Raw genomic sequence first — 114,082 nt, forward strand, 5'->3', positions numbered from 1 at the left:
GGTAACATCCCCCAAGCGAGAGCCTGCCAATGAGGCCGTTGGCTAACCTGGGCGTAGCGTCCGACCAGGGCCATGGCCGCGATCCATTCAATCACGCTGGAAACATGGATCATCCAGGTGGGCAGAGACAGGGCATTCATGATTTTTTGGCCAATTGTTTGACGGTTTGATAGAGTTCCGGCAGACGCTTATAGATAGCAGATGCCTTTAGGTAAAGGCGATTAGGAACATGGGGACTCCCTGACACCACTTCCCCAGGGGCCACTTCTCCATGGATACCGGTTTGGGCAGAGGCAATGGCCCCGTCACCAATTTTGGACTGGTTGGCCACCCCGACTTGGCCCGCTAGGATAACGCGATTACCAATGGTGACGCCACCGGCTACCCCCACCTGAGCCGCCATAGCGCAGGCCTGGCCAATGTGACAACCATGGGCGATATGAACCAGATTATCGAGTTTGGTGTATTGACCAATACGAGTTTCCCCCACGGCGGGCCGGTCAATGGCACTATTGCAGCCCACCTCAACCCCGCGCTCGAGGACGACAAGACCGGACTGCTCCATTTTGAACCAGCCTTCGGCGGTGGGTACAAAACCAAAACCTTCGGCCCCGATCACGGCACCGCTATGAATCACACAATCTGGGCCTATTTGCGTCCGCTCATGAATCGTACAGTTGGCATGAAGAATTGTCCCTTCCCCGATACTCACCCCAGGATAGACAACGCTATTGGCATGGATACAGACCCGATCACCCAACGTCACGCCAGCATGAATCACCACATGGGGGCCAAGGTAAAGATCCTGCCCCAGGATCACCGAGGGATCAATAATTGCCGTGGGATGAATGCCTGCCGGGGGTCGAAAGGGTTGGTAGAACAAACTAATGGCCTGAGCAAAGGCCAGACGCGGGTCTTTCACCGCAATCCAGGCCATCTCCCGGTCTTCACACAGGGACTGAATTGTTTCATCGCAGGGAATAATCAAGGCCCTGGCGTTGGTGGTGGCAATCAGCGATGCAAACTTTACCCCCTCAACATAGCTCAGACTTTGGGGGGGAGCCTCAGCCAAAGCGGCGACTCCCACAATCATGGGATCGCGGTCAGTTTTCACAGTCAAGCTATGGGCCTGCACCAGAGGGCCTAGACGGTCAACAAGGTCACGGAATTGCATCACAGCGGGCAAAGTCAAGAATGTTCTCAATTATAAGCCAGGGCCAGCAGACGTTCTGCAATGGGGAGGGCCACGGGCATCACCGACAGACGATTTCCTTTTTTAACGACGTCCAACTCCTCCGGGCTAAAGGTCGTTTTGAGCGTTGCTAAGGAAATGGGCCGGGGCCATTTTTCCAGAAAGGTTACTTGTACTGTCTGCCAGCGGGGGGCTTCGGGGCGGGCCTTGGGGTCGTAATAATCACTCTGGGGGTCAAACTGGGTCGGGTCAACGACTTGCGCCGCCGTCACCTGCATCAGTCCCACAATCGCCGGGGGTTGGCAATTGGAATGGTAGAAAAAGGCCTGATCGCCGATGCACATCTGCCGGAGAAAATTACGGGCCTGGTAATTACGAACGCCATCCCAGAGGGTGACCTGTTCGGCTTGGAGGTGGTCAATGCTGTAGGTCGTAGGTTCCGATTTCATCAGCCAATAGTTCATAGTATTTTCCGAGGCCTAATTCAAGGGAGGACTAGCCAGGGCCACGACACAGGCTCGCCCCTGGGCCTTAGCCTGATACAAAGCCTGGTCTGCTTGTTTAAAAAGATGCCTTATATCCGTATTTTGTTGGGGAACACAAGCCGTCAACCCCGCACTCAGGGTTACGACAGTACTGACTTTAGAGGTGGGATGGGGAAGATTCAAGTTGCCCACTTCCCGCAGGGCCTTTTCTGCAATGCCTTGGGCGGCCGAGAGGGTGGCATCGGGAAGCAAAAGAACAAATTCTTCTCCACCGTAGCGGGCGGCTAAATCCGTCGGCCGCCGGGCCATGGCTTGGATCACCTGAGCAACCTGTTGCAGACAGTGATCCCCCTGAAGATGGCCGTAGTGGTCGTTATAGGCCTTAAAGTAATCCAGATCAAAGAGAATCAAGGCCAGGGGATATTGGTGTCGATAGGCATGGCCCAACTCCCGCTCGGCAGTCAGATCGAACATGCGACGATTGGCAATCCCTGTCAGGCCATCCAGGTAAGAGAGCTTCTCTAGCTGTTCATTCAGGCTCAGAATTTTGACTTGGGCCGCCTGGAGGGCCACCACTTGGGCTTGGAATTGGCCAGAAAACCAGACAGCAATTGCCAGAGTCAGGGAAAAAGCCAGACCAAAGACCAAGACACCACTCGTAACCCAGGGAAAAGCCTGCGTGGCAGCCGGGGTTTTGCCAAAGTCGTTGGCCCCCAGGGCCTGCCAAAAGGCCAGGGTTACCGTAACGCCCATAATCCCCACCATCATGGCCCAAGTCAGGGCCGGGAGACGATAGCCTACTTTTCTGGCAAAGTATTGTTCTTCTCCGATCAGCATCAAGCCCACCAGGATAAATCCGCCGGCGGTATGAACCGCCATTCTTGTCCATTTTCCCCAGCCATAGGCCGACTCGACTCCCGACCAGTAGCCAAATATTGCGACAGTGCCGAGGCCAATGACCAAGGCCCCCAAAATACCACTCAAAACCAAAGGATAACGATGACGCTGGGAAAGCAACCAGAGAGCAAGACTACTGAGCAGAAAACAAAGGGCTGTGTTGGGGGCCATGCGTCCGGGGGACATCGTTTGTACGATAACGGTATGCTGCCAAAAAAGTTCATCAATACCTACATTTAGACCAGTGATGTACTGCAGTAGAGTCAGACCTGCCATTATTGTTGTAAGTCCGGTAAGGAATTGGGCAATCACTGAACGCCCATGTAGAAGGCCAAACAACGCCAGACCAAGGAACACAAAGCTCAGGGCCGTATTGAATTGCATGGGTACCCAGGAGGGATGCAGTTGGATTAGCGGTATCAAACGCCAAGACCAGCCACAGATAACCAGGAAGCCCAGTAAGCTGATCCCCAAGGCGCCCACATTGAGCAAGATGGAAAAGTGGCGAAGTAAGGAAGCAGAGGAGACAGCGACAATCGGCATTGCTTGGGCTAGGGTTCCAGATTCCATCGGCAAAAGAGACTACTTACACACTACCCGTCAGACGCTTGAATTTTTTCAGCTCTCCTTAGAAAGAATTGGCGTTTGAAGAAAACCGTTTTTGGAATACTTAAGCCCGTTGGTCGAAATCAAAGACTTGGCCTCGCTTAACAAAGCCTAAAAATCCATCTGCTTGAGCAGCGGGCAAACTCCCAGCTTGATACCCATATAACCACATTTTTTGACGAATGGTTGGGGAGAGCATCAGAAGTTGTTGATAATGGGCATGAACCGGGGTGGGGGTATTAGAAATTTCACAATCATGGAAAATTAAATCTGCTTCTAGGTAATAGGTCTGTAGTTCTTCAGAACAAAGTTTTGTATCCGTGGTGAGAAAGATTTTCGTGCCTCCAATCTCAAAAAACAAACCGTAGGCCGGCATCAGCATAAAGCCTGTATTTACATGATTTAACTTCACCAAATGAAAGGTAATATCTTCCCAAGTGAAATGACCATTAGGTTTGAGAGGATGAATTTTAAAAAAACTATCTAGATCAGCCAATTCCCCTTCCAGAGCCTCCATTCCCCCTGCTAAACTTTTGTGCCAGAGGTCAATGGCAATATCTTGGCTAAGGTATAAGGTTGGACGATGGCAATGGGGATCGAACTTGGTCATAAAGCCGATGTATTCTAATCCCCCCACATGGTCGGAATGGAGATGACTAATATAAATATCGGTAATATCGTGGTAAGAAAAGCCAGCTTGGTAGAGGGAAAATCGAATATCGGTGCCACAGTCGATCAAAAGCTTACGCCCATTCTTTGCAAGGAATAGCATATTGGATTGAAAATTATCCGATCCAATTGTAAAGGCAGAACCTGAACCGAGAAATAATAGTTTCATCGTCGATGATTGACTCCTTGGGACACCGATTAAGCTTTTTCGAGAGTTTCGTAGAGGTGATTTAAATAGGTTTCTATTTCTGGGGGCCTAGCGGAAAAATAAACGTAAAAATAATCAGGATCACTATTGGGAGTTTCAATAACTTTGGCATAAATGTCCCCCGTCAGATCAGTGGTTTGGCCGGAAATCGGCTGGAAGTTGAGTTTGATGTTGGTCAAGGGACTGGGCGGAGACGAAGCCGGGTTAAGGCGTTGAATTTGCCCCCCTTTGCGGGATAACTGCACTAACTGCGCTTGCATAATTGTATCGTCTAAATGTTTCCCGTCTAGATGGGCATAGGAGAGGGCCAGGGGGATGGGCATGGGCACATAATCCTCTTCTTCGCTAGTGAGATAAAGATCGTAGGGAGCAGCAACCCCCCCCACATCACAAATTACAATATCGTTTTTAACCCCCTTGGGTTTGACAGCCCGTTTGCCATGAATTTGCACCGCATCCCCAGCCTCAAGCAGGGTCGATTCTGAAATTAAAACCTGGCCGCCCGTGGTGTAGGACTCGATCCGATAGGTCAAGTTAACCTGACTGCCTACCACACCGTATTTGGTACGTTTTTCTGAGCCAATATTGCCCACCACTACTTCGCCGGTATTGATGCCAATCCCCATTTCTAGGGGTTGGAGGCCCCAGGCCATAATCTGCTGATTAACCTGACCCAGGGCCTGTTGCATAGCAACGGCACAGGCCACGGCTCTTAGGGCATCGTCGGCCTGAGAGGTAGGCGCCCCAAACAATACAAGAATACCATCTCCCATGAATTCATCAATGGTGCCTTGGTAGTGGGTGATGACCTCAGCCATGGCCCCCAGGTAGAGATTCAAGATTTTAATGACCTCTTCCGGACTAAGGCGTTCGGAGGTAGCTGTAAAGCCCCGCAGATCGGAGGTCAGCAGGGTAATCCTGCGGCGGTCTCCCCCCAATTGCAGGCCCTCAGGATGTTCCAGCAAGTTGGCGACCACCTGATCCGTTAGATAACGCCCAAAGGTTTGACGCACTTTGGCCCCGGCCCGGGCCATCAAAGCAGTAATCAAAACAGATGAGCCAATAAACCCTAAAAAAGGCGGTACCAGGGGAATCCACCAGCCGTTAAGGAAGGCCCCATAGCTAATACCTGCCAAGGCCACGAGGCTGAGGCTGATACTCCCCCAGCGGAGGTAGCTGGTGTACTGTTGTTTAGGTCGGTAACGAAATTGCCAACTAAGGACGGCTCCTAACGTTGACCAAATCGTAATCCAGAGCCATTCTAGGGCCTCGGGCCAACCGTGTAGAAGGGGCCGCTGATCTAGGGCTGCACTCAGGATCGAACTAATAATATTGGCGTGGATTTCAACCCCTGGCATGGCCTGGGCCAGACCAGCCATATCACTGTAGGGCGTAAAGTAGGAATCTTTGAAACTTTCGCCGACTTTGCCGATTAGGATAATGCGGTCTTTGCCCCAAGTCTTGGGTACCCGTTGCTGGAGGATATCGGTCATAGAGACCTGGGGGAAGCTGTTTTTGCCGCCTCGGTAGTTAATCAAAAGCTGAAACCCGCCGGCATCGGTGCGGATATAACTGCCTTCATTGCTATCGAGGGGTTGAAAGACGGCCTGCTTAAGGCGAAAGTTGTCGGTGCCAGGGATGTCTTCCGCTACCACCCCCACGGAATCGAGATAGATCAGAGACAGATAAAGAGCAAAGCTATAAAAGGTTTCTTGGCCGTTGCTGAGATAGACAAAACCCCGGCGAATGACATTATCTGCATCCACCGGCAAGTCATTGGCTGCGATCTGATGACGGGCTTTGAGGATGGGGGCAGGGGCAACGGTATCGATTCCCGATTGGCCGGCTACCTTTTGAATCCCGATCAGATTAGGGGTGGATTGAAAAATTTTGGCCAGGGCCGCTTCTCCGGGGGGAACGGGAACATCACGATAGACATCCAGGCCAATGGCCTTGGGTTGCATGGCCTTAAGCTTGGTTAACAAATCCGCCAGTAACTGGTCAGAAAAAATTGACGTCTTCAGGCCCGCTACATCTTTTTCATCAATGCCGACAATCACAACGCGAGAATCCTGCACCAGGGATGGACGCGACCGCATCACCAAGTCGTAAGCCCGCCATTCCCAACCCTGGAGGGAGCCGCTCAGGCGAAGTAGAATGACCAGCAGGGATACTGTCGGACTGGTAATCCAAATACCCCGAGTACGCCAAAAAAAGTCTTTTAGGCCTGGAGCCAACAACCGCTTTAGCACCATCATGTCTTTGGATGAATTCTAGGGCTATCCCCACCAGCTTAAACCTGAAATTATCCCTTGGCGCTAGATTAGGATTCAATTCTATTTCCGTTCCCATCCCATGGCTTCCCCTCGCACCCTTGTTTGGTTTCGCAACGACCTCCGTCTCCAAGACCACGAACCTCTACACCGAGCCTGCCAACAGGGTGGAGAAATTTTACCGTTATACATCTACGATCCACGACAGTTTGGTCAAACGTCCTTTGGCTTTCCGAAAACCGGGCGCTTTCGGGCGCAATTTTGGCGGGAAGCTCTCCAGGATTTAACAACATCCCTAGAGAAACGAGGAAGCCAACTGATTATCCGCTATGGCCCACCGGAGAAAATCATTCCTGACCTTGTTCAACAGCACGGGATTACCCATCTTTACTACCATCGGGAAGTCACCAGCGAAGAATGCCAGATCGAAGCGGCCTTGGCCCAGAATTTAGCTGGTTTATCGGTTCAATGCCAAGGCTTTTGGGGAACGACCCTCTATCATCCCGATGATCTCCCCTTCCCCATCAGTGAATTACCGGAACTCTTTACCCATTTTCGCCAGGCCGTCGAGAAAAAAAAGATTCTGGTTCGTACTCCCTATCCCGTGCCAGCCCAACTTCCGCCTTGTCCTGAGTTAGGGCCCTGGGCGCCCCCTCCTAATCTGGAACCCGAAAAGGCAATCCCCGATCCCCGAGGTGTTTTGGCTTTTGTCGGGGGAGAAGCCGCTGGTCTGGCCCGCGTCCAGCATTATATTTGGCAGGCCGATTGCCTCAAAACCTATAAGGAAACCCGTAATGGAATGTTGGGGGCCGACTATTCCTCCAAATTCTCCCCCTGGTTGGCCCTGGGTTGTCTATCCCCCCGTTATCTCTACCAACAGGTCAAGGCCTACGAGGCCCAACGAATTAGTAATGAGTCAACCTACTGGTTAATTTTTGAGTTATTGTGGCGGGATTTTTTTCGGTTCATTGCCCAAAAACACGGTAACCGCCTTTTTTATCAGTCAGGTTTACGCGGTGTAAAAGTCCCTTGGCGCCTGGATTTGCCAGCCTTTGAACAATGGCGCACGGGCCAAACCGGGTATCCGTTGGTGGATGCCAATATGCGGGAACTGGCGGCAACGGGGTTTATGTCCAATCGGGGCCGGCAGAATGTGGCTAGCTTTTTAACCAAAAATTTAGGGATTGATTGGCGACTCGGGGCCGAGTGGTTTGAATCCTGCCTGATCGACTACGACGTCTGTAGCAATTGGGGCAACTGGAGCTATACTGCCGGGGTGGGAAATGATGCGCGGGAATTTCGCTACTTTAATATTGCCAAGCAGTCCAAGGACTATGACCCGAAAGGGGACTATCTGCGCCACTGGTTGCCAGAACTGACCGGCCTGCCTGGGGCCAAAATCCATGAACCCTGGAAATTATCTGTTACCGAACAAAAACAGTTTGGGCTCCGCTTAGGGGTCGATTATCCCCGGCCGATGGTGGACTTTTTCCAATCTATTCAACGTCAGCAACGCACATTCCCCGGCACCTGATGCCATTACTAGCAGTGCGCAAACAATACTGACAAAGAATGGGTTCGGGAGCTTCTGGGGGAACTGTGGAGTCTCTATGAACTGTGGAGTCTCTATCTAGAGGAGAGGAATTTATCGTCATAGGGCCTGGCTGGATTGTCCAAGAAAAAATACCTTTGGGTTTCTTTTTAGGCTAACACTGAAGTACAAAGCCTCTGGGAGATTGAATCATGCTTACCCGTCATTGCCATCCGCTGCCTGACAACTTTTTCTGTGACGGCCCTTACTACGTCCTCACCTCCGCAAGCCTCGGCAATAGTTTCTTAACGCCAGAAAGCCTGGCAGAAATTCTACGAGCAGGTGAAGAGACCGCCATGCGTTCCCTCTTGGCACAGGGCCTTTGTTTGCCCCTCTTCTTCCCTGGTGACTGTGCCTTTGATAGGGCCATCCTGGTCATGGGTGAGCTTACTCCCGATGAGGAAGCGGAATGGATCGGGCGCATTCAAAGCAAATTGCATATTCCCTGCGGACAATTACTGCTGATGTGTGGCGGCGGCTCTCCCGAAGACTGGCTCGGGGCCATGGGGGGAGAGGGTCTCCAGGGCTATCGAGATTATTTTCAGGTTCTTGACATTCCTGCCGGAGACTATTTAGTAGAAGTCCTGACCTACGTTGCCAGCATGAGCGTGGACTTTCACTGGGAAGAAGAAAACGGAGATGCCTTGGCTGATTGGTTTTATCAAACCCGGCCAGGGGAGGCCCTACCCCAATGGATAAAAACCTTTCAAGCTAGTGGTTTTATCGGTGAATTAAGTGACGAACTTGTGACCTATATTCTGCATCTCACCCCTCTCACAACGGAACCCTCATTACCGGCCCTGGACGCGGAGATCGGCTGGTGTGGGGAATTTGAATGGCGTCGGCCAGTCCTTTGCCCTCGAGGAATTCCCCGGTCTCAGTATCCAGGCTCAGAAGCGGCCAGTCTTGCTTGGTAAAATAATCCCAGTGTTTGCTGTCCTCAATATTTACAATCCTCAACTATGCCCGCTGTGTCCCCGCCTACTCCAACAGAAGTCGAGGCCCTTTTTGGTCGCATTGCCCCCGTCTACGACTCCTTCAATTTTTGGCTGAGTCTGGGGCAACACCAGGTCTGGAAGGCCATGACCGTTGGCTGGAGTGCTTGTCAGCAGGGAGACCAGGTTTTGGATGTGTGTTGTGGGACGGGGGATTTAACCCAACGTTTGGCCAAACAAGTCGGCCTTTCGGGCCAAGTCGTGGGCCTAGATTTTTGCTCAGAACTGCTGGCCCTCGCCGCCCAACGTCACCGGCAGACCTATCCCCAATATTCCGTCCAATGGTTGCAAGGCGATGCTCTGGCCCTGCCCTTTGCCGACCAGTCCTTTGATGGTGCCACGATGGGCTATGGTCTCCGCAATGTGGGCGATATTCCCCAGGCCCTCACAGAATTACAGCGTGTGCTGAAGGTGGGCAAAAAAGTCGCCATCTTGGATTTCAATCATCCCCGCGCCCCTTGGATGCAACGCTTTCAAGACTGGTATTTAAACCAGATTGTGCTGGCGGTGGCCGGCTATTTCCGGGTGCCAGAGGAGTATGCCTATATTCAAGCTAGCCTCGACCGTTTTCCCCCAGGCCAGGAACAGGTTAAAATGGCCTACAATGCTGGTTTTTCCCGAGTGGTTCATTACGAAATTGCCGGGGGACTGATGGGAGTCCTAGTGGCCCAAAAGTAAGCGGGCCCAAGGCCACTGTCCTTCCTACCCTCGCCTCCCAGCCCTGGTAAACGGATAAAACAAGAATGCTGGCCTGGAATGTATTGCTGGATTGGGTACTCCCTCCCCTCGGGGGTGCCATCATTGGCTACTTCACCAACGATTTAGCAATCAATATGCTATTTCGTCCCTATAAACCGATCTTTATCGGACGTTATCAGCTTCCCCTCACCCCTGGCCTGATTCCACGTAACCAGGAACGCTTGGCCAAGCGTGTCTCAGATACGATCATGGGCTCGCTGTTAACCCCAGAAGAGTTACAACGCCTAGCCCAGAAATTACTGCAAAAGGAACGAGTGGAAGCGGCCTTACGCTGGCTCCTGACCTTGGCCCTGAAGCAAGTCCGGGCCGACAAAGAGCAAAAAACGGCCCGCATTCTGGCCAATATTCTGCGAGATCTGTTTAGCGAATCCTTGCCTCGTTTGTTACGAACTCTCTCCCGGCGCGAAGATTTTTTAGAGGCCCAGATTCAACAAATTTTTGACCAAATCCTGCTGGAGTTCCGCCTCTCAGAGTTGCAATCTCGTCAGTTTACCGATTGGTTGCTAGAAAGTATTTTGCCCCCCGATACCCTCCGTTTGGCCCTCGTGGATTTTTTAACCGACCGCAATATTCAGGTGATTGATGAGGGCTTTCGAGAAAAAACCAGCGGCACCTACTGGGTAGTGGCCAATCTTTTCGGAGTCCGCAATGCCCTCACCCGTTTACGGAGCTTTTGTCTAGAAGAAAAAGAAACCGCCAATACTCGCCTGAAGGAATTACTCCTGTCCCTGGAAGTCCGTAGTCGCATCAAAGACTGGCTGCACCATCTCTCCCTCCAAAATTTACCCCTCTCCACGGTGCGACAACTCCGCAAAACCACTGGGGACGTGGTCAGAACCTACATTCGGGAAAGTGGGGAACATTTTTTAAAAGACTTTGGCCAATCCATTGACTGGGATAATCTGGCCCGTGTGATTATCAATCGTCTGCAATCCTCCGAAACCTTCACGGGTTCCCTGGGCCTAGTCAGCGAGGAATTGGCCCTGATCCTAGAGCGATATTTGGAAGCGGACTTGGAAAAAATTGTCCAGCAGGTAATCCCCATACTCTCCATCGATCAAGTGATTGTGAATCGGATTACGGCCACCTCTCCCCAGGATTTAGAGGAAGCGGTGCAAACCTTGGTGAAAACAGAGCTCCAGGCCATCGTGAACCTCGGCGGTGTCCTCGGCCTACTGATTGGTATTCTCCAGAGCCTTTTCATCTATGCTTCCACGCCCCACTAAAGCGCTTCCGTGCCGACACCTCGGCCAGCGGGAGAACCGTAAAAATATAAAAACTTCTGGACAAATAAGCCCCCAAACGGGGTGGGGAGTGATATGATGGCTTACTGAGAATAAGGATCGGTAGTTGCTCTTGTTTAAAGTATTCACGACGAGTTTTTCACAGTTGATATTGGCAGGCTTCTCTCCGAAATCTCAATCTCTACACAATTTCTTGGTTTTTGGAGACTCTCTATGTCCCTTTACGTTGGTAATCTCTCCTACGAGGTTACAGAAGCAGATTTAAATTCTGTTTTTGCAGAATACGGCACGGTTAAGCGCGTGCAACTCCCGACCGACCGTGAAACCGGCCGAGTCCGGGGTTTTGGTTTTGTTGAAATGGGGACTGATGCTGAAGAGCAAGCCGCCATTGATGCCCTGGATGGGGCGGAATGGATGGGACGAGACCTCAAAGTCAATAAAGCCCGTCCTCGGGAAGACCGGGGCCCTTCCGGTGGCGGTGGCGGCGGCCGCCGGGGTGGCGGCGGCGGCGGTAAATTTTCCCGCGGTGGCTATTAAGGCCAAGTCCAACCCTTAACTTTTATCTTCAATCGACGCTAAGCGTCCTGCAGGTTTTTCTTGGGGCCATCCTGAGAAAAGCCTTCTTTGTTTTCAGGGCCCAGTTGAGTAATTTGGTCGATCAAGGACCGGATGACAGTACTCGCGCCCCAAGGCCCCCAGCTACATCCCTGGGCCAAGTAAATTTTGGTGGCCTGGCCCACCAGATAGGTTCCATAGCCCGCTAAGCCGGCCTGGACAAAAGCAGTTCCTGCGTAAGTACTAAAACTACCAGGATTTTCTAAAAGGCTAGCAGTCTTATTGAAGCTCAACATCACAGACCCTCCCAGTTCTCCCAACAGCAGGCCCCCGCTACTGAGTAGAATTTTTTGCCAAAGTTTTCCGGCTTCAAAACTGGTAATCGGCAAGCCGTAGAGTCGTGCCAGGGCCCGAATCAAGAAGAGATCGGCGACCAGACCCCCTAGCACGTCTAGAACCGCCACGGGGTTTGCAGCCACCACCAGGGCCTTGTATTGGGCATAGCGCCAAATTAGAGCATTGGCCTCTACCTCCCGTATTTTTAAGGTTTTCTGGGCAATGCGTTGTTCTGCAGCTTCGGTTTGGAGTAGGGCATTGAGGGCCAATAGGGCTGGCCCCCGTTGATTGAGTAGAAAGAGAATTTTCTGGCGCAGAGAATCGATCTGGGAGGCGGGTTTTTCCCAACGTTCTTCATCGGGGCGGTCGCTAAATTCTAGGCGAAGCCGTTGGGGTGGGGGATCCGCCGCTACACAGACAATGTCTTCAGGACGGAGGATAGCGGCTTGGCCCGCTTGCTGAGCTAGGTTTTGGAGTTGTTGATAGATGGCTTGCTGGTCTTGGTCGGGATAGAGATCAATTTTATTGAAAACCAACAGCAATGGCTTACGATTTTGACAGAGGTCACAGAGGGCCTGGTATTCAGTACGGGTAATATCCCCCGCTACAATAAACAAGATCAGATCCGCCTGCTGGGCCACCGTTTGAGCCATTTCGGAGCGCCCTTCCCCAGCAATTTCATCTAGACCAGGGGTATCAATCAGATCAATCTGGATTTTCTCGCTGGTTTGCCACCGTAGGGACTGGGGCCATTGGGTAACGCCATGGAGAGGGCCCGTTGGCAGTAGATTTTGACCGATCAGGGCGTTAAGAACGGCTGATTTACCACGACTTACCAGGCCAAAGGCTGCAATTTTAAAAAGCCGTTGCTCTACCTTCTCGAGGGCCGCTTTTATGGCCTGGAGATCGGGGCGCACGGCCGCTTGCAGGTCTGGATTGGGGGGATAGTTCCAGTGACGCCGCCGACTCGCAAACCAATTGAGGGCCTGCTGAATACTCGCTTGGGCCTGTTTAAGGGAGAGGTCTGGAGAAGAAATAGGATCGGTCACGGGGGGACTCAATCAAAAAAGTTCACGGATTAGGGCCTGACGGTATTCGAGCAAACCCTTCTGCGCTCATCCAGCAAGGGTTTGTGAGTAAAGCAGTACGCTAAGCGACATCGCTAAGTCTGAGCAACTAATACAACGGTAATATTATCCGATCCACCGGAATTTTTGGCTTCCTCAATTAATTTTTGAGCCTTGACTTCCTGGGATTCCTCGGAGTTCAAAATGGTGGTGATCCCGTCGTCATCCACTTCTTCGGTCAAACCATCACTACAGAGTAAAAATAGGTCTCCCGGCTGTACATCAAGGGTCTCGACTTCAATAAAATTCAAATCTTGGCGGCCAAGACACTGGAAGAGCACATGACGCCAGGGATGAACTTTAGCTTGCTCTTTATTGATATCGCCGACTTTAAGAGCCCTCGCAACCCAGGTATGATCTTCTGTGACCTGGTTTAAGCTTTTTTCTCTTAAACAGTACAGTCGTGAGTCCCCAATATGGGCTCGCCAAGCGCCATCGTGCCGAAAAATAATTAAGACCGCAGTAGTGCCCATATCCCGGCGCTCAGGATGGTCATTCTGGTCATCCAGAATCCCTTGATTCGCATGCAGAATCGATTCCTGGAGCAGTTGGGGGGAAGGGAGGTCCGATTCCCAATGTTCCTCTAGATAGGCCCGGATGGCTTGGGTAGCAATCTGGCTGGCTTCCTGCCCCCCCGCGTGGCCCCCCATACCGTCAGCCACAACGAAAAAACGGGCTTCTGGGTCGAGATAAAAACTATCTTGGTTGACAGTACGAACTAGCCCAGGATCGGTCAGGCCAGTGAAGCAACGACTAAGCATAGGGGAATTCACGTCTATCACGGGGATTGATGGGTATTACACAGGGTCAAAAAATCTGGAAATGAGGATTCAATTGTAAAATCAAAACTCCTAAAACATTCGTTCTTGACGATCCAGCTTTTTCAGCAGACGCCAGAGAGTCAAAGCCGGGGCTACCGCTACCAATAATACAATAGCGGCGATGATCCCGTACCCATTAACAAAAAGAAGGGTAGCCGACAAGGCCAGGGCACAGCTCATCAGGGTATAGTTGGTACTCATCTGCATCAAGCTAAGACGACGTAATAAACGGTCGGATTCACTGGCCCGGACACGGATACGCAGATCACCTTGGTCTAATTTTTCTAGGGTTTCTTCAATGCGCCGAGGTAAACCCAGGGCCGTATTACTCACTTGGAAAGCTTGTCGTCCGAGTTCATCGATTAGGCTGTTGGGGCTGGGGCCATTGGGAGTATTCATAATCTGTAGAGCAAACGGTTGAGCCACGGTCATAAAGTTAAAGTTGGGATCTAAACCCTTGCCGACCCCTTCTAGAGTTGAAAAAGCCCGCATGACAAAGGTAAACGTGGCGGGAAAGCGAAAGGGTTGGTCGTAGGCAATTTCGTAGAGGTCATCGCTAATTTTGGTAATGGACTGTTCCTCAAAGGGTTTGTCCATAAAGTTATCTAGTAAAAACTGAATGGAGCGACGAATAGGCCCCCGGTCATCCACCTCCGCTAAGGCCCCTAGGGCAATTAAAGAGGAGACAATGCGGTCAGCATTTTTTTCGGCTACGCCAAAAAGGGTATCCATTAACTTTTCTTTGGTCTCCGGGGTAATTTCCCCCATCATGCCAAAGTCGTAGAAGATTAAGGCCCCTTCCGCTGGGCTCACGGCCAAATTACCGGGGTGGGGATCGGCATGGAAAAAGCCGTGGTTCAAAATTTGGTGCAGATAGGCTCGGGCCCCCAGTTGAGCCAGGGTTTTCCGTTCCAAGCCAGCAGCCTCTAGGGCATCGTAGTGACTAATTTTAATGCCGGGAAGATACTCCAGAGTCAGAATGCGGGAGGAGGTATAACGCCAATAGACTCGCGGCACCTTGACCCAGGCTTCCTGGCGAAAATTGCGTCGAAAGGTATCCGCATTGCGGCCCTCGCGGATATAGTCCGTTTCCTGCCAGAGGATGCGACAACATTCCTCGTAGATGCCCACCCAGTCCCGGCCCTTACCCCATTTGGGGTGATTCTGAAAATATTGGGCGATGGTCTTGAGGATGGCTAGATCAATGGTGAAGAGTTTGTGTAGCCCGGGCCGCTGAATTTTAACCACCACTTCTTCACCACTGTGGAGTTGGGCCTTGTGAACCTGGCCGAGACTGGCCGCTGCTAGAGGTGTCGGGTCAAAGCTAAGAAAGAGCGTCGAGAGGGATTTGCCGAACTCTCTTTCAATCAGGGCCTTGGCCTGATCGTAGCTAAAGGCCGGCACTTCATCCTGAAGCTTAGATAATTCCTCCACGTACTCCGCCGGGAAGAGATCCGAACGGGTAGAGAAGAGTTGGCCGGCTTTGATAAAGGTCGGGCCTAGGTTGAGTAAGCTCTCTCGAATCCAGCGGGCCTGGCGTTGACGACGTTGGATGCGTTTCTCCTCACTAAAACCGCCCCGATAGCTCCAAGGCTTGCCATTCAACCAAAATTGGCCGAGGAGGATCAAGACAAACCGCCAAATATCCAACCGGCGACGGGTGATGGAATAGTTTTCTTGATTCCAACGATATTTTTTTTCTGCTTCCAGAGGAGTCGGGTGACGGTCAGCAACCATGGCGGCAGAATAGGCAAGGGATGGGTTGAGCTTGGGGGACAGGGCAGACACGCAATTGATTTAGAAGATAGGTTCGGTAGTAAACAGCGCTCAGCAGAGTTGGCGTTGGAGATGTCAAAATAGCCTAGCCGGGATCTTGACGATAATTTTTTAATTCCACCTTGAGGCTGGCAATGTCTGCTCTGAGCTTATCGAGGGTTTCTTGTAGAGCATCGGTGGTCATCGGGCCCTCTGTGGTCATAATCGTGCCACTGCCTTGGTCAAATTCCTGGGCCGCCCGGGCCTGGACTTCCTCCACCAATTTTCTGAGGTATTCCCGTTGCTCGGCATCAAACTTACCCAGCTCACTGAGAGCACAGGTTAGACTTTCTTCCAGGCGTTCACTGAGGACTTCGGCTAAGGCTCTTCCCAAAAAGAAGGCATGCAGGACTGAATTTTGCATAAAAATTAAGGGTTAAGGATTTTGTAACGAATTATAACGCGCCCTTCCGGTATTCTCATCGGCAGGAAGAGGGGATTTTTCGGGAATAGGCCAACCGTTACGGGGTGGAAAATCCTGTTCTGTCTGTAAAAGGCCCTCGGATTCCTGGCTGGAAAACGCAGAGCGCAGGGCTAGGCCAAAGCCAAAACCCGCAGACAACATTACCAAGCCAACCATCATTAAGCGTTGCCAACGGGGCAGGGAAAGGGGAAAGCGAGTACGCATAAAAGGTATAATCGTAAAAACAATTGTTGAGCAATCTTGGGCGTCTCCTCATCCTAACGGACACCTGCCGTGGCCCTAGAAAAACCTCTTTTAGCCTCAATTGTCGTGAGGTTTTTGTCAAACTCTCCTAGAATAGCTTCAGACTTCTCGCCTTGGGCAAGGCTACCGGCATACTTCATGCCCGCTATAAGCTTTTCTATTCCCCTCCTCAATAGCTAACGCCTATGACTCAATCACTACCCAATCCCGAATTTGTTCTGCGCCAATTTCGCACCGCAGAGCCGGAAGAGGAAGAAGAGGATTATTTCGATTATTTCTATGATGAACCGGGAAGTGAACCCGGCACCCTGAGCATTGAACCCGATGCCCATCCCTCCCGCATTGTTCTGATTGACTACAGCCCAGACCATGCTGTCCGTAAGTCTGACCTCACCCCCAACGCCCTCCGCCCCTACTTGGGGACCAATACAGTGTCTTGGATGGATATTCAAGGCCTGGGAAGCGAGGAAGTGCTGAAGCAGGTGGGGGAAATTTTTAAACTCCATCCCCTGCTCCTGGAAGACGTGGTGAATGTACCCCAGCGGGCTAAGTTCGAAGATTACCATGACCACATTATGGTGATTGCCCATCGTGTCCGTCCCAATCCGGAAGAAGACGGTTTTGAAAGTGAGCAGGTGAGTTTTGTTTTGGGCAAACGTTATCTATTGACCTTTCAAGAAGGAGAAATCACCGATTGTTTTGATCCCGTGCGCGACCGTATCCGCACCAGCCAAGGCCGAGTCTGCCATGAGGGGGCCGACTACCTAGTGTATTTATTAATGGATATGCTAATTGATGAATACTTCCCCCTATTAGAGGATTACGAAGAGCGCATTGAGGCTCTAGAGGACACAATTATTCGTAGTCCTAATAGTCATTTAATGGAAGAGATTTATCATATTCGCCGGGAACTCTTGGCCCTGCGTCGTTTGATTTGGCCCTTGCGCCATGTTATGAATGTCCTTCTGCGGGACACGACGACGAATTTAATTACACCCGAGGTTCGAGTTTATTTTCGAGATTGCTACGACCATATTATTCAAGTACTAGATATTATTGAGGCCTATCGAGAATTGGCCGCTAGCTTAATGGAAGTTTATATGACTTCCATGAGCAATAAAATGAATGAAGTGATGAAATTTTTAACCGTTATTTCTACTATTTTTATTCCCTTAACTTTTATTGCCGGGGTTTATGGCATGAATTTTGAGTACATGCCGGAACTCAAATCTCGCTGGGGCTATTGGATGACCTGGGGAGTGATGATCACTATTGCTGGAGGGTCTCTATTTTTCTTCTGGCGACGGGGCTGGCTCAGTCCATCCTACGACATTAAAGATGATTAGTAATCAAAATATTATACATAAGTTAGGATTTAATCCTGAAAACCAGAGCAAGATGATCATGGTATATTATCTGGAACTTATTTTTATCATTGATCAGAAATTGTATGTCTTCAGGAAACTTTGCAGAAAAAGGATCTCGACTAATAACAAGGTACTTGGGAGAGAATGCTTGAATGGTTTCTAGTGCCTTTTGATAAGTCCATCCACTGGAATCACTTTGATAGATTACGTGGTTGCTAAAGGGGAAGCCATACAACCCGTAAGGGCGCAGACCAACATCATAAATAGTTGTATTACTCAGATTAGCTTGAACCCATTTATAAATATTACTAGAAGGCACATTCCCTAAAAATAAAACATCATTAAATCCAGGCAAACCAATGGGAGTTTTATAGATATTAATCTGCGTTATTATCAAAACGACTAAAATTAAATTAATTAAGCTAATAATAAAAAAGCTAGACTTTGACCTAGAGGTTGTGTATATGCCTCTATCCAGAATATTAAGAATTTTTACTGCATAGGATGATCCAGAAAAAGTACTAGTCAAGAAATCTTTTAGCAAAAATAAAATCAGTATTATTGTAATAGGTAGTAAAGCAATGCCATAGCGCAGTTGAACCTTAAAAAACCATTGGTCTCCCATAGGATACCCAGAGGAAAATGGTGTAAAAATCAGGGCTAATATAGCGATAAAATTAAAACTTGTGTACAATTTGAAAGCCAAACTAAATTTACAACAATTTTGGGCCCATACAAAAAAGCATATTAGTGTAATTATAACGGAAATAAAAAATAAATAAATTGCTGTATCTTGATGATAAAAATTCGGGTTTAGTAAGCTGGTGGCTATGGTTTCACCCAGTAGAGAACCTGAAGAACGAGACTTAAATAAAGTCCCCATTTTTAATAGGTTTCTGATATACCAAAATCCTCCTATTATAAACACGGGAAAAAGTACATATAATATAATTTCTGAGGATCTTGATTTTAATGATTTATTGGGAATATTTTTGGTACAAAGAGGCAAAAGCATCATACCAATAAAACCAAATAAATAATAAATACCATTGGGCTTGGTTCCAATTCCCATTCCTAAACTAAGGCCCATAAGTATCAGCCATAATTTTCTTTCTTTCAAGTTAGATAAAGATTGTTGTAAACACCATAGTGAAACCAATTGCCAAAAACCCAAAAGCAGATCATTTCTTCCAAAATCAAAAAGCATATTTTGAAAGTCTGGGATAGATAAACATAAAGACCAAAGGACAAAACTTGATAAGCCGAGTAAAATTTTATTGTCAACCTTTAATATGTTGCACAATAAAATGGTAGAGACAAGACCAAATCCTGAAGCAATAAAAAGCCCATTAAAACCAAGTAAAACATCAGTCTTAAATGGCAAAAAGCTCCAGGCATTAATTAATTCATTTCCTCCAGGGTATTCACTAAACACTCCCTGGAGTATCCAAAGGCTTCCGGCGTTAATATAATCTACAACATTGGGTAAGTGGTAGGTAACAACATCCCAACTCAAGGGATGTACTAAAAAAGCTTGGACAAGTAACTCATTGAATAGCGATCTATAGGGATAAAAAAACAATAAAAATAATAAAAAAATAATTAATATTCCAGTTTGATCGAGTGATTTATTCGTCTCGATTGGCCCTGAACTTAATTTACCTAAAGTTCTTGATGTATCGGCATGGATTGAACTCGTTTCTTTATTAAACTTGTAATAAAAAATGAAAATCACTGTAAAGCACTCTATGATTGAGAGCGTTAATAAGCTTCTTGCATTGAGAAGATTAAATGCTCCTAATGTGATTTCAACAAGTGTAATTTGTAATAAAACAAGTACTAAATATAAAAGTAGCGAGTTGAGGATTTGTTTTGGCATAAGCTTGGTAGATATCAGCCAAGCTGGCACAATTATCGCAATGGAAGAAACAAAGAAAGTAAACATGCTTGATTTTGAGTAAGAGTCTTCTGGATTATACCGAACTTAGAAACGAACTATAAATGACGATATATTTAAATTTAGACTTTAATATATATTAAAAATATCTGGCTTGCTTTAATTCCTTTGTCTTCTATATCACTTAAAGATTACAACAATATTTAATTTGAATTTGAATTTGACATCATTTTTTATGACTAGTAATATATATCAAATGGCTTACCTTGTTAGATATTCTAGCTTAAATATTGTATTTGATACTAGATACAATCACTATGTCTTAGTTTTTGTACTGATAAAATAGTGTTTATAGTACAAAATTCCTAAATGACTTGGTTTAGATTTAATAATTCATTATTGGTATCCTTGATAAAAATCATGTTGTCTCAACATTCTATGGCCACTGTCGAAACTGATCCTGTCTCTAGCTTACCGAAGCTCGGTTTACACACTATGTTCCGCCTGGGTTTGTTTCAAATGGGCCTGGGAATTATGTCCTTGCTGACCCTAGGCGTTCTCAACCGTATTTTGATTGATGAACTGTCGGTTGTCCCCTGGATTGCAGCCAGTGCCATTGCAGTTTATCAGTTTGTCAGTCCGGCGCGGGTTTGGTTTGGCCAGCTATCCGACAGCAAGCGGATTTGGGACTACCAGCGCACGGGTTATGTCTGGATTGGAGCCATTCTGTTTACAACTTCCTCCTTTCTGGCCCTGCAGGTGGTGTGGCAACTGGGTCTGAGTCTCCAGGCTTCCGGCTGGAGTTTGGTAACCATGGCCTGGGCCGTTTTGCTCGGCGTTGTTTTTGGCGGCTATGGCCTGAGCTTGAGCATGAGTTCTACACCCTTTGCGGCCCTGTTGGTGGATGTTTCTGACGAAGATAATCGCTCTCAATTGGTGGGGATTGTTTGGTCGATGTTGATGGTGGGCATTGTGGTTGGGGCCATTGTCAGCTCTAAGTTGTTAAATACTCCTAATATTTGTGGCCAGGCAATTTTGACCTATGATCCCAGCAAGGGGGGAGGCACTGTCAATATCTCTGAACTCCAGGCGGCCATTAATCCAGTCTTTGTGATCATGCCGGGCCTGGTTCTGGGCTTGGCTTGGATTGCGACCCTGGGAGTGGAAAAACGCTATTCTCGCTTTAGTACACGCTCCCACTACGTTGAACGAGAAGACCAAATTACCCTGGGCCGGGCCCTGAAAATTTTAACCGCTAGCCGACAGACGGGCCTATTTTTTGGCTTTTTACTCCTGCTAACCCTCAGTTTATTTATGCAGGATGCGGTACTGGAACCCTACGGCGGTGAAGTGTTTGGCCTGTGTATTGCGGAAACTACTCAATTGAATGCCTTCTTTGGGACAGGAACCCTGATCGGCATTGGTTCAACGGGCTTTTTGGTGTTACCCCATCTCGGTAAACAACGAACCACGGCCCTGGGCTGTGCCTTGGCGGCGGCCTGTTTTAGCCTACTGATTCTTGCGGGTTTTACCCAGAATGTTAGCTTACTCAAATCAGGACTCTTGTTCTTTGGCCTGGCTTCCGGCATGATTACAGCCGGTGCAACCAGTTTAATGCTGGATCTCACGGCGGCAGAAACGGCAGGAACCTTTATTGGGGCCTGGGGCCTGTCCCAAGCAATGTCTCGCGGCTTGGCGACGGTGTTGGGGGGCGTTGTTCTCAATATTGGCAAGGAGATCTTTAGCCAACCGGTTTTAGCCTATGGTTTGGTATTTCTACTCCAAGCCGTTGGCTTAGTGGCCTCCATTTTTTTGCTCAATCGGGTCAATATCCGGGAGTTCCAAGACAACGCCCAAAGGGCCATTGCCACTGTTATGGCGGGGGATTTAGATTAATTCAACGGAGAGGGGGGGATTCGAACCCCCGTTGGGTTGCCCCAAAACAGATTTCGAGTCTGCCGCATTCAACCACTCTGCCACCTCTCCCAGGGCCTCGCTAGAGGCAGGCTTATTGTTCATTCTAAGGGAATTGGCCCTATTTTTCGCTAGAGAGGGCCGGCATGGTGGTGATATACCAAGTTAACAGGCCCCCGGCAACGGCCATCACAGCCAAGGACAAGAGCACCGGCCTCAGGCCAAAGAGGCTTTCGGCTACCCCTGCCAGGGCTAAGGGTAGAGAAAGCGCAATATTGTTGACGTTATTTTCTAGGCCAAAGACCTTGCCATGTAATTCCGGGGGGGTTTCGACCTGGAGCATGGTCTGCATGGGCACACCAACTAAGGCCGCAAAAAAGCCCAGAATAGTGGTTAGGCCAAAGGTGAGGACTAAATTGCGATTAAACACCGCCAGGCCCAATAGACAAACCCCCATACCGAGGGAACCCCAGAGGGCCAGTTGAATCTGGGATAGTCGTTGGCCGCCGTAACCTACCCCTACGGCCCCAATGGCCATGCCGACTCCGCCGAAGGCCAGGAGAAAGCCAAATTGCGAGGCCTTGAGACCCGGTAAATTGGCCGCCATGCTAACGGCGAGTACCGAGAGGGCCGCAAAAATGGAAAAGAGAATCAGCAATTGAATCAGGGCATTGCGAACCCGATGATTTTCCCGTAGGTAGTCGATGCCATCTAGAATATCCCTGAAAACATGGGGATACTCGTATCCTTCGGGGCGTAGCTTTTCACCAGTTTGCAACAGGAGAAAGATGACCCCCGACAATAGATAGGCTCCGCCGACAACACCAACTTTGCCTAAATCCCAAGTCCCCTGCACTGAGCCTAATAATTGATCCGCTAAGGCCAAGAGGGGTTCGCCAATGGCAAAGCCGATAATGAGCACCGCCATTTGGGTCAGGGTACTGAGGGAATTGGCCGCCAGGAGATAGCGACGACGCACAATCAGGGGCAGGGTTGATTGTTCCGCCGGAGCAAAAAACTGGGTCAAGGTGGAGACGGTAAAGGTGACAACCAAGAGAATTACAAACCCCAGGGGGACTTGAAAACTATCGTGTTCAGTAGCATGCCAACGCCGCAAAAAACTGGGCAACCAAGCTAGGGGCAGGGTCAGTTTCGTCTGCTGGCTTAACCAGATCAGAGGCGGCAAACTCAAGACAAAGGCCCCGCGTAGCAGGTTCGTAATGATCAGGACTTCTTTTTTGAGCCAACGATCCACATAAACCCCAGCCAGGGAGCCAAACAGAACTGCTGGGATCGTATTGGCGATCATAATGGCCGAGACCCAACCACTAATCGACTGGTTAACCCCTTGGTAGTGATTAGCCACGAGGGAGATCATCAGCACCAAGTAAAATTTATCGGCCAATTGGGAAAAAATTTGCCCAAACCAGAGGGAAAGAAAACGAGGATTCCGCAAAATGGGCCCAAAACCCTGCCGAGATGTGATTAGCTTGGATTCCATGGAGGAAGCTGATGGGGGCAATTTTAAAGATCACAAGAGTCAAGGGAAATCGGGGGTATTCCGCACAAGAACCCCTTAGCCAACTCCTTTTAAAACTCTAGCGTTAATTGCGGCGGTTATTGCGACCCTTGTTTCAAGGCTCTGGGCGACTGGCAATATTAATCCGGTCACTCAGTTCCGACAGCAACTGGCTGAGTTCCCAGTCCTTTTGCTGGAGTTGGGTAATTTTTTCACAGCTATACATCACCGTCGTGTGGTCTTTACCCCCAAACTCCTGGCCAATGCGCGGTAAGCTGAGTTCTGTATGTTGGCGCATTAAGTACATTCCCACCTGTCTGGCCAAGCTGACTTCCCGCCGTCGGGAATTCCCCTTGAGATCCTCAATGCTTAGTTTGTAGGCCTGGGCAATGATATTAAGAATGGTTTCCGGGGATACTTCTACTTTTTCAAGCGGGGGATTGAGCACCGGCATGATGTTTTTAACCGTCATGGGCACCCCCGACAGAGAGGTATAAGCTATAGCCCGCAGGAGGGCCCCCTCCAATTCCCGGATATTAGCGGTGTAGTGGGTGGCAATGTATTCAATCACCTCCCGCGGCAGGCGCATATTTTCGTACTCGGCTTTCTTTTGTAGAATGGCCATGCGGGTTTCCAGATCCGGTACTTGAATGTCGGCAATCAGTCCCATGGAGAAGCGGGAAATGAGACGGTCTTGCAGGCCAGGAATGCGTTTGGGCGGTCGATCCGAGGCCAATACCACCTGTTTACCGGCCTCATGCAGGGTATTGAAGGTATGGAAAAATTCTTCTTGGGTGAACTCCTTGCCTTTTATAAATTGAATATCATCAATCAGGAGAAAATCGGCACTGCGATAATGCTCCCGAAAGGTCTCCATCTTGTCCTGACGGATAGCTGTGATCAGGTCATTGGTAAATTGCTCCGTGGAAATATAAAAAACGCGAGAGGACGGATACATTTCCAAACGATAGTGGGCAATAGCCTGCATCAAATGGGTTTTTCCCAGGCCCACGCCACCACAGAGAAACAGAGGATTAAACTCCCGCCCAGGGGATTCTGCAACAGCGAGGGAAGCAGCATGGGCCATACGATTCGTGGGACCAACCACAAAGCGGGAAAAGGTATATTTGGGATTTAGGGGCGAGGCCGGACGCCGGCCCTCTCGTTCCAGCTTGGTGGCTGGGCGTTCAGACAAGGATAAATTTTCTCCCGTTGCGGTGGTTAATTGGACTTCCACGGCTTTGCCCAGCAGACGACTAAAGACCTCCGTCAGCAAGGGCAGGTAGTGTTTATGGAGATGGTTGAGGACGAATAAATTGGCGGCCTGGAGGACAACCCGTTGTTCCGTAGCGCTTTGCAGGGTTGCCGTCTGAATCCAGGTTTCAAAGGCCGGGCGAGTGAGTTGGCTCTGGAGTTGTTCTAGGGCTTGCGACCACAGTTGTTGCTCAGAAATCGTCACGACTTACCGTTACCCCTACACGAACAAAGAAAAGAGCCTGGCCCTGATGGGCGGGGGTATTCAAGCTTTCATAATATATTTAGAAAGAGAACAACCCACAGAGTCCTAATCATACCGAAATTACAAAACTCATGCGTCAAGACTTTTTGGCCACAAGAGGGATGGGAACAATGTCTGCGACGGTAACCCCTGACCGTGGAACAACCTTAGTGCGCAAAACCTATCCCAACTACAAGGTCATCGTGCTCAATGACGATTTCAACACCTTCCAGCATGTAGCGGACTGTCTGCTCAAATATATCCCTGGCATGACCCCGGATACCGCTTGGGCCTTGACCAATCAAGTCCACTACGATGGCCAGGCTATCGTCTGGACGGGGCCCCAGGAACCCGCAGAATTGTATCACCAGCAACTGCGTCGGGAGGGCCTGACTATGGCTCCCCTAGAACCGGCTTGAAAAATCAGGTCTGGCCTCTTGCAAAAAGTCTTGGAGACGACGGACGGCTTCGACGAGGGTCGGTGGGTCTTGCACCAAGGCAAACCGCACAAATCCTTCTCCGCCAGCCCCAAAGCCCGCACCGGGAGAGGCCGCAACGCCTGTTTTCAAAACGAGTTGGCGACAAAATTCCAAAGAACGAGTCTGCCAAGGGGCGGGTAGAGGGGCCCAGACGTACATGGTGGCCAATGGCCGGGGAACTGGCCAAGGGATCTCCGCTAGGGCCTGGATAAACTGATCGCGGCGTTGGGCAAAAATTTGCACGGTCTCTTGGATCAGCTGGGGTGGGCTTTGCAGGGCCGTGATGGCCCCCTGCAGAATGCCTTGGTACTGATTGAAGTCCACAATGGCCTTGATCCGACGCAGGGCCTGGATTAGTTGGGCATTCCCCACCGCAAAGCCGATGCGAAAGCCTCCCATGTTGTAGGACTTAGAGAAGGTAAAAAATTCAATACTGCGCTCCTTGGAACGATCGGCCTGGAGAAAGGATGGGGGAAGCGGGGCACCGCCAAAGACCAAGTCACAGTAGGGAAAATCGTGAACCACCACTAGATCGTAGCGCTGGGCGAAGGCCAGGGCCGCCTGAAAAAAATCGAGGCTGGCCGTCGCCGTGGTGGGATTATGGGGATAGCTCAAAACCATGAGCTTGGCCCTAGCCAGGACCGCGTCAGGAACCTCGCTAAAAACTGGCAAAAACTGGTTTTCGGGGCGGAGGGGCATAGGGTAAATTTCCCCGCCTGCTAAGTAAACCCCCCCGGCATGAGAGGGATAACCCGGATCCAGGAGAAGCGCCACATCTCCCGGATTCAGAATCGCTAGAGGCAAATGGGCCGTGCCTTCCTGGGAACCGATCAAGCTCAGTACTTCGGTTTCGGGGTCTACCCCCAGGCCAAAGCGGGCTTCGTACCATTTTGCTACGGCCCGACGAAAGGCCTGAGTACCTTGGTGTAGAAGATAACCGTGGGTCTGGGGCCGCTGGAGAGCCTCGGCAATCGTCGCCAGAATTTGGGGATGGGTCGGCAAATCTGAGGATCCTAAGGATAGGTCGATCAGAGATTGGCCCTGCTTTTTGGCTTCGGTCTTGGCCTGATCCATATCCGCAAAGACATTGGCTGGGAGAGAATGTAAACGCTGGGCAAACTGCATAGACAGGCAATACCAAAGATTAACGGATGCTGAGGCCGAGACGGGCCGATGGGCTGGGAGTGGCGGCTTGATACAGACTGAGGTCAAACCAAAAAGTTGTACCAACGCCCACTTCACTGACCAGATGAATTTGACTGTGGTGTTTTTCGATAATATTTTTCACGATGGAAAGACCCAGACCGGTTCCCTCTAGGGTGTGTACCCGATTTTCCACCCGGAAAAAACGGTCAAAGATGGCCATTTGATCCTCGGGATCAATGCCAATCCCCGTATCAGCGATTTCTAGGCGCACTAGGCTCGTAGGGTTCTCTTCTGACAGAGCAGTTATTTTGTAGGCACGGATCAGGATTTTGCCCCCTTCCGGCGTAAACTTCAGAGCGTTCCCCACTAGATTCGTCATCACCTGGAGTAACAGATCGTAGTGCCCTAATACGGGAGGAAGATTGGTTTCAATCTCATGGCTGAGGGAAAGGCCCTTATCTTTGGCATTGAGTTGGTAAGTGCGTAAACTTTGCTCAATCAACGGGTGGAGTTCCACGGCCTCCAATTGGTAGATCTTGGAGGATTCTAACCGAGACAAATCCAAAACATCATTGACTAATCGAGTTAATCGATCGGTTTCGTGGTTAGCCGTTTCTAGAAATTCTCGTCGTTCCACCTCCGTTAGGTCTTCCCCAAACTCACAGAGAGTTTCAATAAAAGATTTGATATTAAAAAGCGGGGTGCGGAGTTCGTGGGAAACGTTACTAATAAATTGACTCTTGGCCTCATTTAATTCCACTTCCCGCGTAATGTCCTGGACAGTCATCACAATACCCTTCAGGGTTTCTCGGGATTGGTCAAAGACCTGGGTTAACATCAGGCGAATGGTTCGGGGAACCGGCTGAGTTAGGGTAATACGAAACTCCTCTGGTGCAAAAACCACCTCCGGGGTTGGAGGAGTTATCTCTAGACGGGAGGAATGCTGTTCCTGAGTCAGGTCTCGGAGAGGCTGGGTCAACTGAGCCGTAATTTCCGGCGGTAGGTATTCCAATAAATTTTGGCCGATCACCTCCTGGCCATCCCAGGCAAAGAGACGACGAGCCGTAGGATTAACCAATAAAAGTTGTAAATTCGTATCCACCAGCATGGCCCCATCAGCAATGGTGGAAACTAATGTATCCAGTTTGGCCTTTTCGGCGGTCATTTCCTCAATGTTTTGCTCTTCGTAGCGTTCTAAACGCTCGGCCATTTCATTGAAATTAACAATTAACTCGCCCAATTCTCCACCAAAGGGCAGGGTGATCCGTTGCTGAAAATTTCCTGCCGCAATGTTCTTGACCCCCATCAGTAATTCCTTAATCGGTTGGGTAATGGTCAAGGCATTAAAAACGGCCCCCAGGATCACCATCACCCAGATTGAAATAAAGACCGCAATGGTGACATCCCGGGTCAGGTTGGAGGAATTCACCACAGCAGGATTGGGATTAATACCCAGGGCCAACACACCCAGATAATGGCCCTCGTGACGTAGGGGCACAAAGACGTCGGTAACTTCTCCCTGGGGTGTTCGGTGCTGACGTACTAAAGGCAGGTCGGTACTGGAAAAATCCGGCTCTGGCAGTTCAATGCGTCGTTCCAGGGCTAGGGAATTCTGTACGGTGGCTTCGGAGTAGGGAATACCAAAAAAAATCTTGCCCTCGGGGTCGGCGTAGAGCATATACCGAACATTGGAGGTACTGGCGTAAAAGCGACTGGAAAAGCGGGCAACTTCCGTTAAATTTTGCTCGGCAATTAAGGGGGCCACGTTGGCCGAAAGCAGGAGGCCCAAATCACGACCAAAACGAGTATCCACCATCTGGGCTTCGTACTGAATCGTATTGACGGCCCAGAAAGTCAAACCACTCATAAAGAGGGAAACGACTAAGGTGGCCGCGGCCATCAAACGGGTCTGGAGTGTAAACTCCGACCACCAACGATGGATGACGGCTTGAATGGTTTGGAAAAACTCCAACAAGGCTAATTATCCGTAGGGCAATGGGTCGTGCGTCGTGGTACTGAGTTGCTAAGTCTCTAATCCCCCTTGGCTACTTCTCATCTTATCGGAGAGGGATCCGCTTGTCAGGCCGTTTCGTGATTGCTATTCCCTAGTTCAAGCAGGCCCGCGGGGGGTAAAATTTCGAGCCGGCCTTGGCTAAGGTCAACGACAGGGACAATGGCCTGGACAAAGGGTATAAGTACAGTTTTAGGTGGGGTATGCTCCCCGTCAGCGAGTTGAACCTCGAGGAGGGTATTACCGGCTTCGTAGACATCCACCACGATTCCTAAATGGGCCCCGCTGGCCTGGTGATAGACGGCCAGATTGATTAGGTCAGCCACATGGTACTCATCATCATCTAAGGGTAAGCGGTCATCCGCTGTTATCAAGAGTCGATAACCCACCAATTGTTCCGCTTGATTACGGTCTTTCACTTCAGCCAGACGCACCACAAATAGATTTTTTCCCGGAATGGGCCGCCCTGAGGTTAATTGCACCGCTCTCGGTGGTTCCCCCTGGGGCGACTGGAGCCAGCGTTGGCCCTGGCCCTGGAAACGCTGGGGAAAATCTGAACTAGAGAGAACCCGCAGTTCGCCTTGAATTCCCTGGGGTGCTACAATCGTGCCAATTTCTAGCCAATCCTCTGCCATTCGTTTCTAGTTTACTGGAATAGGCTTTATTGTACTCGTAACGGCGATTCGCCCACAGCCGAACCCGTGATCGAATATTTTTTCAGCAGTTGTACAATAAGACGGTACACAACAGGAGCCAGTCATGTTGAGCACAGAAACGACTTATTCCAAAGCGAGAGCAGAACTTGCTTCCCTATTGGATGAGGTGTACGACAATCGACAGGTGGTGGTGATTAAACGCCGTAACCAGAAGAATGTCGCCTTGATAGCGGAGGAAGATCTCGCCAGCTTACTAGAGAGTGTGCACCTGTTGCGGTCACCAGAGAATGCTCAGCGTTTATTTCAGGCCCTGGATTGGTCATATCAGATAGAAGGAGAGGGGGAGAGTTTAGACCAATTGAGACAGGAGCTGGGCCTTGGGTCGCAAAAAAGCCAATAAAACCGAGATCTCCAACTCATTTCACCACTACCGTCCGTTCTTTAGTCCTACCTTTAAAGAAGATTTACGTTGGTGGTATCGACAAGACCCGAAGCGAGCTGAAAAAATTCTAGATTTAGTCGCTGATATTCTTGATGGCCATCCCTTTCAAGGATTGGGTAAACCTGAACCACTAAAATATATTGAGGCTAACACGTGGTCTCGACGAATTGATTGGGAGCATCGTTTGGTTTACCGGGTCCAAGAAGACTGTATCTACTTTCTGCAAGCTCGTTATCATTACGCACCCTAGCAACGTTCAGTTAATGCCAAGTATGCTTCCACCCCCTCAACCCTTACCTGAACACCTTTGGGGAGAACAGTGGCGTTTCGTCACCCTGCCTGCCGGAGACTTTTTAACCGCTTTTCAGGATCGCCCCATTCCCTACGCCTCCCTGTCGGAATCTTTGTGGCCCTTTGCCTTCGGCGTCGCTTCGACCCAATCCCTACCTGGTATTGTGATCTACGCAGGGCGCCAATCTCGCTTGCTTTGTCAATGGCTCACCGACCAGCAACCCCAATACCTCAGCTATACGGAAACCGAAGCGGGCCAAGCCGGGGGCCTACTTCTCCAGGGCCAGCTTCAAGACCGCTGGATTCTCGTCACGTTCCAGGATGCGGAGATTGCCGCCGGGGGCCAACGCTTTAGCCAACGCCAACAACAAGCCCAGGGCCTCCACTTCCTTTGGGTACAACCCGATGACTCGGGAATGACGACTACGGGCATCTGGCTTCTCCAAAAGCCGATCACCTAAATCAAGCAAGTCTAAATACCTAAACGTTTGGGACGACGCTGACGACCCGCTAGCAGTAGGGGGTCTAAAAATACAACAATTTCTTCTAGGGGCAGGCAACGCACCGCCAAAGAGTTGCGGTGAATTTGATAAACCCAATTGTGATTAACATCCACTGCCGTTAACCAACCACTGCGGGGATGGTAGGCCCCCGTATCAATTCCTAACCAGCCGACACCACTCACCAATTTACCCGGCTCGACCTGGGGAAAAGTAAAGGTGATGGTATGGCCAATAATGATCAATTTTTCGGCGAAGTAAGGGTAACGACTCTGGTGGAATTTATCTCGAATCCAACAAAATTGCTCCTGGCTTTGGTCTTCTAAGGGGAGTTGGGGGTCTAAGCCGGCATGAACTAACCAGATATTACCCAGATCTAGGTACAGTGGTAGGTTCTGCATCCAGACAACGTGTTCCTGGGGAATTTGGTAGTTATAGCTCTGGAGTGTTGCCTGGCCACCGCTATACAACCAGGCCTGCAACAGTTGCGATGAGAGGGCCCCGCCCTTGAGGGCCTCTAGCATCATTTGTTCATGATTACCTAAAATACAATGGTATTTATTTTGCATCACAAAATCGACTACACGGGCACTCTCCGGGCCACGGTCGATCAAATCTCCCACAAAATAAACGGCATCTTGGGCCGTGGGAGCCATGACGTCAAACAATTTTAAGAGAGCATCGTAGTGGCCATGGACATCACCAACAATGAGCCGCCGCGGGGCAGAATGGGGGAAAGGGGCAATGGACATGAGGTGATAATAGCAAAAATTCCGGCGAGTCTAGCCAAGTTACCGTCTCTACGGTCTAATTGCTACTGTGCTCTCAACATTCCGTCACAAAAGACCTTTAGATTCTCGATAATGCTGAAATGTTTACGTTCGTTGCGGGGTTTTTGGCCCCTCCAGGCAAGCCTGTTATTGGTACTCCTCTTATCGAGTTGCGCAGAAACTCAAAAGGCCCAATGCCAAAAATTAATTCTAGTCACCAAGAATATGGCCCAGGAAGCCGCTCAATACCGCACCACCACTAAACCGGAGGATACCTTGGCCATCGCTTCGGCCTTTGAAAAAATGGCCCAAAAATTGCAAGATCTCAAATTCTCAGATACTCAACTGAGTTCCTATCAGCAAAACCTGGCTGAAGTGTATCTTGGTAATGCTACTGCTACTCGGAGTATGGTCAAAGCCATTCAAGAAAAGGACATCCTGACCGCGCGTTTAGCCCAGGCTCAAGTCAAACAGATCGGTCAGCGAGAACAGCAGGTCATCACTCAGATGAATCAGTACTGCCAGACGCCTTAGGCGGTTGAGCCAGCAACAGATAAACCGGATTCAGGGGCTGAAAACGGGTCAGTTGGGCCAGAGCCAAGGAGCGGGCAATCTGTACCTGTTGTACGCTATAAGGCCATCCCTGCCGCTGAAACCACTGCAATCCTAGGCTGAGATTTTCGAGGGTAGCCAAGGCCAGAACAACTCTAGCCTCTGGTGTCAGACAGGCCTGGAGATAATTCAAAATCGTCTCTAGTTGCCCGCCACTACCCCCGATAAACACCCGGTCGGGACGAGGCAGATTCGTTAAGGCCGCTGGGGCCACTCCTCTGACGGGAACGACATTCCTGACTTGCAGGCGACGACAATTCTGTTCAATTAAAGCTAGGCCGGCGGCGGTTTTTTCAATGGCATAAACTTGGCTCTCGGGGCATAGACGCGCCATTTCAATGGCCATGGCCCCTGTCCCGGCACCAATATCCCAAATGATTTGTCGGGGTTGAAGGGCCAATTCCCCCAGGGCCAAGAGCCGAATTTCACGCTTGGTCATCAGGCCGGGCCGGTCGGGAAAGCTTAGAAAAGTACTATCCGGTAGGCCTAGGCGAGGCAGGGTGACTAGGTCGGGTAATGGTGCCGCCTCACACCGCACTAAAACCAGCACGTTCAGGGGCGCAATAGTTGCCGGGTCTAGCTGTTCTAAGTCTGCGAGGGAATAGGCGGTGATCCGTTCCGTTTCGGCCCCCAGATTTTCGCAGAGCCAAAACTGGTAAGCATTAGCCAGGTCAAGACTCCGGTACAAACGAGCAATGGCCACCGGGTGGTGCTGGGGGTCAGTCAGAATCGCTAGCTTAGCAACCCCCTGTTGGAGCGGCGGCACAAGGCAATCCAGAGCCCGGCCATGGACACTGAGAACGACCGCATCCTGCCAGGGTAATTTAAGGCGATTAAAGGCCAACTGGACAGAACTGAGGTGGGGGTGAAATCGCAACTGCTCCGGCGAAAAATAGGTCAAAAGCAAGCGCCCTAGACCAAAATACAACGGGTCGCCGCTGGCCAAAATAACGATCCGGGCCTCGGGAGTTAATTGGGGCTGGAGTTCTGCCCACAGGCCCTGAAGATCTCCGAGGGGCAGACGGGGAGCGGGGTGTTCTGGAAAAAAGTCTAAAAGCCGGCCGGCTCCCACCAACAGGGTGGCCTGGGTAATCATCTCCTGACACTGCCTACTCAGGCCTGCCGGGCCATCCAAGCCAATACCGATAACGTCGATCACGGCCGGGGGCCTAGGGAGAGGAAGGTTCACGGTTCCAGCTTGGGTGAAGCGTTGCTTTTTATGGGTCGCCTGGGATTCGAACCCAAGACCAATCGGTTAAAAGCCGAGTGCTCTACCGCTGAGCTAGCGACCCGTGTGTTTTCCACACGATTTACTAATTTAACACAGAGAACTTGAAAATACAAGCTATTGTGCCAAGGTTTCTACCTGTATTTCTACCCAGGCTTCCAGGGTGCTGTGGGGAGCAAGGTGAGTCAACTGTTCTCCTGTATTCAGCGCATTGCGGGGCGCACTCCAGGGTTCAAGGCAAATATAGTCTTTGTCCTTGAGCGTCCAAAACACCAGGGTAGAAAAGTGCTCAGAGAAGTCCAGCCGGATCTGTAGGCCCCGAGCCCGATCCTGAAAGCCCGTCGTCAATTGGCTGATCGGGGTAAAGGCAAAATCCATTTCCGCCCTCTGCCAGTTAAAATTTCCCTGGTAGGGATGGTTGGTCTTCGTTTGTTGGTCTTGGTAGGCCTGGGCCGGAATATCAAACTGAAGTTGGTGTTTATCCGCTACCTGAAAATAGGGATGTAGCCCCGTAGAAAAGGGCATGATCTGGGGGGAGTGGTTGGTGTATTGCTGGTGAATTCTCAGGCTATTGCCTCGTAACTGGTAGGTAAAGCGTAGCTCAAAGGCAAAAGGATAAAGGGCCAGTGTTTCGGGCGTACTGCGGAGGCCCAGGGTTAAACTAGCGGCCTCGGTCATGTTTTGCTCCAGGACTTGCCAGGGCAAATTGCGAGCAAAACCATGCTGTTTTAAGGCATAGGCTTGACCGTCTAGCTGATATTGGTCGTTGGGCAGATTGCCACAGATTGGGAACAGAAGGGGAATGCCGCCCCGCACGCTCAGATTGGGGTCTTGGAAGCGCTGGGTATCCAGGTAGAGGATCTCCTGACCTTGGACTTGCCATTGGCTGATGATGCCGCCCCGCTCAGGGACAACGCTCAGACGACTGCCACTATGCTGGTCTTCTAGGTGGTAGGTCAAATATTGGTCTAGTTGGCGGGTGATCGTAAACACGGTGGGGGCCAGAGAAGAACTAGGCCCCAGCATAGCACCGGAGGGTTCAGGGCCAGGCCCTCTTCCCCAACCCTTTCTAAAGCCAGAGTTGTGTCAAGCCCCAGGACAAAAAAGCCGACCCTAGGGGCACCGTGAGATTATCAATACCAAGTTTGGAGAAGGTTTCCAATAGGGTCGCCACCAGGGCAATGATTACAGCAATCCCTAAAATCAGGCCCTGCCAGTCCCACAATGGCCCTAGCACTAAGCCCGTGATAGCGCCACTGATGACCAGCATGGTGAGGGAACCTTCCCAGCTTTTGCGGATGCCCCCTAGTTGGTAGGGATGACGACCGAAATTTTGGCCAATCAGGGCCGCCAGGCCATCCCCCCAGGCCATAATCAACAGGCCCAGGGCCGCAAACTCTGGTTGGCCGCGGGGAAAAAAGAAACCAGATAATAGACTGATACTGATAGCGTAAAAGAAGGTACCAAAACTACGCCGTCCTACACTTTCTAGGCTAGGTAATATCGGCAAGTAGTAGGACAACAGGGCAATGCCAGCAGCCAGAATCCCGGCCAGAATCCCCACCCACCCCGGAATTTGGAGCCACCAGGCCAACAAAAGAACCTGGCCACTGCCAATATGAACCATCTTGCGGGTAAATTCGCCGTGGTGAGGCTGGGAACGATTCCAGAACTCTGCCACCACAATCAGCAGGGCCAGATAAACGGCGATTAAAGCAATAGCTAGAGGCAGGGTGAGCAAGCAGTCTCCAAAAAACGTCAATGGGACGACATGAGAGCAAACAGACAAGGGATGGATCGGATCATGACTCCTACCAATTCACAAAGCCGCCCCCATTCCGCCAAGGACTGTTCCAAAAACCACCGCCATCAGCCCAGCCGTTGCGCCAAGGATTAACGTTTACAAAGCCTCGGCTACCGGCCCCATTGCCCCAGCCACCGCCTCGGGTATTAACAAAGCCGCGGCCACCACCGCCACCATTACCCCAACCAATAGCCACCTCCGATGGCAGGCCACCATTCTGGGCCTGGGTTTTCAGAGCCGTGTTAATACGAGCAATCCGGCCCTCCACAGCGGGGGTATGGGTCGGAATTTCTGCTTTGGCAATGGTTGCTTCAGCGGAGGTCGCACAGAGAGTAGCGAGGGTGACAAGAAAGGCTGTCCAGCCCATTTGAGTATTCATAGATGTTTTTGAGCGTTTGCAAATTTGATAACAGATGATGAAGCGATAGGAATCCGCCGGCTTTTTAAGGCTTGGGAGGAATTTGTTCGTGGGTCACTAGGATATATCCCATAAAGCTCTTGATTTTTTCTGGATCAACCTTGGCAACCCCTTCTGGGCCAATCCATTGCTGAACCGCCGCCACCGTTGCTTGGTCTCCCCGGACATAGTTTTCGGCGAGGCGCACGATCGCTCGATTGGCAGATCTTAGAAAGGCGGGGTTATTTTGAGGAAGCATACAGGCAATACCGTAGCTCATATAGGGTTTATCGGGTATCAGGTGCGTATCGGTCACCCCCAGGGCCTGACGTTGTCCGTCTAGCAGCAGACCATCCCCGGCTACCCCGTCTACTTTTTTATTTTTCAGGGCCAGAATGCCTTCCTCTAGAGTAGCTACAGGCACTAAGATGGCTTTCGGTTGGGCTAATTTCACTGTTTTTTCAGCGACGGAATTAGGCACCACGGCAATGCGTTTACCCATGAGGTTTTCCTCCGATTTGATCGGGCTACTGTGGGGAACGAGCAAACGGATCCCTGTAACCGAATAGCTAATGGTAAAGTCAACAAATCTATCTCGTTCCCAGGTAAACGCCGTATTACAGGCCAGGTCAATTTCACCACTGAGTAGTTTGGGGATAGCGGTGGTCACATCCGAGGCTTCAACCATTTCTAAGCGAATGGGTTTTCCTAATTCCCGCTCCACTTCTGCCCGAATCAGATTAGCCATATCAATGGAGAGGCCAACGAGCTCATTTTTGTCGTTGATGTAGGAGTAGGGAACGAGGTTGAGGGGGGTTCCCAGGGTTAATACTCCTGTCCGAGCCGTTTTTTCAAGCACGGTTTCCGCCTGACTAGCCGGGGTCGCAGCCAGAAAGAGGAGAAAGCTCAGAGCCGGAATCGCAAGCTTTTTAAACATTCTTTGTCAAAGGTAATTTGCCCCTAGTGTAGCGGCAGTTATCGGTTGGGAAAAGAGCTCCGTGGCCTTTCTTAAATTTTGGCTCCTAGAGATGATCAGCAAAATAGCGTTGGTAGAGGGGACAACTGACCTGGGCCAGGTCACCGAGGAGGGTAATCAGACCCATGCTTTCTAGACGATAGGCGGCCGTAGGCTCTAATTGGACGGGCTGGGCCTGGCTAATCACCTGTTTCATCGCTGTGGCTAGACTGAGATTGGCCTGGAGATGACTCCAATGGCGTCGCAGGTGGGCGCTGTAGATTCCCCCTTGGGTTGGGGCTTCCACTAAAATTTGGCCGAGATTGAGGGAGCCGACCTGGTTTAAGGCCAAACGAATGAGGTAGGGATGGCCCCCCACCAGGGCCGTTAGTGCTTCCAGGTGGGGTTGTAGAGCGTCTAAATTGGTAGAATCGAAGCTGAGTAGACCGACTAATTCTGTGACCTGAGCTAGGTTAAAACCAGGTAACTTTACCTGTTTACCCACATTAAAGGGAGATTGATTGGCTTCTAGCTTGAGGTAGGCTTCTGTGGAATTGGCCAAAATCAAACGCAGGTTTTGCCAGGCCGGTAGATTATTACTTTCTTCGTGCCAGTAGCGCAACATCGGCAGGAAATCCTCGGCAATAACGGGGTAATCAAACAGCCGATCTAGGTTATCTAGCCCGAGTACCAGGGGCTGATCCGAAGTCTCCAGCAAACAGCTTTGAAAGTAGGTTTTACAACTCACCAGACTACCAAATAGTTCTTCGTCCCAGTAATCATCCAATTGGGGTTTGAGGGCCAATTCTCGACTGACGTTGGCACAAAACCAGCGTAAAAATTTATCGAGACTGCTGAACATCGAACTTTCAGCGGCCTGGAGATTGAGATACACTGTTCGATACTGGCCCTGCTCAGCTTGCTGGAGGAGGAGCTTGAGGAGGGCGGTTTTGCCCATTTTTTCGGGGGCTTTAATCCGCAAAAGGGCCCCCGGCCGAGTCAATTCCTGCAGGCACTCACTTTCAATCGGAGGCCGAGAAATGTAAAGGCTATTGTCCCCGATGCGAGGTACCGCCAAGGGCATTAAGGGAGAGGACGCCAGGGCCGTCCCTTGGGCCGATAACCATTGGGGGTATTGAGTATCCTTAAACCACTCCCGCAGAATCTGAAATTTCCCCGGCCCTTTGCTGGAGGGGTCTAATTCGGGACAACCCTGGGGCCGGTCCTTGGCAAAAAAGCTGTAGATCTGGGTCATCTGCTTTTTGTAGGTCTCATGGCTGGCCGCCTCGGCAATTTCCCAGACCTCGAGATCCGATTTACGCCAATTTTCGTAGGCAAACCGTGCTAAAAAGACTTCCTTCAGTTTGCCGTGGATGTCGTAATCGTTGGTGATGTCTCGTAAAAATTGATCCCAGCCTTGGGGTTTCATGGGCGTTTAGATCGCAATAACGCAGGCGAATTGACTATCCCTCTAGGGTACAAATAGAAACCGCTTTTTGGGGAAGCCCCTGATTGAAGCTAACGACAATAACAAACCAGCCCGAAACCGGCGGAAGCCCAGGGGAAGACCATTGTCTTGAAACGACATTCCTCCTAGCTGACTTTTGGCAGTTGGGCAAAGGCCTTTTTATTAATTTCCACTTTGGTTTGACTGTCATCCTGACTCCCCAGAGGCCGCTGGAGTTGTCCGAGGTACAGCGGTTTAGACAGGCCCGGTTGAGGGTGAATCAGGGCCCGAGCACGAATGGTCAGTTGGTTGTCTCCTCCCTTGGCCCCGCGGCCGTAGGAAAAGTAGGTATTGGCTGCCTGTAATAGGGTTGCCTCTAAGGTCTGGGGAGTCACACTGGTGGGAACGCTAATCACAATTTGATTGGCTCCATTGTCGTAGACCCGGCTAAACTTAACAGAACCGGGAACCTCCGCCCGCTCAAAAAGCCCCAAGCTCAGCCCCCAGAGGCCAATAGTAAGAACTGCCATAAAGCCCGTAATCCCTACTAAGCGGAAACGAATACCCCATTTTAAAATGAGGGCCAGTAGCATCAGAATCAGGGCCAGAAGGGTTCCGTAGAGAGACCATTGAGTATACGTTGCAAAGTCCATGGCTTAACTAAATCTCCATCCCAAGATATTTGGCAACGGTTTGTACGTCCTTATCGCCCCGGCCAGAGCAATTAATCACAATCCGAGGACTGCCGCTCAATTGAGGACAAAGGCTTTCCAAGTAGGCAATGGCGTGGGCCGTTTCCAGGGCCGGAATAATGCCCTCTAACTCTGATAGGCGTTGCAGGGCCGCTAGGGCCTCCTGGTCGGTCACACTATAGTATTCGGCCCGGCCCGTGTCTTTTAAGAAACTATGCTCGGGCCCGACGCCAGGGTAATCCAAGCCAGCGCTAATGGAATGGGCCTCGACCACCTGGCCCTCACTATCCTGTAACAGATAACTCATGGCCCCGTGCAGAACTCCCGGTTGACCTAGGGTTAAGGTTGCCGCATGTTTACCGGAAGTAACCCCTTCTCCAGCGGCCTCGACACCGATCAGACGAACGCTGGGATCCCCAACAAAGTCGGCAAATAGGCCCATGGCATTGGAACCGCCCCCAACACAGGCAAGGAGAATATCGGGTAATCCGCCCCATTTTTCCTGGCATTGCCGCCGGGTTTCTTCCCCAATCACCCGATGGAAATCCCGCACCATCATCGGATAGGGATGGGGGCCGGCCACGGAACCGAGAATGTAGTGGGTGGTTTCCACATTGGTGACCCAATCCCGAATCGCCTCGGAGGTGGCATCCTTCAGGGTTCCGGTTCCCGCCGCTACCGGCTCTACTTTAGCCCCCAACAAGTTCATGCGAAACACATTTAGCTTCTGGCGTTCAATATCCTGGACGCCCATATAGATAATACACTCCAGACCAAAACGGGCACAGACCGTGGCTGTAGCGACACCATGCTGACCAGCTCCGGTTTCAGCAATGATACGTTTTTTGCCCATGCGTTTGGCCAATAGGACTTGACCGAGGGCGTTGTTAATCTTGTGGGCCCCAGTATGATTGAGGTCTTCGCGCTTTAGATAAATCTGGGGGCTACTGCCGTTGGGATTGGCGTAGTGGGCACTCAAACGTTCCGCAAAGTAGAGGGGACTGGGCCGACCCACGTAGTCTCGGAGCAGGCCTGCTAATTCCGTCTGAAAATCTGCCTCGTTTTGGTAGCGAGCATAGGCGCTTTCTAATTCGCTCAGGGCCGGCATCAAGGTTTCAGGAACGTATTTCCCACCATACTGCCCAAAACGCCCGAAGGCATCGGGATAGGTAGGGGCGGGAGCCGAATTCTGGGGGAGGGGCGTAGTAGTCACAATTACGATGAAAAGAATGGGTACGTTATGCAGGTACTTTTCTAGATTAACTGTATTCTAAGCCCTGGGGTTAATCCAGGGAAACGCAGTACCAGAGGGAAGCTACAAGCGGTTTATTACAAGCTGTGAAGTTCCTCTACCAAAGCCAAAAAGGAGTGAGAAAATTTGGGTGTATGGCCATCCCGCCATTATTGACCATACCTCACCACTCAATTTATTCCAGGAGACCACACTACCATGTTTTGGAAATTCAGACAGGTTGGGGGAGCCGTCTGGCAGTATCTCAATCAACCCCTTTTCTCTGAACCCCAAATTGCCGTTTGGAAACCCCGTCGCTTTTGGTACAGCTATAAAATTGAACATCTAGAACATTGTTGGCGCAAGAGTGCTTCGGAAAGTCATTCGAGTCCTTAAGGAAAAGTCGCCTCCTAATTCCTTTGGGTCTTCGTTATCGCCCCCTATACCAGGAAAAAACCGTCAAAGCCCAATGAATTAGGCCGGACGGTTTTTGTTTGCTCCCTGGGAGCAGTCATGCTTCTACGGCTCGATTACATGGAAGATCCGAGACCAGCATAGGCACCATAGAAAAAGAGGCCGACGACGGCAATCACGCCCATTCCAGCAACGACAGCAACAACCCACAAAGGGATTCTACCTTCTGCGAACATAAAATTCTCCTGATGATGTCCCCTGTCTGGGGGTAAGTTTGGTTAGTTCTTAGTTAAAGAAATAGCTTGAGAACAGAATACCGAGAACAGCAACTAACAGAAGTCCCAGGAACAGGGATGTCCGATTCAGTTCAACGGGTTGACGATTGGGGTTTTGGTTTCTTTCCATGGGGCGTTCTCCTAACGTTGAATAAACTGCATCGCGGCAATGGCCCCGATAAAAAAGACGGTGGGAACGGCAAGGGCATGTACCGATAGCCAGCGAACCGTAAAAATGGGGTATGTAATCGGTTGATTAGGATTGTTTGTAGCCATTATTTATTACCTGATTTTGAAGGTTCAAACTATTGATTAAAGCGTTGAATATCTCCACCGGCTCCGTAGCGGTTTTCGATAATGGGAAGTTCTTGGCGCGTTTGGGTGAAATATTCGTTGGGACGGGGCGTGCCAAAGACGTCGTAGGCGAGCCCAGTACTAACAAATAACCAACCCGCAATAAACAGCATCGGGATTGTGATACTGTGGATCACCCAGTAGCGAATACTTGTAACAATGTCTGAGAATGGGCGTTCTCCAGTTGAACCAGCCATGACTGTTCTCCTCTTAAAAAATTGCAAAGGTTGTGATTATTTTACCAGAATCCGCCCAACCGCCCCCTGCTTCAGACCCCGGTTGGGGATTCCTCTGGGGTGTCTTCGGCCGTGTCCGCTGTCGGCAGGGCTTCACTGGGGGCCGCGCTGATCACTGGCTGATACTTCAGGAGGATACCATTTTGGCCCAGCACAAAACCCTTATCCTCTGACAAGAACAAAATACGATAGAGGTTGGCTGGTGTATTTTCCAATGCCTGATCCTTGGCCCAGGTCAATCCCCCATCTGTACTGACGAGGAGGTTGCCACTACCGCCGGCTACCCAAACTTCTTCGGGAGTACGAAAGCCCAAATCCAGCAGGCCCCAACTACTCTTGGCCTGGGGAGAAATGACTTCACTCCAGACTTCGGTGCTGGGATCATTACTGAATTGTAGTTGGCCGCCCCGCGCCAATAGCCAGAGTTGGCCTTCCTGGCCGTAGCCCATTTTCTGGAGGCGACGGGAGGAATTGCGGTTGTGGGGCGTCCATTCGCTCTGGCCGGGCTCCCAAGTCGAGTAGAAGTTCCCCCGAGCAGATACGGCGACATAGCGGCCATCAGCACTACGTTCAATGGTGCGAGCCACCCCCACGGCCCCTTCGACTAAAGCCTTCCAGGTTTTACCCCCGTTACTGGTTTTGTAGATGGCCCCGAGGTCGGTAATCATTTCGGCGGTATTGGGGCCAAGGGCAATAATGCTATAGGGGGCACCGGGTAATTTTTCACTGAGGGGAATGCGGGCCCAAGTCGCCCCACCATCGGTGGTATGAAGCAGAATAGAAGGCTTGCCGGTGATCCACCCTTCCTGGCCACTGAAGCTCACGGCGGTAAAACTAGCCTTTTCGCCCGCAAGGTCAATGCCTCGCTGTTGCCAGGTGTCGCCACCATCGGTGGTTTCAAAGATCGTTTCCTTCGTACCAACCAGCCAACCATGCTGGGGATCAGCGGTAAAAGCCAAATCCGCAAAGGTGGAGTCCGTATCCAGGGCAATAACTGACCAGGGATTGGAACCCAAGTCTGGAACTTTACTGCAACTGATACAAAGAAGGGAAAGGGTTAGCAAGAGAAGCAAAGACTTCAACTGACGCCCAAGGGAAGTAATAGACATTGCCGAAAAAATTTAAAGCTTAAGGTTTCAATCATACGCAATCAATGCCGAGCCAGCCGGTCATCCCTAGGGGAAGAGGGCCACCGAGTTTACTGGAGGCCATAGAGGCTCAGAAAAAAGATAAACCCTAAAAATAGCGCTCCGAAGATCAGGAGGTTTTTTTGGTCTGGGGTCATGCGATTGAACCCAAAACCATAATTCAGGTTTTCTGCAAATCCCGAGGGAGCACTCCCGGCACCGGTACTCACAAATTGACGACGGGGGGCACCGCAGACAGGACACCGCCATGATTCTGGCAGGGCCTCAAAGGGCGTTCCGGCAGGAATTTTACTGCGATCATCACCCTTGGTCGGCACATAAACATAGCCGCAGGCACGGCATTCGTAGTCGTCGCTGGCCTGTTCCGCTAGGGTCTTTTCGGGGAGACGTTCACTCATTGCCAAGCTGAAGCAATTCTTAAAAAGATCTGTAACAAATTATTGCATAAAAGCCCCCCTCCCCCGTTAAAAAAGAGGAGGGGGACGACGCCAGGCATTATTTAGTCTTGTCTTGGGTAAGCGCCTCCCAAGCGGCCTTAGCCGATTCACTCAGGCGGTCTCCAAAATCATTAACCTGGGTAACGAGGCCTTCCCAATCTTTTTCCACATCGCTTTGGAGTTGCTTAATGGCCGCTTCAATGCGCTCGGGGTCGAAAAGGTTTAGGGTTTCGACTTGCTGACGGGCATTGCGCATCGCCTCTAGGTAACTGTCTCGGGCAAAGGTACCAGCCTTATTGGCTTCGTCGATGGCCTTCGTCCGAATCGCCTCAAGCAGGGCTTGGGTTTCCTGGGCAACTTCATCGGGCGTTTTTGTTTCTGGTGCTGATTGGGTTACCAAGCTAGGGTTGTCCGAGATCACTTCCACCATTGGTGTCTCCGGTGTCCCTTGGGGGTCATTGTTCATACAAAAAATTCCCAACGAAATTCACCTCAAATGGTAGCAACTTTGTCTCAGGATCACCATGGTCAGTAGGCCCTTGCGGGCATATCCCAGGGCAGTCCCCTAGGGAGCCCAACGGGGCCGAATCCCCTCTAAGGGCAGGGCCTTGAGTTCTGCCTGGGCCTGGGGGTTATTGATGGGAGGAAGGATCAGGAGCCAGAGCTTGCCGCCGACCACATTGGCCCCTGAATCCGTACTCAAACTATTCTGACTATCTGGGCGCGGATCTGTAACCACCTGATCGAATAGCAGCGCTAGACTATCAGGGGAGAGACTGACCTTGATGTCTTGGTACTCCGGCAGAACTGCTAAAGGGATGACTTTGCCCGTTTTCAAGTTAATTTGAGCAAAATAGGGTTGTTCTTGATAAAGTTCCCCGGGTAGGAGATTGGTGAGTAAGCAGTAGAGCAGCTGATTGGTGCCATTGAACTGGCAATTTAAGACAGAGCCTTCTGTACTGAGTAATTCCCGCTGAAGACCCTGGTTATTGACGTAGAACAGTGAGCGTTGGTAACGCTTTTTGGCGTTATCCATGTTGAAGTTGACCATGGCCGCTGCGGTGCCGTCGGGAGAAAAACTCAGAAGTTGGCCAAACTTAGGAAGAAAATCAATGGGCTTAGCCTCAGCTTGAAGGGGTAGGATACCAATACCTTCCCCCCTGGCTACGGCTAAACTTTGGCTATCGGGAGCGATTTTAAAGTCTCCTCCAGGAACCTTCAAACGCTGGGGAGGCTCTTGGCCACGGAGCATCCATAGATCAAAATCGGCAGGATTTGAGCGGTTAACCCGCTGAATCACAATGGTTTTACCGTCTGCTGAAACATCGAATTGGTTATTTTGGAAGCCTTCATTGCTCAGAATCAAGAGCGGTTCGGGCAAGGCCTGTTCCGGAACTGTTTCCAGAACAGGAGTGCTGTAAAGCTGGAGCTGTCGCAGGCCATCAAAGCCCAAGCTACGGTCAGCGGCAGAAAACAGAAGTCGTTCTTGAACGGAGTCCGTGCCGGGGGCCTGGTCATAGAACTTAAAGTCCACAACGGTGAGATCGGGAGGTGTCAGGATCGTTTTGCGTTGGTGAGTCAGGTTGTAGTAAATGATCCGTCCCTGCTCAATGCCCTGGGTACCAATGTAGGCAAAGGCCCGGTCTCGACTGCGAAATTGACCGACAAAAGGTTTCATCGGCAGGTGGTCCCGGTTCGGCCCCGCAGAATACTCAGTGGCCTTTGATAATTTGAGGGTATATTCTTCACCGTAGGGAATAGGTTGTTCCAGGGTGTAGGCTAGTTTTCGCCCAACCCAACTGATTTTTCCCGGTAAGAGTGGAGAAATTTGCAGGGCCTGCTCCACGGCTTGACGATTCATAGGACGGTCAAAGGTGACGATAAAAGCCCGGTCTTTGGCCCCGAGGGTTTGATTCTGCCAGGTAAAATCCTGGACGTGGGGCCGATTGGCTAGCCAACACCGCTCATTATTCTGACAACTCCAATGCCCTCCAACGAAGATAGCAATCGCTGTAGATAGTAGGCCTATAAGGGTCAAGGCCGCTTTATCGATGGGGGCTGTTAAGGGGGCACTAGTCATGAATTTAACGAAAAGCTGGAGGGTTTCTCTGCCATAGCCGAAGGTCGCCTTTATCCTAAAATACGAGGAGTGTTCCTGGAAAGAACTGAAATACTTTATCCCCTGGAATAGCCTAGACTCCAATGCCATGCGCTTAAAATTTTTTGTGGCACCTCAACCGAACTATCTCTTTTGGTTCGTGGCCATCACCGGCTTAATTCTGGATCAAAAAAGCAAGGATTGGGTCGTGCTCACCTTCCAAGAACCTGGCCAGACCTGGCCCCTGATTCCTCAGGTTTTTCATTTCACCTACGTCCTCAATACAGGGGCGGCCTTTAGCGCCTTCCGGGGCGGGGCCGGCTGGCTCAAATGGTTATCCCTTGGGGTGAGTTTTGCCCTGATGATCTTTGCCTGGAAAACCCCCAAATTGTCTCGCCTAGAGCAGATTGCCTATGGCTGTCTCCTCGCTGGGGCCCTGGGCAATGGTCTAGACCGGTTTTTCCTGGGCCATGTCGTTGATTTTCTCGATTTTCGGCTGATTAATTTTCCGGTGTTTAACCTCGCCGATGTGTTGATTAACCTCGGCATGATTGGCCTTTTATTGGCCCATTTTCCCCGTTCCTCTGTTTCCCCTCGCCCTTAGTTTTGGCATGTCAATTCTGGCCCTTTATCCTACGGCAATGCAATGACCCCTGCTTTTGATACTCCAGTTTTAGCTTCCACGCTTTTTCTCACCGTTATCTCCCTGATTGGCCTGGTGTTTTTCATCCGTGCTTCGGTCAAGGAGCGCCAGGCTCAACTTTACCTGCCGGTGGAATCGTCCGCCGTTGACTTGCTCGATCAACTGAAGGACTATCTTTTACAACGGGCCTACCGCGTTATTGCCATTAATCCTGCGACGCAAAGCATCACCTTTGAAGGCACTGTCAGTCCCAGTAAATTTTTAGCCGTTTTTCTCTCGCTAATGGCGGCCCTGGGGCTTCTCTGTTTAGCGCTGGTAATTGGCACTCTCTGGCCCGAGGCGGCCCTGCCCTCCCTGGTTTTATTAGGCCTCGCTCCCTTGGCTGGTCTATTCTATTGGCGACGGGCCCAACGGCAAGAACAGGTACAGATTCAAGTCCTCTCCCGGCCCGAGAGTCAAGACCCAGATCAGCCCTGGTTAACCATCACCGGTCATCGGGATGAACTCAAGGCCCTGCAGGCGCAGTTTCCCCTGCCGTGGCAAGGTCTGGCCTCCCATTAGGGACGGCAAAACAAAACTGGGCCGTTAACTGCCAGCTTTTCCCCAGGGGCTGAATTTCAATCCGTTGAATAAATTCCCGCAGATAAAAACGCCGCTCGCCTTCGGACAGGTCATGCCAAAACTGGGGATGACCAACGGCGCTGATCATGGGCGGCAAGTCATCGGGGGGTAATTGGTTGATTTGTTGCTGTAATTGGGCCATTTCCCCCTGGAGTTGGTAGTGACGTCGTTGCTCGGTATCCCTATCTAAAATCCCCTGCTGGGTCAGGGCCGGCAGTTGCTCACAGATCCGTTGCCGCTTCTCCCACTCGGACTGTAATTGTTGTCTCAGGGCCGCCACACGGGGCCGCTCCACCGTCGCCACCGCCCTGGGCAGTTGGTCGCAGATATATTGAATTAGGTCGTTGAGCACCTGGCTGTAGGTGAGACCCGGACATTTCTGCTGGTTAGGACAGGCCTGGGGCCGCAAGTATAGATAGCGTTGATCAGAGCCCCGACGGGTGACAGAACTGACGACATACCGAGAAGTACATTGCTGACAATAGACCAGGCCCGCCAGGCAGTGGGGCGCACTCGCACTGCGTCGGGGATACTGGCGATGACTACGCAGGAGACGGTCGATCTGGGCCGCTTCCTGCCGTGACACAATAGCCGGGTGAGCATTAGCAATCACGGTTTGATCACCATAGAGCAGATCACCCCGATAGATGGGATGGCTTAGCCAGCGTCGTCCCGTAGCTGGGGAAATTTTTTTGCTGTAGCGTTTTTCCAGGTAACGGACGGCCCCCCGTAGAGAGCCAGAGCGGAGAAAGTAATCAAAAAAGGCCTTAACCACGGGGGCCGCCGCTCGATCTAGCAAATAACGTTCCCGACTTTTGCGATAACCGTAGGGGGCCTTGCCAGGGGGCGGTAGGCCTTGGTGACGACGGCGCTGGTGGCCTTGGCGTTGGGGAGAGGGGGGGGACTCGCTCACAGTGTTTGACCCGGATCATTTCCCCGGGGAGGGCCTAGGCCCCAATCCCTAAACGGTCCGCCAGGCCAGGACTGAGGGGAATGAGCATCGTTAGCATCAAAAACAGGGCCAGCAGACCCCAGGCGGCACGGGTGTCATCGGGTTCGCTCAATTCATTTAAGCTTGGCCGCTCTAACTCCCGTTGCAGAAACAGAATCACCACGGCCCAGTAGAGGGGAATCGGGTTGGCCGGATTCACCAGGGCAACAATGCCCAGCAGGATTAATGTGCCAATGGTCGTGCGACGGGCCGTTTTTCGGCCGTAGATGGCTTGAACTAAGCGGCCCCCATCCAGTTGGCCGGCGGGCAGTAGATTCAGGGCCGTGATAGTTAGGCCCAGCCAGCCCAAAACCACCAGGGGATGAATCGCCACCAGGCCCTGTTGCAATTGTTCCCCCAAAATAATGCGGGCCAAGGCCCCGACCAGAAGGGAACCCTGGAAAAATTGACTAGGAATTTGCAGAAGGCCCCCTGGCTGGGAAAGCAGCAGGCCCAAAACCAGAAACACCATCGACAGCAGGCCCCCGCAGGCCGGCCCGGCTAGGGCAATATCAAACAGGGCCGAGCGATTGGGCAATAGGGATTCAAAACGGGTAATCGCGCCAAAAGAACCAATTTGCCAAGTAGGCAAGAAAAAGGGCCAACTGAGGCCAACCTGCCATTGTTTAGCGACAAGGTAATGGCCGACTTCATGGGCCAAAAGAATGCTTGCTAGGCCCAGGACGAGGGGAAGAATTTCGGCATAGCGTTGCCATTGGGCAAAAAAGTCAAAGCCCAGGAGACTGGCAGCGGCTTCACCACTGGTGACCAGGGTTGCAATAAAGAGAACGACGGCCAAATTTTTCTGGGGCAGGGTCATAGGTTGGGGGCGATTACTGCTGGGCAGAACCACCACCACCGGCCGGCCATCGGTTCCTTCCACCAGGAATACCTGATAGCGGTTACCAGCGCATTCCTTTAATTTCTCCGCTAGTTTGGCGTAGGCTTGCTCTGGATCGGTGCGGAGATTCCCTCGAAAAATAGCGCCGTCTTGGTAGGCAATGGTTTCCGTGGCAAAAAAGCTATCAATGCCAAAAATACCTTTGATAGCCGCCAGATCGTCGGTAGGAATCGGGGTCGGGGCAAGATTAGTCCCCTGGTCGCTAGGGACGGTTTCCTGATCACTATTGACGGTCTGGAGACGTTGATTAGCCTTTTCCTGGAGGAGCTTTTCCAGGCCTTCTTGACGCAGTTTCCGGCCCAGCCAGATATAACTCCCCGTCGAAATCAGGAGTAGAACCAAGATGGTGACGAGATTCAGATAAAGGCCTAGGGCAAATAGCGCAAAGAAGATCAGCCAAGGGGCCATCAAAATCAGGGACTGGAGCCAGGCCAATAATCCTAGTCGGCCGTAGGGTTTGGCACGCTGAAAGCCCCAGACTAAAACCCCAGCCGCTAGGAGCAAAATTAGGCCAATGGTCGCTATTTCAGGGCTGTTGAGAGTCATGGATTACTACGGAAAGGTTAAAGGGTATTGGCCGAGCGGGCGAGGGCCTGGCGGAGATCACCTTGGCATTGGTCTAGTAGTAGTTGGCTGGCGTTGCTATCAAGGCCGGCCCAATGCATCAATAGGGCTAGTTTAACGCGATGTTTCCCCTTTGCTAGTAGGCTCTGGGCCTGCTCCCGACTGACCTGGGCCAGATCGACGATCATGCGTAGGGCTCGGTCTTCTAGCTTACGATTGGTCACGGCCACATCCACCATGCGATTACCGTAAACTTTGCCTAATTGCACCATGACGCCGGTGGAGAGAATATTAAGGGCCATTTTGGTGGCGGTTCCGGCCTTGAGACGGGTGGAACCAGCAAGGATTTCGGGCCCCGTTAACAGACGAATATTGACATCCGCCGTGAAGGGAACCTGACTTTCTGGAACACAGGCCATGAAGATAGTTTTGGCCCCTTGGGTCTGGGCCGCTTGTAGGGCCCCTTGGACGTAGGGCGTCGTTCCTCCCGCGGTAATGCCCACCACCACATCCTGGGCTGTAATGCCTCGTTCGACGATGGCCAGGGCCCCATCCTCGGCTAAATCCTCCAGGCCCTCTGAGCTTTTGACCAGGGCCCCAGCTCCACCCGCAATAATAGCTTGTACTAATTCCGGTGGCGTACAAAAGGTGGGGGGACATTCCGCCGCATCTAGAACCCCCAAACGGCCACTCGTTCCAGCCCCAATGTAGAAGAGACGTCCTCCCTGCTTTAGGGCCTCAGCCGCGATCGTAATCGCCTGGGCCAGACTTTGCCTGGCTCCCGCGATAGCGGCCAAGGTCTGGGCATCTTCTTGGTTGAATAAATCCACCAGGGCCAGGGGGGACAATTGATCAAGATTTTGACTCTGGGGATTAATTTGCTCCGTCAGGAGATGGCCGCGTTCTTCTAGCATGATGATTGTGAAAAAGAAAATTTAAGCGGAAAGGGGGCCGGCTAACCCCCCAACGGGAAAAAGTATAGATCCTAGACGCCAGTCGAAAAACTAGAGCAGGCCCTCTAGACGACGACGAATGCGCTCTAACTCATCCGCCGAAAGCTCATCCTGGTCGGCTGGTGTATCGCTGGGTTCCGGTGCGGCCTGGAGTACGCCGTCCGGGTCCCAATCTGTCCCCGCCAAGTTTTTTTCGGGGGGAATGGCCAGCATCCCTTCTGTTACAACCTCAAAGTCATAACCCGCCTCTTCGCAAAAGGCCTCAATATCCTCCGAGTCCATTGCCTCCACCGTCGGGGCCGGGAAATCTTGGGCCTCTAGCAACAGGGCAAAACGAGTAGCATCGTCCTCCGACTCAAACATGAGAATTTTATTCCGTCCCCCCATTTGAATCGTATGAATTCCTTCATTATCAGTGCGGGCGTTAAAGAGCAGGACATAAACACGCATAGGTCAAATGACGACGGAAAACGCTAAAGCTTGAATGATTCAACGAGGGCCGAGCCAATCTTCAGTTACGATACAGCCATTTCTGTCCGTTAAGACGCTGGAGAGTGTAAAGCACCATCAGATCGAGGGTCACTTTTCGTTCGTCAATCATAAAGGATTCTAGGGTACTGGGACGGCTCCCACTAGTGGCACAGGAAAAAGCTTTGGGGCCAGTAATATTGGCCGCTAGAAAATAGAGGTTAAATTGTCGTTGGCCCGTGAACCAAGTGCCAATGACCTGCCAATATTTTTGCTGGGGGTCTGCACCGGTGAGGGGCAGGGTCTGCTCCACAAACTGGAGGGCAACGTCGTCCAAACCAGCCTTTTTCAAGGCCTGGTCGAGACTCGGAAGGAAATGCTCCTGCACGAATTCAGCAAAAGGTTTGTCCTCGAGGGCTGGCTCCTTGGGCTTCTTGGCAGCAGGGGGCTTGGCTGGAGTCGGGTTGGGCGTTGCGTTTGTTTCTACCATCGGTTTTTAGGGGCGAGTAGGGAAGGAATGGGCAAGGGACATCTCAATCATATCGGTGACAGACTCCCGACGCTGATGCTATCGCATAGCGGGTGGGCTTCTCAAGACCAGTCAGAATTCGTGCTGGGCGTTGTCTCCTTTCCCTAAAATACCGTTACGGTCTGTTTTACGATTGACCCAAGGCGCCCCAAAAAGCAAGCCTTTTATCAATGATAAAAACTTTTAATATCGAAATCAGCAAATGCTATTTACATCCAGATTAGCTTTGCTCTATGGTTAGTCTCAAAGAATACACTTGGGTCTATGGTAATGAAGCCCCGCCATCGTCCCAGGTCTCCATTTTCCATCGTCATCCATACCACTTGCTCACTGAGGGAGAGTTTATATGTTGGAGAGCCTCAGGCAATTCGCCTGGTTGATTCCTTGCTATGCATTACTCGGCGCTGTTCTGGCCCTTCCCTGGTCACCAGGAATTATCCGCCAAACCGGTCCCCGACCGGCTGGATATATCAGTATTCTTATGACTGTGGTGGCTTTTTTCCATAGCTTGTTTGTGCTCAAGGCTAGCTGGGGTCAATTTCCCCTAACGCTCTCTTACCCTTGGTTAAGGGCCGCTGATCTCGCCATCAATTTTGATGTAGAGGTCTCGGCAGTCAATGCAGGGGCCTTGGTGATCATCACCGGCTTAAATCTCGTAGCCCAGGTATATGCTGTAGGTTATTTGGAACAGGATTGGGGATGGGCCCGCTTCTTTTCTCTCATGGCCTTGTTTGAAGCGGGATTATGTACCCTCGTGCTATGTAACTCTCTCTTTTTCAGCTACGTTGTCTTGGAAATCCTGACCCTAGGAACCTATCTCCTCATCGGTTTTTGGTTCAACCAATCCTTAGTGGTCACCGGTGCCCGGGACGCCTTTTTGACAAAACGGGTCGGGGATTTAATTCTCCTGATGGGAGTCGTAGCCCTTCTCCCCTTGGCCGGCACTTGGAACTACGAAGGCTTAGCCCGATGGGCCCAAACCACAACCCTCAATCCAACCTTGGTCAATTTACTTTGCTTGGCCCTGATTGCTGGCCCCTTGGGGAAATGCGCCCAGTTTCCTTTGCACCTATGGCTGGATGAAGCAATGGAAGGCCCCATGCCAGCAACGATTCTCCGCAATACCCTCGTCGTTAGTACGGGAGCTTGGCTATTGGTTAAGCTTCAGCCAGTGTTGGCCCTGTCTGGCCTTGCCCAGGGGGTGATGATGGCCGTCGGCGCGACCACGGCCATTGGGGCCTCTCTCATTGCCATTGCTCAAATTGATATCAAGCGTTCCCTTTCCTACACCGTCAGTGCCTACATGGGTCTGGTGTTTATCGCGGTGGCTACAGGCCAAGGGGAAACGGCCCTGCAACTGATCCTGACCTATACCTTGGCCATGGCCATTTTAGTGATGTGCGTCGGGGGGATTATTTGGAACAATGTCAGCCAAGACTTGACCCAGTACGGTGGCCTGTGGGCCCGTCGTCCCGTTTCCGGCTTAAGCTACTTGGTGGGGCTGGTGTCCCTCATTGCCCTGCCTCCCTTTGGTAGCTTTTGGGCCTGGTTAAAACTCACCGAAAGCCTCTCTGCTCAATACCCTCTCCTGGTAGGTGTTTTAGTCATCGTCAACACCCTAACCGCCTTCAGTGCCACCCGGGAATTCTGCCTCATTTTTGGCGGTGCCCCCAAGCCTATGACGGTGCGTTCCCCGGAGGTACTTTGGCTAATGGTACTTCCCATGGTGATCACCGTCGGTTTTGCTCTCCATGCGCCCCTGATCTTGCAACAGTGGGGCCTGTTACCAGCTTGGGCGGAGATTAACCTTACCTGGGCAGGGATTTTAGTCGCATCTAGTGTCCTTGGCGTAGCCAGTTCTGCCTTTATCTATCTTAATTCAGCGATTCAGAAGCCGATTCAATTGCCCCTGAAGCAAGTTCAGGATTTCTTTGCCTACGACCTCTATACGGCCCAACTCTATCGCGTCACTATTGTGGCGGTGATTGGCGCGGTTTCTCAACTGATCAATTGGTTCGACAAAATTGTGGTGGATGGTCTCGTTAATTTGGTTGGCCTAGCAACGGTTTTTGGCGGCCAAACGTTGAAATACAACGTTTCAGGTCAAACACAATTTTACGTGCTTTCTATCATTCTGGGCATCACCTTAATCGGTGTTTTGATTAGCTACCAATTTCTCCAGCCCTTTTTCTAACCGATCAACGCTGTTCTACTTTCCCTCTCTCAAACTGTTTTTGTATCACTCTATCCTAAACCGCTATGCTCAGTGCTCTCCTGATTTTGCCGACCTGTGGGGCCCTGCTCCTCAGCTTCTGGCCTGGTACCCTCGAGCCGAAACGACTCCGCCAGATCACAGAAATTGTCGCTGTGGCAACCCTCGCTTGGTCTTTATGGCTGTTGTTTAATTTCGATCTGAGTAATCCCCAATTTCAATTTGAGGAATATTTACCCTGGTTACCACCCCTGGGTCTAAGCTATAGTCTGGGTCTAGATGGCCTATCCTTACCCCTAGTCATCCTCAATGGCCTCCTCACCGGCATTGCCATTTATAGTATTGGTTTTGATTTAGACCGTCCACGACTTTACTACGCCCTAATTTTGCTTATTAATGCGGGAATTTCAGGGGCCTTGATGGCGGAAAATCTTTTGCTTTTTATTATTTTTTACGAATTAGAACTGATTCCCTTCTATTTAATGATTGCCATTTGGGGCGGAGAAAAACGGGGCTATGCATCCATTAAATTCCTGCTCTATACAGCCATCTCGGGTCTCTTAGTTTTAATTGCCTTTTTGGGCATTGGTTTTCTCGGTAATCAAGGCACCTTTGATTACAGTCAACTTTCAACAGAAAACTTTAGTGACAGCGCTAAACTGATTCTCCTGACCTTAGTTTTGGTTGGTTTTGGTATCAAGATTCCTCTAGTTCCCCTCCATACTTGGTTACCTGATGCCTACACTGAAGCCTCTCCGGCAACGGCCATTCTGCTGGGGGGAATTTTAGCCAAGTTGGGAACCTATGGCCTGATTCGTTTTGGACTGCAACTCTTTCCCCAGACCTGGGTCCAACTTGCCCCCATTCTAGCCATTGTCGGGACGATCACCGTTCTCTACGGGGCCTTGGCGGCCATTGCCCAAAAAGACATTAAGCGGATGGTGGCCTATAGTTCCATTGGGCACATGGGCTACATCCTCGTGGCGGCGGCGGCGGGAACTGAGCTCAGCGTCCTGGGGGCCGTAGCCCAGATGATTAGCCATGGTCTGATCTTGGCCCTGTTGTTCCACCTAGTCGGGATTGTAGAGCGCAAAGTGGGTACTCGTGACCTAGATACCCTAAACGGTCTAATGAATCCCATCCGGGGCCTGCCCCTCACCAGTGCCCTATTGATTACGGCGGGCATGGCCAGTGCCGGAATTCCTGGACTGGTGGGCTTTGCGGCAGAATTTATCGTCTTTCAAGGGAGTTTTGCCACCTTTCCCATTCCCACCCTCCTGTGCATTATTGCCTCGGGTTTGACCGCTGTATATTTCGTGATTTTGCTTAATCGCACCTGCTTCGGCCGCTTAGATAATCAGCGGGCCTACTATCCCAAGGTATTGACCTCGGAAATGGTACCGGCCCTGGTGCTGACCGCGATTATCTTCTTCCTCGGTATCCAGCCTAATTTCCTGGTGAAATGGATTGAACCGACCACTGATTCTTTTATTGCCCAGTTTCCTAGCAGTCCAACGCTAGCCCAACAAGAGGCCCCAAAAATCGGCTCCCAGGCCAGCTAAACCCTCTGTCTAATTCCATCCTTTCCCCTGTATTGTTCTTCCACTGCCATGACCACTACCCTTGCGCCGACGCCCCTTGCTCCCTCTACCCATAAGTACGCCGATGTGATTCACCGCCTTGAATCCGGTGGCTCCATGCTTCCCGATACGCCGGAAAATTTGATGCAGATCATTGGCATCTACAAGGCCTACGCCGTGCCCATGGACTTCTACTGGCGGGATTTACTCTACATTGCCGAACAGGTTTTTCTAGAACCCCTACCCTTTTTTAAGTACTTTCTTCCCCAGGAATACCTAGACCTGCCCAACCACTACGCTGGTGATACGGCAGATCTACGGATTTGGCGTGGCCCGGCCACAGCCCATCCGGAACTGCTAGAGTTTATGGAAAAGGGTAAAACCCGCAAGATGTCCAAACTCTTCCATCACCTCTGGCACGACCGTATTAATATGGAATTTGCCGAGGCCTGTATGCAGGCGATGCTCTGGCACGGCCGTGATATGGGTTGGGGCCTGTTTGATGCCTACCTCGACAGTGAAGAATACAAAGCGAATGCCGACCGAGCGATCAAGGCCTACTTCAAAAATAACCCCGCCATGCTGGCTCTCTATAAACTCTTTCCTGAGATGTTTTTAGAACAGGTTCGGCAACTGTCCTACTATTCCAATCTGGGCCTGTTCTGGGAAGTGATGGCCCCGGTCTTTTTTGAAATGTCGGATATCTATGATGAAGGCGGTTTTAAGGGCGTTCCCGATGCCATGAATTTCCTGGTGAACGGTATTTTTGCCATCGCCGGTCGCCCCATTTACCATCGGGTCAACATCCGGGGGGAATGGTTTGAGATTATTCCCAAATCTAAGGGGTTTACCTGGCTCTACGAGGCGGCCCTGCCCTACGTGGAAGCCGTATTTTATCGCACATCTCCCTTTCGGGGGACAAAATCCTACAATGCCCAAGCCAAACAGGTTCCGGATGAGCAAAAGGATTTCCATTACGGTATTCTCTACGCTGACGTCTTTCCCGTTGGCACGGCCGGTATTCCCCCGACCCTGCTAATGGATGATATGTACCATTTTTTGCCAGATTATCTGATAAAGTACTATCAACAGCATTGCCGTAGTGAAGACGATATGTTGATCCAGTTGGGTATTACCTTCCAGCGCTCCATGTATAATGTCACCTCGGCGGTGATCCAGGCCCTGCGAACCGCATTGTTGTACCCCTTGGATGATCCCAATCCACGCCACCGAGCTAAAAATCGGCAATTCTTTGAGGGCCAGATGGATCGTTTTCTGCGGCCCGAAGCCCGTCTTGGGGACATTCAAAGTCGAGACTATCGATGAAATCAGGATCACTCAATCGAAATCTAGGGCGGCTACAACACCACAGCTCAGACTGCTCAATCCCCCAATCCTGGGGGACTGAGCCATATTTTTAATCCTAGCTATGCCATCTATATCGCATCTCATAAATGGAGAGTTGTTGCAGGCAATGACAAAGACGAATAATTGTTAATGCAATAATTGTCTTTCTGTTGCTGCCTACTATATAATGAGTACGGTCTGGAGCCGACAAAGTTGGCAACAATGGCTATTGTTGGGCAATGATAGGGATTGAGCTGAAGGAGTCATGGGGACTCCAAATCAGCACTTTAAGCTATTCAACTCAAGCGGAGTTCCAGGGCCGCTCGGGCCTGTTCCCGGTCATCGAAGTGGACTTTTTCTGTGCCCAGAATTTGATAATCTTCATGGCCCTTGCCTGCAATTAAAACTCCATCGCCGGGCCGCGCTTCTCGAATGGCCTGGCGAATGGCCGTGGCCCGGTCTGCCAAAACAAGGGGGTTTTTCTCTGGAGCAATACCGGTCAAAATATCGCCCAGAATTTGTTCTGGGTCTTCAGTACGAGGATTGTCGGAAGTCACAACTGCTATGTCGGCTAATTCCGCCGCAATTTGGCCCATTATCGGTCGCTTGGTACGGTCTCGGTCTCCCCCGCAGCCAAAAACACAGATCAACCGGCCCTTAACGAAGGGACGAAAGGCCTTGATAGCATTTTCGAGACTATCGGGGGTATGGGCATAATCCACGATCACACTAATATCCTGATCGGGCTGAATCTGCACCCGTTCCATCCGGCCCGGTACGGCGACAAAGTGGGGCAGGGCCTGGAGCATCGCTTGGGGATCTAGCCCGAGGTGAGTGCCGGCGGCCAGGGCCGCGAGCAGATTGGCCAAATTAAACTGGCCCACTAGGGGAGAAATGAAAGGAAAGGCCCCCTGGGGAGTGACGAGGGTACCTTGAACCCCGTTCGGGCCGTAGGTTAGGTCACGGGTATGGAAGTCGGCCTTGTTATCGTTGACAGCGTAGGTAAAGACTTGGGAGGGAGAAAGGCGCTCAATTAACTTGCGGCCGTAGGGGTCTTCCCGATTAAGAATTGCCCGGCCCTGGAGGTAATGTTCTTCAAACAGCAGGGCCTTAGCCGCGAAATATTCCTCCATGGTTTCGTGGAAGTCGAGGTGGTCTTGGGTCAGATTAGTAAAAACGGCACAGGCAAACTCACAGCCTTTAACCCGGCCTTGGGCCAGGGCATGGGAACTTACTTCCATCACAGCGTATTGATTGCCGGCATCCCGCGCCGCTCCGAGTTGCTGTTGGAGTTCGGGGGCAAAGGGGGTGGTATGGAGGGCCGTTTGTTGAAACCCCGGCCAGCGGGTGTAGAGGGTTCCGAGTAAGGCCGTGGGGCGTTGACTGGCCTGGAGAAAGTATTCGATCAGGTGACTGGTGGTAGTTTTACCGTTGGTGCCCGTCACACCCACCAATTTCAGGGCCTGACTGGGATAACCATAAAACTTGGCCGCAATCTGGGCACAGGCCGTCACCATATCCGTTGCTGTAATCACACAAGCGGTTGCAGGGGCCGGGTACTTGGCCAGGGCCTGGGGCGTTACTAAGGCCGCCATGGCCCCGGCTTCGAGGGCACTGGGCCAAAATTCTCCCCCATCCACCCTCGTACCGGGCATGCCGATGAAGAGAGAACCGGTAGGACAGGCGTGAGAATTCGTACTCAGGGCCGTAATAGATTGGTCTAGGTGGGGGTGGTTACTGGCCTGAACGCCAGGGATGTCTGCTAAGAGATCGCGCAAGGTGGTCATAAAGGTTGCTACCCAATACAGTGCATTTTTGCGGTGTTGAACTGATTTTCTGGGTTTAGGTTCCAGCCGCCCACTGTTTGAGGTAGCTGGCGACGGTATTTTGCAGAAGCATGGCCACGGTCATGGGGCCAATGCCGCCGGGAACGGGGGTAATGTAGCTCGCCAGCGGGGCTACGGTGTCAAAGTCCACATCCCCCACCAATTTGGCCTTGCCGTCGGGGAGACTAATCCGATTAATACCCACATCGATAACGATGGCCCCCGGTTTAACCATATCTGCCGTTACCAATTGCGGTTTGCCAATGGCGGCGACCAGGATATCGGCCTGGCGAGTGAGGTCAGCTAGATTGCGGGTGTGGGAATGGGCGATGGTGACTGTTGCATTTTTTTCGAGCAACATCAGGGCCAGGGGTTTGCCGACTAAAATACTCCGGCCTAGTACCACAGCGGTTTTACCAGCCAGTTCAAGGTTGTATTCCGTCAACAGACGCATCACGCCAGCGGGGGTACAACTGCGGAGGCCGGCTTCGCCCCGCACGAGATGACCGAGGTTAACCGGATGCAGGCCATCGGCATCTTTTTCAGGCGCAATGGTGTGGAGCAGGGCCACGGCATCCAGGTGGGGCGGTAGGGGCAGTTGAACTAGGATGCCATCCACGCGCGGGTCTTGGTTCAGGTCTTGAATCACGGCCTCGAGTTCTTCCTGGGAGGTATGTTCAGGAAAATGACAGCCAAAAGAATTGATACCAATTTTTTCACAGGCCAATTCTTTATTTCGCACATAGACAGCACTGGCGGGGTTTTCCCCTACCATCAATACCGCTAACCCTGGGGCACGACTGACTTGGGGGGCCAGGGTGGCAATTTCCGCCTGGAGTTCTCCTTGCATTTTTTGGGCGAGGGCTTTACCGTCCAGGATTTGGGGAGAGGCCGCTGGGGACATAGAAGGTTTGCTGAAACGTCATCTCCCAGCTTAGAAAACTTTTGACGGATTCCAACAGGCCGACGCAAAATTTCACCTTTGATTTTGGATTAGGGTAAAAGCCCACCAGCTTTCGTTGCGGGCAAGCTTAGAATTGCTCTGTCAAGGATCATCCTGTCTAAGCCTGGCTATGATTGAGGCAACTCCCGCGGAGCGCCGAACCCATGACCGCCGACCTGCTTGCCCAACTCCAGGCGACCTATCCCCAGAAATTTGCCCCAATAGCCCAGATTTTTAGCCGGATTCATCGGGGTGACCATCTTTTCATCAGTACAGCCTGTGGAGAACCCCAATACTTGGTGCAGTCCCTGGTGGATTACGTCCAGGAACATCCCAAGGCCCTGTTTGATACAGAAGTTTTTCAGGTCTGGAGCCTCGGCTTGGCCCCCTACACCGATAGCAAGTTTGAGCGCAATTTTCGCCATAATTCCTTTTTTATTGGCCACCATACCCGTGAGGCGATTAACCAAGGCCTGGCAGACTATACGCCGATTTTTCTCTCCCAAATTCCCCGCCTTTTCCAAGATGGCCTGGTCTGTGTCGATGTGGCCCTGATCCAAACGTCCTATCCTGATGCCCACGGCTACCTCAACCTGGGGGTCAGTGTGGATATTGTCAAAGCCGCCGTCGAGCAAGCTTCTCTGGTGATTGCCCAAATGAATCGCTTTGTGCCCCGCATCCATGGGGATGGGTTTTTACCCATCGAAGCCGTAGATTATCTCCTGCCCTATGATGAACCCCTATTGGAGTATGAAACCGGCACCAATGATCGTTTAGCCCAGAGCATCGGTACCTATGTGGCCAGCCTAATCCGGGATGGTGATACCCTCCAGGTCGGCTACGGTAGTATTCCCAATCAGATTCTGGCCCATCTCGACCACAAAAAACACCTGGGCATCCACACGGAACTCCTCTCTGATGGCATTATGCACCTCCTTCAGCAGGGGGTGATTGATAACAGTCGCAAGACCCAAAATCGTGGCAAGGTGGTGGCGACCTTTGCCATGGGAAACGCCCAGACCTACCAGGCCCTGCACGATAACCCTGCCATTGAATTTAGAACGGTGGACTATACCAACAATCCCCTGGTAATCGCCCAGCATGACAATATGGTGGCCATTAACAGCGCCCTGGCGGTGGATCTGACGGGCCAGGCCTCAGCGGAATCCATAGGCTATCATTTCTATAGTGGCATTGGGGGCCAGGCTGATTTTATGCGGGGAGCCGTGCTGGCCTACCAGGGCCGCAGTATTCTGACCCTAGCCTCAACGGCGGAGAACGAAACCCTTTCCCGGATTGTGCCCTTTCTCCCAGAAGGGGTCGGCATTACCCTCAACCGGGGAGATATCCACTACGTTGTTACCGAGTACGGCATTGCTTACCTGCACGGCAAAAATATCCGGGAACGGGCCATGGAGTTGATTGCCATTGCCCATCCCAAATTTCGTCCTTGGTTAATTGCCGAGGCCAAGAAACACCACCTGATCTACGCCGACCAGGCCTTTATTGTGGGCCAGGCCGGGGAATACCCCCAGGCCTTAGAAACCTATCGAACCACCCGTACTGGCCGTGAACTCTGGCTCCGTCCCGTCAAAATTAGTGATGAATCGCGGCTAAAGGAATTTTTCCATGTCCTTTCCGATGAAACCCTCGTGCGGCGCTTTATGTCCACCCGCACCGATATGCCCCACTGCCGCCTACAGACCTTCGCCGTAATTGACTTTAGTGAGGAATTGGTGTTGTTAGCTATTGATGCCCAGGCTACCCCGGAAACGATCCTGGGGGTGGGCCAGTATAGCCTCAATAGCGACAGCCACACCGCCGAAGTGGCCCTGGTTGTCCGGGATGATGTGCATAATCAGGGTATTGGGCTGGAACTCCTACGTTACTTAACCTTTCTGGCTAAAAAGCAGGGCCTATTGGGCTTTACCGCCGAAGTCATGCTCGATAATCGGGCCATGATCCATCTTTTTGAAAAAATGGGCTTTGAGATCCAGCGCCGCATGAGCGGAGGCGTCTACAGTCTCACCATGGCCTTTCGTCCCACGGCCTAGTGCAGGGGGCCCGACAGGAGGGCCTAGAAGTGCTAAAAATCCCTGGGCATCTTAACTGATCGTTAAGGATTTGCGCTAAACTGATAATCTAGAAATAATTCTTAACTTAGACCCTAATCCTAAATTTTACTCTTTATTATCTTAAATTCTAGGTCTAATTTTCTATGACAAATAGTAATGGGTTTCCTTATCTTAAGGAACGTCTTTCCATTTTTGTTGATGGAAATAATATGTTTTACGCCCAGCAAAAGAATGGCTGGTTTTTCGACCCACGTCGGGTGTTAGAGTACTTCACCAACGATCCGGGCGTGAGCTTAATTAATGCTTTTTGGTACACGGGTCTAAAAGATTCCCAGGATCAACGGGGATTTAGAGATGCTCTCATTAGCTTGGGCTATACGGTAAGAACTAAAATTTTAAAAGAATATTATGATGACAATTCGGGTCGTTACTCCCAAAAGGCGAATTTAGATATTGAAATTGTTGTTGATATGTTTAATACTGTTGATCAGTACGACCGTGTGATTCTTTTCAGCGGAGACGGCGATTTTGAGCGGGCCATTGAACTCCTGCGCTCTAAAAATACGCACATTACTGTGGTTTCAACGGAGGGCATGATTGCTCGAGAACTTCGTAATGCTACCGACCGCTACATTGACCTCAACGATATCCGCAGTTTTATTGAAAAGAACGACTACTGAATTTCCATAAAAATTGGCCACAGGACAGGCCTCTGACCAACTTTTATACGCACTGAATTATCGAGATAGCAACCGACGGCTAGGGATGGAAAAGCAAGTCGGGATAAAAGCGATTAAATTCGATCAAGATGCCCGCCGTAAAGGTGAGCAGGGCCATGATTAAAACAGGAGCAGTCGATAAAAACTTAGTCAAACCTTCCATAAAATGAGTCTCCAAAAAGGGTCAGTAAACAAAAAAGTCTAGCGAGGTGAAGTCGGAACTTCAGAATCCTTAACCACCAATTGGCCGGAGGTAAATTCCCCCACAGCGGCGAGGGGCCAGAGGAAACCCGTCAGCATTTTGCTAATGGCCAGGGGCACATTGATTACCACTTCCTGCATTTCTGCATCTTTGCTATCCCGAATCGCAATCAGATAGGAGCGGCCGACCCAGCCAATCCAACCTGCAATATAAAGGAATAGAATGCTAGGAATGAGGAAGTCTCCCATATGACTAAAGCGGCCATCCACAATTAGGTGGGGATAACCTTCAGGGCCACAAAGAGCCGCAGAATAGCGTTCCGCCCGGATCTGTCCGGACTGGGGATCAGCGGTGGTATTGCGGAAGTTTTTGGCTTTTTGTTGGTAGGCGGGGTTCTCGCTACAGGGGGTCAGGTGAGAAAAGTCCTCCGCCGAAGCAGAAGGAGAAAAATTGAACCACAGCGTTAGGGCGAGAAGGAAAGCTAACAATTGTTTCATGAGAATTGTTTCCTTATTGTTATCAAAGACTAAGTTCTTTGGTTGAAAGAGCGAGCAATTCAGTGGCTGTCGATGTCATCTTACTCTGGGAAGCTTGTAGAGTAAAGATTGGCCCATCAAAATCGTCTTTTGTATCAAACTAGCAGACAATGGCAATTATTTTAGCAATCGAAACAAGTTGTGATGAAACTGCCGTAGCAATTGTAAAGAATCGTAACGTTTTAAGTGGCGTGGTAGCTTCCCAAATCCCGGCCCATCAAGTTTATGGGGGGGTTGTACCGGAATTAGCTTCCCGCCAACACTTGGCTCTGATTAATCCTTGCGTGGCCCAGGCCCTGACGGAATCCCAACGGACTTGGTCTGAGATTGATGCGGTTGCTGCTACGGCGGCGCCTGGCCTGGTGGGCTCTCTGATGGTAGGGGTAACTGCGGCCAAAACCTTGGCAATGCTCCACGCCAAACCATTTCTGGGAATCCACCACCTAGAAGGCCATATCTACGCCAGTTATCTCAGTCAGCCGGAGTTGATGCCGCCGTTCCTCTGTTTGTTGGTTTCTGGCGGCCATACAAGTCTCATCCACGTCCGGGGCTGTGGTCATTACGAACAACTGGGAACAACCCGGGACGATGCGGCGGGGGAGGCCTTTGACAAAGTGGCTCGTTTATTAGGGTTAGGCTATCCTGGAGGGCCAGCCATTGATCGCGCGGCCCAGCAGGGAAATCCCCAGGCCTTTGCATTGCCGGAAGGGCGTATTTCGCTACCGGAGGGGGGCTACCATCCCTACGACTCCAGCTTTAGTGGTTTGAAAACTGCGATGTTACGTTTAATCCAGCAACTCCAGGCTAAGTCTAATGGCCCTTTGCCCGTCAATGATTTAGCGGCCAGTTTTCAGGAAACCGTCGGTCGTTCCCTAGCCCAGAAAACCATCCGCTGTGCCCTAGACCATGGTCTAACCACTATTGCCATTGGCGGCGGGGTGGCGGCCAATAGCCGTTTACGCCACCATCTCCAGGCCCTGGCTCAGGAAAAAGATTTAAAGGTTTATTTTCCGCCCCTCAAGCTTTGTACCGATAATGCCGCCATGATTGCCTGTGCGGCGGCAGAACACTACGACCAAGGAGACCGCTCTTCCCTAACCCTAGGAGTTCAGTCTCGATTACCCATTCAGTCGGTTCAGCAACTTTATCTATAGCTTAAGACAGGAAAAATTGACAATATTTTCAAATCAACGTGAGCAGGTTAAGCTAAATTTAAGGCATAGCTAAAAGCCATTGATATTGATAGTTAGACTTTTAGATATTGATGCTTGGTTCTTGTGAATAACCCTCGTGTCATTGATCGGGAATGTTCTTGGAGCCTGGCCAATGGATCTGCAATCAAATAGCTTGCGGTGGACGTTATGCGTTTAGTGTTTCTATTTCCGTTGGCCCTAGGCCTTGCTATCGGGGCTATCTCCCAACAGTTAGCCGATGAGATTGCTTACCTAACCGGGGCCTTTGCCGTCCTTAACCTGCTGCTGAGCTTGATTCTAGCGCCTTGGCAAGTGCAAATTATCTTGCTCATTGCCGCCTTTTTTGTGGTTCGCTACCTTTGGCTCAAGACACAGGCCCGCACGGAGGAGGAGGAGGCCCAGACCAACCCAGGCCAGAAGGGAAACCGACAATACCGGGGAGTGAGCTACGACGACCAGTCTCGGACAATTAATTTAGACCCGGGCCAAACGGTTAGCCGACAGTATCGAGGCGTCAGTTACGAAGGCCCTACGGCGACGATTCCCCAGAAAAATTTGGTTCCCTCGGGTAAAGCCTCGTTATTGTCTCGTTGGGCCCTCAAGTACCGAGGGGCCAATTTAATGAGTCCTCCAGCAGCACCATCGGGCCAAGGGTCTAACGCCGAAGCCCAACAATCCTAGCCAAGCCCCCAGACAGATTGTCGGTGGAGAAAGGCCCAGCGTAGAGTGAAATGGTTCCTCATTGATTGCCATTATTGTGCTGGGTTTCTTGATTGTTCTGACCGCGGCTATTTTTTTCTGTTTTCAGAATGTGATTGTGCGGGTTTTGTTTACTCCCCAGACTTTGCTCGGTTTCTGGCCGACGGGTGGCTTTGTCTCCCCGACACTATATCACTCCCTTTTATTACTGCTCCTACGGATGGCAGTGGTAGTTCCCCTCATGGCAACGTTGGCCCGAGCTCTTTATCCCAAGACCTGGCAGGAAATTCGGTCTCTCTCTACCCAGCCTCAGCGTCCCTTATTGCTTCAGACCCTGGCCTGTGGCTTTTTGATGTTTTTATACTTGGTTTTGCTCTACATTGCCGTTGGTCTGATTCCCACGGGTATTGCCCTGACCCTCTTTTTTTCTTATCCCGTGTTTACGGCCCTGTTGGCCTGGTATCTCTTTGGCGACCGGCCTACGGCCCTGCGCTGGTCTGTTATGGGCCTGGTGTTAGTGGGGAGTGCCTTGACCGTGCCCCAGCGAGCATCGGGGGCCGTTAACTTGGGTTGGGGAGTGGCCATGGGCATTGCCTCTGGTCTAGCCTATGCGGGTTATACCGTTATTGCTCAAAAAAGCGTGGCTCATCTCCATCCAGTCCCCTTCACCTGGATCAGTTTTTTGACGACGCTGGTGCTGTCGGTCTTCTGCCTGAGTTTTTGGCCCCATCATGAAACCGCTTTACCCTGGTTGCCCCTCTGGATTGGGGGGTTTTGTTCGGCCCTGGTCACCTTTGTCGGTCATTTACTTCACAACTACGGCATTCGTCTGATCGGGGCCAGTCAGGCTGCTATTATCGGTGCTACTAATCCGGCCCTAACGGCGGTTTTGGCCTGGTTTACCATCCAGGAACGGCTCACCGTTTTGCAGGTCAGCGGTATTCTGTTGGTGACGTTGAGTGTGGCTCTACTCAGTCGGCGGCTGGAACCCCAGGCCCTTATGGATTGATCTCGTAGGACTGCCAAACTCCCTGAGCATATTCGTAGCAATGACGATGTTGGGGATTCCCCGTCAGTTCTAAGTGGTCAACGCTCGCGGGGTCGAGAAGCAGGAGACAAAAATGGGCCACAGGTTCAGGGGCCGTCTGGGGCGAAGGAAAGGAAAGTTCCGGGTTTCTGGGTTGACCAGGGGCCGGCCAGAGGAATTGGGCTTGGGCAGCACTGGATAATTTCTGCCAGGCCTGATGACGGGCCGCTTGCAGAGAAGCGTCGGCTGTTTGTTCGGTCACGAGGGCCAGGCGGCCATGGAAGCGAAATTGTTCACGGGTTTTGGGAAAGTACCAGCACACTTCCCCCCAGGCACAGTAGTCGATCTGAGCCGGTTTTGGGGAACGGGCATCGGTGACAAATTGGAGTTGGTTGCTGTCGCCTAAAAATCCCCGAAAAACGATGGTGCGATTGGCTGGGCGGCCATTGGGACGGACAGTGGCTAACTGTACATAACGAGCCTGGGGCAGACTCCGATGGCGGTGCTGGGCGCGGGCTAAGAGAGAACGCCAAGGTGCTAGATTGTCCATAGGCTTGATCCTAGCCCATTGTTTAACCCCCTCAATTTTTTGTCATGGCCCTGCTTTCACCCCTGCGTGTTCTGTTGGTTTCTACCTCGGTGGGGCCCCTGGGGTCGGGCCTCGGTGGCGGGGTCGAATTAACCCTCAAGAATTTTGCCCAGGCCCTGCGTCTCAAGGGCCATCGGCCGACGGTGTTGGCCCCCAAAGATTCAGTGCTGGAGGGGTTTGAACTCTATGAAGTTCCAGGTCAATGGCAAATTCCTCAGCAAACCCTAGATCCTCAGGCCCCCATGTGTCTACCGGACAATTCTGTCTTGGTGAATCTCTGGGAACAGGCTCGGGCGATGCAGACTCAGTATGACCTAATCGTTAACTTTGCCTACGATTGGTTGCCTTTTTATCTGACGCCATTTTTTCAACGGCCAGTGGCCCATTTGGTCAGTATGGGGTCTTTAACCGCCATGCTGGATCGGTTTCTGCATCACGTCAATGCAAACTTTCCCCAGGCGCTAGCCTTCCACAGCCAGAGCCAAGCTGGTACCTTTGGACTCAAATCAGCTCGCTGTATCGGTAATGCCCTAGATTTGGCCCTCTACCAATTTTGTCCCCAGCCCCAGGACTATCTTGCTTGGGTGGGACGGATTTCCCCCGAAAAGGGCCTGGAAGATGCCCTAGCGGCCTGTCAGACGACGGGCCAAGTTCTACGCATCTATGGCAAAGTCCAGGATGAATCCTATTGGCAGGCCCTCCAGGGCCAATTTCCCCAGGCCAGTGCATATTATCGGGGTTTTCTGAGTACAGAAGCCTTGCAAGCTGAACTGCGGCAAAGCCGGGCTTTGGTGATGACCCCCCGCTGGGTCGAGGCCTTTGGCAATGTGGTCATTGAGGCTATGGCCTGTGGCGTTCCGGTGGTGGCCTATCGTCGGGGCGGCCCCAGTGAAATTGTTCGGGAGGGCCAGACGGGCTTTCTGGTGGAACCGGATAATGTGATGGCCCTGGCAGAGGCCCTAAAGAGTATCGATCACATCGACCGCCAGGCCTGTCGTTGGCAGACGGAGCAGGACTATTCCCTGCCGGCCTTTGCAGAGCGTTTAGACACTTGGTTCCAAGCGATGTTGGCCGATGCCTGAACAAACACTCACTTATCCTGGAAGCGATGCCGGCTGGTTTGCTCGCCCCTGCCAGTACTGTTTCAGATCTTGACTGAGGTCGTTGGAGAGCAAAAAATTCCCTAACAAGTTAGGAAAGGCCATGCCCAGGAGCATCATGTCACTAAAATCCACCACAGCGCCCAAATTCACCACGGCCCCTAGAAAAATAAAAGCTAAGAATAAGACCTTGTAGAGGACTAAAGACGATTCACCAAATAAATAGGCCCAACAGCGCTCTCCGTAATAGCTCCAGGTGATCGTGGTTGAAAAGGCAAAGAGTAGAATCACGACGGCTAAAATGTAGGGAAACCAAATCACCACGGAACCAAAGGCCAGGGCCGCCAGGGCCGAGCCATCCACAACCTCCGGCAGATCAAAGCCGTAAACCCCTGTCGTTAAAATGACCAGGGCCGTCAAGTTACAAACTAGGACGGTATCGATCAGCGGCTCTAGCATGGCCACCAGGCCCTCTTGAATTGGATTATTGGTTTTTGCCACCGCATGGGCGATAGCCGCGGCCCCCAGACCAGCATTATTGGAAAAAGCACTGCGACGAAACCCCTGGACAAAGACCCCCAGTACGCCACCGGCAAGGGCCTGGGGAGCAAAGGCTTCTTGGCTAATCAGGGCCAGGGCCGGCAGAATGGCCGACAAACGCTGGCATAAAATCCAGGCCGCCATGGCAAAATACACAATCACCATCAAGGGAATCAGGCGACTCGTCACCTGCCCAATGCGACCAATGCCCCCCAGGATCACTAACCCCGTCAGTAGAGCAAACAGCAGACCGTAGAGCCAATCATAGCCCTGGAGGGCTGGTACAATTGTCACCAGGATGGCGTAGGATTGGTTAGCCTGAAACATATTGCCGCCGCCCAGGGCCGCTCCAATACCAAATCCCGAAAAAATAATGGCCAGGATCTGGCCCAGTGTTCCCCGGCCCTGTTCCCCTAAACCGAGGGAAAGATAGAACATTGGCCCGCCTCGAATCGTCCCTGAGGGGTCAATTTGCCGATACTTGACCCCTAGACTACATTCGACAAACTTATTGGCCATGCCCAGAATGGCCGCCACCGTCATCCAAAAAACGGCCCCTGGCCCCCCAGTTTGAATGGCAATGGCTACCCCTGCAATATTACCCAGACCAATACTGCCGGATAGGGCCGTGGTCAAGGCCTGGAAAGGCGTTACTTCCCCCTCGTGGGTCTCCTCCGCGCTGGAACGAAATCCGAGTCGCATCGCTTCTGCTAGGCCAAAAAGATTGACCAATCTAAGGCGCAGGCTAAAGAATAGGCCCCCGACTGCCAGCCAAAGAATAATGGCTGGAACACCACCAACGGAGAAAAACAGAATGGGCTCAAGGGCCGTGACCAGGAGCGAAAAGATGGCATCTAGCCACTCTGGTAAGCTTTGTAGGGAAGAGAGAAAGGACACTCGTCAGATAAGCCAGAATGAATTTTCTCTCACTATTATGTTCGACGATTGCTGTCAAAAGTCTTGCCCCAGTTAATCAATTCGTAGAGAAAGGAACGTCCTTAGCCTTGACAGTGGAGGTTGAAGAAAATGAAGATAGGGCTGCCACTGGGAGTTGTTTTGTTGATAGTAGCTCTCTTTTGGGTTGATACTCTGGCACTAAGTGCTTCAATACAGCCTGTAAATTTTCTAAATTTCTAGCTCTAGCAGCCTTGAGTAATTCGTTTAGAGCCGGTTCCAACTGTTCCCAGGGTACCGTAGCTTCCTGGGCTCCATAGATTTTAGGGTGACAGGTTTGTTTAACCTTGTCGTCTTGGATTAGTAACTCCTCATAGAGCTTTTCTCCAGGGCGCAGGCCGGTAATCTCAATATCAATATCTTTGCCGAGCACTAAACCACTCAATTCGATCATGTGCTTAGCAAGGTCATAAATTTTAACTGGCTCACCCATATCGAGCAAAAAGACCTCTCCCCCTGCGCCAATGGCCCCTGCCTGAATTACTAAACGAGCCGCCTCTGGAATAGACATAAAATAACGAGTGATCTCTGGATGAGTTAAGGTAATCGGCTGGCGTTTCTTAATCTGTTGCTGAAAGCGAGGCACAACCGAGCCCGTACTATTAAGCACATTCCCAAAACGTACCATTATAAAGCGAGTCCGCTGCTTAGGTAGCTGAGCAAAGGCTTGGAGAATTAATTCTGCAACCCGCTTGGTCGCCCCCATGATGTTAGTAGGGCGTACTGCTTTATCTGTAGAAATTAAAACGAAGGTTTCAACTTGGCATTGACTAGCTACCTGGGTACAGATCCAAGTCCCATAAACATTATTAATAATGCCCTGGGTAGGATTAATTTCCACGAGAGGCACATGTTTATACGCTGCTGCATGGTAAATGGTTTCAACAGAGTAGTCTATTAAAACCTGTTGTAGATGTTCTGCATCAGTAACAGAACCAAGGCAAGCCACACAGTTTAAATCAGGATAGCAATCTCGTAGCTCTATATCAATGGAATATAGGGCAAATTCATTGAGTTCAAATAAAATTAACTGCTTAGGTTTTTGTTGAGCAATTTGACGACAGAGTTCAGACCCAATTGATCCACCTGCTCCTGTAACTAAAACCACTTTATCAGTAATACTGCAACTTAGGAGTGTCGGATCGGGCAATACTTCAGGACGACCGAGAATATCAGTGATTTCAATATCTCGAACCTGGGTAATAGAGACTTTGCCGGAAATGAGTTCACTAAGGGTTGGGATAGTTTTGACCTTCAAGCCTTGAGCTGTTAACATGGAAACCACTGCTTGCTTACGCTGGGGGGAAGCAGAAGGGATTGCCAACAGCACCAAGTTAACAGAATAGTGTTGAGTGATTTGTGGTAATTTAACTGGATCAAAGATTTTGATGCCTTCAATGAAATGTCGCCAAAGCTGGGAATTATCATCGACAAACGCTACAACCTCAAAAACATTATCTAGCCGTAAAGATTGAGATAGTTGAAAACCTGCTTGACCCGCACCATAGATAATAACAGGCTGTCTCCAATCTTTTTGAAAAGCAATTTTTGTTTGAGTTAAATTAGAAGTAAAAAACTTATATAAAAACCAGCGAGCAATCAACCGAATCGCTACAATAAAGCAGAGGCTCAGTAAGAAATTGATAATTTCGATGGAACGGGGAAGTTGATGAAGACGGAGGAAGACATTAAAAGCAATAAAAATTCCTTCACTGGCCAATAGGGCCTTGAGAGATGTATAAATAAAAGCTGAGTGGGTGTATTTGAGAATTCCCCTATACACTCCCATCATTTGGAAGGTTATCAGCCGCAGGGGAATAATTAGAAAAATTACTAGATAATAACGTGTCAGTAAGTCTTTATTAAAAAGGGTTTCGGTAACAATAAAAAAGGAGAAATAGAACGCCACTAAAAATAGGACTGTATCTGTCCCATAAAGAATCAAGCGCTTCTGGGGTCTGGAAAGGTTAATAAAGGCTCTGAGTGTCTCTTTAAGAGAGACATATAAAAACATTTTGGTTTTCTTAAAAAATATTGTCAAAGACATAGAATAATAGCCCAATTTCTAGAAGGTTAGCAAATTAATTTTGCACAGAAGAATGTACTTTTTTTAGATAAAATTCTGTCACAGGAATCAAGAGTAAAATTAGTCCTACAGCAGCGAGTGCTCCCCACATTTTTCCGAGAAAAACTAATGCAGCAATGGTAATGGTTAACACGCCATAGGCTACCGTAACTTGAGCATGGGACCAGCCTGCCTGATGGAGACGCTGAAAGAGGTGAGAACGATGAGCTAGAAAAATATTTTCTCCACGACGTAGGCGGATAATGAGGGTATAAATGGTATCAGCAGTCACTGGCAAGGTAATGGCTAGGGCCGACCAAGCTAATTCTGTAGTAGGAGACTGGATCAGGGCAATTGCGACTACTGCCCCTAAAACGGTACTACCTACATCCCCCATAAAAATTTTCGCTGGTGACCAATTCCAATAAAGGAATCCCAACAAAGCGGCAATAAATAACCACCAGATAGGTTGATTTAAGAACAACGCAATAAAACTTAATTGGATCGTTGTAATAGTTGTGATAAATCCATCTAGTCCGTCCATAAAATTATAGAAATTTACTAAAGCAGTAAAACCAATTGCAGTCAATCCTAGAGCCAATAACAATCCTCCTATCCCCAAACTATCTAGCCAGGGTTGAGGGAAATTTCCGTAATGCCAAACAGTGAGTAGAGCAGAGGCTAATTGGATGGTATAACGTAGACCAGAGGGTAAGTTATAGCGGTCATCTAAAAATCCAACAATAGCTAGAGGAGTGATAACAAGAAATAAAAATAAATTTGGTGATAAGTTTATGTCAGGAAGCCAATTAATTAGCATTAATATAATTAGAAATGCCGCAGTAAAACCAATTCCTCCACCCCGAGGTGTTGGTACTTGATGGGAACTTCGTTCATTGGGGATATCGATTAAGCTTTTATTTAAAGCCAAAACTTGTACTCTCTTTGTTATCAACAAAGACATGGAAAAAGACAGAAGAAGAATGATCAAAAATGGTAGCTTCATTGGTTGGTATTAAGATGGTTTTTGTAAAGTCGAGGTTAACTAGAAGAGATGCATCTTCTCAATAAACCACCTAGAAAAAGCGATAATTTACTAGAGCTTGTCATTAATTAGAGGGAGCCAAGGTGTTTTTCTACTGTCTGCTATGCTTGCTCTGCCGATGCTGGTGTTATCTAATTTCAGCAGAGGAGATATCATAGATTGAAGAAACAAGTGTCAAACTACAGTGGGCGGGAGCAAGGTGATGACAGCTTTAATCGATGGGGGTTTAGCTTATTGCCAGCAGTTGATCCACCAAATCCATGTTGGTAGCGGGAAAATGGAGCAAATCGTAATTATTTCGGACGTTACTTGGCAGGATTACAATGCGCTACTCAATTTATTGAGTGATAATGCCCATGTTCTTTTGAAATACTTACGAGAAACGCTACAAATTATGTCCCCTAGCTATCGTCATGAATTTTATAAAGAAAACTTGGGTATTTTGCTTGAAGCTTACTTTCAAGAAAAAGGTATTCGCTTTTATTCCTTGGGCTCGACTACTTTGAGGTCTGAATTGACGCAACGGGGTATCGAGCCGGATAAATCTTACTGTTTAAGAAACCGCAAAAGTATTCCTGATTTAGCCATTGAAGTGGCGCTAACCAGTGGTGGTATTGATTCCCTGGAAATTTATCAGGCTTTAGGAGTGCCGGAGGTTTGGTTCTGGCAGAATCACCAACTTCAGGTTTATAGCTTGCAAGCTCAGAAGTACGAGAGGGTTACTCAAAGTGGGTTGTTACCCGACCTAGATCTGGCTTTACTGGCTAGCTATATTTCTTGGGAAGAGCCCTTTGATGCGGTGTTAGCTTTTCGGGAGCAGATTCGGGGTTGTTGACTGCGCCTCCCCTGTTCCCCTGCAGTCAGGGGGGGTTAGCGGATACGCAGGGTAAACCAATCGGCTGTTATTTTTAATCCCTCGTCTATCGTATAGGGTGGTTTCCAGTTGAGGGTGTTTCTGATCTTACTACTGTCCACTTGGAGAGAGCCAAGGAGTCTATTGGCGATGCCTGCTTTGCCAATACTCTTGGCAGCTAGTTTGAGGAGAGAGGGAGGAAAGGGTAAGAGTTTCGCGGGTTTGCCTAATGCCTGACCTAGCTGTCTAATCAGTTTGGGGGTGGAGAGGTCTTGGCCATCACTGACAATAAAGGTTTGATTTTTAGCCTTGGGATGCTCAATGCATGTGATGATGGCATCCACTAAATTACCGACGTAGAGCAGGCTACGGACATTATGAATAGAAGCGAAGGGAAGGGGCAAGCTTTTATTAACTAAAGCCAGTAGGCGTTCCATATTGCCCGGGTTGTTGGGGCCATAGACTAAAGTTGGGCGTAAAATTGTCCAGGTCATGTCTGACCCTTGGCAGAGTTGGATTAAGGATTGTTCGGCATCATGTTTACTGCGGCCATAGGGGGTATCAGGATTACAAGAGGTTTTCTCTGAGATAATGGTGTCGCTGAGGGTGGTTACAGCTCCAATGGAACTTATAAAAATAAAGTGTTTAACACCGGCAGAAATGGCTTGTTGAGCAAGGTTAACGGTGCCGTGGTGATTAACGTTTTGAAATTCAGCTTCTGGATCATCGGCTTGGTCGTTGAGTTGGTGGGCCCGAGCGGCAAGGTGAATAATTGTATTTGTATGCTCAAGGATGCTGGTAGGTAGGATATGGTTCAAGCCGGATATTAATTGACACTTCGTACCCTGGGGGAGTTTTTGCTGATCTTTGGGGCGGCGGATAGTGGCGGTAATAGTATAGTTTTGTTTTATTAGGTGTTGGCAGAGGGGCTGGCCGACAAACCCGGTGGCACCTGTGATCAAAACATTCATTGGTTTAGGGGTTAACTAATTTTTGTACATCTTATTGATACATCAAGAAAGACAAGGGGATTGATAGTACTGGATTTTAATGTTAATCTTGTTTCGTGGTTTTGTTCTATTGGATTACGGAAGATTTTTAGTTGCAAGTTGGATAAATACTACCAAACGCAAAATAACAATTAAGATTTTTATAAAATTAATGAATGGATTCTATTGTTTTAATGCTGATGGACAAAATGCCCAAAATCTTGGGCAAGTTAGCCAAATAATATTCTGTCAAATCTAGGAAAACTTGATTTCCCACCAATTTAAGGAATTTCCATACCGTTCCAGAGGTAACAACGCCATAAATTTCAGTGATTTTATTACCTTCTTGTTCATTAAAGCGTTGGGCGGCAATCATCTCTGCAATACACTGCCCTAGTCCACTATTTAAATCTTCTTTTTTTGCTTCCACTAGAGTGATAATGGGAGCTATTATCAATAACAATTCTCCTGAGTAACTGATTAAAAAATCACAATTGCCATTCAATCCTTGACTGGGATCAACAGTAAAATTGACGCCAGAAAAAATGCTGATGTGGTTTGCAAATTGTTTTCTTAAATCAATTAAAATTGGAGCAATAATCATCTCAGATCTGGATTTTTCGGTATTACTGGCTAGAGCGATCGCCAGGTTATCTTTAAGCGTTGCGGTGAGGAATGGACTTGGGTTTAGATCTGGAGTTTGCTCAAATAAGTCTGTTTGCTCAATTAGGTGCAACTGAAATGATTTTTTTACGGAGCTAAGGCTAAAATCGATGTAGGCCATTACTTTCTGTCTTGTTGACGTTCTCTCCGTCCTGAAGGACGGGGATTCTTCATTCAACGTCCAACCTTAACACCGCAGGATTGCTCCAACGATGCTAGAGGGTCAAACTCCTGAAGCGTAGATTCGGCCGCGCCCCGACCTATTTGTTCTAATCCTCGTCGCAGGATATTCCTGGCTGCATTCACGTCACGGTCTTCAACGTAACCGCAGTTAGAGCAGACATGAGTTCTAATACTCAAGGACTTCTTAACTGTAGCGCCACATTGCGAACAGTTCTGGCTGGTGTAATGCGGAGGTACCGCAACTGTTACCTTGCCGTACTTCCTACCAAAGTAATCCAACCATTGACAGAATGTTGTCCATCCTGCGTCACTAATCGACTTGGCTAGATGCCGATTACGTACCATGTTCTTTACATTTAAGTCTTCGTAGGCGACCAAATCGTTAGATTGGATTACGCAGTATGCAACACGCTTGCAATACTCTTTACGCTGCCTACTTACTTTTAAGTGTTTCCGAGCATATCGTTCTCTAGCCCTGTGATAGTTACGAGACTGGGGTTTTGCACCTTTGCGGTACTTCTTGGATTTTTGACGGTTAGCTCGGTTGAGTTGATGCTCCGCCTTACGGTAGAACTTCGGGGACTCCACTGTCTCACCATCACTGGTAGCAATGAAGTAGTTTAGTCCCAGGTCTATCCCCACCGTTTTGTGGGTCGGTTCAGACGGTACTTCAACCTTAACGGATATACAGAACTGACAGTAATAGCCATCTGCCCGTTTGACTAATCGCACCCGTTTAATTTGTGCCGGGTCGTAAAAGGCTAAATCCCAGGTGCCCACCAGCTTGAGCACACCGATGTTGTTCCCATCAGTGAACTCAATGTGTTTAGGGTCATGAAGCTTCCAGCCCGAGGTTTTATACTCCACTGAGCGGCAGTGCTTCTTGAATTTAGGAAATCCTTTCTTGCCTTTGACCTGCTTTTTACAGTTGTCGTAGAAGCGAGCAATGGCAGACCAGGCTCGTTCAGCGGCAGCCTGTCTAGCCATGGAGTTCAGAGCCTTGGCGAAGGGAAATTCCTGGGCCAACTCAGCGCAATATTTGTTGAGGTCGTAACGCCCTACCCCACGATTATCCATCCAGTAGCGTAGTGCTTTGTTGCGGACAAACTGGGCGGTGCGAATAGCCTCATCTATGCGCTGGTATTGAAGGTCTTTTCCTTTAAGTTTGAACTTAAGAACTATCATAGCTTCGACCCTGTGCCACAACTTTATGTTAATTTAGTCAACATAAAACTGCAAGTAGTCGAGTAAGGAATATCAAGGAAGTAAGGCGCATTGTCATCCCTGCCCTAAAGGGCAAGGTTTTCCGCGCCATCTTCGATAATGAGTGTTGCTACATGCCACGATTGGAAATCGGCTAGGGCTGATCAAATATCTGGGTTAGGGGCAAGGTGATGAGAGCCAGAAGGCTTACCATGACTCTAATTTAGGGTATGGGTTGCGTCATCAATCTGGGCAAAACAGCTCAATCGGGTAGAAATTGGTTGCTCAGCAATTCTTCTGGACTATAGGGGCAATGTTCAGGATAGCTGGACAGTCCCGTTTCTCGTTCGGCACTGATAACCGCTAGGGGATAGGCTGACAGGATGGACTCTGCTAAGCAGGGCTTAAGACTGGGGTTTTCTTGCAGTAGTTTGGCTAGCCGTAGTCGTTGTTCTTTGATGGTCAACTGCCAACTCCGAGATCTTAAATTGGGTTGGTATTGCCACTTCAGTAGGTGCATGATCAGCACTTCTAAGCGGCTGGCAAGCTGGCGTTTTTCTGAGCGACCCATTGTTTCGATTTCTTCAGCTAGATTCATCCAATCTAAACTACTCGTCTGTCGTTGTCGCAGTAGGTCTGCCTGCTGGCTAGCCCAGGCATAAAAGTCGGTCTCGTAATCGATTATCTGCATATTGTCTATCTCACCTCAGTAATGCCGCTAGGCACTGGTCTTTTGACGATGAATGTAACACTGAAACGCTTACTGGACTAAGACTTGAGCCTCCTACTTTTCTCTGACGCGAAAATCTGCTCTTAGCAAGGGATTAAGATGCTCATCCCTCTTTTGGAGACCAGTGCCAAAGTCGCCATGGTTGGATAATTAAGGGATATTTCTAGGATTTCAGTCAAGTATAATACCAGAGTTTATCTTATGTTTTGGTCATTATTGGCATAGGGAAGAATTCACTCTTGTCCAATATTAAAAATTTGCTCTGCGGTCAAGCGAAGTTCAGGAAAGCAGAGAGATTTAATCATATTTTGACCTTGAAATAGTTCAAAAACATACTCTCCTTCAACTAAATGAAAAACAGAGATAGTGGGTTGCTTTGGCTCACCGATATAACGTCTTCCACCTAATCCCAAGTAGTCAACAATCCAATATTCTTCGATGCCTAATTTTTCGTATTCTCCTAATTTCATTAAATAATCATCCTGCCAGTTTGTGCTGACCACCTCAATCGCTAATTTAATTGTGCTTCCTTCAATAATCGTTGATCGTTTTTCCCACAATAGTTCATTGTTTTTGACCGCATCATTATCTAGCACCATGACATCGGGAATATAGCCTGATTTATCTGTGTTTATTGCTTTGACTAATCCTTGACGGGGGATGAATAAGGGTAAATTTAAGCGCTTAATTTCAAAACCTATTTCCATCGAAAGAAAACCAGCAACTTGTTCGTGAGTACCCGTGGGTTGCATTTTGACAATGACTCCATTGTGTAATTCAAATCGCCCTTCATAGCCATCGGGATACCAATGCCAAAACGCTTCGAGGGTGATTAGATTTTTTTCTGGTTTTAGGTCACTATCTGTTTTCTCTTGGACAAACATGCTTGGTACCTCTTCGTTTTTTACTATTATAGCTGTGCTTTTAACTGCGCCAGCCTGTGCTTTGTCTCTACCATCGAAACAAGTCTTTGAGGGAAAGTTCTAAATTGGGAAAGGCTGGAGGGGAGATGACCCCGTCAGAGGAAACCTGCACCCTGGCATACTGGCCATTGACGGGATGATCAAAAATAAAGACCTGGCAGTGGCTCAGATCCGCGACCCAGTATTCTTTAAATGCCTTCGGCGGCATAAATCTGCTTCTTATCATTCAAATCAGAGGCTAAGGTGCTATTGGCGATCTCAATTAAACAGAAAATATCATCGGCTCTGGGATAGCGTTCTTTGTAGCCTTCCTGGGGAGGAACAACAATGGCAATATCGGGTTCTGGTTCTGAACGACTGAGGGTGATGGGATGAGACTCTCTGATTAATGCTATTCCTTTTAATTTTTGGCGTAGATAGTCGGCGCTTGTATGGTTCATATAGCTGTGCAAAGGACCTTCCGGGGGTATGGTGACGATGTTTCCCTCTAAAAGTTCTACGGCTGGATTATCACGGAATATTTTGAAGACATTTCATCTAAGGTAACGCAGGGGGGATTCGGCGATCGCCCTTGATTCTCCGTATTCTTGTAGGAAAGTAAGGAAATCGACCCCAATGATGGTTGACAATGGATTACATGGTATTAAAAATACCATTTTTGCTTAAGACTTTTTCATATATTGCCTCAATCTGGCGAACCATTTCTTTGCCATCAAATAGTCTTCTGGTCAAGACTTTTGCATTTTTTCCCAGTCGCTGACATTCTTGGGGATTATTTAAAAGGAAAACTAAGTGATTGGCTAATTGGTCTGTATCTTTAGCTTCAAACAGAAGTCCTGTCTCGTTATGATGAACAATTTCTGGAATACCATAAATGTTAGGGACAACAACAGGAATCCCCATGAGCATTGCTTCTGTCATGGCCCGTCCTAATCCTTCCCATAGGGAAGAAAGAGCAAAGATATTAGTAATATTTAAAATGACGGGTACATCGTCTCTAGAGCCTAAAAATTTAACGTTTAGTTCAATATTTAATGCTTTGATTTGATTTCTTAGAGATTCTTCTAATTCCCCCTCTCCCACAAGCAATAAGATGGTATCAGGGAATTTTTCTAAAACTTGAGCAAAGGCAGTAATTAAATAATAGGGGGCTTTTTGTTTGTCTAAACGTCCTACCATCGTAATGATTTTAGTCTCCGGGATAATGTTTAGCTCTTGCTTGAGGGAATTATAGTCAAAGGTTTGATCTAATTTGTCAAAGTCAATACCACTATAGATAGTTTGGGCGTTATCTTGATTAACAATACCTAGTTGTAAGGCTTCTTTTCGGTTTAGCTCGCATACAGTGATGAGAAAATTAGTTTTTTGGGCAATTTTTTTCTCAATGGTAATAAATAACTGTTTTTTCCACGGGGGCATGAAGTCATGAAAAGGGAAGCCATGAATGGTGTGAACTACTGGAATTTTACAATAGTTAGCGGCCAGTCTACCCAAGATACCGGCCTTGGAGCTATGGGTATGAACTATATCAATTTTTTCTTTTTTGAGAATAGCAACAATATCCCAAAAAGCTTGCCAATCTTTAAAGGGTGAAATAGGATTAACTAAACTAGAAATAGGATAAAAGCAATCACTATAATTTTTCGCCCTATCTAGCCAAATACCATCAGGATTACTTGCTAAAGAAATATGATAGAAGGCGCGATCGTGATTTTTGACAGTAAGAAGAGTATTATCTTGAGCTCCCCCTACTACCAAACGAGTTATGATATGTAATATCTTTTTTTTCATATTATCTCTTGTTCAAGAAATATTTTTATCATGATCATTAACAATAGACTTGAAAAAACTTTCTCTTTTATTAAAAAAAATAGTATTTGGTGGAATATTACTTTTTACGAGAGACCCTGCACCAATCACAGAATTTTTTCCGATATAAGTACCTTTCAAAATAATCGTCCCTGAACCAATCCAAACATTATCCTCAATAATAATTTCTTTTTTAGAAAAACCTTGAGATTGGAATAATCCTTCTTCTTTAAAATTATGGTCATGATCGTAAAGTAAGACATTCTCTCCAAAAATACAACCTTCACCAATTTCAATTTTATAATGACAATTAATGGAGCAACCTCGATTGAAAAAGACCTGATTTCCGAGAATTAAAGAACCATCATTGATATTAATTGAAGCATCTTTTCTTAAAATTAATCTTCCTTTTATTTCAAATAAAGCATTCTCACCGGTAAGAATTAATTCACAACGAGGGCCAGCAAAAACTTTCATAAAATTATGAATTTGCACTTGCTTTTGATAAAGTATCTTCCATAGACCTAGAGTTAAAAAAGAAGCAGGTACATTGATATAGCGTAAATTCATTGCAGAAAATTGCGGAAACATTAATTGAACTGATTTTATACAGAAATGTTGAATGGTTTCTTTGAACTATCAAGGAATAGACACAACGATTCTGTAAAAGCCCACATTCAACAACCTACCACTAACTCTCTCAGCCAGTGTACATAACTTATTTTTTCACACATAAATGCCTGTAAATACCTTAGTTTATCTAATAATGATTCCCCAAACTCTTTCGGAATTCTTACCAATCTCAACATCCCATACCCAATCAGGCAACAATAAATCTGAATCTCTATTCCATTTGTATTCTTAGTGATTAGCCTGTCCAATTTTAGGTGCATTTTTAAAAACTTCCATAATAGTTCTATTTGCCAGCGCAATCGATAGAATTCAGCGATTTCTTCATTGCTTACTCCTCCCTCTCCCTCTTCTGGTAAATTTGTCACTAACCTGAACTCTGTCCTTTCTTCTCTATCGCTAAACACTACTCCTCTTCCTTCTACCTTTTTTTCCCCAGTTCCTATTTCATATTTTCCATTGTCCAGCATTTTTAAGCTTATATTATTCTTTATTCTCAACAAAAAATAACGCTCTTTCTTTTCTTGCAGTTTAGCTATTCTTTCTAGACTACAAAATCCTCTATCCATTATCCCAACTCCATTCTCTGGCGTTGCTTCTATCGTTTCATTTCCATATTTACTATCATGCCCTTGACCAAAATTAATCACTATTCCCCCTGGGACTCCTGTTTCTAAATCAATTCCACTAAATAGTTTTACCTGATGATGTCCTTGTCGCCATAACAACTTGCTGGTTAACGATATCACTGTTGAGTCCAGCGGAAACAAAACTAGTCCCCTTGTTTTCTTTTTTTGAGAAACTTCTACTTCTTGTTTTAGCTTTTCCCATATTTCTTTAAAAATCTTTAGGTTTCTCTTTTTACTTGCTTTTGAGAAGGTCGATATATCTACTGACTCTCCTCTCGCGTTTAGTCTCTTGAATTGACTTCTCATGCTTGTTTGGCTTTGGTCTAGTACGAAACTTAGCCAAATTGAGACAAACTTAAAGGTGTCCAGTTCTGGATAATCATTTTTGGACAAGTGACCCAGATACTTTTTCACAACTTGAGGAAAGTTTGATATAATCATCTTTAGTTATTTTAGATTTTATGCCCCTATTCTACAAGATTAGGGGTTTTATTTTTTTGATTTTCTTCTAACATTCAACACTTCTGGATTTTATACTTATTTATTTGACAAAGCCTGACACTCTTTTTTTTGACCAATTCCAAACCGGAAGCTCTATGTATAGATAAGCCAAGATACTTAGTACCAATGATAGGAAAACTATCAAATACATCGTTAAAGTTGATCCCAAAATAATTTCTAATTTTATTAAAAATAAAATTTTTACAAATAAAAATAATGCAGGATAATGAACCAAGTAAATAGAATAGGATGCATCTCCTAAGAATTTCAAGAAGGAACCAGGCTTAAAACTGGTCAGATATTCCATGATAGTTGATACATATAACAAAATACTTACAACACAACTATACCAGAAAATCATTAGTATTTTATTTTTATAAATAAAACTTAGACTATCAGGAGATATCAAAAAAATAAATAGGAAAATAATACTCAGAACAGAAAAAATTAATTTTGCACTATTTATTTGTTTAATAGTTTTATGTTTGTTTTTTCTCTTATTTTCATTTAGCAAGTATTTATGAGCTAAAAAAGCTGATACACAACCCGCAAAAAATTCTAGATTAAATCTACTAAATATAAAAGAAAGTAAGAAGTTAGAATCAAGAATGGTTTGATAGGTTCTGTACTTATAATCCCAAGTTCCAGCAAAGTCAAAAAAAGCTTTATATAAACTACCAAAAACAATGGTTAAAAAAATTGCACGAGCTATTTTAGAGTTCCAGTAATAAATTAATAATGCCGCTAAAATATAAAAATATAATTCATGGGTCAGAGTCCAAGCTGGACTTAATAAAGGTAATTTTTCTTGAGGAACCAAGAGAAAAGAATTAATTAGGTACCACCAGTCTCCGTTAAAAGATTTCTCTTCAGAAATTGATAAAAAGAAAAATGGTAGACAAAGAATAGTAATAACCCAGTAAATAGGATAAATTCTTATTATTCTTTTGATAGCAAAAGACCTTACTTTGTGTGATTGTCCTATATCTTTAATGTGAACAAACAGTAAAATGAATCCACTTAAAACAAAAAAAAAGTCAACACCTATACCACCTTGTGCAAAAATTCCTCCTATAAAGTTCTGACCAAATTTATTTTGGGAAATTAGAGTTGCATGGCGAGTAACAACTAGTACTGCTGCCAGTCCTCTAAATGCTTGAATTGTTAAAAGTTGTCTTCTCATTCTACCTATTTTATTAAATGCTACCTTTAACTTTAACGCATTAATCCTAAAATAATCCACATGTTAGTATCCCTGAATAATTGATGAGTTATTGAGTACAAAACTAAAGAAAAAATACTAGACCAAGCAAGAAAATTAATATTTCTTTTAAGTCGAAACAGGACAAATAAAGTAAAAAAAATGAAAGAAAACACTCCGCTGATGACTATTAAAGAAGGAAAAAGGGAATGAATCTCAAAAGTCTCTCCTAAACGTTGATAATATCGATAATAGCCTATACCTGTAAACCAATCTATCCAAGTTAGTTTTGTGATTAAATAAATATTTCTCCCATGCCACAGATCACTATCACTTTCATTTACAGATGATTCTATTCTTTGATTTGTAAAATCTAAAGCATTGGAAAAAATATTGATAAATTTTTCTACTTGCTCAGGAAACATAAATAATACAACGGAAGCCATTACCAGTATTATCAGTATGTATAAAGACTTGTTTTTAAGAAATTCAAATAACAAGAACAAATTTCTTTTAATATTAAAAATTAGCGAAAATGCAACTGAAATGATGATAGGTATCCCCCCTACCAAAGCGGCTTTTGAGCCAGTTTGTATTGCTGGAGTTATCAGCAAAGCAAAAATAAGAATAGTCTTCCAAGAAACAAGATTACTTTTACTAAAGAGAATACTTATTATCAATAGGCTTAAGATATGAGAACCAAATTGATTTGGATTATTCATAAATCCACTTCCTCGTAAACCTTGTTGAACATAAGTAGAAATAAAGTCAATGAAAGCACATAGTAAACAAGAATTGAGGAACATAGGATAAGTACTTATTTCTTTAGAAAAGAAATTAAATGATAAATAAATAGCTAAGTTAAATATTATATAAGCAATACCCAAAAAAGCACCCCAAAAAGTTACATCTGGATAAAATCTTAAAGAATAAATATTAGCAATGATAAAACAAGAAAGAAAGCCTATTAAGAATTTTCGAGCAAATAATTGTTGAGTTAAAAATTTTAAAATTTTAGGATTAACTATCAGGAAAATAAATCCAATTAGCGATAAAAAATCTGTAGGTTGAGGTAAGCCGCTAGGAAAAAAATAACAGGAGGATAAAATAATAGATAGACACAAAAAAAGGGCCGCTATTTTAGCACTAGATGCCATGATAGAATTCTTTATTTAACTTGATCTATGTCGATACTTTTTATAACTCATCATACTCTATTCCCAAAGATTCTTTTAGTATTTCTTTTAGTTCGTCTGAGTTTCTTTTAAGATTAATAGCATCACAACTCTTGTAAGGATTTGAGCGGCTGTAGTCATTAATAATAATACGCTTACTATGAAGCAAGCCCATGATTAAATGGTCAAAAGGCATATCAAGTTTTTGCATCTGTTTTATTGTCAGAGATCTATATTTTTCTGGACGGGAAGTAGTCAAAATTATTTTAAATTTACCGCTTTGATAAAGCGTTCTTAGAATATTTATATTGGCATCTATGGCAGGAGTATTACCAATGTAAGGGGGAAAGTGGGATGATGAGTTTTCAACGAGTGTACCGTCAATATCAACAAATAAAGTTGCATAGGTTCTTTTAAATCTATCCCAGTCTTCTAATGTTCCCCAATCCCGATACTCAGTAACTTCTTCTCCAACAAATAAACTACCATCAAGAATTAGTTGAAAAATTATATTGCTGATATATCTTTCTGCATTGAAATTAATGGCATCAACTGCTTCTACAAAAACCTGAGCAGAGTCAAATCCATAACCACCAACGCAAAAATGAGGACTAATAACCTGCTTTTCTACAATATTGGAAATAGAGCCGTTAGAGTCGATGATAATATAGGATTTATTTTTGGGCTTGATTAAACCACAAGAATTTAGATTGGCAAAACAAACAAAATTTCCGCCTCGATATTGAGCTTTAAAGAAATTATCAGAGTCCTTAATAAAAATTGGCCCTGTGATATGTGCTTGTTTAATAGCGGTATAAACTGTTTCTGGCTGGTCTTTAGTTTCCTTATTCAAAAAAATAAGTTGACTTTTATTAGACAAACCAAGATCTTCTAATTCTTCTTGAAATCCCTTGAGAAATTGATACCGTTCCTGATGTTCTGATAAACAAACGAAATAAATATTGCTAAAGTCGTCCAAATCTAACCCTCTGATAGCTTCTATGGCCATAAATTTCCCAGAGGGATGGGTCAGCATCCATTTTGGTCTGAGATTAGGAAATCGACTAGATTTTCCTGCCATGGGCATAATTAAATTAGTCATAGGAATTCAATAGAATTTTAATATGTTTTTTTACAAAATTTATTTCATTGACCTTAGTCACATAGGGCATAATTCTTACCAAATTAAACAATTCCAAGTATTTATACCAAGTATACATTTCATATTCCCATTTGAGAAGATATTGTTCTAAATATCTATCAATATAAGATAATATTTGCATCGTTTTACAGGAATTATAATTTTCCAAATCAGCGTCAACTATGATTGACCAAAAGAACTTTGTATCTTGTCTTAGTTTGACTAAATCAATAATAGGGGATTCAACAAAAGAGTCAAGGAAATCTATTAAATAGATTTTATTATTACAAAATAACATATTGGAAAAAGTTAAATCCCCATGACAATAACCTTGATAAAATTTTGCTTTTGAAATTCTCTTTTCTAAAAAGGAAAAAACGTTTTGTTTAAATTCTTTATTAAAATTTTCGTTGGAGCATAAAATTGTTTTTAAATCATTTATTTTTCTATAAATTATTCTTATGGGAGGGTTGGTTGGCTGTGCTGATTCAAATAGACAGTCTAAGTAATTTATTATATGCTTGACGATTTGTTGAATTTGCTTAACACTAATTCGACATAAAAAGCTGCTAAATTTTTCTGCCGCAATATATTCCATGTCAAAATAGTTTAATTCTTCGTGAGTAATTCCTTGAGAAAATATTTTTGGGGAGTCAAAAAAGACTAAAGAATTAAGTTGTTTAAATTCATTTTGTTTTCTTGCCTGTTTGACTAAGCGAGCGTTATAGCTAAAAGAAGAAGAAACTTTTCTGACTAAAAATTTTTCTCGATCTTGAATAATCGTTATGTTACATCCTGAGCGTCCTTCAATTTTAAGAAAAGGAGTATTGCTTCTCAAATTTTTCATTTTTGATCCTAATTATTAAGTTTTTGAAGTGTTTTTTGAGTTTGATTATTCCAGTAGCTTAAACCTACTGTCATTAATTTTTGAGAAATAAACTGACCAATAAATCCACTAAGCAATAATACTCTTAATAGCTTTGCTTTTGTGTTTTTATTGATAGATTTGGGATAGGTTGCTAGTCCGAAATGCAAAATACGTCTTGCTAATAGAGAATTCCCCTCCCCTAGAAACTTTAAACCTCGTAAAGCAATATCTTGTTCAATAAAAGCATCAATTAATTCTTGACGGGTTATACTTGCTTTTTTTAGTAAAGATTCCTGTACATTAATTGTGGCAACGTACTCATCGATATGATGTTTGATTGCTCCCATTTTTGCCTGTTGACTACCCTGATTGTTATTATGAATTCGATAAGAAAATAAGGCTTCATCCACGAAATACGCTTTTTCTGCAACTCCTAAAAGTTCCCACCCAAAACGTTTGTCAGGATTGATTAGACTACCATGATAATAACTTTCTACCTGATCATGTAAACACTTTGGATAGAGAGTTGTTAGAAAATGAAAAGGGTTACGCATTAATAAAAAAGAAAATCGCAATAAAGTTTCCGCTGATAAACTATAAACAGAATTATTAATTAATTCAGTTAATTTCTCTTCATTGTTTGCCTGATTCCACAATTTTTGATCTATTTCTAGATAGTTAATTTGCTGATCATATTCATTAATGATTTTTGCCTTACTACATAAAATTACTTTATTTCTTTCTTCGTCTAAAGATTGTAATATTTGACGATAAGTTTCTAATGCATTAGGCAACATCAAATCGTCAGAAGATAGCATCAACATATAATCTCCCGAAGCCATAGAAGCGGCTTTCAAAAGATTGGGACCAAAACCAATATTTATTTTATTAATTTGAAATTTAATTCTGGGATCATTAAAACTTTTGATGATTTCTACAGAAGAATCTGTGCTGGCATTATCAGATATAAGAATTTCAAAGTCTTGATAAGTTTGATTTAAAACACTTTGGATGGTTTTGCCGATATAGACTTCATAATTAAAGTTGGGAATACACACTGAGAATTTCATTGTTTAAAGTCTCGTGACAACAATCTTCAATGATTATAGTTTTTCTAGGATTTAGTTAACCAGTAGTTCTTCTAAGAAATAATCGTATTTATTAATAATTTTTTGTGTATCAAAGTATTCATAACAAAAATTAATAATTTCTTGTGAGTTTATTATACCAAATTCAGAGATTGCCATTTTTATACCCTCCGAAATTGCCAAAACATTCTCCGTTTGGATCAGCCAACCACTCAGATTAGGAATCACTATTTCCGAAGTACCTCCTGGACAATTAGTGGCAAGGACAGGTTTACCAAGGGAAGTGGCTTCCAAAATAACGTTAGGAAATCCCTCATAGCGGGAAGTGGAAACTAAGAAGTCGCAAGCCAAAATATGGGGATAGGGATTAGCACAGAAGCCGGGTAAACTGACATGTCCCTCCAAATTGTTCTTGGTGATTAATGATTCTAACTCAGGACGCTGGGGCCCTTCCCCCAGGACTGTAACATGGGCATGGGGATACTGCTCAATAACTTTTGGTAGTGACCGTAACAATAAATCAAATCCTTTTTGGGGAAAAAGTCTGCCAATGGCTAAAATTGAGGGATCGCCCCACCGGGGAATCTTTTCAGCTTGGGCTTTTTCTCTCACAGACTCTATATCAATGGGATTATTAATAACAGCAGATTTATGTTTGAGTGGAGCATATTTACTTAGATCTTCTTGTAGGCTTTTGCTTTGACAAATAACAAAGTTACTTAACCACAGTGTCAAAATATTAACTAAAAACGATGCGGTATGTTTAAGGGGTGATTGACGAATTAATGATAAACCATCCAGCGTAAGGTGATTTGCCGGGCGAATAATATGAACGGGCGCCTTAGGCATTAACATTCTAGCGAACGTCGCTGTCACAATCATTCTGAGGGTGCTAACAATTACATCAGGCTTTTCCTCTCGGATTATAGACCGTAGTTCAGCAATAGGGTACTTAGTCTGTTTTGGATTTGAACTATCTATAACATGGCACTTAACATCTTCCGGCAAATGTTTGAGATAGTAACCGCTGGCCTCCTGCACAGCCAGAACACACTTATATTTTGAGCGATCAAAGTTACTGATTAACTCAAAAAAAACCCGATCTGGCCCTCGTTGATCGATAGAAGGAATGGCAAACAAAACCTTTTTTTGCATCCTATTTAGATTTTCTTAGCACAACAATAGGAACTTGATAAGGACGATAAAGCCAAAACAAACGATGAAAGTAATTTAACCATATCTTTGGCTTGTAAGATGGCAAAAAAGGCGCAATACATATTTTAAGAAAAACACAAGAGCCTTTTTGCTTTTGGTATCTGTAACTAAAGAACCTGCTTCTATAATCTTAGAATTCACAATAGTTGTATTGGGAAATAACTGAGCTATTTCAGATGGAATTGGTCTGTAATATGTGTCAATGGGATCAGCATGATAAGGATAACTAAGAGGTACAGAAATAAATAAGTATCCACAAGAGGAAATAAGTTTTAGACAAGTTTCGGCAAGAGTTTTCCGGTCTGCTATATGCTCCAGAACATTAGTCAATAAAATAGATCGAGGATTTTTTGGGCTTATTATTTGCTGAACCGACTCAGAAAAAATATCACCATATATATCTACTCCTTCACCTTGTTTTAAATCAGAATGAATAAATTTATAACCGTTGTTTTCTAATGGGTGAAAAAAACTGTTCCTGTATATGAGGTTTTTTTCTTCTCGAAACTTTTTAGTAGATGATCCAATGTTGAGAATGGGATTAACATTTGTAGTCTCAATTTTATTCAATATTTCCCGAAGGTAAATGGCTTCTTGTTGTCTCATGTTCTATGTTTGCAAAATAGTAAGGTAAATTTGGATATAAAGCTGATTTTGTTGAACCTATATACAATTTTATATCATTAGGCTTTAAAAGATAATTATTAAGACTAAGAATAACTTTATTGATTGTTATTTGTCCATAAGTCTCAGAAATAGTTTTATGAACTGATTCAGACTGAATTTTTTTGGGGATAGGAATATTCTTGTTTTTATAGTCGTCATTTTCATAAAAATAGTTTATATTATTAAGATCTACCCCACAGAAAACTATATTTTTATATCCGGCTTTTAATGAAAAAGAGAGAGCTTGACTTAAAGAAGCTCTCTTAAATAAGAAGATATTTTGAAGTTCTAAAATTTTGAATTTTTTAATCAATTTAATGGATTTGTGAAGGCTGGATTCTAGTCTACCCGGTATCACTAACTCATATCCACTATAAAAATTAAGACGCAATTCTTCGGTTATAGGGTTTAAGTCTAAATTTGGGTTTTCAATATTTTTTATAATAAAGGGAACATGAGAGTATTGATGTTTTTTGAGTTGAAGAAGTTTGATCAAAGTTTCATAACGTTCTTTGTCCTCCCCAGACTCAAACATATAATATGTTGGTACATGAGAATGTATTAACCAGAAGTTAATTCCAAAAGAATCATGTTTTTTTATCATTTCCCATTGATCTTTATTTAATTCATTAATGGAACTACCGCTACCAAGAATAAAAATAGTATCACTTTTTTTGTATTTACTTATATTCAATGCCTTTAAGGGATTTGTTTTTTTTTTCAATCTGTTTTCTTGCCAAGCCAAATATTTAGGCATTTCGGATAACATCTTCAAAATAAAGAAGATGATAAAAAATTTTTCTTCAATAAATAACTTTATTTGTTTCATTATTCTTAGCAAGAGTCGAAGTAATTTATTTTTTTAATAGTGTTTATATACAACTTTACGTTAATTTTGACGACGGGGTTTTCTTGCAACGAAAAGATGTCCTGAGTACAGCAAGTCATTGATCGAGATTTCAGGATAATTTTCTAAAGCATCTTTATTTATTTGAGATGACAAAAGTGTTCTTTCACTTTTTGAAATAAAAGACGAGTGCCAGTAGCAAATATCAAAACCAGAATTAACGATCAATAGTTGCATTTTTTGTATCGGATAATCCCTATGGATTCCTTTATGATACCAGTCAAGGGCTAAATCTGCTTCATTGGGTCTAAACCAAAATAAATATCTTGCATACTCAGATTCAGAAAGTCTTAAATGTCCCCAAGCAGAATCTAACATTCCCAGTGAATGCCCTCCTTTTGGATGAAAATAAGGATCATAACGATGAATCATTAAACCTCCTGGTTTTAATATCCTAAAGCACTCTTTCATCATATCTGGCAAATTCATAATATGTTCAAGTACAGAAATTGAATGAACACAATCAAGGGATTCAGCTTCTATCGGTGTTTTTTCTGTAATATCTCCTTTCAAAAATAACGCTTTACTATTAAGTAACTGGGTTATATATTGGTGAAGCGGAATATCAGAAATTAGCCCACTATAAAAATTATCAATCCCCATTGCTGTAAATCCCATTTTTTCAAATGCAAAGATAGAATGTCCACCTGTAATATATCCTATTTCAAGAATCTTATCTCCTTGTTTATATTCATAGATAGATTTCTTATGTAGAAAATCAAAAAACTTTTTATGTGATAAATAAAGTTGATTGATTTTTAATATAGTTTGCTTTCTATCAGGTTTGAGAACAGGGCGAAAACTATTGGAATTTACATGATTGGTAAATAGATAATTTGAATATTTTTGTGTTACTTTACAAATAAAATATTCATCTATTTCTTCGAGGGATTTTTCTATTGTACTTTTGCCGATAGAGTTCTTCAAAAATATTCTATCTTCTTCATCTAAAACCCCTTTGTGCAAAAGTTCATCCATAATGTTTAGCTGGTATATATAACGCCATCCTTGTTTCAACGAAAACCTATAGTATTCATGGCAAGGAATTTTACTACCATTATCTTTAATAAAAACCCTATCAACGGCTTCCAATTTGCCAGAATCGGAAATTATTATCTTTTCACTGTCGAATAAGCTCGTGACGATGGATTTTAGTTTAGAAACAATTTTAGTTGTAAACACAGGGTAGATTTAACTTATTTTTAAGTACCAAAAACATTTTTCATATTGTATAAATGTTGACTTAGAGTAAAGCCTCTAATTTTTCAAAAGCAATCCAAAAACCCTCACCGTCATTTTTATGCCCTTGCCATATTTCGGGTATAAAGGAGGCATTTGGGGCAGTTTTATCTAAGTCTTCGACAAAAGCTGGAAAATCGATTTCTCCCTCGCCGATTTGTAATCCTTCTCCATCTAATCCTTCTGAATCAGCGATGTGTAAATGAGCTACAAAGGGACTTACTTGCTCAATAAACTGCTTGAATGACCAGTTATGATGATTACAGGCTAATTTAGAATGGGATATGTCTAAACAGACTCGATAACTATGTTGAGAGCAAAATTGCGCAGTATCTTGGGGATCAACAAAAAGATTATGGTACCTCTGTCCGCCAAAGTGCCAAGGGAAAGGTGGCATGGTTTGAGGAATGATTTCAACTCCTTGTGTATCTAACTGAGAAAGGCTATCAATGAGTAATTCATAAAGTTTTGCTCTTTCCGTAAGACTTAGAGGAGCATCAAGGGTAAAACCACCAACGTTAGTAACAATACAAGGACGATCGCACCTTTTAAAATAGGGTTTTAACTTTCTGGTAATGTCAATAACCCTTTGCATTTCTTCGATCGACCTTTGACGATAACTTTCATCTTCAGAACAGAGATTGAGTAAATGATCCCCGGCGAATAATTCAGGGGTGTGAACCACTAAATCCAGATCGTAAGGATGAGCAAAAAACTGCTTAATATCTTGCTCTAAGTCTTTATAACTAAGATGAAATTCTAGTAAATCGGGATTAGTTTTACTTAAAAGATTTTTAAAGTCATGATAACGAACTGGTAAGCCCCAAGGACGCTTAAATTTGTAATTTCTTGGTTGTACTTGTACTTGTTCTAAATCACTAGAATACAAGAAATCTCCTGCTTTTAAGTCTCTTTTGGCAGGTTTACCGATGAGTTCTTTTTTTCGATTGGGTTGTAATCCCTTACCCGGACTTTTTACTTCAAGCATTGATTCAGTAATGATGTCTCCTGATTTGAGATCGCAGTTGATAACTAAACTTTTTGCCAAAGTTTCCCTATTCATTAATTCTCCTTGACTGATTTTCCGTTCTCCTACTTCTCCTAAAGATTGTTCTACTTGACGGATACCTTCTACCATCAAACGAAACTCATCAGGCAGTAAACTGACTTTATGATCATTCCCCTCCATGGTTTTGTCGAGGGTAAAATGTTTCTCGATTACCTTTGCTCCTTTAGCAACAGCAGCGATCGCCACGTTAATACCTCTTTCGTGGCCAGAGTAACCGATAGGACAATCACCAATTTCCTTGAGTCGATTGAGATAGTTGAGGTTAACATCTTTAAAGGGAGCTGGATACGTCGAATTACAGTGCAGTAAAACGTACATTGAACCTAATTCTTTAAGTAGTTTAACTGATTCGCTAATTTCTTGTTCTGTAGCCATCCCCGTTGAGCAAATTAGGGGTTTTCCCGTTTTTGCCAAGGCTTTTAATAAGTCGTGATTAGTTAAGTCAGCGGAAGCAACTTTATAAGCCTTCATGCCATAATTTTCTAACAGAGCTAAACTTTCTAAATCCCAAGGAGTACAAAGAGGCAAAATCCCCTTAGATTGACAGTAATCAAAAGCAGTGAATAATTCTTCAGGGGTTAATTGAAAACGAGATAGTAAATCTAATGTATATTGTGAACCTAAATCTTCGCTAGCATCATTGGCATTACCGGCATTTCGATAAAGAGATTTGAGATCTCTCATTTGAAATTTAACACAGTCAGCCCCAGAGGCAATCGCCTCACCAATTAATTTTTTGGCTAATGCTAAACTGCCGTTATGATTATTACCGATTTCCGCAATGATAAAGGTCGGAAATTTTTCATTAATCGTAAAGTCACCAATGCGAATGTCATCAGACTTGAGATGGGCGATCGCTACTAGATGACGATTCTTATCTAACAGGGGAATAAACTCTGTTTCGTTAGAAATAACTGACTGAATCTTATAAGTATCTTCTGTGTAATCGAAATATTTATAATTTTTATTAGTAATTTTGGATACAGGTTGATTCAGATCAATGGTATTTTGAGTGACTAGCCAACGGCGAAAATCACCATCTGTTAGAACTCCTTCCAATACCCCCGCCTCAGTAACAGAAAAAATAATACGACTCTTATTGTCGCTTATCTTCTTTAAAGCATTGATGATGTCATCTTCAGCGAAGACAATATATTTAGATAGATTTTTATCAATAATCATTTTAACTGACTTGGTTGAATTTTCTAACAGTGTAACCAAAATTTAAATGAATGGGGATTTTCGTGGAAGTAGCTTAGTGAATTTGTGACATTGTTTTATTCATTAAAAATTCTATATATTCAAAATCTTGTAATGAGTCTATTTCGTGACTCTGTGTTTTTTCCATCACAAATAAGGAAATTTTGCCCCCCAAACGATTATGGAATTCTTTCAATACCCAAGGCTTGAAAATATATATAGATCCATTTTCCATATATTGAGGATTCAACTCCTGTCGTCGTTGGCGGTGACGATAATCATAATTAATGGATTGAGCTTCCCCGTCTACTTTATGCCAGATAAAACGATGGGTCGGGGAAACAGATAATAGGGAGTCGGCATTTTCTTGCCTTAGTTGAGTAATGGCGCGATCAATATCTTCACCAGTACGCAAAGGAGAGGTGCATTGTAAAAAAACTATTAACTCTGGTTCAATGCCCATTTTTTCTATTTCTATAAGGGCATGAAGTAAAGCTGATTCTGAAGAAGCTGTATCACTAGCAAATTCAGCCGGACGTTGGATAATTTCCGCCCCATAGCCTTCTGACACGGAAGCAATTTTATCATCATCGGTGGAGACGAAGGTGAGATCGACTTCTTTAGCTTCTAGTGAATCCAGGATAGAATGAGCAATGAGAGGTTTATCAGACAAAAAACGAATATTTTTTTGCAGAATACCTTTTGAACCACCGCGGGCGGGGATGATTGTTATAACTGAATTGGACATGCTTAGAAAAGAAAAAGTCTTTTGACAGAAACATTTTGTATCTATTTATCTTGAATGCGCACAAAAAAAGGAGCGGTTAATACATTTTAATAGTACTAAAATATTGTTTAGTTTTTTTTCTTGATTCTTTTTATGACCAGAGAACCTCATAACATGACCAGATTCTCCATGTAAACTAGTAAATTTGGACTTGTATTTGTCTACAAGGTATGTTGAGTTTAGCGTCGTATTATATGGCAGTGTGTCAAAGAAATTTCGGGTAAAGTAATAGGTATGAGGTATATGAATTTTCCCATTTGGATAAGATTGAGGGTTATCAGCATGACAATTAGGAACTTCAAAATAAATCACGCCTGAAGGAGATAACAGTCGCTCAACATGATTGAAGAACTCAGTCACATTAGTAACGTGTTCTAGGGAATGACTCCCATAGATTAAGTCATACTGTCCTTCTGCATCAGTGGGCGTCGGAGTTAATTTCCAATATCCATCTTCTACCCACTTTAATCCTCTCCAATTCCAGATCTTTTTATTGATTTGATTTACTCGTTCCCATGCTTTTGTTTTGGTCTTCAATCTATCAGGTAATACGCCTAACTTGCCAAAGAAAATGGCTAGATTCTTTAAAAAATTTTTCTTGTTCATAGTTTTAGTCGTGTATTATTTAAGCATATCCACATAAAGACTCATTTCTGGATGAGTCCGATCCATATCTGTTCCTTGCATAGCTGAAGAAATAGAACCATTAGGTTTACTCTTGATTATGAACTTAAATCCTGCTTCTTCTCCTAGATTTTTTAATCGAGAAAAATCCCAAGCATTAATATGTTGTCCAGGATGATTGACTCGGAAGGACAACCCTTCTGTTAATAAATTAAGTGCTTGATCATAACTTAAATCTTTGATGTCATTGCCATTAATGATTATGGTTTCAATGCTATTGCCTTCATAGGCACTGCGAGGGGTGCTAACCTCCCGAATAAAAAAATCCATTTGACTTGGTAGACTTTTTGGAGAATTAAGCATTTTATCTCTCAGTTTATTTATTCCTTTTTCAATTAATCCTTTTCTCCATGTCCAATACTCGTTATCAAAACGACTAACTCTCCACAAGAACTCAGCATCAGGACAGGCAATCCTTAAAACTCCACCAGTTTTTAAGACTCTATGAGATTCTCTCATAAAAATAACGACATAATCGGTTTCAACGTGTTCGATAACATGGGAAATATAAATATTGTCAACAGAATTATCGGGAAAAGGTAAACGATCTTTGCGTAAATCATATTCAATAAAGTCACGTTTACGATTACGATGATAATGTTCGGTATAAATATCTAGGCTGATAAAGCCATCAATAATATATTTACCACAGCCTACATTAAGATTTTTTTTTCCTTTCCGATTAGCTAAATTCTTTTTAGATTGTGAAAGACTAATCTGAATTCCCAACGAGGAGAGAGCTTTTTTCAGTGTTTTAAAAATAGCAGATTTCATATTCAAGTAGTATATATAATTGATTCTTTATTTTAAAGTAATTCTTTATTAAATTAGTGTGGTCATTCGTTTAAAGCTACTAGAATGATCGCACAATTCTTGATAAGTCCCTTGAGCTATGACCTGCCCTTGACTTAACTCAAATATGTGATCACACTTTTCTACAGTACTGAGTCTATGAGCAATCATAATAATGGTGAAATCATGACTTAAAGATTCAATGGCTTTCATCACCTCCTTTTCTGTTGCATTATCTAGGGCACTAGTCGCCTCATCAAATAATATCACTGACGCATCTCCATATAAAGCCCTTGCAATGCCAATTCTTTGGCGTTGGCCACCACTAAGGCGCACCCCTCTTTCTCCCACATGAGTATCATAACCAGCCGGTAAACTCATAATAAATTCATCAATTTGAGCGAATTTAGCGACCTTTCTGACTTGATGTAAGTCTATTCGCTGATAAGAAATACCAAAAGCAATATTCTCAGCAATAGTAGCATCCATAAGAAAAATTGATTGAGGTACATGGGCAATATTTCGTTGCCATTGAGCTAGTTTTTCACCTTCTAAAGATAAGCCATCAACTAATATTTTTCCTTCTTGAGGCTTAAGTAAGCCTAAAATAAGATCTGCTGTGGTACTTTTTCCACTCCCAGTACTGCCCACAAAAGCAACAGTCGTTTTGGCTTTGATGATTAGATTTAGATCTTTCAATACCCAATCAGCGTTACCTCGATAACGAAACCAAATATTTTCTAGTCGTAGTTCGCTATTTAAAGGTAGTTTTTCTTGAGGAAGCCAAGTTTGCAAAGGATCAATCGTTCTGCGTAATGCAATTAAGATTCGTTTGAGGGAACTTCTCGCGCCTTGAATTCTCACTAAAGCTGAAAAGGTTTGTTGTAGTGCTGGCAGTAAACGATTTGCTCCTAAGACTAGTCCACCTAATATTGGTACGGCACGACTAAAATCACCATCTTTACCTAAGGTCAATGCCAAGATAGCTGTAGCACCCATGGCTACAGATTCCACAATGTAACGAGGAGTCAGACCAATTACTGTATTGGATGCGACGGCTTTTCGATAAGGGCGATCGGCATTTTTGTAAGCTGTTTGAAAAAATGGTTGACTTCCTCCTAATAGAACATCTCTAATACCCCCTAAACTTTCTTGGACGATTTTAATTTGCTGTTGACTATTTTCTACCAAAATCTTGCTATTTCTTAATAAGAGAGATTTGCGTAATTGATAAATGATAATAAAAGAACCACCAAAAATCACAACAGAGTATAAGGCGATTATTTTGTCAATCCAAAATAATCCTATAATCAAAGCAAAAGCGACAAAAGCAGTACTAATCCCGGAAACCAGAGGAATTAATATATTTGTGGTAAGTTGTTTCGTATCCTCTGTGACTGAACTGATTAAATTGCTACTATTAGATAAAACATGGAATTCATAGGGTTGCAAGAGAGTCTTTCGATAAACTTCGCAACTTAAATCTCCAGAGATTTTAGCGGCGAGATGAGTTTGTATATTAATAGTAAAAATTCTAATGGCAGAAGCAGTGATAACAGCGATGATAAAAACTATTGCAAGAGTTAAAACTAGCTTAGGCGGCGTTGTAATAGCGAAAAAATTAAGTATAGGTTTAACCTTGGAATTATTTAATAATAAACTAGCATTACTCAAGGCACTAAGAAAAGGCAAGATTGCCCCCAAGCTCACAACTTCACTTAAAGATGAGACTACCATTAAAATGAGCAAGCAAAATAGTTGGTAACGACGACGAAGTTTTAGATAGATTAATAATTCTCTTAACTCCGCAAGTAGAGAGCTATTTGCTCTGTTACTTTTTCCAGACGAGTTTTTTTTTGCCATAGTTAATAGTTAGCAATATAATTGTTTTTTGCAACTCGAAGAAAAAATTAGAGACCCTCGTTAGTTAATATTGCCCCAACTTAGTCAGAAAGCTTTCTCAGTCTCCCATAATCGTTGCATCAGGAATTATAGAATCTTCTATACCAATTAACAAAATTGCTTAAACCTACTGATAAAGGAGTTGCAGGAGCAAAACCCACGTCCGCCATCAAATCCGCCACATCCGCATAGGTTGTCGGCACATCCCCCGGTTGCATCGGCAAAAACACTTTTTCTGCCTTTTTCCCCAAACAATCCTCCAAAATTCCAATAAAATCTCCTAAATTGAACGGGCTATGATTGCCAATATTATAGAGCCGATAGGGAACCGGGCTAGTTGGTACATAGCCAAGCACTCGCACGAGTCCTTCCACCACATCATCAATATAGGTAAAATCCCGCCGCATCTGGCCATGGTTAAACACCTTAATTGGTTCACCTGCCAAAATAGCCTTCGTAAACGAAAAATACGCCATATCCGGCCGCCCCCAGGGGCCATAGACCGTAAAAAACCGTAGTCCAGTTGTTGGGACACCATAAAGATGACTGTAGGTGTGGGCCATCAACTCATTGGCCTTCTTTGTCGCCGCATACAAGCTCACCGGATGATCCACATTATCCATAACTGCAAAAGGAATCTTTTTATTGGCCCCATAGACCGAACTCGACGATGCATAAACCAAATGCTTGACTGGGTTATGACGACAGCCTTCCAAAACATTGACAAACCCAACCAAATTGCTGTCTACATAGGCATGGGGATTTTCCAGAGAATATCTCACCCCCGCCTGGGCCGCTAGATGCACCACCCACTCAGGCTTTTCCTGGGCAAAAAACTCTGCCATCCCCTGACGGTCTGCCAGATCTAGTTTCGTAAAACGAAAATTCGCCCTGTCTTTCAATTGGGCTAAACGAGCTTCCTTTAGGGAAACATCGTAATAATCATTGAGATTGTCCAGGCCAATCACCGTCTCTCCTTGCTGCAGCAATCGTTGACACAGGTGAAAACCAATAAAACCAGCGGCCCCTGTAACTAAAATTTTACTCATAGAATTAATGTGTTGTTATTCGACGCTCTTCTCCCTCAAGCTAGAATAAATTTCTATATTCCGCCAACAGAGACAATACTCATGAAAATTGAGCGTTTAATTGAGCCAACATCTATCTAGTACCTATTTTATAAGCTATCTCAATCAATTCAGGAAGCATATCTTTAAATAGCCAAGTTAGGGAACATTTTGCTTTCTTGACTTGTTTGATAAACCCGCTGGGAATACAAATAAAACCGAGATTGGTTAATATTCACCTGTTTCTGCTAACTAAGGCTCAGCCAACTAAATAGCTCCCCAACGGGGAGTTCGAGCATTGATAAGGACTCCAAAACCGGTAAACGATCGCCTTCAGACTTCATTTCCGGGAACTGCTGGGGTTTAAACACCAACACCGACTCATCCTCCGGATCTACTAGCCACGCCAACTGAGTACCAGCCTCCAGGCAAGCCATAATTTTCTTGATCACCTTATTGGCCGACTGCTCTGGCGATAAAATTTCAATCATCCAATCCGGATAGGTATCAATGCGATTGGCAATGCGACCCGTTGCCGTCTTAGGAATACGTTCCCAAGTAAAAACACTGATGTCCGGCACATAAGAGCGACCATTGATATTGCACCGGAGTTCTGTAAAAGCATGGGCTAACTTTTGCGGTAACGCAACCTGATTAATGGTTGTGCCTAAACGGATTTGTAAAGTGCTATGTTCACCTTGGGGCATGGGTTTTTGCTCAATTTTGCCGTCAATGTATTCACTGTAGGGTTTCGTTTCCGGCAGGGCCAAAAAGTCCTCTAAGGTTGATGGGGGTTTGACTGGGGAGGTAGTGATCATAATGTTAAATTCCTCACAAATGATTCTAATCCGGGTCTATACCCAAGGCTTGTAACTTGGCCGCTAGGCGATCGGCTCTCAATTTTTCCTGCTCTGCTCGTTGAGCTTCCTGCTCTGCCCTAGATTTTTCCTGCTCTGCTCGTTGTGTCTGATATTCTGCCGTGGCGATCGCCTGATTGGCCCTGAGAATTTCATTCCTGGCCGCCTCGTCCGGGGTCGGAATCACACTTCCTTCCACAGAAAAATAACGCAATTGACCGTTATGAACACCTAGGAAAAAACCGAGGGCTTCACTCCAGAACCAGCCCTGCTCATTGGGAATGAGGGGAACGTATTGGTTGTAATCTAACTTAAAGCCGGCAAATTCCAGGGTTTCCGGTGAAAAATAGAAATATTCAGGGGTATGGAACCGTTGGGCGTAGAGATCACGCTTAGTGGTGCGATCCACCTTGGCCGTGGAGTCGGAAAGTAACTCGATGATGAGATCGGGATAACGACCATCCTCCTCCCACACGACCCAGGAATTACGAGGTTCCCGCGTCGTATTTTTGACTAGAAAAAAATCAGGGCCCCGAAAGTCACGGTGCTTGAGTTGCTGACGGCTAAAGTAAATGCTGAGATTAGCCCCAATGAAAAAGTCATCCCGCTCCCGCCAGGCCCATTCCAAGCTAGTTACCAACAGGAGAAGTTGCATATAGTGCAAGGAACTTTCCATTTCTGGCTCATCGCTCAACAATTTACGGGCATCGGGCATCTGCAATTCTAGTTCCTGGGCTGTGATTGCTGCCATAGCTCCATCCTCCTGATGCTTTGGGTGATTAACGAGTCTCCTACTCTACAGGGTCTATTCCCAGAGCTTTGAGTTGCGTGGCTAGACGTTCCGCCCGGGCTTTTTCCTGATTCGCTCGAGCTTTTTCCTTCTCAGCCCGGGTCTTTTCCTGTTCAGAGCGTTGTCTCTCTTGAGTAAGTTCCTTTCTGAGGTCTAGTGGTGATAAAAACAGATTATTTTGACCATCATAGATATTCAAGGTTGAGGGCGTTAGTTCAAACCGAATCCCCAAGCGAGGGCTGACCCAGCTTTCTATGTTTTCTATGGGGGCTAATTCTCCATCAACTCTGATCAAACCCGTTAGTTCATTATTATCTGGATCATAAATATAATATTCTTCTACACCGTAGTGATTATAAAACAGTAGCTTACGGCTCATTTCCTTAGTCGTATTCCCTGGCGACAATATTTCAAATACCACCTGCGGAGCTACGTTTTCTTCCTGCCATTGTCGGTATGATCCTCTGTCTCCCTTCGGACGACTAAACGCGACGAGAACATCTGGCGCAACTCGAATATCGGGACGACCTTCCACCGGATACCACAACAGATCCCCCGCTACAAAAACAGTCTCATTATCTGCAAATAGGGCATCTAGATTTTCTTTAATTAAAACAATCCAGCGAAATTGCTTAGTATTATCTGCCATGGGTTGACCATCGCTATCCGGATAGATAATCGTTTTATCTAGTGCTACTGTCATACCCCTGAGCCTCGACTTTGCATAGTGCTCCTAATCAGTGTAACCAAATATTTCTGTTATCGGCGCTATTCTTTTTTCCCTGTCCGACCACTCCTCAACCCTTAGCAACGACTGGATTTTCGGCTCATACGATAGCTAAATTCGCTGACAGAGGGATTGGGCTTATTGGGGTCGATGGTGTGGGTGGAGCGTTGCCAATGCTGTTCTTGGGCCGGGGTACTAGTGATGGTTCCATCCTCAGCCTTCGTTAACAGTAACCAAATCTTGCCATCAACGGCGCAAAAAAATTCTTCTAGCCAGGCGCTACGGATAAGTTGAACAGAACTTTGCTGGGCCAGAAAATTGGCGTTTTTGCGGCTGAGCTGGAATTGCTCTTGGATTTCCTGAACTCCTTCACAGTAGAGGTAATGCTTAGTAGACCCATTGCGCCAAAGCCGGCGAGAACAACGGGGACAGTAGAATTTGTGGACTTGATGGTATCGACTGCGTTTACCTGGCATGAATTTAAGATGGGGGGAGAATTGAAATAAGAACTAACCACTAGTTGTCAAACAGGTTCTCATGTTCTAACAAAAACTAGGGACTAGGATTCTCGGCCCTAAAACCTTGGAGTGCACTCAATGGTGTCTTCTCTTCTGGTTTGCGGCAATCTTTAGGATAAATGCCGGTAGTCGTTGGTATTGATTTTCTAGATTGCATCCGAGAATAACCGAGGTTGCCCTAAAAAGACAAGGGCCCATTTCTTAATCTTGTTAGCCTATGGATAATCACTGAGACAAAAGGTACTACTTTGCGATTCATATCCCAAAAACCCCGTACATTACTTGATTTTTCTCCTTCTTAAGATTGGCCTTACAAAAATTGCTTATATGAGACTATATCTTTACAGTTTTATCTGCAAGTACCTAGAATGGCAAGAAGTATATTTGATCAACCCAAAGAGAAGCTTCTAGGGTCAGAGCGGACGGAACAGACGGCCGACAACTTGTAAATGTTTATGATATATTGGGTGCAAAAATTCCAGCACCCGCATGAATCCTGAACATTTTGTCCGAACTAGTGCTAGTAACGAATCCCTCAAGGGGAGCACTAGCGCCTATGCTCTCCCTGGTATGGCAGACACGCCGGAGGAAGAAGGAATAGCCTTGAGGCATTGGCTGGGGATCCTCTCCCGGCGCTGGTTGGTGTTGTTAGTGGTGGCGGCCGCTGTTAGTGGCTTTCAACTATTCCACTTGCTCAATCGCCCCCCGCTTTACCGTGCTGATTTTGAGCTGTTAGTACAGCCTCCGGAAAAAGACCCTGCCAGTTCTCTAGAAGGACTTGGTGGGGCCTTGGTAAATCCTATTAGTACTAGTGAGGAATATTACGATACCCAAGTTACCATTCTCAAAAGTAATAAATTACTCAAGCCGGTTCTAGAAGCCATCTATCAGAAATATCCTGAATTAAATACCCAAAATTTTAGTTATAGCCAGTTTTTAGAAGCATTATCCATTACCCGATCCAATAAAGGTCAAGTTTTAGAAATTGGCTTTACTGCTTCAGATCCTCAGATGGTGAAGTATGTCTTGGATCAGTTATCCCAAGCCTATTTAGATTATACCCAAAACGAGAAGTTGCTTAGTGCTAAACAGCGATTGGGCTTTGTGGATCAGCAGATTCCTCTGCAAGAAGCCAAGGTAGTTAATTTGCAAAATGAATTATTAAATCTCCAACGAAAATATAATTTTTATAGCCCTGAAAAGCAAGGAGAATTTTATAATGAAGCCTTAAATTCAACGCTACAAAAGCGACTTGAAACAAAAGTTCAAATTGAGCAACTGCAAAAAACAATTGCTACTCTCCGTCAGCAATTACCGGTGGCAGAAAATCAAGCGATGGCGTTAGAAAATCTATCCCAATCCCCCGAATATATGAAGCTGGTGGCTCGTTTGAATGAAATTAATCTGGAATTGGCCAAGCAATCGACTCGTTTAACCGACGAGAATATCGTGATTCAGCAACTGAAGGAAGAACGGGCCAAAATCTTGCCTCTGATTAACCAACAGGCCGCTTCTCTGACTAATCAGGTGAAGGGCCAAAACCCCCTGGGGACTGCTCCCAATAGCCTCCGCACCACGACTCTGGCTAAGTTACAAGAAGCTAATTTACAGCTCAAAACCCTGGAAATTCAACAACAGGCCTTGGCGGAAAGTGAGAAAACGGCCCGGCAGGACTTGCAGAACTTTAACTCTGTGGTGGGCCGCTACTTCAATATCCAACGGGAGCTCCAGCTAGCCACAGAAAGCCTCAACCGTTTGCTAGCGGCCGCCCAAGATTTAGAAATTGAAAGTTCTAAACGCTTTAATCCTTGGCGTTTGGTTTCCGAGCCTGTAGCACCAACGGTTCCGCTCCGAAATTTGCCTCGAGATCTGGCCCTGGCCCTGCTGATGGGACTGATTGCAGGTATCGGGGCCGCCCTCTTAGTCGAAAACCTAGACCGAACCTATCATGACCCCGAAAGAATGGCCCAGGAAATGCGTCTCTCGATCTTGGGACGGATTCCCTTCGAGGCAACCTTGGCGGCGGTGGTTCAAAATCAAAAGGGAGACATCAGCCGGGGTTTTTTAGAAGCTTTTGCTATTCTTTTCTCCAATCTTTTCTTCCTGCGCCAGAAGCAGACCTGCCATTCCTTTGTGATTTCTTCGGCCACTTCGGGGGATGGAAAATCCACCACGGCTTTCTTCTTGGCCCAGGCAGCAGCCAAACTGGGCCAGCGGGTACTGTTAATCGATGGCGATCGTTACTTTCCCCAGGGAAAAAATTGGCAGGCCCTGGCGAATGCCCTTAAAGCCAAGGATTTACCAGACAAGATCCAGGACATTTCTGCTTTGCCTGAATCCGAAAACGACGAGTTTACCTGGCTGATGCATAATCTGGCTTATTTTAAAACGAAGGATAATGCCATGGAGCCGGAGCAACTCATGGCTTCCGATAGTTTACTCACGCGTCTCCAGGCCTGGCAGAGTCAGTTTGATATCATTTTGATCGATGCGCCACCAATTCTGGGACTGAGCGATGCGAAATTGATTGCTCGACATACGGACGGTATTTTGTTGGTGGCTCGGCTCGATAAAACTACTAAGGATGATATTCGCATGGCCCTGCAGGAGTTGGATTTTGCGGATTTGACGGTATTGGGCTTTGTGGCCAATGGCATCAAGCGTTATTCCGGTTATTACTATTACCACTACTACAACCGTTACTACAGTGCGCCGCGCTTGGAGTCTCAAACGACGCCGCTGTTGTCGCGGTGACCTAGGAAAGGATGGGTTTCTTCCCGGTCTACCTAACTAATCTTTTTTCGTGCTATGGTCACCTCTCCAATTATGAATTCTCTACAGCGTTTTTCCTTACCTCTGCTGGGACTCGGGCTGAGTAGTAGCTTGGGTTTTCTCAGCTTAATGGCAATGCCAAGCATGGCTCAAGATTCCATTTCAACGTCTCCTGTATCCCCTACTGGAACAGCTCAGGCCCTGCCGCCAGAATCAGAATATATTCTGGGGCCTGGGGATCGTCTGAGTCTTAGCATCTATCAAGTCGCAGACGTGAATGGAGAATTTCAGGTATTGGTTGACGGCTCCCTGGGATTACCGCTGATTGGGGCCCTAAAGGTAGAAGGGATGACTCTGCCACAGTTGACGGCTCTCCTGCGACAACGTTACCAAAAATATATTAAGCGACCCGAAATTACCCTGGTGCTCCGCCAGCCCCGCCCCCTTAATATCACCGTTGCTGGTGAAGTCAATGCACCAGGGGCCTACAAACTGCCCTTAGAACAGGGGCAAAAGTTTCCGACTGTCACCGACTTGATTCAACAGGCTAAGGGCCTGACACCGGTGGCAGATATTAGTCAAGTCGAGCTTCGACGCAATACCGGTAATGGTGAATCTCGCTTTCGGGTCAACCTACTGGCCCTACTCCAAGCTGGGGATGCCCGTCAAAATGTTACTCTACGGGACGGGGATGTTCTGGTTATTCCCAGCAAAGCCAATAATGACCCCCAAGTGGTTCGTCAATTAGTAGACGCCAACTTTGGCATTCGCTTTGATTCCGAAATTAATGTGGCCATCGTCGGACAGGTCTTTCGACCGGGGGCTTATAAACTGGCCCCAACGACCCGTGCCTCTAATCTGTCCGAAGTAGGAGGCGGGGCCACAGGCTCGGCCAGTGCGAACAATCAGGACTTGGGCACTCGCCAACCGGTTCGCCTTACCCAGGCCCTGCAAGAGGCGGGCGGGGTAAAACCCGATGCGGATATTCGAGATATCCAGATCCGTCGTCAAAATCGCAATGGCCAGGAGCAATTGATTACGATTAATCTCTGGGACTTGTTGGAGCAGGGCAACCTGGAAAAAGATGTCATTCTCCAGAGTGGGGATACCATCTCCGTTCCCCAGGCCAAGGAATTAACGACTGCCCAATTTGATGCTATGGCCACGGCTAATTTTTCCCCTAAAACCATTCGAGTCAACGTGATTGGAGAAGTTAAACGACCAGGCATTATAGAATTACCGCCCAACAGCACCTTGAACCAAGGCCTTTTAGCCGGGGGCGGTTTTGACCCCCGTCGGGCCGACCAAAGCAATGTGAATTTGATTCGCTTGAACCCTGATGGTACGGTGACCAAGCTGGCCATCAAGCCTGATTTTGGCGAAAATATTAATCCCCAGAATAACCCTACCCTCCGCAATAATGATGTCATCTTAGTGAATACTAGTGCTTTGGCTTCTACGACTGATACTCTGGGGACGGTGTTTAGTCCCTTGGGCGCTATTTTTGGCGGCGGATTGTTTGGAATCTTGAATCTATTTGATTAGGGCCAGCGCTAGCTTATGTTTGAGATAAACGATGGAGGTTGGCCAGCATTGTTTTCGCGCGTTTTTGATTAGCCAGGGCCTGGCGCTGACTGGCTTTTTGTTTGGCCTGGGTGATAATTGCCTTTTTGGCCGAACGGTCTTGTTCATAATGCTCAAACAAGGCCTCAATCAGTACCTCACGGCTTAGATTTTCCTTGGCACAGAGTTTGCTTAACCGCTCTAGTAGCTTAGCTTCTAGACGGAGGGTGGTTTGCTTCGTGGTAAAGCCAGGAGGGGCATAGTCCGCCAATAGCACGGCCATGAGCTGTTCTCGATCAAAGTTCGTCTGGCTGGCGAGTTGAGTGATCTGCTCCTGCAACAGGTTTATCGGGGGATGACTCTCCGTTGTGTCGTTGCCTTTTTTGACCCGTTGTTTTTTGGGACGCTTGGAGTCAGCCGGTGTGGGTTGAATCGTTGCTTCCTCAGATGAAGGGCCTAGAGAAGCGGCTTTGGTGCGGCGTCGCTTGGGCAACACTGGGGGAGTGGCCGGCTCGGTTGCTGGGTCTGGGCTGGCCTCCGTCGGAATCAAACCAGAAGACATGATAGTATTAATTTGTTTTCTTTAGTAAAAGATTTCTTGATTTTAAAAAAATTGGTTTCTAGAATTCTAGATATCTAGAAATAATGATAACAAAAACTCGATTATTCTCGATACTTAGATTAATTGAGATAAGATTTCTGTGACTTCTGCTTGGTGGTGATGGCGGTTGTCGTCGTAGATCATCAACGTATTAAGATTGCTGTGACGACTGAGCTTCTGCACCTTGCGGGTATCGCCCTGGGTGGCTTCGAGGGCGGCGGTAATGGCGCTGTGGCGAATACGGTGGGGACTCAAGGTCTTGCTCAGACCAGCAGTTTCAGCGGCACTGCGGACAATGGTATAGATAGCGTTCCCGCTCAAGCGATGGCCAAAGGTAGCTCGGTCTAGGGTACAAAATAAGGGCTTGCTTTTAGCCCGTCGGCCCATGGCCTGGAGCCATTGATCAATGAGTAGGATGGCTTTGTCGCTCAGGCGAACGGCCTCTTTGGTCAGTTTTCCCTTGCCCTTAATCCAGAGTTGGGCCGCCTCTGAGTCGTAATCTTCAATATTTAACGTACAAACTTCGGCCCGCCGCAGGGCGTTATCCCAGAGGAGGCGCAAAATGGCTAAATCCCGTTTGCCTTTGAGGGATTCCCCATCAATGTGAGCTGTTATTTGTCGGAAGCTTTCGGGCTGAATGCCTGTGGTGTCCCGATAGGTATGGACTCGCAGGCCTTCTACCTCTTCTAGGGTATAGTCGCATTTTCCGACTCGGCGGGCATAGTTGACCAAGCTCTTGATCGCCGCGAGGCGGACATTGATCGTGGCAGGGGACAGGCCTTTTTCCACTAAGGTTGCCCGATACCTGAGCACCAGGCGCAGGGCCTCAAAGCGATTCAGTTGCAAAAATTGGCCCACGATTTCCGGGGTGGGGTCTTGCTGAGTTAGGGCCTGGAAAAAATCCCGCAGACTTTTGGCGTAGGTACGCCGGGTATTGGGAGAGCGTTTGTCCTGGAGAAGTTCTGCCAGCAGATCGGGTTCTACCAGGGCAAAAGGGGTTAGGGGGAAATCGGTGGACATAAACCTTGGTCGGGAGGATTCCTGTTATTGTCTCTCCTTCCTATGACTACCATCGCTGGAAAGTAGCTCTTGCCCTCGAAATTAATAGATTTTGTGTACAAGTAAAGAAGAAAGCCACCAGTAGGGAAGAAATACAACTCGTCGTCGATGACAATACCGACAGCGTACTTGGTGGCAGAGTAGTAGGAACAGGACTAATCGGATGAAAAAGGCTTGATCATAGGCGTAAATAAAATTCGTTCTGTTACAGAGGCATTTCATTGAATTACTATTTGATTATTGGTTAATAAAAATAACGTTTTGTGTCTAATTCTATAGCATGTCTCTCCCTGTCAAAAAATGCAATGTAATGCCGAAGACGGGATAGTGGATCTAAGACTGTGGAAAGATTTATTATCACATTCTTAAGTTTGCTTTGCCAGCGGAAAAGCTTGTAGAACAAGACTTTGACAGAACGATCGCCAGTAAGAGTTAGTCATACCAATTCTTCACGTTGAAGCTACAGATGTTTACCCCTCCGCCTCCGTCACCTCCCCTTACCAAGGGGAGGACGGGTGGGGTCATTTGTGTAGTTAGGTTTCAGAGATTTGGTATCACTCATTTTCTAGAACATAACCCTCTCAAGTCTTCAGAACGGTATTCAGGGCGATTCTCGTGGGTGTCAAATGTTCTACAATTAGCGAATCAAGACGAACGTCTTAGGCCCAGCCCAAAGGGGTCAAAACTTAGCCAGAAAAAACAGAAGGCCCCTGGTATGATTGAAAACTTATCCCGTCCCCAAAACCCCTTAGACTGGCTTGACGCGGGTGTTAGTTAGCCGGCCTAATGCCACCCGATAATAGGGATACTTCATGCTCAGATGATTTAGGAGAGAACGAGATGCTAGCGGCATACCATCGCCACTGTGAAGAGCGGGCCCAATTGGGCATTCCCCCCCTGCCCCTGACGGCGGCCCAAACCACGGAACTCTGTGAACTATTGCAGAATCCTCCCCAAGGCCTCGATGATGAACTCCTCGCCCTCCTGCGAGACCGCGTTCCCCCTGGCGTTGATGAAGCGGCCTACGTCAAGGCGGGTTTCCTGACGGCCCTGGCCAAAGGAGACTTGACCTCCCCCCTGATTACGCCTTCAGAGGCGGTAGTTCTGTTAGGGACAATGATTGGGGGCTATAATGTTCAATCCTTGGTGGCCCTGCTCCAGTCGGCGGATGATACGATTGCGGCCACGGCCGCGGCGGCCTTAACCAAAACCCTCCTTGTTTTTGATGCGTTTAACGAAGTTTTAGAATTATCCCAGCACAACGCCTATGCCAAACAAGTGATTGAGAGTTGGGCCAATGGGGAATGGTTCTTACAAAAACCAGCAGTGCCTGAGAAAATTACCGTTACTGTCTTTAAGGTTCCCGGTGAAACCAACACCGATGATCTCTCGCCGGCCCCCCATGCCACGACCCGGCCCGATATTCCCCTCCATGCCCTGGCTATGCTGGAGACCAAAATGCCCGAGGGCCTGGCCATCATCGCCGAATTAAAACAGAAGGTCCATCCGGTAGCCTACGTCGGCGATGTCGTGGGAACGGGGTCTTCCCGTAAGTCCGCGATTAATTCCGTGCTATGGCACATTGGCACCGATATCCCCTTTGTCCCCAATAAACGTGCCGGGGGCTACATTCTGGGGGGTAAAATTGCGCCGATTTTCTTTAACACCGCGGAGGATTCTGGGGCCTTACCCATCGAGTGCGATGTCAGCCAGTTCCAGAACGGTGATGTGATTACCATTTATCCCTACGAGGGCAAGATTACCAACGAAGCCGGGGAAATCCTGACTACCTTTAGCCTCAAACCCGATACGATTTTAGATGAAGTCCGGGCCGGGGGCCGTATTCCCCTCCTGATTGGCCGCAGTTTAACGGATAAAACCCGTCAGGCTCTGGGCCTTGAACCCACGACTCTCTTTGTTCGTCCCCAGGCCCCCATTGATACCGGGCACGGCTATACCCTGGCCCAGAAAATGGTCGGCAAGGCCTGCGGCTTACCGGGAGTACGACCGGGGACGTCCTGTGAGCCGGTGATGACCACCGTCGGTTCCCAAGATACCACTGGCCCCATGACCCGAGATGAACTGAAGGAACTAGCCTGCTTGGGCTTTAGTGCAGATTTAGTCTTGCAAACTTTCTGCCATACAGCGGCCTATCCCAAACCCGTCGATATCAAGACTCACCACGAACTACCCGACTTCTTTGCGACCCGTGGTGGGGTGGCCCTGCGGCCTGGCGATGGCATTATTCATTCCTGGCTCAATCGGATGCTCCTTCCCGATACTGTGGGCACGGGCGGCGATTCCCATACCCGTTTTCCCCTGGGCATTTCCTTCCCGGCGGGCTCTGGTCTAGTGGCCTTTGCAGCAGCCTTGGGCGTGACGCCTCTGGATATGCCGGAGTCCGTTCTCGTGAAATTTACCGGCGATCTGCAACCCGGTGTTACCCTGCGGGATATTGTCAATGCCATTCCTTGGGTCGCTATGCAACAGGGCAAGCTTACCGTGGCCAAGGAAAACAAAATCAATGTCTTCAATGGCCGCATTATGGAAATGGAGGGCCTACCGGATCTAAAAGTAGAACAGGCCTTTGAGCTCACCGATGCGACCGCAGAACGTTCCTGCTCCGGCTCTACCATCAAGCTCAGTGAAGAGACCGTAGCCGAGTATCTGCGCTCGAATATTGCCCTGATGAAAAACATGATCGCTCGGGGTTATCAGGATGCCCGCACTCTCCTGCGCCGCATTGCCAAGATGGAACAATGGCTGGCTAATCCAGCTTTGATGCAGGCCGATGCCGATGCCGAGTATGCCGATGTCATCGAGGTCAATTTATCGGAAATCAAAGAACCCATTGTGGCGGCCCCCAACGACCCGGATAACGTCAAGCTAATGAGCGAATGTGCTGGGGATGTTATCGACGAAGTCTTTATCGGTTCCTGCATGACCAATATTGGTCATTACCGGGCCGCCGCCAAAATTTTGGAAGGGGCCGGTACGGTCAAGGGTCGTCTCTGGATTTGTCCCCCCACTCGCATGGATGAGCATCAACTCCGAGAGGAAGGAGTCTATGGTATTTTTGCCGCCGCTGGGGCCCGCACCGAAATGCCCGGTTGTTCCCTTTGTATGGGGAACCAGGCCCGGGTAGAAGACAATGCCACCGTTTTCTCGACCTCAACGCGCAACTTCAATAACCGCATGGGTAAAGGGGCCCGTGTTTACCTGGGGTCGGCGGAATTAGCGGCTGTTTGTGCCCTTCTGGGTAAAATTCCCACACAGGCAGAATACCAGGCCATTGTGGCGGAGAAAATTACCCCCTTTGCCGGCGACCTTTATCGCTACCTCAACTTCAACGAAATTGAGGGCTTTGAGGATGAAGGCCGGGTTATTCCCCTAGACCAAATGCCCAAGATTGAAGACCTGCTCGGAATGCCAATTTCTGCCGGCAAATAGTTATACCAACCCTCCAAATTAGGGCTACAGATTTTTACCCCTCCGCCTTCGGCACCTCCCCTTATTAAGGGGAGGACGGGGGGGATTATAGCTAAAAATCTAGGAAAAGTAGAAATTAAGTCAATGCACTAGCCATCGGCCGACAAAGCTTTGGGGCATTTGGCAAGGGCCTTTAGGGAGGATGTTACAGAATTTAAAGTTATCGGTTTTTTGGGCGAAGGAAACTCAGCTCTAGGGTAAACTAGCCCTTAATCCTGAATTTATTCTGCTTTAGGAGAACACGCGGTTAAGGAGCCGATTATCAATGTCACATAGTGTAAAAATCTACGATACCTGCATCGGTTGTACTCAATGTGTCCGGGCCTGTCCCTTAGACGTTCTGGAGATGGTTCCCTGGGATGGCTGTAAAGCCGCTCAGATTGCCTCCTCTCCCCGGACAGAGGATTGTGTTGGCTGCAAACGGTGCGAAACCGCCTGCCCTACGGATTTCTTAAGCATCCGCGTTTACCTTGGCGCCGAAACAACCCGCAGCATGGGTCTTGCTTATTAAAATCCTGGTTTTCTGCTCGTAATTATTCTGGTTCTATCAAATACCTTTTAAACCATCGCAGGGGGGACTGAACTCAGTCCTCCCTGTCTCTTAATAGGCTAGGATAGATCGTTGCCGACTCTGTGATTCAAATTGATGCAAAAACGTCCTAACCTTGACCCCTCCCAGATCATGTACCGCGCTGAGGAGTTATTGAATGCGGCCTCTAATCGTTATCATATTACCGTTTTAGTGGCCCAGCGGGCCAAACGCCGCCGCTACGAAGACATGGATAGTATCGACGACCCCATGATGAAACCCACGATTCGGGCCATCATAGAAATGTCGGATGAATTGACTCAGCCTGAAATTATTAGCGATTAGGATAGGTTGTTATGGGATTATCGGATCGCTGGCGACGTTGGGGATTAGGGCTATTGGCTGGTTGTTTATTGGTACTACTAGGCCATGGTATGGTGCTCGGCCTCCGGGCCCAAGTCCCATCCTCTCCGCAGGGGAGTTTAACCGTGGAAGCCATCGCTGCTCAAATCTATACCCAGGTTCCAGCGATTCCCCTAGAAAACCAGTACCTACGGGCAGATAATGGTGCAGTTGATCCTGAGCATACCTTGCTTAGTCGTCTGATTCGTTACCATCGCGACGTGACCAAGCGACCGACTCGTTACCGCTTCGATTGGAAACTAACCCTAGCCGATTATTTGGGGATTAATGAACCCATGAAGCCCGAGACCTATCCTGGCAATTTGACGCTCAAGAGTAACCCCTTCGAAAAAGACATCCAGGCCATCCGTTCTCTCAACCGTAAACAGCGGGAAGCCCTTGTTGATCTGCTGGTTCAAGCCTTTAAACCCGTTGTCGATCCTGCCCAGAAGGCCCCAGTCGTACCTCAGCCCTCAGCGACCCCCGCTCCAACTCCCACCGTTGTTGACCCGACTAAACCCGTACTTTCCAAGCCTGGTGATGCCCAGTTGCTCCTACCCTAGCGATGTTCCAGCGTTTGATTCAGGAAGGAGAGGGATGGCGTTTAGGGTTTGACCCGAGGGCCTCTCTCTACGTTGGCCTGGTGGCCGGTTCGGATTGGGCTATGGAGTTAACTGGGCCAGAATTCACTGACCTGCTCCGACTAGTACGGCAATTAGAGGATACCATGCAGTCTATGGCAGCAGAATTAATGGAGGAAGAACGTCTCAGTTGTGAGGCGGATAGTGACCTCCTCTGGCTAGAAGCAGAGGGCTTTCCTCATTGTTACCGTCTCCGCCTCATTTTGAATCAGGGCCGACGCTGTGAAGGGGCCTGGCCAGAAACCGTTGTCCCAGAGGTTATCGAAGCGCTCCAATATTTTGCAGAACTGCTGCTAACAGGCTCGTAAATAGTGGAGAGCCATCGGTGTAGGTGAGTTGGGAATCAGCGGCCCGTTCCGGATGGGGCATCATCCCCAGGACATTTCCTTGCTCATTCACGATGCCCGCAATGGCCTGGAGGGAACCATTGGGATTGGCCTCAGCGGTGACTTGTCCAGCGGCATTGGTGTAGCGAAAAACAATTTGGCCCTGGTCTTCGAGGGATTTTAAGGTGTCTTCATCAGCATAGTAACGGCCCTCTCCATGGGCAATGGGCAGGGTAATCACCTGGCCCGCCGTGTATTGTTTTGTCCAGGCCAGGGCCGCATTTTCTACTCGTAGGGGCACCTGGTCACAGATAAAGTGGAGGTCACGGTTCCGAATCAGAGCACCGGGCAGGAGGCCAACTTCAGTCAGAATTTGAAAACCATTACAGATACCCAGGATGTATTTGCCCCGGCGGGCGTGCGCCACAATAGCCGACATCACTGGAGAAAAGCGAGCAATGGCCCCACAGCGGAGATAATCCCCATAGCTAAAACCACCGGGAATGACGACTACATCAATGTCGCTCAGATCCGTTTCCTGGTGCCACAGGTAGCGAGTGGGTTGCTGGAGCAGGCCTTGGGTGACAAGGGCCACATCTCGGTCACAGTTAGACCCCGGGAAGACGACAATACCGAATTTCACCATGACTAGGACTTAAAACCTATGTGTAATGTTTGCTGCTGTCTCCTCTGTATTCCTAGGAGATTGCTCAAGGCTGACCTGGGCACGAGGGACAAGGAACTCTACCTCCCCCTACTTAGAGAGGCGCTACCTCAAACCGATAATTTTCGATCACAGTGTTGGCCAGCAATTGGTCACACATTTGATCCAGTTGTTGTTCGGCGGTTGCGAGGTCAGGGGCCTGAAGCGTTAATTCAATATATTTACCAATTCTGACTTGCTCTATACCGCTATAACCCAGGTGATTGAGGCCCGTTTGGACGGCAGTACCAGCAGGATCCAGAACGGAGGGACGGAGGGTGACATAGATACGACACTGATATTTTTGATTCATCGCAAAGGAGGCCAGGGACGCTATAGTCCATCCTCTCCCAGAAGGTAGCAAACCGCAAGGAATCCTGCACTACCAGACTTCGATGGGAATTTGGGGGCGAACTTTGACGCGGATCAAGACCCCGGTTAGATTATCGTGACCATTGTATTCATTGGCAAATTCCATCAACTTGCGCAGGCCGCGTTCTAGATCCTGGCTCGAGCTCAGCAGGGGAAGAAGATAGGTCTCCCAATAACTTTCTAGGAGATCATTGTCAGAAATGCCATCGGAGCAGAGTAAGAGCAGGCTATCTTCCTCCAATTCCAGTAGTCGAATATCGGGTTGAACAAAGGCATTATCGTGGGGCCCCAGGGCCTGAGTAAGTTGATAGGCATCGGGTCGGGAGTAGGCGATCACGGGGTCGAGGCCATTCTGAATGGCTTGCTGGCCCACTTCATGGTCAATGGTTAACTGTTCCAGGCCACTTTTACGGGTCACGCGATAGATACGGCTATCCCCAACATGGGCAATAGCAACGGTATTGTCTTGGATCAGGGCCATGACCATGGTCGTTCCCATCCGACCACTGCCAGAGCTGGCATTAGCCTGATTAATGGTGTAGATGGCCTGATTAGCTAGGGCAATGGCCTCACTAATTTGAGTTGTACTGGGAAATTGGTCTTGCCAATGGTGGCGGAAGAATTCCTGGAGGGTTTTTACCGCCAACTCACTGGCCACTTCTCCGGCCGCATGGCCCCCCATGCCATCACAAACAATATACACTCCCCTAGCCTTGACGGTCTTGCCATGGTTGTTGCGACACACGTCGAGCTGAGTACTGACCCCAAAATAGTCTTCATTATGGGCACGCTTCGTTCCCCGATCGGTATAGCCCGCTTCACTAAGACTCATGAGTTGCATCGGTAATACCGCCGTTGGCAGGTCATCCACCTCTTCGTCTAGGTTGAGATTGGTATCGGGAATAGTGCTAGGAGACTCATTGAAACTGCTTTCTTCTTCCTGGATAGCCTCGAAATCAGCAAAAATATCAGGAGGATTCGCTGACGTCGGCTCGTCATCCGGCTCGGGTTCTAGGTGGTTGACCAAGACCTCAATGGCCGCTAAGGCCCCGTCAACATTGTTATCCTCAGCTTCAATCAATTGCTCCAGAATGGCCAAAAAACTAGGGGGCAAAACCTGGGGCGGTTGAGTAAATTGTGTCTTCAATTGCTGGGCGAAATCTCCTAGGGTCGGGGGAGGAGTGGGATCGGCATAGAGGCGGATCAAGGCTAAATTTTGGTCTTCATCAATGCGGATATTCTCAGACGTCAATAGGCTTTGAGCAAAACCCAGCGGGGCCAAAGCCTTCCACAGGAGAAGACCTTGGTTAATCCAAAAAACCAGTTGCAGAATGGGTAACCCTTCGTGTTGGAGGCATTCCTCCAACAAGGGCCAACGGTGACGGTCTAGCAGGAGGACAAACTCAGAATTCCCTTCACTCCAAGCATCGTAGACCTCCGGCAACTTCGGCCCTAACTCCCGGAGCTTAAAGTAGGGAAGGGCCGAGACGGGAAGACCGAGATTTTGCCAGAGGGGATCGGCCAAAACCTCCTCTGTGGTCAAATTGGGAATGCGCTCTAGGAGGCTAGCGGCCTGGGAAAGCAAAATTTTCAAAATTGAAGGCTGGAGGGGCTGACAATCCACTACTTGGCTGACAAGCTGACGATTAGCTGGATCTAGGTCTAGACAAGGGATGGTGTCGCTATTTTCGGACATCCGAAAGATGCGGTAGCGCTGGCCAATATCAATATGGCCTTCGTACAGTTCTAAACAATCGGGAGTAAATTCCCTCTCAAGGTGGGTTGTGTGAAAGAGAATAGTCAAAATTTTCCCTGTAACGGCCCCACAGTTCCCGCAGAGAGCCTCGCTTAACAGCACATTATTGCCACAGTCAGGGCAAGGGTAATGTGTTAAGGATGTACCACACTTTTGACAGAAATGATTGCGATTGGGGTTTTCGGAGTGACACTGGGGACAAATGAGCATAGGTCAGGCCAGGGACAGGGAATAAGCAAAGTAGCAGACAGCAACCACTGCTGGTTAGTCCTATTCATTGTCGGCGATACTTTCCAAAATTCCCATTAATTATTATGAACTATTTTTTGAACCAGTTTATCGCTATATTCTGGAAGGGCCACGATGGTCGATGAGCCTAAATCCCGCTTGAGAAAACAGGGCTGATATCTAGCCTTTGGGTATTTATCCGTCTGGGCCAGCTTCCCGCAGAATAGTAAGGGAAGGGGAGGCCTCCTCCCGTGG

General features: G+C 47.3%; 113 protein-coding genes and 2 tRNA genes (1 of these 115 only partly in view). 32 read left to right on the forward strand and 83 right to left on the reverse strand.

Annotated features, from left to right (window positions below; genetic code table 11):
- From ABXS88_RS06270 to ABXS88_RS06295, 6 genes are all read right to left on the reverse strand, one after another.
- Window positions 1–140 carry the 5' portion of a DUF2499 domain-containing protein gene (locus ABXS88_RS06270; protein WP_353674327.1) on the reverse strand. 178 nt of this gene lie to the left of the window's left edge, so the window shows 140 of its 318 coding nt (coding positions 1–140); its start codon is at window positions 138–140; its stop codon lies beyond the left edge, outside the window.
- Window positions 137–1,174 carry a UDP-3-O-(3-hydroxymyristoyl)glucosamine N-acyltransferase gene (gene lpxD, locus ABXS88_RS06275; RefSeq protein ID WP_353674786.1) on the reverse strand — a complete coding sequence of 346 codons (1,038 nt, stop codon included), beginning with the start codon at window positions 1,172–1,174 and terminating at the stop codon, window positions 137–139. The genes ABXS88_RS06270 and lpxD overlap by 4 nt, the downstream gene beginning before the upstream one ends.
- 26 nt (window positions 1,175–1,200) lie before the next feature.
- A complete protein-coding gene (locus ABXS88_RS06280; protein ID WP_353674328.1) occupies window positions 1,201–1,656 on the reverse strand; it encodes an EVE domain-containing protein in 456 nt (151 codons plus the stop codon).
- Between the two features lie 15 nt (window positions 1,657–1,671).
- Window positions 1,672–3,144, reverse strand: coding sequence for a diguanylate cyclase (locus ABXS88_RS06285; protein ID WP_353674329.1), 1,473 nt, complete (start codon window positions 3,142–3,144; stop codon window positions 1,672–1,674).
- A gap of 100 nt (window positions 3,145–3,244) precedes the next feature.
- On the reverse strand, window positions 3,245–4,018 hold the full coding sequence (locus ABXS88_RS06290) for an MBL fold metallo-hydrolase (protein ID WP_353674330.1): 774 nt from the start codon (window positions 4,016–4,018) through the stop codon (window positions 3,245–3,247).
- A 29-nt stretch (window positions 4,019–4,047) separates the two neighbouring features.
- Entirely contained in the window at window positions 4,048–6,315 is a 2,268-nt protein-coding gene (locus tag ABXS88_RS06295; RefSeq protein ID WP_353674331.1) for an adenylate/guanylate cyclase domain-containing protein, read from the reverse strand.
- Window positions 6,316–6,412: 97 nt separating this feature from the next.
- Here ABXS88_RS06295 and ABXS88_RS06300 point away from each other — a divergent pair, with 97 nt between their 5' ends.
- The 5 genes from ABXS88_RS06300 (at window position 6,413) to ABXS88_RS06320 (ending at window position 11,456) form a co-directional block, all read left to right on the forward strand.
- A complete protein-coding gene (locus ABXS88_RS06300) occupies window positions 6,413–7,864 on the forward strand; it encodes a DASH family cryptochrome (RefSeq protein WP_353674332.1) in 1,452 nt (483 codons plus the stop codon).
- 209 nt (window positions 7,865–8,073) lie between these two features.
- A complete protein-coding gene (locus tag ABXS88_RS06305; RefSeq protein ID WP_353674333.1) occupies window positions 8,074–8,838 on the forward strand; it encodes a hypothetical protein in 765 nt (254 codons plus the stop codon).
- Between the two features lie 45 nt (window positions 8,839–8,883).
- The gene (gene ubiE / locus ABXS88_RS06310) at window positions 8,884–9,594 is read left to right on the forward strand and encodes a bifunctional demethylmenaquinone methyltransferase/2-methoxy-6-polyprenyl-1,4-benzoquinol methylase UbiE (protein WP_353674334.1); all 711 of its coding nucleotides are present in this window, start codon (window positions 8,884–8,886) and stop codon (window positions 9,592–9,594) included.
- Between the two features lie 65 nt (window positions 9,595–9,659).
- Complete coding sequence (locus tag ABXS88_RS06315; protein ID WP_353674335.1) at window positions 9,660–10,901, forward strand: DUF445 family protein; 1,242 nt, start codon at window positions 9,660–9,662, stop codon at window positions 10,899–10,901.
- 231 nt (window positions 10,902–11,132) lie between these two features.
- Entirely contained in the window at window positions 11,133–11,456 is a 324-nt protein-coding gene (locus ABXS88_RS06320; RefSeq protein ID WP_353674336.1) for an RNA-binding protein, read from the forward strand.
- Window positions 11,457–11,494: 38 nt separating this feature from the next.
- On the opposite strand, the gene ABXS88_RS06325 is transcribed toward ABXS88_RS06320, so the two are convergent.
- The 5 genes from ABXS88_RS06325 to ABXS88_RS06345 form a co-directional block, all read right to left on the reverse strand.
- Window positions 11,495–12,859 carry a GTP-binding protein gene (locus tag ABXS88_RS06325; protein WP_353674337.1) on the reverse strand — a complete coding sequence of 455 codons (1,365 nt, stop codon included), beginning with the start codon at window positions 12,857–12,859 and terminating at the stop codon, window positions 11,495–11,497.
- A gap of 113 nt (window positions 12,860–12,972) precedes the next feature.
- Window positions 12,973–13,719: a Stp1/IreP family PP2C-type Ser/Thr phosphatase gene (locus tag ABXS88_RS06330; RefSeq protein ID WP_353674338.1), complete on the reverse strand. Its 747-nt coding sequence runs from the start codon at window positions 13,717–13,719 to the stop codon at window positions 12,973–12,975.
- Between the two features lie 69 nt (window positions 13,720–13,788).
- Window positions 13,789–15,546, reverse strand: a complete 1,758-nt coding sequence (locus ABXS88_RS06335; protein ID WP_353674339.1) for an AarF/ABC1/UbiB kinase family protein — start codon at window positions 15,544–15,546, stop codon at window positions 13,789–13,791.
- A 73-nt stretch (window positions 15,547–15,619) separates the two neighbouring features.
- Window positions 15,620–15,937 (reverse strand): DUF6825 family protein, encoded by a 318-nt coding sequence (locus ABXS88_RS06340; protein WP_353674340.1) that lies wholly within the window; start codon window positions 15,935–15,937, stop codon window positions 15,620–15,622.
- A gap of 12 nt (window positions 15,938–15,949) precedes the next feature.
- The gene (locus tag ABXS88_RS06345; RefSeq protein WP_353674341.1) at window positions 15,950–16,201 is read right to left on the reverse strand and encodes a hypothetical protein; all 252 of its coding nucleotides are present in this window, start codon (window positions 16,199–16,201) and stop codon (window positions 15,950–15,952) included.
- Window positions 16,202–16,425: 224 nt separating this feature from the next.
- On the opposite strand from ABXS88_RS06345, the gene corA reads away from it, so the two are divergent.
- Window positions 16,426–17,586: a magnesium/cobalt transporter CorA gene (gene corA, locus ABXS88_RS06350; protein WP_353674342.1), complete on the forward strand. Its 1,161-nt coding sequence runs from the start codon at window positions 16,426–16,428 to the stop codon at window positions 17,584–17,586.
- 22 nt (window positions 17,587–17,608) lie between these two features.
- Here the strand turns inward: corA and ABXS88_RS06355 are convergent, their stop codons facing one another.
- Window positions 17,609–19,552, reverse strand: a complete 1,944-nt coding sequence (locus tag ABXS88_RS06355) for a hypothetical protein (RefSeq protein WP_353674343.1) — start codon at window positions 19,550–19,552, stop codon at window positions 17,609–17,611.
- Between the two features lie 390 nt (window positions 19,553–19,942).
- Between ABXS88_RS06355 and ABXS88_RS06360 the strand changes: the two genes are divergently transcribed.
- Window positions 19,943–21,400, forward strand: coding sequence for a BCD family MFS transporter (locus ABXS88_RS06360; protein WP_353674344.1), 1,458 nt, complete (start codon window positions 19,943–19,945; stop codon window positions 21,398–21,400).
- Window positions 21,401–21,405: 5 nt separating this feature from the next.
- Here ABXS88_RS06360 and ABXS88_RS06365 read toward each other — a convergent pair.
- The 3 genes from ABXS88_RS06365 to dnaA form a co-directional block, all read right to left on the reverse strand.
- Window positions 21,406–21,490 (reverse strand) — tRNA-Ser (locus ABXS88_RS06365).
- 49 nt (window positions 21,491–21,539) lie between these two features.
- The gene (locus ABXS88_RS06370) at window positions 21,540–22,919 is read right to left on the reverse strand and encodes an MFS transporter (RefSeq protein WP_353674345.1); all 1,380 of its coding nucleotides are present in this window, start codon (window positions 22,917–22,919) and stop codon (window positions 21,540–21,542) included.
- 133 nt (window positions 22,920–23,052) lie between these two features.
- A complete protein-coding gene (dnaA, locus tag ABXS88_RS06375; protein WP_353674346.1) occupies window positions 23,053–24,396 on the reverse strand; it encodes a chromosomal replication initiator protein DnaA in 1,344 nt (447 codons plus the stop codon).
- A 161-nt stretch (window positions 24,397–24,557) separates the two neighbouring features.
- Here dnaA and clpS point away from each other — a divergent pair, with 161 nt between their 5' ends.
- Window positions 24,558–24,854, forward strand: a complete 297-nt coding sequence (gene clpS / locus ABXS88_RS06380) for an ATP-dependent Clp protease adapter ClpS (protein WP_353674347.1) — start codon at window positions 24,558–24,560, stop codon at window positions 24,852–24,854.
- Here the strand turns inward: clpS and ABXS88_RS06385 are convergent.
- From ABXS88_RS06385 to rimM, 3 genes are all read right to left on the reverse strand, one after another.
- Window positions 24,840–26,039 carry an LL-diaminopimelate aminotransferase gene (locus ABXS88_RS06385; protein WP_353674348.1) on the reverse strand — a complete coding sequence of 400 codons (1,200 nt, stop codon included), beginning with the start codon at window positions 26,037–26,039 and terminating at the stop codon, window positions 24,840–24,842. The two genes, clpS and ABXS88_RS06385, sit on opposite strands and share 15 nt — an antisense overlap.
- A 19-nt stretch (window positions 26,040–26,058) precedes the next feature.
- The gene (gene nblS, locus ABXS88_RS06390; protein WP_353674349.1) at window positions 26,059–28,035 is read right to left on the reverse strand and encodes a two-component system sensor histidine kinase NblS; all 1,977 of its coding nucleotides are present in this window, start codon (window positions 28,033–28,035) and stop codon (window positions 26,059–26,061) included.
- A gap of 104 nt (window positions 28,036–28,139) precedes the next feature.
- Complete coding sequence (rimM, locus tag ABXS88_RS06395) at window positions 28,140–28,706, reverse strand: ribosome maturation factor RimM (RefSeq protein WP_353674350.1); 567 nt, start codon at window positions 28,704–28,706, stop codon at window positions 28,140–28,142.
- A 124-nt stretch (window positions 28,707–28,830) separates the two neighbouring features.
- On the opposite strand from rimM, the gene ABXS88_RS06400 reads away from it, so the two are divergent.
- Genes ABXS88_RS06400 through ABXS88_RS06410 form a run of 3 tightly spaced genes read left to right on the forward strand, consistent with a single transcriptional unit; the run spans window position 28,831 to window position 29,921 of the window.
- Window positions 28,831–29,127, forward strand: coding sequence for a type II toxin-antitoxin system Phd/YefM family antitoxin (locus ABXS88_RS06400; protein WP_353674351.1), 297 nt, complete (start codon window positions 28,831–28,833; stop codon window positions 29,125–29,127).
- A complete protein-coding gene (locus ABXS88_RS06405; protein WP_353674352.1) occupies window positions 29,105–29,419 on the forward strand; it encodes a Txe/YoeB family addiction module toxin in 315 nt (104 codons plus the stop codon). Before ABXS88_RS06400 ends, ABXS88_RS06405 begins: the two co-directional genes overlap by 23 nt.
- Before the next feature lie 13 nt (window positions 29,420–29,432).
- Entirely contained in the window at window positions 29,433–29,921 is a 489-nt protein-coding gene (locus ABXS88_RS06410) for a Tab2 family RNA-binding protein (RefSeq protein WP_353674353.1), read from the forward strand.
- Window positions 29,922–29,932: 11 nt separating this feature from the next.
- Here ABXS88_RS06410 and ABXS88_RS06415 read toward each other — a convergent pair whose 3' ends face one another.
- Window positions 29,933–30,712, reverse strand: a complete 780-nt coding sequence (locus ABXS88_RS06415) for a metallophosphoesterase family protein (RefSeq protein WP_353674354.1) — start codon at window positions 30,710–30,712, stop codon at window positions 29,933–29,935.
- A gap of 111 nt (window positions 30,713–30,823) precedes the next feature.
- Here ABXS88_RS06415 and ABXS88_RS06420 point away from each other — a divergent pair, with 111 nt between their 5' ends.
- Entirely contained in the window at window positions 30,824–31,264 is a 441-nt protein-coding gene (locus ABXS88_RS06420; RefSeq protein ID WP_353674355.1) for a hypothetical protein, read from the forward strand.
- On the opposite strand, the gene cbiE is transcribed toward ABXS88_RS06420, so the two are convergent.
- The 9 genes from cbiE to trpB all read right to left on the reverse strand — a co-directional run bounded on the left by cbiE (window position 31,230) and on the right by trpB (window position 39,081).
- A complete protein-coding gene (gene cbiE, locus ABXS88_RS06425; protein ID WP_353674356.1) occupies window positions 31,230–32,501 on the reverse strand; it encodes a precorrin-6y C5,15-methyltransferase (decarboxylating) subunit CbiE in 1,272 nt (423 codons plus the stop codon). The two genes, ABXS88_RS06420 and cbiE, sit on opposite strands and share 35 nt — an antisense overlap.
- Window positions 32,502–32,562: 61 nt before the next feature.
- Window positions 32,563–32,634, reverse strand: a tRNA-Lys gene (locus tag ABXS88_RS06430).
- A gap of 53 nt (window positions 32,635–32,687) precedes the next feature.
- A complete protein-coding gene (locus ABXS88_RS06435) occupies window positions 32,688–33,596 on the reverse strand; it encodes an aldose epimerase (protein ID WP_353674357.1) in 909 nt (302 codons plus the stop codon).
- Between the two features lie 43 nt (window positions 33,597–33,639).
- A complete protein-coding gene (locus tag ABXS88_RS06440) occupies window positions 33,640–34,311 on the reverse strand; it encodes a diacylglycerol/polyprenol kinase family protein (protein ID WP_353674358.1) in 672 nt (223 codons plus the stop codon).
- A gap of 70 nt (window positions 34,312–34,381) precedes the next feature.
- Entirely contained in the window at window positions 34,382–34,753 is a 372-nt protein-coding gene (grrA, locus tag ABXS88_RS06445; protein ID WP_353674359.1) for a GrrA/OscA1 family cyclophane-containing rSAM-modified RiPP, read from the reverse strand.
- A 64-nt stretch (window positions 34,754–34,817) separates the two neighbouring features.
- The gene (grrP, locus tag ABXS88_RS06450; RefSeq protein WP_353674360.1) at window positions 34,818–35,708 is read right to left on the reverse strand and encodes an extracellular substrate binding-like orphan protein GrrP; all 891 of its coding nucleotides are present in this window, start codon (window positions 35,706–35,708) and stop codon (window positions 34,818–34,820) included.
- 85 nt (window positions 35,709–35,793) lie between these two features.
- A complete protein-coding gene (locus ABXS88_RS06455; RefSeq protein WP_353674361.1) occupies window positions 35,794–37,155 on the reverse strand; it encodes an AAA-like domain-containing protein in 1,362 nt (453 codons plus the stop codon).
- Between the two features lie 164 nt (window positions 37,156–37,319).
- Window positions 37,320–37,826, reverse strand: a complete 507-nt coding sequence (locus ABXS88_RS06460; protein ID WP_353674362.1) for a Ycf51 family protein — start codon at window positions 37,824–37,826, stop codon at window positions 37,320–37,322.
- 7 nt (window positions 37,827–37,833) lie between these two features.
- Window positions 37,834–39,081, reverse strand: a complete 1,248-nt coding sequence (trpB, locus tag ABXS88_RS06465; RefSeq protein WP_353674787.1) for a tryptophan synthase subunit beta — start codon at window positions 39,079–39,081, stop codon at window positions 37,834–37,836.
- 234 nt (window positions 39,082–39,315) lie between these two features.
- On the opposite strand from trpB, the gene ABXS88_RS06470 reads away from it, so the two are divergent.
- Window positions 39,316–39,492 (forward strand): hypothetical protein, encoded by a 177-nt coding sequence (locus tag ABXS88_RS06470; RefSeq protein WP_353674363.1) that lies wholly within the window; start codon window positions 39,316–39,318, stop codon window positions 39,490–39,492.
- 134 nt (window positions 39,493–39,626) lie between these two features.
- Here the strand turns inward: ABXS88_RS06470 and ABXS88_RS06475 are convergent, their stop codons facing one another.
- The 8 genes from ABXS88_RS06475 to ABXS88_RS06510 form a co-directional block, all read right to left on the reverse strand.
- Window positions 39,627–39,746 (reverse strand): photosystem II reaction center protein J, encoded by a 120-nt coding sequence (locus tag ABXS88_RS06475; protein WP_353674364.1) that lies wholly within the window; start codon window positions 39,744–39,746, stop codon window positions 39,627–39,629.
- 49 nt (window positions 39,747–39,795) lie between these two features.
- Entirely contained in the window at window positions 39,796–39,915 is a 120-nt protein-coding gene (locus ABXS88_RS06480) for a photosystem II reaction center protein L (RefSeq protein WP_353674365.1), read from the reverse strand.
- An 11-nt stretch (window positions 39,916–39,926) separates the two neighbouring features.
- Entirely contained in the window at window positions 39,927–40,061 is a 135-nt protein-coding gene (psbF, locus tag ABXS88_RS06485) for a cytochrome b559 subunit beta (RefSeq protein ID WP_353674366.1), read from the reverse strand.
- Between the two features lie 29 nt (window positions 40,062–40,090).
- A complete protein-coding gene (psbE, locus tag ABXS88_RS06490) occupies window positions 40,091–40,336 on the reverse strand; it encodes a cytochrome b559 subunit alpha (protein WP_353674367.1) in 246 nt (81 codons plus the stop codon).
- A gap of 71 nt (window positions 40,337–40,407) precedes the next feature.
- On the reverse strand, window positions 40,408–41,484 hold the full coding sequence (locus ABXS88_RS06495; RefSeq protein ID WP_353674368.1) for a photosynthesis system II assembly factor Ycf48: 1,077 nt from the start codon (window positions 41,482–41,484) through the stop codon (window positions 40,408–40,410).
- Window positions 41,485–41,573: 89 nt separating this feature from the next.
- Window positions 41,574–41,921, reverse strand: coding sequence for a rubredoxin (locus ABXS88_RS06500; RefSeq protein WP_353674369.1), 348 nt, complete (start codon window positions 41,919–41,921; stop codon window positions 41,574–41,576).
- A 97-nt stretch (window positions 41,922–42,018) separates the two neighbouring features.
- On the reverse strand, window positions 42,019–42,426 hold the full coding sequence (locus ABXS88_RS06505; RefSeq protein ID WP_353674370.1) for a hypothetical protein: 408 nt from the start codon (window positions 42,424–42,426) through the stop codon (window positions 42,019–42,021).
- Between the two features lie 99 nt (window positions 42,427–42,525).
- A complete protein-coding gene (locus ABXS88_RS06510) occupies window positions 42,526–44,040 on the reverse strand; it encodes a hypothetical protein (protein ID WP_353674371.1) in 1,515 nt (504 codons plus the stop codon).
- Between the two features lie 127 nt (window positions 44,041–44,167).
- Between ABXS88_RS06510 and lspA the strand changes: the two genes are divergently transcribed.
- Window positions 44,168–44,662, forward strand: coding sequence for a signal peptidase II (gene lspA, locus ABXS88_RS06515; RefSeq protein ID WP_353674372.1), 495 nt, complete (start codon window positions 44,168–44,170; stop codon window positions 44,660–44,662).
- A gap of 42 nt (window positions 44,663–44,704) precedes the next feature.
- The gene (locus ABXS88_RS06520) at window positions 44,705–45,262 is read left to right on the forward strand and encodes a cofactor assembly of complex C subunit B (RefSeq protein ID WP_353674373.1); all 558 of its coding nucleotides are present in this window, start codon (window positions 44,705–44,707) and stop codon (window positions 45,260–45,262) included.
- On the opposite strand, the gene ABXS88_RS06525 is transcribed toward ABXS88_RS06520, so the two are convergent.
- From ABXS88_RS06525 to ABXS88_RS06545, 5 genes are all read right to left on the reverse strand, one after another.
- The gene (locus ABXS88_RS06525) at window positions 45,207–46,235 is read right to left on the reverse strand and encodes a recombinase family protein (RefSeq protein ID WP_353674374.1); all 1,029 of its coding nucleotides are present in this window, start codon (window positions 46,233–46,235) and stop codon (window positions 45,207–45,209) included. The two genes, ABXS88_RS06520 and ABXS88_RS06525, sit on opposite strands and share 56 nt — an antisense overlap.
- Window positions 46,236–46,269: 34 nt before the next feature.
- Window positions 46,270–47,760 (reverse strand): site-2 protease family protein, encoded by a 1,491-nt coding sequence (locus tag ABXS88_RS06530; protein WP_353674375.1) that lies wholly within the window; start codon window positions 47,758–47,760, stop codon window positions 46,270–46,272.
- 17 nt (window positions 47,761–47,777) lie between these two features.
- Window positions 47,778–48,692: an N-acetylmuramic acid 6-phosphate etherase gene (gene murQ / locus ABXS88_RS06535; protein WP_353674376.1), complete on the reverse strand. Its 915-nt coding sequence runs from the start codon at window positions 48,690–48,692 to the stop codon at window positions 47,778–47,780.
- A gap of 90 nt (window positions 48,693–48,782) precedes the next feature.
- Window positions 48,783–49,181: a DUF3110 domain-containing protein gene (locus ABXS88_RS06540; RefSeq protein ID WP_353674377.1), complete on the reverse strand. Its 399-nt coding sequence runs from the start codon at window positions 49,179–49,181 to the stop codon at window positions 48,783–48,785.
- Window positions 49,182–49,242: 61 nt separating this feature from the next.
- On the reverse strand, window positions 49,243–49,689 hold the full coding sequence (locus ABXS88_RS06545; protein ID WP_353674378.1) for a DUF2996 domain-containing protein: 447 nt from the start codon (window positions 49,687–49,689) through the stop codon (window positions 49,243–49,245).
- 385 nt (window positions 49,690–50,074) lie between these two features.
- Here ABXS88_RS06545 and ABXS88_RS06550 point away from each other — a divergent pair, with 385 nt between their 5' ends.
- The 3 genes from ABXS88_RS06550 (at window position 50,075) to ABXS88_RS06560 (ending at window position 54,846) form a co-directional block, all read left to right on the forward strand.
- A complete protein-coding gene (locus ABXS88_RS06550; protein WP_353674379.1) occupies window positions 50,075–51,922 on the forward strand; it encodes an NAD(P)H-quinone oxidoreductase subunit F in 1,848 nt (615 codons plus the stop codon).
- A gap of 65 nt (window positions 51,923–51,987) precedes the next feature.
- On the forward strand, window positions 51,988–53,502 hold the full coding sequence (locus tag ABXS88_RS06555; protein WP_353674380.1) for an NADH-quinone oxidoreductase subunit M: 1,515 nt from the start codon (window positions 51,988–51,990) through the stop codon (window positions 53,500–53,502).
- A 48-nt stretch (window positions 53,503–53,550) separates the two neighbouring features.
- Window positions 53,551–54,846 carry a CO2 hydration protein gene (locus ABXS88_RS06560; protein WP_353674381.1) on the forward strand — a complete coding sequence of 432 codons (1,296 nt, stop codon included), beginning with the start codon at window positions 53,551–53,553 and terminating at the stop codon, window positions 54,844–54,846.
- A gap of 317 nt (window positions 54,847–55,163) precedes the next feature.
- Here the strand turns inward: ABXS88_RS06560 and ABXS88_RS06565 are convergent, their stop codons facing one another.
- Complete coding sequence (locus tag ABXS88_RS06565; RefSeq protein ID WP_353674382.1) at window positions 55,164–56,654, reverse strand: UDP-N-acetylmuramoyl-L-alanyl-D-glutamate--2,6-diaminopimelate ligase; 1,491 nt, start codon at window positions 56,652–56,654, stop codon at window positions 55,164–55,166.
- A gap of 55 nt (window positions 56,655–56,709) precedes the next feature.
- Complete coding sequence (gene folD / locus ABXS88_RS06570; RefSeq protein ID WP_353674383.1) at window positions 56,710–57,597, reverse strand: bifunctional methylenetetrahydrofolate dehydrogenase/methenyltetrahydrofolate cyclohydrolase FolD; 888 nt, start codon at window positions 57,595–57,597, stop codon at window positions 56,710–56,712.
- Between the two features lie 203 nt (window positions 57,598–57,800).
- Between folD and ABXS88_RS06575 the strand changes: the two genes are divergently transcribed.
- Together ABXS88_RS06575 and ABXS88_RS06580 are read left to right on the forward strand one after the other, a co-directional pair.
- Window positions 57,801–59,690, forward strand: coding sequence for a GNAT family N-acetyltransferase (locus ABXS88_RS06575; RefSeq protein WP_353674384.1), 1,890 nt, complete (start codon window positions 57,801–57,803; stop codon window positions 59,688–59,690).
- A gap of 164 nt (window positions 59,691–59,854) precedes the next feature.
- Window positions 59,855–60,391 (forward strand): NYN domain-containing protein, encoded by a 537-nt coding sequence (locus ABXS88_RS06580; protein ID WP_353674385.1) that lies wholly within the window; start codon window positions 59,855–59,857, stop codon window positions 60,389–60,391.
- A gap of 79 nt (window positions 60,392–60,470) precedes the next feature.
- Here ABXS88_RS06580 and psaJ read toward each other — a convergent pair whose 3' ends face one another.
- Both psaJ and ABXS88_RS06590 read right to left on the reverse strand, forming a co-directional pair.
- Entirely contained in the window at window positions 60,471–60,593 is a 123-nt protein-coding gene (gene psaJ, locus ABXS88_RS06585; RefSeq protein WP_353674386.1) for a photosystem I reaction center subunit IX, read from the reverse strand.
- A 38-nt stretch (window positions 60,594–60,631) separates the two neighbouring features.
- The gene (locus tag ABXS88_RS06590; RefSeq protein WP_353674387.1) at window positions 60,632–61,129 is read right to left on the reverse strand and encodes a Photosystem I reaction center subunit III; all 498 of its coding nucleotides are present in this window, start codon (window positions 61,127–61,129) and stop codon (window positions 60,632–60,634) included.
- Between the two features lie 149 nt (window positions 61,130–61,278).
- Between ABXS88_RS06590 and tsaD the strand changes: the two genes are divergently transcribed.
- The 3 genes from tsaD to ABXS88_RS06605 all read left to right on the forward strand — a co-directional run bounded on the left by tsaD (window position 61,279) and on the right by ABXS88_RS06605 (window position 64,069).
- Window positions 61,279–62,322, forward strand: coding sequence for a tRNA (adenosine(37)-N6)-threonylcarbamoyltransferase complex transferase subunit TsaD (gene tsaD / locus ABXS88_RS06595; RefSeq protein ID WP_353674388.1), 1,044 nt, complete (start codon window positions 61,279–61,281; stop codon window positions 62,320–62,322).
- A 207-nt stretch (window positions 62,323–62,529) separates the two neighbouring features.
- Window positions 62,530–63,042, forward strand: a complete 513-nt coding sequence (locus ABXS88_RS06600) for a DUF4278 domain-containing protein (RefSeq protein ID WP_353674389.1) — start codon at window positions 62,530–62,532, stop codon at window positions 63,040–63,042.
- 61 nt (window positions 63,043–63,103) lie between these two features.
- Window positions 63,104–64,069 carry a DMT family transporter gene (locus tag ABXS88_RS06605; protein WP_353674390.1) on the forward strand — a complete coding sequence of 322 codons (966 nt, stop codon included), beginning with the start codon at window positions 63,104–63,106 and terminating at the stop codon, window positions 64,067–64,069.
- Here the strand turns inward: ABXS88_RS06605 and ABXS88_RS06610 are convergent.
- Window positions 64,059–64,637 (reverse strand): Npun_F5749 family FMN-dependent PPOX-type flavoprotein, encoded by a 579-nt coding sequence (locus ABXS88_RS06610; protein WP_353674391.1) that lies wholly within the window; start codon window positions 64,635–64,637, stop codon window positions 64,059–64,061. The genes ABXS88_RS06605 and ABXS88_RS06610 overlap by 11 nt on opposite strands.
- A gap of 44 nt (window positions 64,638–64,681) precedes the next feature.
- Here ABXS88_RS06610 and ABXS88_RS06615 point away from each other — a divergent pair, with 44 nt between their 5' ends.
- Complete coding sequence (locus ABXS88_RS06615; RefSeq protein ID WP_353674392.1) at window positions 64,682–65,758, forward strand: glycosyltransferase family 4 protein; 1,077 nt, start codon at window positions 64,682–64,684, stop codon at window positions 65,756–65,758.
- 12 nt (window positions 65,759–65,770) lie between these two features.
- On the opposite strand, the gene ABXS88_RS06620 is transcribed toward ABXS88_RS06615, so the two are convergent.
- The 3 genes from ABXS88_RS06620 to ABXS88_RS06630 form a co-directional block, all read right to left on the reverse strand.
- Window positions 65,771–67,213 carry an alanine/glycine:cation symporter family protein gene (locus tag ABXS88_RS06620; RefSeq protein WP_353674393.1) on the reverse strand — a complete coding sequence of 481 codons (1,443 nt, stop codon included), beginning with the start codon at window positions 67,211–67,213 and terminating at the stop codon, window positions 65,771–65,773.
- 76 nt (window positions 67,214–67,289) lie between these two features.
- The gene (locus ABXS88_RS06625; protein WP_353674394.1) at window positions 67,290–69,284 is read right to left on the reverse strand and encodes a nucleoside-diphosphate sugar epimerase/dehydratase; all 1,995 of its coding nucleotides are present in this window, start codon (window positions 69,282–69,284) and stop codon (window positions 67,290–67,292) included.
- A 67-nt stretch (window positions 69,285–69,351) separates the two neighbouring features.
- Window positions 69,352–70,341, reverse strand: a complete 990-nt coding sequence (locus tag ABXS88_RS06630; RefSeq protein ID WP_353674395.1) for a glycosyltransferase family 4 protein — start codon at window positions 70,339–70,341, stop codon at window positions 69,352–69,354.
- A gap of 241 nt (window positions 70,342–70,582) precedes the next feature.
- Here ABXS88_RS06630 and ABXS88_RS06635 point away from each other — a divergent pair, with 241 nt between their 5' ends.
- Window positions 70,583–71,215, forward strand: coding sequence for a Uma2 family endonuclease (locus tag ABXS88_RS06635; RefSeq protein ID WP_353674396.1), 633 nt, complete (start codon window positions 70,583–70,585; stop codon window positions 71,213–71,215).
- 35 nt (window positions 71,216–71,250) lie between these two features.
- On the opposite strand, the gene ABXS88_RS06640 is transcribed toward ABXS88_RS06635, so the two are convergent.
- The 29 genes from ABXS88_RS06640 to ABXS88_RS06780 form a co-directional block, all read right to left on the reverse strand.
- Entirely contained in the window at window positions 71,251–72,204 is a 954-nt protein-coding gene (locus tag ABXS88_RS06640) for an SDR family oxidoreductase (RefSeq protein ID WP_353674397.1), read from the reverse strand.
- A gap of 187 nt (window positions 72,205–72,391) precedes the next feature.
- Window positions 72,392–73,006, reverse strand: a complete 615-nt coding sequence (locus ABXS88_RS06645) for a hypothetical protein (RefSeq protein WP_353674398.1) — start codon at window positions 73,004–73,006, stop codon at window positions 72,392–72,394.
- Window positions 73,007–73,059: 53 nt separating this feature from the next.
- Window positions 73,060–74,253 (reverse strand): transposase, encoded by a 1,194-nt coding sequence (locus ABXS88_RS06650; protein WP_353674399.1) that lies wholly within the window; start codon window positions 74,251–74,253, stop codon window positions 73,060–73,062.
- 280 nt (window positions 74,254–74,533) lie between these two features.
- On the reverse strand, window positions 74,534–74,962 hold the full coding sequence (locus ABXS88_RS06655) for a DUF29 domain-containing protein (RefSeq protein WP_353674400.1): 429 nt from the start codon (window positions 74,960–74,962) through the stop codon (window positions 74,534–74,536).
- Between the two features lie 272 nt (window positions 74,963–75,234).
- On the reverse strand, window positions 75,235–75,885 hold the full coding sequence (locus tag ABXS88_RS06660; RefSeq protein ID WP_353674401.1) for a Uma2 family endonuclease: 651 nt from the start codon (window positions 75,883–75,885) through the stop codon (window positions 75,235–75,237).
- Between the two features lie 67 nt (window positions 75,886–75,952).
- On the reverse strand, window positions 75,953–76,132 hold the full coding sequence (locus ABXS88_RS06665; protein ID WP_353674402.1) for a Uma2 family endonuclease: 180 nt from the start codon (window positions 76,130–76,132) through the stop codon (window positions 75,953–75,955).
- Window positions 76,113–76,445 (reverse strand): Uma2 family endonuclease, encoded by a 333-nt coding sequence (locus ABXS88_RS06670; RefSeq protein WP_353674788.1) that lies wholly within the window; start codon window positions 76,443–76,445, stop codon window positions 76,113–76,115. The genes ABXS88_RS06665 and ABXS88_RS06670 overlap by 20 nt, the downstream gene beginning before the upstream one ends.
- Window positions 76,446–76,557: 112 nt before the next feature.
- Window positions 76,558–77,715 (reverse strand): glycosyltransferase family 4 protein, encoded by a 1,158-nt coding sequence (locus ABXS88_RS06675; RefSeq protein WP_353674403.1) that lies wholly within the window; start codon window positions 77,713–77,715, stop codon window positions 76,558–76,560.
- A 12-nt stretch (window positions 77,716–77,727) separates the two neighbouring features.
- Window positions 77,728–78,303: an acyltransferase gene (locus tag ABXS88_RS06680; RefSeq protein ID WP_353674404.1), complete on the reverse strand. Its 576-nt coding sequence runs from the start codon at window positions 78,301–78,303 to the stop codon at window positions 77,728–77,730.
- A gap of 107 nt (window positions 78,304–78,410) precedes the next feature.
- The gene (locus ABXS88_RS06685) at window positions 78,411–79,430 is read right to left on the reverse strand and encodes an IS4 family transposase (RefSeq protein WP_353674789.1); all 1,020 of its coding nucleotides are present in this window, start codon (window positions 79,428–79,430) and stop codon (window positions 78,411–78,413) included.
- Between the two features lie 103 nt (window positions 79,431–79,533).
- Window positions 79,534–80,736, reverse strand: a complete 1,203-nt coding sequence (locus ABXS88_RS06690; protein WP_353674405.1) for an acyltransferase — start codon at window positions 80,734–80,736, stop codon at window positions 79,534–79,536.
- Entirely contained in the window at window positions 80,709–81,851 is a 1,143-nt protein-coding gene (locus ABXS88_RS06695) for a hypothetical protein (protein ID WP_353674406.1), read from the reverse strand. Before ABXS88_RS06695 ends, ABXS88_RS06690 begins: the two co-directional genes overlap by 28 nt.
- Before the next feature lie 40 nt (window positions 81,852–81,891).
- Entirely contained in the window at window positions 81,892–82,971 is a 1,080-nt protein-coding gene (locus tag ABXS88_RS06700) for a hypothetical protein (RefSeq protein WP_353674407.1), read from the reverse strand.
- Window positions 82,964–83,857, reverse strand: coding sequence for a phosphotransferase (locus ABXS88_RS06705; RefSeq protein WP_353674408.1), 894 nt, complete (start codon window positions 83,855–83,857; stop codon window positions 82,964–82,966). The genes ABXS88_RS06700 and ABXS88_RS06705 overlap by 8 nt, the downstream gene beginning before the upstream one ends.
- An 8-nt stretch (window positions 83,858–83,865) precedes the next feature.
- On the reverse strand, window positions 83,866–84,948 hold the full coding sequence (locus ABXS88_RS06710) for a glycosyltransferase family 2 protein (RefSeq protein WP_353674409.1): 1,083 nt from the start codon (window positions 84,946–84,948) through the stop codon (window positions 83,866–83,868).
- Window positions 84,949–84,999: 51 nt separating this feature from the next.
- Entirely contained in the window at window positions 85,000–86,121 is a 1,122-nt protein-coding gene (locus tag ABXS88_RS06715) for a glycosyltransferase (RefSeq protein WP_353674410.1), read from the reverse strand.
- Between the two features lie 75 nt (window positions 86,122–86,196).
- A complete protein-coding gene (locus tag ABXS88_RS06720) occupies window positions 86,197–86,787 on the reverse strand; it encodes a hypothetical protein (protein ID WP_353674411.1) in 591 nt (196 codons plus the stop codon).
- On the reverse strand, window positions 86,744–87,676 hold the full coding sequence (locus ABXS88_RS06725; protein WP_353674412.1) for a hypothetical protein: 933 nt from the start codon (window positions 87,674–87,676) through the stop codon (window positions 86,744–86,746). Before ABXS88_RS06725 ends, ABXS88_RS06720 begins: the two co-directional genes overlap by 44 nt.
- A 60-nt stretch (window positions 87,677–87,736) precedes the next feature.
- A complete protein-coding gene (locus ABXS88_RS06730; protein ID WP_353674413.1) occupies window positions 87,737–88,936 on the reverse strand; it encodes a class I SAM-dependent methyltransferase in 1,200 nt (399 codons plus the stop codon).
- A gap of 61 nt (window positions 88,937–88,997) precedes the next feature.
- Window positions 88,998–91,244, reverse strand: a complete 2,247-nt coding sequence (locus tag ABXS88_RS06735; protein ID WP_353674414.1) for an N-acetylneuraminate synthase family protein — start codon at window positions 91,242–91,244, stop codon at window positions 88,998–89,000.
- A 73-nt stretch (window positions 91,245–91,317) separates the two neighbouring features.
- Window positions 91,318–92,010: an acylneuraminate cytidylyltransferase family protein gene (locus tag ABXS88_RS06740; protein WP_353674415.1), complete on the reverse strand. Its 693-nt coding sequence runs from the start codon at window positions 92,008–92,010 to the stop codon at window positions 91,318–91,320.
- Window positions 92,011–92,055: 45 nt separating this feature from the next.
- The gene (locus tag ABXS88_RS06745) at window positions 92,056–92,655 is read right to left on the reverse strand and encodes a methyltransferase domain-containing protein (protein ID WP_353674416.1); all 600 of its coding nucleotides are present in this window, start codon (window positions 92,653–92,655) and stop codon (window positions 92,056–92,058) included.
- 15 nt (window positions 92,656–92,670) lie between these two features.
- Window positions 92,671–93,507 (reverse strand): methyltransferase domain-containing protein, encoded by an 837-nt coding sequence (locus tag ABXS88_RS06750; RefSeq protein WP_353674417.1) that lies wholly within the window; start codon window positions 93,505–93,507, stop codon window positions 92,671–92,673.
- Between the two features lie 48 nt (window positions 93,508–93,555).
- Window positions 93,556–95,388 (reverse strand): ABC transporter ATP-binding protein, encoded by a 1,833-nt coding sequence (locus ABXS88_RS06755; RefSeq protein WP_353674418.1) that lies wholly within the window; start codon window positions 95,386–95,388, stop codon window positions 93,556–93,558.
- Window positions 95,389–95,507: 119 nt separating this feature from the next.
- Window positions 95,508–96,476, reverse strand: coding sequence for an NAD-dependent epimerase (locus ABXS88_RS06760; RefSeq protein WP_353674419.1), 969 nt, complete (start codon window positions 96,474–96,476; stop codon window positions 95,508–95,510).
- 266 nt (window positions 96,477–96,742) lie between these two features.
- Window positions 96,743–97,312, reverse strand: a complete 570-nt coding sequence (locus ABXS88_RS06765) for a Uma2 family endonuclease (RefSeq protein WP_353674420.1) — start codon at window positions 97,310–97,312, stop codon at window positions 96,743–96,745.
- Window positions 97,313–97,337: 25 nt separating this feature from the next.
- A complete protein-coding gene (locus ABXS88_RS06770; protein ID WP_353674421.1) occupies window positions 97,338–98,102 on the reverse strand; it encodes a Uma2 family endonuclease in 765 nt (254 codons plus the stop codon).
- 40 nt (window positions 98,103–98,142) lie between these two features.
- Window positions 98,143–98,844, reverse strand: a complete 702-nt coding sequence (locus ABXS88_RS06775; RefSeq protein ID WP_353674422.1) for a Uma2 family endonuclease — start codon at window positions 98,842–98,844, stop codon at window positions 98,143–98,145.
- Between the two features lie 101 nt (window positions 98,845–98,945).
- A complete protein-coding gene (locus ABXS88_RS06780; RefSeq protein WP_353674423.1) occupies window positions 98,946–99,344 on the reverse strand; it encodes a hypothetical protein in 399 nt (132 codons plus the stop codon).
- Between the two features lie 531 nt (window positions 99,345–99,875).
- Between ABXS88_RS06780 and ABXS88_RS06785 the strand changes: the two genes are divergently transcribed.
- Both ABXS88_RS06785 and ABXS88_RS06790 read left to right on the forward strand, forming a co-directional pair.
- Window positions 99,876–102,140: an AAA family ATPase gene (locus tag ABXS88_RS06785; protein ID WP_353674424.1), complete on the forward strand. Its 2,265-nt coding sequence runs from the start codon at window positions 99,876–99,878 to the stop codon at window positions 102,138–102,140.
- 54 nt (window positions 102,141–102,194) lie between these two features.
- Window positions 102,195–103,703, forward strand: coding sequence for an SLBB domain-containing protein (locus ABXS88_RS06790; protein WP_353674425.1), 1,509 nt, complete (start codon window positions 102,195–102,197; stop codon window positions 103,701–103,703).
- 13 nt (window positions 103,704–103,716) lie between these two features.
- On the opposite strand, the gene ABXS88_RS06795 is transcribed toward ABXS88_RS06790, so the two are convergent.
- Together ABXS88_RS06795 and ABXS88_RS06800 are read right to left on the reverse strand one after the other, a co-directional pair.
- Window positions 103,717–104,283, reverse strand: coding sequence for a ribbon-helix-helix protein, CopG family (locus ABXS88_RS06795; RefSeq protein WP_353674426.1), 567 nt, complete (start codon window positions 104,281–104,283; stop codon window positions 103,717–103,719).
- Window positions 104,284–104,397: 114 nt separating this feature from the next.
- Window positions 104,398–105,342 carry a tyrosine-type recombinase/integrase gene (locus ABXS88_RS06800; protein ID WP_353674427.1) on the reverse strand — a complete coding sequence of 315 codons (945 nt, stop codon included), beginning with the start codon at window positions 105,340–105,342 and terminating at the stop codon, window positions 104,398–104,400.
- An 879-nt stretch (window positions 105,343–106,221) separates the two neighbouring features.
- On the opposite strand from ABXS88_RS06800, the gene acnB reads away from it, so the two are divergent.
- From acnB to ABXS88_RS06825, 5 genes are all read left to right on the forward strand, one after another.
- Window positions 106,222–108,831: a bifunctional aconitate hydratase 2/2-methylisocitrate dehydratase gene (acnB, locus tag ABXS88_RS06805; protein WP_353674428.1), complete on the forward strand. Its 2,610-nt coding sequence runs from the start codon at window positions 106,222–106,224 to the stop codon at window positions 108,829–108,831.
- A gap of 304 nt (window positions 108,832–109,135) precedes the next feature.
- Window positions 109,136–109,381, forward strand: coding sequence for a photosystem I iron-sulfur center protein PsaC (gene psaC / locus ABXS88_RS06810; RefSeq protein WP_002764973.1), 246 nt, complete (start codon window positions 109,136–109,138; stop codon window positions 109,379–109,381).
- A gap of 135 nt (window positions 109,382–109,516) precedes the next feature.
- Entirely contained in the window at window positions 109,517–109,744 is a 228-nt protein-coding gene (locus ABXS88_RS06815; protein ID WP_353674429.1) for a DNA-directed RNA polymerase subunit omega, read from the forward strand.
- Between the two features lie 11 nt (window positions 109,745–109,755).
- Window positions 109,756–110,364: a hypothetical protein gene (locus ABXS88_RS06820; protein WP_353674430.1), complete on the forward strand. Its 609-nt coding sequence runs from the start codon at window positions 109,756–109,758 to the stop codon at window positions 110,362–110,364.
- Between the two features lie 2 nt (window positions 110,365–110,366).
- Window positions 110,367–110,750, forward strand: a complete 384-nt coding sequence (locus tag ABXS88_RS06825) for a DUF1818 family protein (RefSeq protein WP_353674431.1) — start codon at window positions 110,367–110,369, stop codon at window positions 110,748–110,750.
- Here the strand turns inward: ABXS88_RS06825 and purQ are convergent.
- From purQ to ABXS88_RS06840, 3 genes are all read right to left on the reverse strand, one after another.
- Window positions 110,701–111,414: a phosphoribosylformylglycinamidine synthase subunit PurQ gene (gene purQ / locus ABXS88_RS06830; RefSeq protein ID WP_353674432.1), complete on the reverse strand. Its 714-nt coding sequence runs from the start codon at window positions 111,412–111,414 to the stop codon at window positions 110,701–110,703. The two genes, ABXS88_RS06825 and purQ, sit on opposite strands and share 50 nt — an antisense overlap.
- Before the next feature lie 112 nt (window positions 111,415–111,526).
- A complete protein-coding gene (gene purS / locus ABXS88_RS06835; RefSeq protein WP_353674433.1) occupies window positions 111,527–111,784 on the reverse strand; it encodes a phosphoribosylformylglycinamidine synthase subunit PurS in 258 nt (85 codons plus the stop codon).
- A gap of 69 nt (window positions 111,785–111,853) precedes the next feature.
- On the reverse strand, window positions 111,854–113,809 hold the full coding sequence (locus tag ABXS88_RS06840) for a serine/threonine phosphatase (RefSeq protein WP_353674434.1): 1,956 nt from the start codon (window positions 113,807–113,809) through the stop codon (window positions 111,854–111,856).
- Window positions 113,810–114,082 lie beyond the last annotated feature (273 nt).

This window comes from Synechocystis sp. LKSZ1 (assembly GCF_040436315.1).
Taxonomy (GTDB): Bacteria; Cyanobacteriota; Cyanobacteriia; order Cyanobacteriales; family Microcystaceae; genus Synechocystis.

Excerpts from the sequence above, each read along its gene's own strand:
- ABXS88_RS06410 (WP_353674353.1), top strand. The coding sequence starts at position 29,433 with ATGCCAAGTATGCTTCCACCCCCTCAACCCTTACCTGAACACCTTTGG.
- ABXS88_RS06560 (WP_353674381.1), top strand. The coding sequence starts at position 53,551 with ATGACCACTACCCTTGCGCCGACGCCCCTTGCTCCCTCTACCCATAAG.
- ABXS88_RS06630 (WP_353674395.1), bottom strand. The coding sequence starts at position 70,341 with ATGAAGCTACCATTTTTGATCATTCTTCTTCTGTCTTTTTCCATGTCT.
- ABXS88_RS06775 (WP_353674422.1), bottom strand. The coding sequence starts at position 98,844 with ATGACAGTAGCACTAGATAAAACGATTATCTATCCGGATAGCGATGGT.
- ABXS88_RS06770 (WP_353674421.1), bottom strand. The coding sequence starts at position 98,102 with ATGGCAGCAATCACAGCCCAGGAACTAGAATTGCAGATGCCCGATGCC.
- purQ (WP_353674432.1), bottom strand. The coding sequence starts at position 111,414 with ATGGTGAAATTCGGTATTGTCGTCTTCCCGGGGTCTAACTGTGACCGA.
- murQ (WP_353674376.1), bottom strand. The coding sequence starts at position 48,692 with ATGCTAGAAGAACGCGGCCATCTCCTGACGGAGCAAATTAATCCCCAG.
- ABXS88_RS06290 (WP_353674330.1), bottom strand. The coding sequence starts at position 4,018 with ATGAAACTATTATTTCTCGGTTCAGGTTCTGCCTTTACAATTGGATCG.
- ABXS88_RS06660 (WP_353674401.1), bottom strand. The coding sequence starts at position 75,885 with ATGTTTGTCCAAGAGAAAACAGATAGTGACCTAAAACCAGAAAAAAAT.
- psbF (WP_353674366.1), bottom strand. The coding sequence starts at position 40,061 with ATGGCTACAAACAATCCTAATCAACCGATTACATACCCCATTTTTACG.
- ABXS88_RS06420 (WP_353674355.1), top strand. The coding sequence starts at position 30,824 with ATGCTGAAATGTTTACGTTCGTTGCGGGGTTTTTGGCCCCTCCAGGCA.
- ABXS88_RS06750 (WP_353674417.1), bottom strand. The coding sequence starts at position 93,507 with ATGAAATCTGCTATTTTTAAAACACTGAAAAAAGCTCTCTCCTCGTTG.
- ABXS88_RS06650 (WP_353674399.1), bottom strand. The coding sequence starts at position 74,253 with ATGATAGTTCTTAAGTTCAAACTTAAAGGAAAAGACCTTCAATACCAG.
- ABXS88_RS06800 (WP_353674427.1), bottom strand. The coding sequence starts at position 105,342 with ATGTCCACCGATTTCCCCCTAACCCCTTTTGCCCTGGTAGAACCCGAT.
- grrP (WP_353674360.1), bottom strand. The coding sequence starts at position 35,708 with ATGTTTAAAAAGCTTGCGATTCCGGCTCTGAGCTTTCTCCTCTTTCTG.
- ABXS88_RS06565 (WP_353674382.1), bottom strand. The coding sequence starts at position 56,654 with ATGACCACCTTGCGCGATCTCTTAGCAGACATCCCTGGCGTTCAGGCC.
- ABXS88_RS06385 (WP_353674348.1), bottom strand. The coding sequence starts at position 26,039 with ATGCAGTTTGCCCAGCGTTTACATTCTCTCCCAGCCAATGTCTTTGCG.
- lpxD (WP_353674786.1), bottom strand. The coding sequence starts at position 1,174 with ATGCAATTCCGTGACCTTGTTGACCGTCTAGGCCCTCTGGTGCAGGCC.
- ABXS88_RS06700 (WP_353674407.1), bottom strand. The coding sequence starts at position 82,971 with ATGACTAATTTAATTATGCCCATGGCAGGAAAATCTAGTCGATTTCCT.
- ubiE (WP_353674334.1), top strand. The coding sequence starts at position 8,884 with ATGCCCGCTGTGTCCCCGCCTACTCCAACAGAAGTCGAGGCCCTTTTT.
- ABXS88_RS06530 (WP_353674375.1), bottom strand. The coding sequence starts at position 47,760 with ATGACTCTCAACAGCCCTGAAATAGCGACCATTGGCCTAATTTTGCTC.
- ABXS88_RS06360 (WP_353674344.1), top strand. The coding sequence starts at position 19,943 with ATGGCCACTGTCGAAACTGATCCTGTCTCTAGCTTACCGAAGCTCGGT.
- ABXS88_RS06695 (WP_353674406.1), bottom strand. The coding sequence starts at position 81,851 with ATGGCATCTAGTGCTAAAATAGCGGCCCTTTTTTTGTGTCTATCTATT.
- ABXS88_RS06610 (WP_353674391.1), bottom strand. The coding sequence starts at position 64,637 with ATGGACAATCTAGCACCTTGGCGTTCTCTCTTAGCCCGCGCCCAGCAC.
- purS (WP_353674433.1), bottom strand. The coding sequence starts at position 111,784 with ATGAATCAAAAATATCAGTGTCGTATCTATGTCACCCTCCGTCCCTCC.
- ABXS88_RS06795 (WP_353674426.1), bottom strand. The coding sequence starts at position 104,283 with ATGTCTTCTGGTTTGATTCCGACGGAGGCCAGCCCAGACCCAGCAACC.
- ABXS88_RS06680 (WP_353674404.1), bottom strand. The coding sequence starts at position 78,303 with ATGAATTTACGCTATATCAATGTACCTGCTTCTTTTTTAACTCTAGGT.
- ABXS88_RS06280 (WP_353674328.1), bottom strand. The coding sequence starts at position 1,656 with ATGAACTATTGGCTGATGAAATCGGAACCTACGACCTACAGCATTGAC.
- ABXS88_RS06820 (WP_353674430.1), top strand. The coding sequence starts at position 109,756 with ATGGGATTATCGGATCGCTGGCGACGTTGGGGATTAGGGCTATTGGCT.
- ABXS88_RS06520 (WP_353674373.1), top strand. The coding sequence starts at position 44,705 with ATGACCCCTGCTTTTGATACTCCAGTTTTAGCTTCCACGCTTTTTCTC.
- ABXS88_RS06575 (WP_353674384.1), top strand. The coding sequence starts at position 57,801 with ATGACCGCCGACCTGCTTGCCCAACTCCAGGCGACCTATCCCCAGAAA.
- ABXS88_RS06300 (WP_353674332.1), top strand. The coding sequence starts at position 6,413 with ATGGCTTCCCCTCGCACCCTTGTTTGGTTTCGCAACGACCTCCGTCTC.
- lspA (WP_353674372.1), top strand. The coding sequence starts at position 44,168 with ATGCGCTTAAAATTTTTTGTGGCACCTCAACCGAACTATCTCTTTTGG.
- ABXS88_RS06640 (WP_353674397.1), bottom strand. The coding sequence starts at position 72,204 with ATGAATGTTTTGATCACAGGTGCCACCGGGTTTGTCGGCCAGCCCCTC.
- psaC (WP_002764973.1), top strand. The coding sequence starts at position 109,136 with ATGTCACATAGTGTAAAAATCTACGATACCTGCATCGGTTGTACTCAA.
- ABXS88_RS06600 (WP_353674389.1), top strand. The coding sequence starts at position 62,530 with ATGCGTTTAGTGTTTCTATTTCCGTTGGCCCTAGGCCTTGCTATCGGG.
- ABXS88_RS06675 (WP_353674403.1), bottom strand. The coding sequence starts at position 77,715 with ATGAAAAAAAAGATATTACATATCATAACTCGTTTGGTAGTAGGGGGA.
- ABXS88_RS06780 (WP_353674423.1), bottom strand. The coding sequence starts at position 99,344 with ATGCCAGGTAAACGCAGTCGATACCATCAAGTCCACAAATTCTACTGT.
- psaJ (WP_353674386.1), bottom strand. The coding sequence starts at position 60,593 with ATGGAAGGTTTGACTAAGTTTTTATCGACTGCTCCTGTTTTAATCATG.
- acnB (WP_353674428.1), top strand. The coding sequence starts at position 106,222 with ATGCTAGCGGCATACCATCGCCACTGTGAAGAGCGGGCCCAATTGGGC.
- ABXS88_RS06725 (WP_353674412.1), bottom strand. The coding sequence starts at position 87,676 with ATGAAACAAATAAAGTTATTTATTGAAGAAAAATTTTTTATCATCTTC.
- ABXS88_RS06715 (WP_353674410.1), bottom strand. The coding sequence starts at position 86,121 with ATGCAAAAAAAGGTTTTGTTTGCCATTCCTTCTATCGATCAACGAGGG.
- ABXS88_RS06825 (WP_353674431.1), top strand. The coding sequence starts at position 110,367 with ATGTTCCAGCGTTTGATTCAGGAAGGAGAGGGATGGCGTTTAGGGTTT.
- ABXS88_RS06320 (WP_353674336.1), top strand. The coding sequence starts at position 11,133 with ATGTCCCTTTACGTTGGTAATCTCTCCTACGAGGTTACAGAAGCAGAT.
- ABXS88_RS06815 (WP_353674429.1), top strand. The coding sequence starts at position 109,517 with ATGCAAAAACGTCCTAACCTTGACCCCTCCCAGATCATGTACCGCGCT.
- ABXS88_RS06785 (WP_353674424.1), top strand. The coding sequence starts at position 99,876 with ATGAATCCTGAACATTTTGTCCGAACTAGTGCTAGTAACGAATCCCTC.
- ABXS88_RS06345 (WP_353674341.1), bottom strand. The coding sequence starts at position 16,201 with ATGCGTACTCGCTTTCCCCTTTCCCTGCCCCGTTGGCAACGCTTAATG.
- ABXS88_RS06740 (WP_353674415.1), bottom strand. The coding sequence starts at position 92,010 with ATGTCCAATTCAGTTATAACAATCATCCCCGCCCGCGGTGGTTCAAAA.
- ABXS88_RS06505 (WP_353674370.1), bottom strand. The coding sequence starts at position 42,426 with ATGAACAATGACCCCCAAGGGACACCGGAGACACCAATGGTGGAAGTG.
- ABXS88_RS06540 (WP_353674377.1), bottom strand. The coding sequence starts at position 49,181 with ATGCGTGTTTATGTCCTGCTCTTTAACGCCCGCACTGATAATGAAGGA.
- psbE (WP_353674367.1), bottom strand. The coding sequence starts at position 40,336 with ATGGCTGGTTCAACTGGAGAACGCCCATTCTCAGACATTGTTACAAGT.
- ABXS88_RS06625 (WP_353674394.1), bottom strand. The coding sequence starts at position 69,284 with ATGTTTTTATATGTCTCTCTTAAAGAGACACTCAGAGCCTTTATTAAC.
- ABXS88_RS06285 (WP_353674329.1), bottom strand. The coding sequence starts at position 3,144 with ATGGAATCTGGAACCCTAGCCCAAGCAATGCCGATTGTCGCTGTCTCC.
- ABXS88_RS06645 (WP_353674398.1), bottom strand. The coding sequence starts at position 73,006 with ATGGCCTACATCGATTTTAGCCTTAGCTCCGTAAAAAAATCATTTCAG.
- ABXS88_RS06545 (WP_353674378.1), bottom strand. The coding sequence starts at position 49,689 with ATGGTAGAAACAAACGCAACGCCCAACCCGACTCCAGCCAAGCCCCCT.
- ABXS88_RS06295 (WP_353674331.1), bottom strand. The coding sequence starts at position 6,315 with ATGATGGTGCTAAAGCGGTTGTTGGCTCCAGGCCTAAAAGACTTTTTT.
- ABXS88_RS06790 (WP_353674425.1), top strand. The coding sequence starts at position 102,195 with ATGGTCACCTCTCCAATTATGAATTCTCTACAGCGTTTTTCCTTACCT.
- ABXS88_RS06315 (WP_353674335.1), top strand. The coding sequence starts at position 9,660 with ATGCTGGCCTGGAATGTATTGCTGGATTGGGTACTCCCTCCCCTCGGG.
- ABXS88_RS06720 (WP_353674411.1), bottom strand. The coding sequence starts at position 86,787 with ATGAGACAACAAGAAGCCATTTACCTTCGGGAAATATTGAATAAAATT.
- ABXS88_RS06745 (WP_353674416.1), bottom strand. The coding sequence starts at position 92,655 with ATGAACAAGAAAAATTTTTTAAAGAATCTAGCCATTTTCTTTGGCAAG.
- ABXS88_RS06580 (WP_353674385.1), top strand. The coding sequence starts at position 59,855 with ATGACAAATAGTAATGGGTTTCCTTATCTTAAGGAACGTCTTTCCATT.
- ABXS88_RS06590 (WP_353674387.1), bottom strand. The coding sequence starts at position 61,129 with ATGAAACAATTGTTAGCTTTCCTTCTCGCCCTAACGCTGTGGTTCAAT.
- ABXS88_RS06400 (WP_353674351.1), top strand. The coding sequence starts at position 28,831 with ATGTTGAGCACAGAAACGACTTATTCCAAAGCGAGAGCAGAACTTGCT.
- ABXS88_RS06665 (WP_353674402.1), bottom strand. The coding sequence starts at position 76,132 with ATGCCGCCGAAGGCATTTAAAGAATACTGGGTCGCGGATCTGAGCCAC.
- ABXS88_RS06355 (WP_353674343.1), bottom strand. The coding sequence starts at position 19,552 with ATGTTTACTTTCTTTGTTTCTTCCATTGCGATAATTGTGCCAGCTTGG.
- ABXS88_RS06475 (WP_353674364.1), bottom strand. The coding sequence starts at position 39,746 with ATGTTCGCAGAAGGTAGAATCCCTTTGTGGGTTGTTGCTGTCGTTGCT.
- ABXS88_RS06510 (WP_353674371.1), bottom strand. The coding sequence starts at position 44,040 with ATGACTAGTGCCCCCTTAACAGCCCCCATCGATAAAGCGGCCTTGACC.
- ABXS88_RS06840 (WP_353674434.1), bottom strand. The coding sequence starts at position 113,809 with ATGCTCATTTGTCCCCAGTGTCACTCCGAAAACCCCAATCGCAATCAT.
- ABXS88_RS06710 (WP_353674409.1), bottom strand. The coding sequence starts at position 84,948 with ATGAAATTCTCAGTGTGTATTCCCAACTTTAATTATGAAGTCTATATC.
- ABXS88_RS06480 (WP_353674365.1), bottom strand. The coding sequence starts at position 39,915 with ATGGAAAGAAACCAAAACCCCAATCGTCAACCCGTTGAACTGAATCGG.
- tsaD (WP_353674388.1), top strand. The coding sequence starts at position 61,279 with ATGGCAATTATTTTAGCAATCGAAACAAGTTGTGATGAAACTGCCGTA.
- ABXS88_RS06340 (WP_353674340.1), bottom strand. The coding sequence starts at position 15,937 with ATGCAAAATTCAGTCCTGCATGCCTTCTTTTTGGGAAGAGCCTTAGCC.
- ABXS88_RS06655 (WP_353674400.1), bottom strand. The coding sequence starts at position 74,962 with ATGCAGATAATCGATTACGAGACCGACTTTTATGCCTGGGCTAGCCAG.
- ABXS88_RS06305 (WP_353674333.1), top strand. The coding sequence starts at position 8,074 with ATGCTTACCCGTCATTGCCATCCGCTGCCTGACAACTTTTTCTGTGAC.
- clpS (WP_353674347.1), top strand. The coding sequence starts at position 24,558 with ATGGGAACAATGTCTGCGACGGTAACCCCTGACCGTGGAACAACCTTA.
- ABXS88_RS06735 (WP_353674414.1), bottom strand. The coding sequence starts at position 91,244 with ATGATTATTGATAAAAATCTATCTAAATATATTGTCTTCGCTGAAGAT.
- ABXS88_RS06555 (WP_353674380.1), top strand. The coding sequence starts at position 51,988 with ATGCTCAGTGCTCTCCTGATTTTGCCGACCTGTGGGGCCCTGCTCCTC.
- ABXS88_RS06455 (WP_353674361.1), bottom strand. The coding sequence starts at position 37,155 with ATGAAACCCCAAGGCTGGGATCAATTTTTACGAGACATCACCAACGAT.
- ABXS88_RS06705 (WP_353674408.1), bottom strand. The coding sequence starts at position 83,857 with ATGAAAAATTTGAGAAGCAATACTCCTTTTCTTAAAATTGAAGGACGC.
- ABXS88_RS06470 (WP_353674363.1), top strand. The coding sequence starts at position 39,316 with ATGTTTTGGAAATTCAGACAGGTTGGGGGAGCCGTCTGGCAGTATCTC.
- ABXS88_RS06760 (WP_353674419.1), bottom strand. The coding sequence starts at position 96,476 with ATGAGTAAAATTTTAGTTACAGGGGCCGCTGGTTTTATTGGTTTTCAC.
- ABXS88_RS06415 (WP_353674354.1), bottom strand. The coding sequence starts at position 30,712 with ATGTCCATTGCCCCTTTCCCCCATTCTGCCCCGCGGCGGCTCATTGTT.
- ABXS88_RS06435 (WP_353674357.1), bottom strand. The coding sequence starts at position 33,596 with ATGCTGGGGCCTAGTTCTTCTCTGGCCCCCACCGTGTTTACGATCACC.
- rimM (WP_353674350.1), bottom strand. The coding sequence starts at position 28,706 with ATGGCAGAGGATTGGCTAGAAATTGGCACGATTGTAGCACCCCAGGGA.
- folD (WP_353674383.1), bottom strand. The coding sequence starts at position 57,597 with ATGTCCCCAGCGGCCTCTCCCCAAATCCTGGACGGTAAAGCCCTCGCC.
- ABXS88_RS06765 (WP_353674420.1), bottom strand. The coding sequence starts at position 97,312 with ATGATCACTACCTCCCCAGTCAAACCCCCATCAACCTTAGAGGACTTT.
- ABXS88_RS06755 (WP_353674418.1), bottom strand. The coding sequence starts at position 95,388 with ATGGCAAAAAAAAACTCGTCTGGAAAAAGTAACAGAGCAAATAGCTCT.
- ABXS88_RS06635 (WP_353674396.1), top strand. The coding sequence starts at position 70,583 with ATGACAGCTTTAATCGATGGGGGTTTAGCTTATTGCCAGCAGTTGATC.
- grrA (WP_353674359.1), bottom strand. The coding sequence starts at position 34,753 with ATGAATACTCAAATGGGCTGGACAGCCTTTCTTGTCACCCTCGCTACT.
- ABXS88_RS06500 (WP_353674369.1), bottom strand. The coding sequence starts at position 41,921 with ATGAGTGAACGTCTCCCCGAAAAGACCCTAGCGGAACAGGCCAGCGAC.
- ABXS88_RS06615 (WP_353674392.1), top strand. The coding sequence starts at position 64,682 with ATGGCCCTGCTTTCACCCCTGCGTGTTCTGTTGGTTTCTACCTCGGTG.
- corA (WP_353674342.1), top strand. The coding sequence starts at position 16,426 with ATGACTCAATCACTACCCAATCCCGAATTTGTTCTGCGCCAATTTCGC.
- ABXS88_RS06370 (WP_353674345.1), bottom strand. The coding sequence starts at position 22,919 with ATGGAATCCAAGCTAATCACATCTCGGCAGGGTTTTGGGCCCATTTTG.
- ABXS88_RS06495 (WP_353674368.1), bottom strand. The coding sequence starts at position 41,484 with ATGTCTATTACTTCCCTTGGGCGTCAGTTGAAGTCTTTGCTTCTCTTG.
- ABXS88_RS06460 (WP_353674362.1), bottom strand. The coding sequence starts at position 37,826 with ATGGACTTTGCAACGTATACTCAATGGTCTCTCTACGGAACCCTTCTG.
- ABXS88_RS06550 (WP_353674379.1), top strand. The coding sequence starts at position 50,075 with ATGTTGGAGAGCCTCAGGCAATTCGCCTGGTTGATTCCTTGCTATGCA.